Consider the following 115,343-nt stretch of genomic DNA (forward strand, 5'->3'; position numbering starts at 1 on the left):
GCATGAGCGGTATTCACTAGAACAAAAACTCAATATAAGTAAAAAAGATAAAACAGCACTATCGCATTGTAAAAAGCAGTTACGCTTGATTGCTATTGAACAACAAAAAATGCTTGCGGCGTAATACTTTTTATACCTAAAGGGAATTTACACACAAAAAAGGACTTGACCGATTATCTTAACTTTTGGACATCGGATTTAGTATGCAGCAGATTTTCCGATGCAGAAAGTTATTAAAAGAGGAGGGCAGTCGGGAAATAAAATCTATTTCTCAAAATAAAACTATCCTGAACAAATCACAAAGCAAAAAACTTTGTATTTGTCAGGATAGTTTTGTTTTGGGCTGACGGTACTAAAAATCATTCTTTTCCGACAGACCCTTTTTTTCTGATTTTTAAAAAATTTGATTTTTTTGTTACCATCCGGACTTTTTTACGATATATAGTATGAGTAGGAAATTTCCTTCTAAAAGGAACCTTAGGAAAAACAGCAATCAAAAGCGCGCCTGTATTTGCTGATAAAACACAAAACTTTGGAGGACAACTTATAAATGAGAGACAATGAGATCATATCTCTGTTTGAGAAGAGAGATGAGCATGCGATCGAAGTATTAAGCGATAAATACCATCCTTACTGTTACAAGATCGCCTGGAATCTGCTTGCAAACAGAGAAGATTCGGAGGAATGTCTGAACGATACCTGGTTTTCAGTCTGGTCACTGATCCCGCCAAAAAAGCCGTCCGTATTGTCGCATTTTTGTGGCAGGATCACGAGGAATTTGAGCATTGATCGTCTGCGAAAAAAATATGCCGACAGGCGTCCGGATGTACATATGGCAGATATTCTGGGCGAAATGGATCAGTTAAGTGTTACCTATACCATTGAAGATCAGCTGGCAGAAAAAGAACTGCTGGAAATCATCAATGATTTTCTTGGAAAAATGGATGCCGGGGACAGAGATATTTTCGTGAGAAGATATTGGTTTTTTGACTCTGTTTCGTCGATTGCCAAAAGACATGCTCTGTCTGTTGGAAGCGTGAAAATGAATCTGTACCGGAACAGAAAGAAGCTGCTAAAAGTGTTAGAAAAGGAAGGGAAACACTTATGAAGAAATTTGATTTTTCAAAAAGATTTGGTGATATTGATCCGAAATATATCAGCGAAGCAGAAGGAGAATGGAGAGGAAAGAAAAATGCCTGGGCACCATCATTTTGGCGCAGACTGGCGGCAGCCTGTGTGATATTGGCGTTGATCTCAACTGTTTTATCGAACCCTAAAGTGCAGGCTGCGATCAGAGAGGTTGTTTTATCAATAGGAGAAACCCTGGGATTTCAAAGAGGAATCGACTCTTATACGGAAGTTCTAAACACATCGAAAACAGATCACGGGATTACTGCAAACTTAAAAGAAGTCGTTTTGGATGAAGGAGTTCTGCTGTTTGAGGTGCACGCGGAGATTGATGATTCCGAAGATGTTCAGCAGGGAAAATCAGCAAGTATTTCATCTTTTGCTAATACAGGAATCTCACTTGATCTGGAAAGAACCACAATAAATGGTCAAAAATTGGATGAATATATGAGTGGAAATTATACTCCTTATTCTGCAGAAGATTTATTCGATACAGATACCGACATAAATGTAACTGAATATGACCAAGTGCAGGAGTACCGTTTTCATGCTCCCAGAGATCTTGGAGAAAACCCGGAGATACATCTTGTGCTCCAGGCGTCTGATCTCGATGACTGGCAGAAATCAGTAGCGGAATTTACCTTTGATTTTACCGTATCGCGAGAGAAGCTTCTGAAACAGACAACTCATAAAGAAGTTGAAAATATTTCTGTTCAAACTGAAGAAGGACCAGTGGTATTGAAAGATATTTTTCTGAACAAGTTACAAAGCAGTATTTCAGCAGACATACCAGAAAAACTGTACCAAAACTACGAAGTTGAACTGCGTGGAACAGACAGCAAAGGAAATAAAGTGCGATATAATCTGACAGATGATGCAAAAACAGAAGATATCAATCGTGATTGGAAATTTAAGACAGAATTCTGGACTTTCAATGACGATGAAAGACCGGAACTGCCTGATCCTGACAGCGAATATCTGGAATTGCAGCTTTATCTGAAATCCGAGAACTCGTCCGAAAACGTAACTGAAAGCAGCACTACAAAAGAGTATATTTCGGACGACGATGATGACGTTTATATCGAAGAAGAAAGTAATGTCTACGATGTGGAAGATGATTATGATTTTGGATGGAAAGCTGTGGGAGAAAAGATACGGATTGATATCAGATAAATAAATCAAATGCCAGAGAATCAGCTTAAAGATAAAGTCTGATATATAAATAAGTTGATGTTTCGGATTAGAAGAGATATTATCAGTATTGGTAGAAATCAAAAATTTTTATTGGCACACACTTTCTGCTGAAGGAAAAGGGCTTGCATATTATGGTGTTACACTTATTCCACCATACTCGTTAAAAGCATTTATTGATGCCATTGCGGATATTCCTGAATTGAATGAATTAAAGAAATTATTAAAGCAGGCGTTGGATCAAAATAAATGGATGATTCATTATGGAATCTGATCGAAAAACAATCTGGGGGGTGATAAAATGATTAAAGAATTAATGTATATTGAACTCAAAACGGGATATTCGGATGATGGTCCGGCGTGGATTGGATATGTACAAACTTCAAAAACCAGGAAAACGATTTATTTCAATGACCATGCTTTCCAGAAGAATATTGGTAACTATGCAAACTATATGGATATTGAAAATGGTGAAGAATACTGGATTTCCGGATTAAAAAAGAAAGAGAGCAACCGGCATTGGGCTGGCCATGGCAAAATTATGATTGACCGTAGAGCTGTTGATGACTATCTTGATCTGATTGGAGAAAAAGAATTACCGTTAAATTTGTTTGAAGTAATTGATATTGAAGATGTTTTTCCAGTTGAGAGAGTAAATAAACGATTGAATGCGAAGCATTAAAACATTCATTATGGAGGAACAGAGCAATGAGGAAAATATTGATTGCATTAATTGTGTCAGGAGTATTGCTGGTACTTGGTGGAGTGATACTGTAAAAAAACAGTAGCAGGTAGAGGAAAAATGGATGAAAAAAATAGTTATATTTGCCATGGCAATGGCGATATCAGTAATGGTGCCAATTCCGGTAATGGCAGAAAATATTTCACAGACTGATGTGGAAATGAAGCCATCTGAACAGAATATTGAGCAGACCATCGATGAGATTGCTTCTGAGCCGCATCCGATAAATTCTGATGCAATTCAGAATGTAAAGGAATACATTATCAAATACTTCAGTGATCTGGGATATGATAATATCGAATGTCAAAAGTTCGAATATAACGACGAAAATAATGAGAATGCGATACGGCGTTCATCCCAGACGGATGTGTTTCTGGCACCAACAGCTGAGAATACAACAGTTGACGGCACTGGAGAAAACATTATCGTAACGAAGAAATCATCCATGGATACTGCAAAAAATCTGATCATAAGTGCCCATTATGACAGTGCAGAGGATTCTGCAGGTGCTAATGACAATGGTTCAGGAGTGGTTGCAGTGCTGGAATTAGCACGCATTTTAAAAGATACAGAAATGCCATACGATATAAAATTTATCCTGTTTTCAGGTGAAGAAAAATACATGCTTGGTTCAAGATGGTATGCCGGAAATCTGACTGAGGACGAACAGAAGCAGATTATCGGAGTGATAAATATCGATACTATCGCAGAAAAAAGTGATCTGGGTTATATGGCTATGATCGAGGGAAACAAACGGCCAGATGATATAGAATATGACGATGAAGGATTGAAAAAACTGGCCGAGTTAAACCAAAACAGCATGTCCGAGTTATTCACATCCAGTGACCGATTTTATCTGACGATGGCTTCTAACAGCGATCATTATCCGTTTGCATTATTGGATATCCCGGCAGTTTCCATTGTTCAGGACTGGCAGGATGGGCTGAATGTGAATGACAGTTCTGATGTAAAAGAAAATCTGGACATGGAGAGAATTGTAGAAGTGGTTGACCAGATTGTGGATGTGCTTCCCACAATAATGAATTAAACAGAGAATCTGAACCAAAATACAACATTGATGAGAAGGGCTGTCTGTTCCGACAGTCCCTTTTTATGTGGAAAATCTGACAGCGGGTATACAACAAAGAAAAGAAACATAAATTTTATAAAATCCTGAAAGATGATTATCAAGTATGATCTCACTTACTCTTTGTATGATCGTAAAAAATGAGGAAGCTGTGCTGGAGAGAATCTTAAAACCTGTTTCGGAGATCGTTGATGAGATTCTGATTACAGATACGGGTTCTTCAGACAGAACGAAAGAGATTGCAGGACAGTATGCATCCCAGGTATTTGATTTTCCCTGGTGCGATGATTTTTCTGCGGCAAGGAATTTTCTTGTGGAAAAAGTTTGCACGGATTACTGGATGTGGCTGGATGCGGACGATGTTCTGGATGAAAAAAATCTGGAGAAACTGAAACTTCTGAAAGCATCATTGGATAAAAAAATAGATGTGGTGATGATGGAATATGCCACTGGCTTTGATCCTGATGGGAAAGTGATATTCTCCTATTACAGAGAAAGGATCCTTAAAACTTCTGGAGATTTCCGGTGGAGCGGAAGAGTTCATGAGGCGATAACGCCAAGGGGGAATATTTTTTATTCAGATATACAAATCCAGCATCGGAAGTGTGGGCAGGGAGACCCGGACAGGAATCTTCGGATTTATGAAAAAATGCTGGCAGAAGATGAAAAGCTGGAACCAAGACATCAGCTGTATTATGGGCGGGAGCTGTTTTATCATCAGAGATACCGGGAAGCAGCAGAGGCACTGGAAACTTTTCTGGAAGAGCCGGATGGATGGACAGAGAATCGCATAGATGCCTGCATGGTTCTTGGACAATGTTATGAGAAAATGGGAAAAAAGAAAGCTGCACTGGAGGCTTTTCTGTACAGCCTGACATTGGATGTCCCCAGAGCTGAAATCTGCTGTGAGATCGGGAAAAATTTTCTGGAGAGAAAGTGGTACAGGCAGGCTGCTTACTGGTATGGTCAGGCACTTACCGTTCCCGAACAAAAAAAGAATGGTGGATTTTTTATGGCAGAATGTCATGGATTTGCGGCATATATGCAGCTTTGCGTCTGCTATGACAGAATGGGGTGTCATGAGCAGGCATTCTTTTTTCATAAGAAAGCGAAGGAAGAGAAACCGGATGATCCGAGGGTGAAATATAATGCGGATTATTTCAGAGAAAAATATGGATGGGAGTGAAAAAAGGTATAATATCATCGTATGTGCACAGGTGGATTCTGCCGGTCATATACTGTATGGAAGGATATTTGCAGTATGAGGTGAGCGCAGTATGTTATTGAGACATCGGAAGCAGAAAGAGCTGGAGATGCAGCAGGACAGACATGATGATGTATCCTGTACCTCCTGCTTTGGAAATAATAATCGCTGTGAATGTAACAGAGGCTGTCCAGGTCCTACAGGACCGACTGGTCCGAGAGGCTGCCCGGGAGTACCAGGCCCTATAGGACCGCAAGGCCCGCAGGGAGAACCTGGAATCCAGGGATATACAGGAGCAACCGGTCCAGCGGGAGAGCAGGGAGCCACAGGAGCAACCGGTCCGACCGGGGTAACAGGTCCAACCGGAGCTACTGGTCCAGCCGGCGAGCAAGGCACCACAGGAGCAACTGGCCCCACTGGCCCGGCAGGCACAGTAACCCCTGCAGCCGCAGTAGGTGACGCCAGCAATCTGGATGACATCGTGGAAGATTTTAATGCGCTGCTTGCCAATCTAAGAGACGCAGGGATACTGGAACGTTGAGGTTCCTTTTCAACCGAAAAGTCAGGCCACCCATTTAGCGGGTGGCTTGTTCTGCCCCTGCAATGCGAAGATTACCATAGACATGCAAAAACAGAAAAGGTATAATAAAAAAGATTGATTGCAAAAACGAAAAACACAATGCTGCAAGCAGGGCGAGAAGATTCAATGAAGGAAAATGAAAAAGATGCGGAAATAGAAAATGAAGAACTGAAAAATATTATTTCTGCTGTTGATGAGGTTATGGAAAATACAGCGCTTCTGGATAATATCAAAAGCGAAACAGAATTGGAGCAGGTCATGCCGGTATTGCTGGCTTCATTAGGAAAATATGCCGGAGCAGACCGCTCATATATTTTCGAATTGAAACCTGATTCCACAAAAATATTACATATGACACATGTATGGTGCGCAGATGGGATTTCTCCGACATTCAGAGAAATGCAGGATCTGCCACTGTCCACGGTCCCTAACTGGTTTTCCATTCTGAATACGGATGGTGCTGTTGTAATCTATGACTGGGATGCTGATGAAGAAAAATGGCCGGAGGAATATCAGCTGTTTTCCGGGCAGGGAATAAAATCGATCATAATCATTCCTCTTGTTTCAGGTGGCAGTGTTACAGGCTACATGGGAGTTGATAACCCAGAACGCAACAGAATGGAATTGTCAGTAAGCCTGCTTAGAGGAATCAGCGGTCATATCAGCGGGTTAAAAGAAAATCTGTACATGATGAAAAGATTAGAAGAAAATCAACTTTCTCTGCAAAAGAGCCTGGATGAACTCAATAAAGAAAAAGTTATATTGAATGCACTCAGTGTAGACTATACATCCATCTATTACTGTGATCTCATAAATGATACGTTAATTCCGGTAAAATGTGAAGCATACAATAATACAGCCGCCATAGTAAAAAAGAAAGCAAGAGAAAATGGTTCCTATTCATCCATCATACAGGATTATTTTGGGCATTTTGTTATCAAAGAATCAGCACCTGATTTTCTGGAAAAAATGGACACAAAATACCTGAGAGAATATCTGAGCAGACACAAAAGATTTGCTTATAAATACCGTGTCCATCCGAATAAGGCGGGACAGCAGTACTTCGAAGTGCAGATCGTTCGCCTGGCAGAAGAAGACGGTTTTAAAGTAATCATGGGATACCGTTATATTGATGATCTTGTTGCAGCACAGGAAAAAATGCAGACCCAGCTGGAAAATGCACTTGCCGAGGCAACTCTCAATAGTGAGATCATTGGCTCAATCAGCAAACTATACTGGCTGATCTATCGAGTTGATCTGGTCCAAAAAACATACGAAGAAGTATCTGCGACACAGGAAACCCACAAGCTCACAGGAAAAAAAGGGTACATTGCAGATATTTTGCAGGGAATATACAATACGATCGTGTCAGAAGAATATCAGCCAATGATGCAGGAATTTCTGGATATGTCTACATTGCCAGACCGTTTAAAAGATACGGACAGTGTGGTTGCTGAGTATAAAACCCGGACCGGTTCCTGGAATATGGCGAGGATCATTGCCAAAAAACGTGACAATGAAGGAAATGTACTGAACGCATTGTACGTTGTGCGTAAGATCGATCAGGAAAAACGAAAGGAAATTGCATACAAACAGAAGCTGTTGGAAACGGCAGAAGAGGCCCGGCGTGCAAATATGGCGAAAACAGATTTCCTCCGCCGGATGAGCCATGATATCCGTACACCGATCAATGGCATCCGGGGAATGATAGCGATTGCGGAACATTTTCCAGATGATTTTGCAAAACAAAACGAATGTCGTGAGAAAGTAAAAGAAGCATCAGGTTTTTTGCTTGAGCTGGTAAATAATATTCTGGATATGAATAAGCTGGAATCGGGCAAGATCGTCCTGGAACACAGACCGTTTGATCTGCTGGAAGTTTTGCAGGAAATAAATAATATCGCAAGGATCAATGCTGATCTGCATGGTATACAGGTGTCTGTTGATCATACCAAAATAAAACATTCTCATCTGATCGGAAGTCCGATTCATTTGAAGCAGATTTTGCAGAACATTGACAGTAATGCAGTGAAATATAACCGGAAAGGCGGCTCTGTTTCATTTTCAGCTACTGAAATTGCCTGTGCAGGCGGCATGGTCACTTATCAATTTGTTTGTACAGATACCGGTTGTGGCATGAGTCAGGAGTTCCTTTCTCATGCTTTCGAACCATTTTCACAGGAAGATACCAGTGCCCGGACTACTTATATGGGAACTGGCCTGGGGCTATCGATCGTGAAACAGCTTGTCGAAATGATGGGTGGAACGATCGCAGTGCAAAGTGAACAGAATGTCGGAACGACGTTCACAATAACGATTCCTTTTGAGATTGATACAGAATATAGAAACAGTGCTGTTATTGAACAGTCAGTTTCTGAGAAAGATTTATCCGGTACCCGTGTCCTTCTGGTGGAGGATAATGAACTCAATATGGAAATCGCTAAATTCATTCTTGAGAATGCAGGCATGGAAGTTATGACAGCTTTTAATGGAAAAGAAGCCGTGGATATTTTTACCTCATCTGAAAAAGGTCAATTTGACCTGATTCTTATGGACATTATGATGCCGGTCATGGACGGATTGACAGCCACCAGAACGATCCGTGCAATGGAACGAAAGGACGCCAGGGAAATACCTATTTTTGCAATGACTGCAAATGCCTTCCTGGATGATATAGAGGAAAGTCATAAGGCAGGTATGAATGAACATCTGTCAAAGCCATTGGACGAAAAACAGATGATGAATGTCATAAAGCGTTATGTTGCGGCAAATTAATAGAAATTTTTTACCTGTGTCTTTTTTATATAATTTTCTTTTGTGTTTATTATATAACATGTGTTGACAAGTAACCGATAGGTAACTATAATGAAAGTGACCGAAAGGTAACTTTCTAATAACATCAATTTAGGAGAGAAATATGGAAAGCAAAGAAAAGAACACAAAGGAAAAAATTCTCGAAGAAGCATTGAAATTGTTTGCACAGAGTGGCTACATGGGAACGTCTATGAACGAAATCGCTTCAAGATTAGGCGTTACCAAGGCTGCCTTGTATAAACACTATTCCAGTAAACAGGAAATATTGGACAGTATTGTAGAAAGAATGAACCAGATGGATGCGGAAAGAGCAAAGGAATATGAGATGCCGCATGGTGATATGGAGGAAGTGATTACAGGATATAAAAATACTGCTTTGGAGAAGATCAGACAGTTTACAAAAGTGCAGTTCCTGCACTGGACAGAAGATGAATTTTCCTGCTGTTTCCGAAAAATGCTGACATTGGAACAATACAGAGATCCGGAAATGGCTAAGCTCTATCAGAACTATCTTGCAGAAGGCCCCCTCCGGTACATGAAAGCAATTTTTTCCGGAATAGCAGAAAGCAGTGAAGATGCAAAGCTGCTTGCGGTGGATTTCTACGGACCTATTTTTCTTTTGTACAGTATTTATGATGGAGCAGAGAATAAACAGGAAGTAGTGAAGCTGGTAGATAAGCATGTAGAGAGATTTTCAAAAAGATTTCAGAAGATATCGATTTGAGTAGGGGAATGGAGGAAAGACAGATGAAACTTTATTTCGGAGACAGAACGACTACGGTAACAACCATTATGATAATTGCTTTAATTGGCTTTATCGGATATTCCGTATGGAATCGTGACGCAATCAGTTTCTGGGGCCGCAGGAATTTGTTTTTGCTGATTTATGGTCTTGTTATTTGCTGCTTCGCGGCAGCCAGGGATGGATTGGATAAGACTATTCAGGCCGCAATTGATGGAAGCTGTGCGCCAGGAATCTTTCCTTTGGTAAGTATTCCTACTATCGTTGGCTGTATTGGAACAGCAATGATCATTGTTGCAGCAGTAGCAACCCCAATCGCAAGATCACAGCGAATGCGGGAAATATGGTTTTATGTGATGTCCAGTGGAGTAATGCTAAAAATTGTAGTTATGGAAATCGCAAGAATGATACAGCTCATCTAGGCATTTTCAAAAAAGCTGTGGAAACTGATCATTTCATTTGTTCTGGTATCAGATTACTGTAATACTCGATTTTTCCGGATAGAACATCATCATAGAAATTCTGCTTCCAGTCTATATATGCAACGGCTTCCTGCAGCCGTGCAATGGACTGGAGCAGAGCTTCTTTTTTGTCTGCAAGGATGACCTTGCGCTTGGGAATGGAACATTCCCCTTTTAAGCAAAGAGCAAGATACTCTTTCATTTCGGTGATACTCATTCCGCAGTTTTTCAGACAGTTCAGGCTTTGGATCCACTTGATGTCATGCTCATCAAATACGCGATAGTTTCGAGCGTTGCGTTTAACATTGGGAACCAGGCCTTCATTACAATAAAATTTTAGATTTTCATAGGACATATTGGTCAGCTCACAGGCTTCTTTCATCGAATACATAATATCCCTCCTGGATTGCGAATATCCACTTTACTTTTACATTTTATAAAAAGTTCTTGACCGGTAGTTACTACCGGCTGATAAGATTGTATCATAACAGAAAAACAGAATCAAGAAGGAGGACATTTATATGGAATACATTACTTTAAGCAATGGAGTCAGGATGCCGCAGCTTGGCTATGGTGTGTATCAGGTTACAAAGGATGAATGTGAACAGTGTGTACTGGATGCATTGGATGCAGGGTATCGAAGCATAGATACCGCGCAAAGCTATTTCAATGAAGAAGAAGTTGGTCAGGCAATTGAAAGATCAGGAATTGACCGGAAAGAGATCTTCCTTACATCAAAGGTGTGGATCGAACATTTTGGACACGAAGAATGCAGGAAATCTGTGCTGGAATCTATGGAAAAGTTACGTACAGATTATCTGGATCTTATGTTATTGCATCAGCCATTTGGTGATACCTATGGAGCGTGGAGGGCGCTGGAAGAACTTTATGATGAGGGAAAACTGCGGGCGATCGGTATTTCCAATCACTATGTGGATCGAATGGTAGAGTTTGCCAATTTTACAAGGATCAGACCAATGGTGAATCAGATGGAAACACATCCACTCAATCAGCAGAAAAATCTGAAAGAATGGGCAGACAAATATGATATCCGTTTAGAAGCCTGGGCGCCATTTGGAGAAGGAAGAAATGGACTTTTCGAAAATGAAACATTGCAGAAAATCGGTCAGAAATACGGAAAAACAACAGCGCAGGTAATGCTTCGCTGGCATATTCAAAGAGGCGTGATCGTAATTCCAAAGTCTGTCCATAAAGAGCGTATGATCGAGAATCTGAACATATTTGATTTCTCACTGAGCGAGGTAGACATGAAGCAGATTGCACAGATGGATACCGCCACAAGTGCATTTTTCTCCCATCAGGATCCAGCGATGGTAGAATGGTTTGTAAAGATGGTAGAAGAACGCAAATCACAGCATGACAGCAGTAAGGAAAAAAAGAACTGGTAAGGCAGAGCCTATAAGTTTTTGAGGATAAATTGTCTTGTCAATGATTTTTACGATACTCCCGTGGTGTTACCTGATAAGCATCCTTAAAAGCAGAAGTAAATTTACTCTGGCTGTCATATCCGACAGCATTTGCAATGTCTGCAATCGATGTATCTGTTTCCAATAACATTCTGGCTGCATGTTCCATACGGTGTTCTTTTACATGGGCTGCGATGGAAGTACCGTAGACTGCTTTGAAAACATTCTTTAAGGTAGTCGTATTGATCAGGTATTCTTTTGATAATTCCTCAATCGTAATGCGCCGATTAAGATTAGAAAGAAGCAGCTCATGGATCTGGCGGATCAGAGCCACCTGCTCAGTCTGGTATTCGTCAAGATGTTTTTCTGCCGCAGGTTCTGCTTTGGCAAGATACAGAAAGAGTTCCAGGGCCTTTAAGTTTTGGTAAGCTGAGAGTAAGTTTTCCGGCTGTCCATAGAATCCCTCAAAAATAGCATTTGTTTCTTCATTTCCTACAAAAGAAGAAAAGCAGTCTTTCAGACAATATTTTTTCAATAACAGTTCCCCGGTGATGCCAGTATCTTTTAGAAGAGCAGGCGGCTCTTTGGTGAGCAGATCAAGATCAACACATAAGGTAAACCCTTCATAATACTTATTTGGGAGTGAGAGTTTTGAGTCGGCACAGACTTCCATTGTATGGATCGAGTAATCACCAGGACCAAGATAAACAGAAGTACCATTTTTCATTTTCCAGCCGATTCGTCCTGCATGGCAGTAATTAATCTCCATTACGTGAGAAAGTGGCCGGTGATGCAAAGATAAATTGTCTTCGTATACAGTGTAATAAGAAAGTTCCATGCCCGGTGCAAGTGTCACGGTCTGCATGGAATTTTTTCTATTTGATTTCATATGATTACCCCTTTTGGAAACTGAAATTTCTTTTATACTATGGTGCGTCAACAAAATTGATGAATATTGGAGCAAGGATTTCACCAAGAAGTATATCAAGAAAATTTGCAGGAAAAATCAATGGGTAAAATGAAAAAATTAACGGTTATTTTTATATTGCTGAGCTTCCAGCGGAAATGATAAAAGAATAAACTTATGGAGTAGATGCTATGTCAATGTCTCTTCTTATTTAGGTAACACTACTTTATTCGAATTATTTTCAATGAGTCAATAATATCTCAACAAAAAGTATCTTGTAAAGGAATCTTATTAATGCTAAGATAAAACCAAGTAAAGGTATTTTCACAACACTCATCAAAATTAAAACGGAGGTGACAGCGAACGTGGCAAATGAAAAAATCATGCCAGACAGCGAACTGGAAGCACGTTACGAAAGATACAAAGGCGTTATTAAAAATTTTACGCTTATGAGTGATATATTTATGAGAAATGTCTTCAAACAAAGAGAATGCCTGGAATACGTCCTGCAGGTAATCATGGCAGGATCTGCGAGTAATTGACCAAGTCATCCAGAAGGATTATAAGAATCTTCAGGGACGGTCCGCGATTATGGACTGTGTTGCCAGAGATTCCAAAGGAAAACAGTTTGACGTGGAAATCCAGCAGGACAATGAAGGTGCGTCACCCAAGAGGGCACGTTACCACGGCGGGCTGATGGACATGAACACTTTAAATCCGGGACAGGATTTCGATGAATTACCGGAAAGTTATGTAATCTTTATTACCAGAGATGATGTCTTTGGATATGGACTTCCAATCTACCATATTGATAAGCAGATTAAAGAAGTTGGTGAAAGTTTTCAGGACGAAGCGCATATCATATATGTGAATTCCAGGAAACAGGAAGATACAGAACTTGGAAGACTCATGCATGATCTGCATTGTAAGAATGCGGATGAAATGCACAGTTCTGTTCTTGCGAAACGAGTACATGAATTGAAAGACACACAGAAAGGGGTTGAACTTATGTGCCATGAAATGGAAAAAATTTATAGTAAGGGAATGGAAAGCGGCGAAAAACGCGGCATAGAGAAAGGTGAACTCAAGAAAGCAAAAGAAACAGCCCTTTCTATGGCAGAAGAGGGCATGGATGTAAAAATGATTGCCCGTTTGGTTAAAGTGAGCGAAAAAGATGTCCAGAAGTGGATCGATGAAAATTTATGTACAATGAAATAAATAAAAATATTGTAAATGGGCAGGTCTGTTTTGGACCTGTCCTTTTGTAATATTTTTTTAATGCTCATCATTACGGATCAAGTTACTGTAGTATTTGGTTTTCCCTGCCAGGACATCATCATAGAAACCTTGTTTCAAATCAATATAATTAATGGCATCTTGTATTTGCTGTTGTTGTGCCAGTAGCGAATTACGTTTTTGCTCAAGAATAAGTTTTCGTTCTGGAATCGTTGCTTCACCCTGAAGACAGAGGGCAAGATATTTTTTCATTTCGCTAATACTCATGCCACAGTTGTTTTAGCAGGTTAAGCTATTGATCCATGCGATATCTTTTTCATCAAAAATGCGGCGGTTGTTTTTATCGCGTTTTACATTGGGGACTAATCCCTGATTACAGTAAAATTTCAATGTTTCATATGATAATTGTGTTTGCTCACAGGTCTGTTTCATTGTAAACATAATTAAATACTCCCCAAATATAAGACTAAAATCGTCAGGCACGAATTTAACCTTAACCAAATCAACTGCAAAGCAGTAATTTGGTTATGAGCAAGTAGTTAAACGGATTGCGAATACCCACTCTACTATTACATTTTACTCAAAAGTTTCAAAATGTACTTGACCGGTAGTAACAACCGATTGCTATACTTACATCATAACAGTAAAAAGTGTTTTTATCAAGGAGGTAATGAATGATGAGAAAAGATTTAGGTGTACAGCCAGCCGTATTTCCAATGCCGGTTCTGATGATTGCAGCTTATGATGAAAATGGCGTGGCAGATGTTATGAATGCAGCATGGGGAATGATCAGCGACCATGATAAAATTGCCCTGTTTATTGATGAAGATCATAAGACAACCAAAAACATCCGTAAAGTAAAAGCATTTACGGTAAGCATTGCGGACAGAGACCATATGGATGTGGCAGATTTTTATGGAATCGCTTCCGGTAATACCATGCCGGATAAATTTGAAAAGTCCGGATATCATGTAGAAAAGAGTACACATGTGAATGCACCGATCGTTACAGAATTTCCTGTTACATTAGAATGTGAACTTGCAGAAATCGTAGAAACAGAAAATCTTCATGCGGTAGTGGGAACAATCGTCAATGTAAGTGCAGATGAGAAAGTCCTTTCCGAAAATGGAAAGGTTGATCCTCTGAAATTGAATGCACTGATCTTTGACCAGTTCCAGAGCGGATATTATGTTGCAACAGAGAAAGCTGGTCAGGCATGGAATGCCGGAAAAGAACTTATGAAAGCAGTGCAAGGGACAGAAGCATGATTACGGAGAAGATATAGAAAAATAGAAATGAACTACAGGATTTATGCAGACCTTAATGGCGGTGGAAATCGTTTCCTTTTGAAACCGGCTGCAGCTGTTGTGTCAGCAAGAAGAGCAGGTACTAGTGCAATCTGGAATCAGATGAATAAATATTTCGGTCTGATGTTTGGAGCCTCCCCTGATTTTTTATATAATATTATCGTGCGAAAGGGTAAATTCCCTGTTATAATAGAATTATCCTGTGTTAGAGTTGTAAGGGCATCAGCCATAAATATATCGTAGTAGAAAAGAGGTATATCAAATGAAAATGCAAGATGAAATGTTTATGAAAAAGGCCATTGAACTGTCAAAATTGGCAGTTCAACATGGTAACGAGCCGTTCGGCGCTGTGCTTGTCAAGAATGACGAAATTGTATTTAGCAATGAGAATCAAATTTATACAAAACACGATCCAACATTTCATGGAGAAGCAGGACTGATCCGAGAGTTTTGTGCACAGACTGGAATTACTGATCTGCATGAATATACTCTTTATTCCAGCTGCGAACCATGTTTTATGTGCAGTGGCGCAATGGTTTGGGTGAAGTTAGGACGGTTGGTCTATGGTGCAAGCAATATTGATTTGGAGCATATTCTCGGAAACACCGGATGTAATTGCTCCAAAATTGTATTTGATAATTCTTTCTGGCAACCGCAGGTTTCGGAAGGTGTTTTGCGTGAAGAAAGTCTTTCGATTCTGAAAGAGTATTTTTGTAATCATGCAAAGGGGTAAGATTAAGTTTTAAAATAAGATATGAAAAGGAACACTTGCACTTCTTAAATAATCTGTTTATAATAAGAAACATTGTTAACAGTCATTATTATAATGTATTAAAATGGTCTCACATATCCCTGAAACAGTGAGGTTATTTTTTTGCTTCAAAAAGTGAAAGGAAAACTATGAGAAAACTAGCATTACGCGATGAAATACTCCTGCAGATCGACAAAGCCGCACGTTACATCGGCGGGGAAGTCAATGCAGTTATGAAGAACAAAGAGGATGTGGATATCCGGTTTGCGATGGCGTTCCCGGATGCCTATGAAATTCTTTTCCTATTCGATACCAAAACACAATATATAGTGTCTGGCAATGCCGCTTAATAACGATATTTTGATATCAGCAAGTGCTGTTTGATACCAAATGACACTAAATGATACAATGACAAGTCTCCATTTTTGACCATATTTTCTCATGATTTTTCACCCTATTTTTTACACTTTATGCCCCTTTCATTTACAAATCTTATTTCACTCATATAAAAAGCAAATAGATCGTGACTTATTACATTCTGTAAATAACAAAACGAATAATGATGTCAAAAACTAACATAACAAATCAGGAATTCCAAACAATAACCACTGCCAGAAAATTTTCTTACAACTCCAATATGTAGGATATTTCCGTCAGTGGTTGTTTCTGATAAGAAAGCTTTTTCTAAGGAGTTTCAATTATCTCCACCAAGCCAATAGGGCTCGCCAAAAAGCATCTTGTAAAGGTACCCCATTAATGTTAAGATAAAATCAATAAAAGAGACTTTGACAACACTCATCAAAAATTAAAACGGAGGTGACAGCGAACGTGGCAAATGAAAAAATCATGCCAGACAGTGAACTGGAAGCACGTTACGAAAGATACAAAGACGTTATTAAAAATTTTACGCTTATGAGTGATATATTTATGAGAAATGTTTTCAAACAGAGAGAATGTTTGGAATATGTCCTGCAGGTCATTATGGAAAAACAGGATCTGCAAGTAATTGATCAGATTGTCCAGAAGGATTATAAAAATCTTCAGGGCAGATCCGCAATCATGGACTGTGTTGCCAGAGATTCCGAAGGGAAACAGTTTGATGTAGAAATCCAGCAGGATAATGAAGGCGCATCGCCTAAGAGAGCACGTTACCACAGCGGATTGATGGACATGAATACTTTAAATCCGGGACAGGATTTTGATGAATTACCGGAAAGCTATGTAATCTTTATTACCAGGGATGATATCCTTGGATATGGTCTTCCAATCTACCATATCAATAAAAAGATTGAAGAAGTCAATGAAAATTTTCAGGACGAAGCGCATATCATATATGTGAATTCCAGAAAACAGGAAGATACAGAACTGGGAAGGCTTATGCATGATCTGCATTGCAAAAACGCGGACGAAATGCACAGTCCAGTTCTGGCGAAAAGGGTACATGAATTAAAAGACACACAGAAAGGGGTTGAGCTTATGTGCCATGAAATGGAGAAAATTTACAGTGAAGGAATGGAAAGCGGCGAAAAGCGCGGCATAGAAAAAGGTGAGCTCAAAGCTAAAAAAGAGACGGTTCTTTCTATGGCAGAAGAGGGCATGGATGTAAAGACCATGGCCCGTTTGGTTAAGGTAAGCGAAAAAGATGTCCAGAGATGGATTGATGAAAATTTATGTACAATGAAATAAATAAAAATATTATAGATGGGCAGGTCTGTTTGGGCTTGCCCATTTATAATAATGTCAGGAATAGAATACATTATGGAAATATCAAAAAAAGATTGGAAACTTTATCAAGTAAAACTCGCTAAGTGGCAGGAAAATTATATAGAACATCTTAATCAGGAATACATCACATTATTGAGTGATAAGGAAAAAATACCGTCAGAAAAATTCTGGAAATTGGAGAAGAGAATAAAAAAGGACAGACGGCATCCGGGTGTTATTATTGATGTTCAAAAATCAACAGCAATATGGACTATCACCAATCTTCTCAAGATGCAGGTTATCTCACAAGATGATCTGGAAGGCTTTAGCAGTGATCTAATAGATACTGTGAATTCTTTTTGAAATAATCCTCAGAAGATATTACTATGGACAACAATGCAACAGAAAGTATCCTGCGCAGTTTTTGCATCTGTAAGCATACATAGAAATTGATAGACAGGCTGGATGTTGCAAATGCCAATACCATCCATCTACAGCATCACTAAAACTGCAAAGGCTAATAATCTAAATCCTTTCCAGTATCTTAAACATGTCCGGACTGTCTTGAAAGACCATCAGAATGACAGGGAATGGAGCTTTATAGATGACATCCTGCCATAGTCCGAAAACCTTCCAGAAATATGCTGGTGTAAAACAAAAGCAACTCTGCTAAAAAACAAATTTTGTATTTCAGAAAAAACTGTATGGATGTTCTGAATAAATAGAAAAAATAATACATTTCTTAAGTTTACACTGTCTTTATATTGGGTGGATAAGTTTATATATATTCGGATAGTGAAGATAATCATAAAAAGTATATAGCTTCTTGTATAATTTAAATATAAGAGAATTCCAAGAAAGCTTGTTCAGACTTCTTTTTCAAATAAATAAAGGATAAAATTAAAAATATAGATAAGGAAAAACAAATTCATGGAACAGGAAAATAAAATGGGGACTGCTCCGGTGGGAAATTTCTTGCATATCTGGTAGCGGATTTTGTTGCGGCATTGATTGGCCTGACAATGGTTTGGCATTATTATAAAAAAGATATCAAAAGGATGTCTTTATAAAAATACAAAGAGTTACGATATAAAAGTAATTTTCGTAACTCTTTGCGTTTTATATACTAGAATTGAGAAGTAGTTTTAATTAAATCTCTATACCAGTAAAAAGATTTTTTTCGATATCGTTTTCCACTTCCGGAACCATCATCATTTTTGTCAACATAAATAAATCCATATCGTTTTCGATATTCTCCGGTAGTAAAAGAAACAAGGTCAATACATCCCCATGGAGTATAACCAATTAAATCAACACCATCGAGATCCATGGCTTTTTCCATTTCTTTGATATGCGCCGAAAGATAGGTGATTCTGTCAGAGTCATCACAGGTACCATCGGATTTTAATTCGTCAAAGGCTCCAAAACCATTTTCTACAACAAAAAGTGGCTTTTCATATCTTTCATACAGTTGAACCAGAGCGTAACGCAGCCCTGTCGGGTCAATAGTCCATCCCCAGTCAGTAGTTTTAGCATAAGGATTCTCGACAGTATATGGACTACTGGCATTTAATGCTTCTGAAACATCGGTATGTGCCTGTGAATTTACAACATTAGACATATAATAAGAAAGTCCAATATAATCCACTGTTCCTTCAGAAAGGATTTTTTCATCTTCTGGTTTCATATGAATATGATATCCTTTTCTTTTCAGAAATTTCTTTGCATATGCAGGATAGTGACCTCTGCAGTGAATATCTGAGAAGAAATATCTCATATGCATTTCTTCAGCTGCCAGCATTATATCGTCTGGTCTACAGGAATATGGATAGATAGGAACCATGGCAATCATACATCCGATCTTATAATCTGGATTGATTTCATGTCCGGCTTTAACTGCAAGGGCAGAAGCAACCAGTTCATTGTGTGCACATTGATACATCACTTCTTCAGCATTATTAAAATCAGAAAATATCACACCGGAGTTTGTCCAGCCGAAAATATCATTGGTATAATTCATCTGATTATTGATTTCATTAAAGGTCATCCAGTATTCAACTTTGTTTTGATAACGCTCAAAACAGATTTTCGCAAATTTTACAAAACAGTCAACAACTTTTCGACTACGAAAACCACCATATGTTTTTGCAAGATGAAGCGGCATTTCGAAATGACTGAGAGTAACTACGGGTTTGATATTGTATTTTAGTAACTCATCAAAAAGATTGTCATAAAAAATGAGACCTTCTTCATTTGGCTCTTCTTCGTCACCATTTGGGAAAATACGTGTCCAAGCAATACTGGTACGAAAACACTTGAATCCCATTTCACCCAGAAGTGCGATATCTTCTTTAAAATGATGATAAAAATCGACAGCTTCATGGTTAGGATAATATTCGGCAGGATCAACGGTAGCAGTGATTCGTCTTGGGACTCCGTTTGCCCCTCCAGTCATAACATCACAGATACTCAATCCTTTGCCACCTTCCTGCCAGCCACCTTCTATCTGGTGTGCTGCCACAGCTCCACCCCATAAAAAATCTTTTGGAAACATAAAAGTAACCTCCCTGGAAATGTTGTTTTTAATAAACTATTCTGTGACGTTATAATTACATAAACAAATAGTTTTGTCATCAGTAAAATAAAAAAGAGAAACATATTTCTTCCTAAAAAATATGTTTCTCTAAAAAACAGGTTGTTTTTATTGATCATTATCAGAAGTAATATAATCTAACTGATGATATCCGAGCTGCTCTATTATATAAAGAATTGGTACCTGTGTGGTGAAATCCAGAGGTCCCTTTTTATTAAGAGAAATATAACAGCTGAGATTGTAGTCTGATATGCGGGCAAGGGTACAATTCTGACTCATTGTGATACTGATAAGAGGACATCCATTTACCTTAAAGCGATTTGCCAGAGTAAGAACTTCTTCCGTTTCTCCAGATACAGAAATTGCGACGGCAATCGGATTTAACAGTTCATCTGGTCTGACCGGATGAAAAGGATCTGTCACGCAAAGACTGAATTTTCCAGCATTTGAAAAATAACGTGCTGCATATTGGGCAGTACAGCCGGAATTTCCAATTCCCAGGAAAATAATGCAATTATGACGACTGATGATTTCTGCGATGTGTTCAACTTTAAGCTGGAATTCTTCATTAAAAGCATGATGAAAAAAGTTTCCGATTTCGCTGGCATCATAATTCATATGTGGTTTAGATAATGACTGCAGATAGTGTTTAAATTCAATCTTGAATTCCGAATATCCCTCACAGCCCATTTTTTTACAGAAGCGAAGTATGGTAGAAGTGGAGACATGTGCCGCCAGGGAAAGTTCACGTATCGTCATATATTGAACTACATTCTGGTTTGAAGCAATGTAATTGTAAACAGAAAGTTCAAGTTCATTTAAATCTTTGATCTCTGCACTTGTAAACATAACGATTCCTCCAAATATATCCTTTGTTACATATTATCATAGCACGCCCTGAGCAGAAAAAACAAGTTGTTTCACTTAAGGAACGAATTTCTTTTCATATGATCTGTTTTATTAGATATGTATATTCTTGAAGACTTTTTTCTTTGCTTCTAAACTTATATTGGTTTTGTAAAATCAATTTAGAAAAAGAAAGCAGGGATACAAAATGAATGAGATACAAAATGAATTTTTTAAAAGTCAGAAGTTAAGTGATCACATAACAAGAATTACCGGTATATTTGGAGAAATGATGTATCTTGTAGAGGGTACAAAAAAAGTAGTACTTCTGGACACCGGAATGGGAATTGGAAATCTTCGAAGTTTTATTGAAGAACTGACAGATAAACCTGTAACGGTGCTTCTGACCCATGGGCATCTGGATCATGCTATGGCTGCATGGATGTTTGACGAAGTATATATGAACAGAGAAGATTTTATCATATATCAAAAACAGAAAACATGGGAAGTACGCGCTTCTTTTGCAGGAGCTAAAAATATCCGACTGCTGGATGATATGTTGCCTGTAGGAAAGGTGAATATGAAATCACTGACAGATAAACAGAAGTTTGATATCGGAAATATAACAATTTCTGCGTTTTCTGTTCCGGGACATACTCCGGGCTCTATGGTTTTTCTTATTGAAGAAGAGGATATTCTTCTCATGGGGGATGCCTGTAACAGTAATACTCTTGTTTATGACTGGTATTCAACTTCTATTGAAACTTATCGGGACAGCCTTATCCATTTGCAGAAAAATTTGGGCGAAAAAGGAAAGATATCTATTTTTTCGCATGAAGAAAAAGAACGCAATACACAAATGATTTTTGAAGAAGGTATTGTTCTCTGTAATAAAATCCTGTCCGGAGAGGCAGAGGCTATACCTGCTATATTTGCCGGAACCAGTGGCTGGATGGCAAAAAAGAAAGGGAAAGACAGACTGCCAGCAGATGGGAGTTATGTCAATATTATGTATCATAAAGACAGGATATGGAGAAACAGGATGTTTTATTAATGTGACAGATTTCCTTTTGTCAAACAAATGTCGGAATGCCCGTAGAATATTGCAAAATCCCGGAGTAATACTTAAAATAAACTCAGCACTAAAAAGTAATTCCGGAATTACCTGAAAGTCTGAAATCAAACTAAAAGCAGGAGGAGATGGCTATGGCAAAAGACTATACAGAACTGGCCAGAAGCATTGTAAAAAATGTAGGTGGGAAATCCAATATTATTTCTGTAACACATTGTTATACCATATTACGTTTCAGGTTAAAAAATGAATCAACAGCGGATACAAAAACATTAGAGAACACAGAAGGAGTAATTTCTGTTCTTCAGGCAGGAGGACAATATCAGATTGTTATAGGAAATACCGTTTCAGATGTATATAAGGCTGTCTGCCAGGTTGCTGGTATTGGCGAAGAGACACCAAAAGAAGCTCAGACAGAAGAAAAGCAGTCTCTCATAAATTCTCTGATCAGTATTGTAACAAAGGTATTTATTCCTGTATTGGGAGTAATGGCTGCCCTTGGTATGTTAAAAGGCTTTCTGTCAATTTTGACATTTGCCGGAGTTCTGGCGTCAGACAGCAGTACTTATACAATCTTATGGGCATTATCAGATTCACTGTTTTATTTCTTCCCGATTATTCTCGGATATACTGCATCTAAAAGATTTGGACTTGATGAAATTACAGGACTTGTTCTTGGTTCCTCTATGCTGTATCCGACACTGCTTGGCAGCAGCGAGGCACTTCACAACAGTTTCTTAGGCATACCGGTCGTTATGCCAGGCTCTGGGGATTACAGTTCTTCTGTTTTTCCTGTTATCATTGCTGTATGGTTTGCATCAAAAATTCATAAATTCATAAAACCAAAACTTGGAAATGCAATCAGAAGCTTTATGACACCGCTGATCGTACTGATCATAACCCTTCCAGTAACATTGATTGTAATTGGACCTGTAACAACAACGCTATCTGATTGGATCGGTACAGGTATTCTTGCAATTTACAATATCAGTCCGGTACTTATGGGATTTATTGTAGGCGGTATCTGGCAGATACTGATCATGTTTGGACTGCACTGGGGATTAGTTCCGCTGGCAGTCAATAATGTAGTAACACTTGGATATGATGTACTTTCTCCTGCAACTATGGGTGGATTCAGCTCACAGGCAGGTATGACATTGGGAATCATGTTAAAAACAAAAGACAAAAAACTGAAAGGTCTTTGTGCACCAGCGGTTATTTCTGGTATCTTCGGAATTACAGAACCGGCAATCTATGGAATCACACTTCCAAGGAAAAAGCCATACATAGCAACTTGTATTGTCAGTGCAGTGGTTGGAGCACTTGCCTGCATGATGAATGCTAAAACTTACAGCATGGGAGCCAGTGGAATCTTTATCTGGCCAACGTTTGTGGATCCCAATGGCGGTACTCTGACTGTTATGTTCGGAGTTATTGCATTAACGATAGGAAGTTTTATAGTATCTATGTTTATTGGAATGTTTCTTACAAAAAATACAGAAAATGAAGAAAATATTCCTGAAGCAACAGAAAAAATCAATGGTGCCGTATATGCACCGGTTTCTGGAAAACTGATTTCTCTGAAAGAGGTCAACGATGGTGTTTTTTCAGAAGAAGTCCTTGGCAAAGGCTGTGCAGTTATTCCTGATGGAAATGTTATAGAGGCCCCTTTTGACGGAACAGTAGTAAGTATTGCAGATACCTGTCATGCAATCGGCCTGACATCAGAAGATGGAACAGAAATTCTGATACATGTTGGACTTGAAACTGTAGAAATGCAGGGAAAGGGATTTCAGCTCCTGGTAAAAGAAGGAGAACAGGTAAAATGTGGGCAGGAACTTCTGCGTTTTGACCGTGACGCTATTAAAAAGGCAGGAGCTTTGGATACTGTGATTCTGGTAGTTACGAATACAGATGACTATGAAGATATATCCACTGCGACCACAGGTCAAAAGATTCAGACTTCTGATATTGTACTCAGTGTAAAATAGAAGGGAGTATATATGACAGAGGAAAAACTGACAGAACTGCTTAAATCCATGACCCGAAAAGAAAAAATCGGACAGATGATCCAGCTGGATGGAGGATGCTTTAAACAGAATCCTTCCGAAGAAAATGTAACAGGTCCACTGGAACGTCTGGGGTTGTCAAAGGAAACGGTTCAGCTTTGTGGAAGCGTCCTGAATGTTATGGGCGCAGAACAGGTTGTAAAGATCCAGAAAGAATATATGCAAAAAAGCCGCTTGAAGATTCCGCTTTTATTTATGGCAGATATTATCTACGGATATAAAACTGTATTTCCGATTCCGCTCGGAATGGGGGCAACATGGAACCCAGAACTGGTATGTGATGCTTATCGTATGATTGCTGCTGAATCTGCTGCAGATGGGGATATGGTAACTTTTAGTCCACCGGCTGACCTGATCCGAGATGCAAGATGGGGCAGATGTCTTGAAATGGCATCAGAAGATCCCTTTCTTTTATCGAAATTTTCTGCAGCAATGGTGAAAGGATTACAGAATGATGGAAAACCAGGAAAAAGTGTTGCTTCCTGTGTAAAACATTTTGCCGGTTACAGTGCTGTTCAGGCGGGACGTGAATATAACACTGTAGATATGAGTGAACGTAATCTCAGACAAAATTTCTTTCCGGCATATAAAGCAGCAGTAGATGCAGGCTGTGAGCTGGTTATGACTTCTTTTAATACGATTGACGGCGTTCCGGCAACAGGGAATCAGTGGCTTCTCAAAAAGGTACTTCGTGAAGAATGGGGATTTCAGGGTGTGGTGATTACAGATTATGCTGCGATCAATGAACTGATGACCCATGGAGTAGCGGAAAATGAGTATGAAGCTGCACATCTTGCCATAAATGCAACAGTAGATATAGATATGAGAACAGCATGTTATGGAAATCAGTTAGAATCTTTGATCCAAAATGGTGAAATCAGTGATGAACAGATTGATCAGGCATGTATGCGCATATTACAACTGAAAAATAAGCTGGGTCTGTTTGAGAATCCTTATTACGGATGTATGATAAAAAAAGAAACCTTGACTCAGAGTGCCTTTCAGGAAGCTGCACTTGCCAGAATTGTAGCAAATCGTTCCTGCGTATTATTAAAGAATAACAATGTGCTTCCAATCAAAAATCATCCTAAGATTGCATTGATCGGACCATATGCTGACAGCAAGGATATTACCGGATTATGGGCGGTTTTTGCAGACAGAGAAAAGACGGTTACATTGCGCCAGGCAATGGAAGAACATTTTGGGAAAGAAAATATATCCTGTGATAAAGGATGCGATTTCCTGTACGATTATGAAAGCCTTGGTGATTTCGGAAATATAAAAGTCAGCGAACTCTCTGCAATGACAGAGGTTGAAAGGAAACAGCAGGAACAAAAAGCTCTTGAAAATGCACAAAGGGCGGATATTATTGTTATGGCACTTGGCGAGCATATTCTCCAAAGTGGTGAAGCCGGATCAAGAACAGATATTACACTTCCTCGTCCTCAAAAAGAACTTCTGAAAAAAATACATGCGCTTGGAAAGAAAACAGTAGTTGTTTTGTTCAACGGAAGACCATTGGCACTTAAAGACATAGAACCATATTGTGATGCAATCCTCGAAGCATGGTTCCCCGGAACAGAAGGTGGACATTCCATCTGTGATATTCTGTCCGGTGATTATAACCCATCAGGTCGGCTTGCGGTAAGCTTTCCTTATGATGTCGGCCAGGAGCCGCTATTTTATTCGCAGTTTTCTACAGGTCGTCCTGCTTCAAAAAATGTGGACAGGTTCACGTCACGTTATATTGATTGTCCAAATGAAGCAATGTATCCTTTTGGATTTGGCTTATCTTATCATTCCTGTGCATATTCAGCACCGGTGATAAGTCAAAAGAATATGATGCCAGATGAGGAACTGACTGTCCAGGTTGATATACAGAATATTTCAGATTGTGAGGGAACAGAGACTGTACAGATGTATCTGCGGGATAAAGTTGGAAGTGTTGTACGTCCGATTTTAGAACTTAAAGATTTCAGACAGATTTCTTTAAAGCCCGGAGAGAAGCAGACGGTGATTTTTAAAATTTCTGAGGAAATGCTTCGCTTTTACCGACAGGACATGACTTGGGGAAGCGAAGCCGGAACTTTCGAAGTGCTGACTGGACCAAACAGTCATGAGCTGCAAAAAAGTGAATTCCAGTTATGTAAAAAATAATATTTTAAAGGCGGATGGTCTGTACAGGACGGTTCGTCTTTTTTATATTGATACAAAAACAAAATAAAAAACCTCGTATTGAATGACTCTCCCTTGAAATCCCCCACTATTCTGTATATAATAGGAATATTGTGGGGGATTTTTTCCTGCTTAACACGATGTTATACAATAATTTCTGAAAGGAATACTATGAGAACTCTAGCTTTAAGTGATGAAATTTTAATGAAGGTTGACAAGGCAGCCCGCTATATTGGTGGCGAAGTCAACTCTGTCATGAAAGATAAGAACAAGGTAGATATCCGGTTTGCGATGGCGTTTCCGGATGTGTATGAGATCGGTATGTCAAATCTCGGTATGATGATCTTATATGATATGTTTAACAAAAGAGACGATGTATGGTGTGAGCGTCTTTTTTCTCCGTGGACGGATCTGGACAAGATCATGCGCGAGGAGAAGATTCCGCTTTTTACTCTGGAATCCCAGGATCCGGTGAAGGAGTTTGATTTCCTTGGGATCACTCTCGGATATGAGATGTGTTATACAAACGTGCTCCAGCTTCTGGATCTCAGTGGAATTCCGTTCCGGGCAGCAGAACGTGCCGAAGATGATCCGCTCGTGATCGGTGGTGGTGCATGTGCTTATAATCCAGAACCACTGGCAGAGTTTTTTGACCTCTTTTATATCGGAGAGGGCGAGACCGTCTATGACGCTCTGTTTGACGCATACAAGGCAAATAAGAAAGCCGGTGGCAGCAGGCAGGATTTCCTTCTGAAAGCCGCACAGATTCCGGGAATCTATGTGCCGTCTCTCTATGAAGTTACCTACAAAGAAGACAGTACGATCGAATCTTTCCGTCCAAAGCATGCAGATGTGCCGGAAAAAGTAGAGAAACAGCTCATTATCGACATGGACAGAGATTACAACAAGCTGGAAGCACCGGTCGTTCCACATATCAAGGCGACACAGGATCGTGTCACTCTGGAGATTCAGCGTGGCTGTATCCGAGGCTGCCGTTTCTGTCAGGCAGGTATGATCTATCGTCCGACAAGGGAGCGCGACGTGGAAACGCTCAAGGAATCTGCAAGGATCATGCTCAAAAATACCGGCCATGAGGAGATTTCCTTAAGTTCTCTGAGCTCCAGTGATTATAGTCAGCTCAAAGAAATTGTAAATTTCCTGATCGATGAATTCCGTGATGAGGCGGTCAATATTTCCCTGCCGTCTCTTCGAATCGATGCGTTTGCGCTGGATGTCATGAGCAAGGTACAGGATGTCAAAAAAAGCAGCCTGACTTTTGCACCGGAGGCTGGATCTCAGCGTCTTCGTAACGTTATCAACAAGGGACTTACCGAAGAAGATATCCTGCACGGTGCCGGTGAGGCATTCAAGGGCGGCTGGAATCAGGTAAAACTTTATTTCATGCTCGGACTTCCGACGGAAACAGAGGATGACATGAAGGGAATCGCACATCTGGCACAGAAGATCGCAGAAACCTATTATGAAGTCGTTCCGAAGGAACAGCGAAAAGGAAAAGTCCAGATCAATGTCAGTACTTCCTTCTTTGTACCGAAGCCGTTCACTCCATTCCAGTGGGCTCCGATGTTCCGCGAAGAGGATTTCATTGAGAAAGCCAAAGTTGTCAAAAACGAGATTCGTGCACAGTTAAATCAGAGAAGCATCCGCTACAACTGGCATGAGCCGGATGTCACTGTTCTGGAAGGTTTCCTTGCAAGAGGTGACAGACGCTGCTCCAAAGTCATTCTCAAAGCGTATGAAAAAGGTGCCCTTTACGATGCCTGGTCCGAAACTTTCCATTATGATATCTGGAAAGAAGCTTTCAAAGAAACAGGTGTGGATATCGAATTCTATACCCTTCGTGAGCGCAGCACCGATGAGATCCTTCCATGGGATTTCATTGACGCAGGCGTGACCAAGAAATTCCTGATCCGCGAGTGGGAGCAGGCAAAAGCAGAGACTGTAACACCGAACTGCCGTCAGAAATGTTCCGGCTGTGGTGTTCTCAAATACAAAGGAGGTGTGTGCTGTGAAGGTAAGAATTAAGTTTGCAAAAACTGGTCATATGAAATTTGTAGGACATCTGGATACCATGCGTTATTTCCAGAAAGCAATCCGCCGTGCAGGACTGCCGGTTGCTTTTTCCGGTGGATACAGCCCGCACATGATCATGTCCTTTGCAGCACCTCTCGGCGTAGGAACCACAAGCCTCGGGGAATATTTTGACATGGAACTGACAGATACCGTTCCGACAAAGGAAATCGAGGAACGGCTGAATGCAGTTATGGTGGATGGTGTTTCTGTATGTTCTGCCCGCCAGGTAGAAGATGGCAAGGCAAGTACAGCCATGGCTCTGGTTGCAGCAGCCGATTATTTTGTACAGTTCCGTAAAGGAAAAGAACCTGCCGCATCCTGGAGAGAAAAACTGGACGAATTCCTTTCTCAGAAAGAGATCATCGTGACCAAGAAGACAAAGCGCAGCGAAAAAACCATAGACATCCGTCCGTATATTTATGAAATGCATCTCGACGGCGAGGGCGTTTTCATGCAGCTTGCTTCTGCAAGTTCCAACTATACCAAACCGGAACTCGTCATGGACACTTTCCTTCGATGGATGGGAGAAGAGCCGCTTCCGTTCGCATACATGATCGAACGCCGCGAGATCTATGCCAACAAAGGCGATGAAGAACACCGGAAACTCATTTCTATGGAAGCATTAGGTGAAGAAGTTGAATAAGCTGATCATTACAGAAATGGTTCTCAACGAAGTCCTCTGTACTGTCTGTGCAGTCGTCAGAGATCAGAAGGTCGTAGAACTTCGCCTGGAGCCATCCGGAAAGAAAAATACTCTTAACAACATTTATGTAGGACAAGTCGAAAACATTGCCGCCAACATCCAGGCGGCTTTTGTCCGTTTAAGTGATTCCGTAAACGGCTATCTCCCGCTGAACCAGTGCACAAACGCCATTTACGCAGACGGACGTAAGTCGGACCAGCCCCTGCGCCCGGGCGACCAGCTCCTGGTCCAGATCAATCGCGAAGCTATGAAAGGAAAACTTCCCGCCCTGACCGCAAATCTGAATTTTTCCGGCAAATATCTTGTCCTCACCACTGGAAACCGCAAAATAGGCTTCTCCAACAAACTTTCCAAAGAAGAAAGCAGTCTCCTGAACAAATGGCTGGAAGAAGAACGCAACCTTCCGGACCGAGGCTACGGTCTCATCGCCCGCACCAACGCCGCCGAAGCCTCAAAAGAAGAATTCCTCCATGAACTGGAATTTCTCAAAAAACAGTATAAAAAAGTAGCCATCCATGGCCGAAACCGCACCTGCTACAGCCTCCTGTATGAATCAGAAGCCTTCTATCTGGCATCAGTCCGAGACATCTACACCCGCGACCTGGATGAAATCACCACAGATATCCCGGAAATACACGACAAAATTTTCTCCTACCTGAGCGAATTCCAGCCCGACAAACTACAAATCCTAAAACTATACCAGGACAAACTCCTTCCATTATATAAACTATACAGCCTGGAATCCGCGATCGACGAAGTCCGCCGCGAAAAAATCTGGCTCAAAAGCGGCGGCTTCCTGGTCATCCAACAAACCGAAGCCTTCGTCTCCATAGACGTAAACAGCGGTAAATACACCGCCAGGAAAAAAGCCGAAGAAACCTACCGCAAAATCAACCTGGAAGCCTCCGCAGAAATTGCCCGCCAAATCCGCCTCCGCAACCTCTCCGGCATCATCCTAGTTGATTTCATCAACATGCAAAACCCGGATCATCAGGATGAACTGTTGCATGTTCTTCAGAAACATTTACGAAAAGATCCGATAAAATGTAAAGCAGTTGACATCACGCCACTTCATATTCTTGAGATGACCCGCCAAAAAGTCCGCCGCCCACTAATAGAAGACCTAAGAGACCTACATCAACAGCAGCAGTGACATTAAGCAATTAATAATAATATAGAAGCAATCCGTGCTGCAGTTAAAAAATCTATTAACATAATCATATTTATGTAAACTTACCAACTCCCAGCGGAACAGCGCAGCGCCTTCCGCGTCCCTCAGACGACGGTTTTAATTTTTTTCAAAAAAATACAAAAACCCCTTGACTCACAAAATAAACTATGCTAGTATACAGAAGATGCCGCACAGAGAGGTTTAAGTGCATGAGATTTTATAAAAATCCTCATTCCACCATATCTGGCGAGTAAAGATTATAGGAGGTGCCACGGATGTACGCAATTATTGCAACAGGTGGTAAACAGTACAAAGTTGCCGAGGGCGACGTAATCAGAGTTGAAAAGCTCGGTGTTGAAGCTGGTGAAACCGTTACTTTTGATAACGTTCTTGCAGTTAGCAACGAAGGTTTAAAAGTTGGAGCTGATGTAGCTAATGCCAGTGTTACCGCTTCTGTAGTTGAAAACGGAAAAGCTAAAAAAGTTATCGTTTACAAATACAAAAGAAAAACTGGATATCACAAGAAAAACGGTCACAGACAGCAGTTCACTAAAGTTAAAATCGAAAAGATCAACGCTTAATCTGGTGTTTGCATGATTACAGTGACAGTCAGTAAGAAGAACAATTCTTATGTCAGTTTTACGTCCAAAGGACATGCCGGATACGCAGAAGAAGGATACGACATCATATGTGCCGCTGTCTCCGCTCTCGTGATCAATACGGTAAATTCTCTGGATCAGCTGACAGGAGATCATATAGATGCAGAGGAGAGTGACGGCTTCGTATCCTTCACTTTTGCCGAACCAATTTCAGAAGGGGGAACTCTTCTGATGGATTCCCTTGTTCTCGGACTGACAGAAATTGAACATAGTTATTCAAAACGTTATTTAAAAGTAAAAGTCAGGGAGGTGTAACGACATGATGAAAATGAACCTTCAGTTATTCGCACATAAAAAAGGTGTTGGTTCTACAAAGAACGGCCGTGACTCCGAATCCAAGAGATTAGGTGCCAAAAGAGCAGACGGACAGTTTGTTAAAGCTGGAAACATCCTTTACAGACAGCGTGGAACAAAGATTCATCCAGGTGAAAATGTAGGATGCGGTAAAGATTATACATTATTCGCACTGACAGATGGTGTAGTAAGATTCACCAGAAAAGGACGCGATAAGAAACAGGTTTCTATCGTTCCGGTAGAAGCAGAATAATCAAGTTCAGCGTGAGGCTTCAAATCGTTCAGGTTTGGAGCCTTTCTTTGGATTCAAAACAAAAAGGAGCGACATATGTTTGCAGACAGAGCAAAAATTTATATCCGTTCAGGAAAAGGCGGAGACGGACATGTGAGCTTTCGCCGGGAGCTGTATGTACCGAATGGCGGTCCTGACGGCGGAGACGGCGGAAGAGGCGGAGATGTGATCTTTGAAGTAGATGAAGGTCAGAACACGCTTGGAGAATATCGTCATAAAAGAAAATTCAAAGCCCAGGATGGACAGGAGGGCGGCAAAAAGCGCTGCCATGGTGCTGATGGAGAAGATATCATTCTGAAAGTTCCGGAAGGAACCGTTATTATGGAAGCAGAATCTCGCAAAGTAATTGCAGATATGTCCGGTGAAAACCGTCGGCAGATCATTTTAAAAGGTGGTAGAGGCGGAAAAGGAAACCAGCATTATGCAACTCCGACCATGCAGGTTCCCAAATTTGCACAGCCGGGACAGCCAGCTCAGGAACTTGAGGTACTCCTGGAATTAAAAGTCATTGCTGACGTAGGTCTTGTCGGATTTCCAAATGTAGGAAAGTCTACTTTTCTTTCCAGAGTTACCAATGCACAGCCAAAGATTGCCAATTATCACTTCACAACACTGAGTCCAAATCTTGGTGTGGTAGATACTGAGAATGGCGGATTCGTTATCGCGGATATCCCTGGGCTGATCGAGGGAGCATCAGAGGGAGTAGGTCTCGGTCATGAATTCCTGAGACACATTGAGCGTACGCGTGTCCTTGTGCATATCGTAGATGCAGCATCCACAGAAGGACGTGATCCTGTGGATGATATCCATAAGATCAATAAAGAACTTGAAGCATACAACCCTGAAATTGCAGCACGACCACAGCTCATTGCTGCAAACAAGATTGACTGTATTTTCGATGATGGTGAGGAAAATCCGATTGATCGTCTCAAAGCAGAATTCGAACCACAGGGAATTAAAGTTTATCCAATCTCAGCCGTAACAGGACAGGGCCTTAAAGAACTCATTTATGGAATTAAAGAACTTCTGAACAGTGCACCGGCAGAACGAATCGTATTCGAACAGGAATTTTTCCCTGAAGATGAACTGTTCACAGAAAATCTTCCATTTACTGTTGAAAGACATCCGGACGATCCTGATATCTTTGTTGTCGAAGGGCCAAAGATTGAAAAAATGCTCGGATATACCAACCTTGATTCCGAAAAAGGATTCGCTTTCTTCCAGCATTTTCTCAAAGAAGGCGGAATTCTGGAAGAACTGGAAAAAGCCGGCATTGAAGAAGGAAACACAGTCCGTATGTACGGCTTTGACTTTGATTATTATAAATAGAAAGGTCTGAAACTATGACAAGTAAACAGAGAGCATACCTCAAAGGTCTTGCTATGAAAATGGAACCGATCATGCAGCTTGGAAAAGGTTCTGTCACACCGGAAAACACAGCCGCCGTTGACGAAGCACTTGCAGCAAGAGAACTGATCAAAATCAGCGTACTTCAGAACTGCCTGGATGATCCGCGTCAGATGGCAGAGGTTCTCGCCGAAAGAACACATTCTCAGGTTGTACAGGTGATTGGAAGAAAAATTGTTCTTTATCGTGAAGGCAAAGACAATAAGAAAAAAATCATTCTTCCGTAAGTACAGGAGGAACACAGAGAGTCATGGAAGCAAAACGAAAAAAAATCGGAATCATGGGTGGCACTTTTGATCCAATTCATGTAGGACATCTGATTCTTGGAGAAAAAACCTATGAACAGCTTGGTCTGGACAAAGTATGGTTTATGCCGGCAGGAAATCCTCCTCACAAACGCAATCGGGCCGGTCGGGCAAATGATGCGCAAAGAGTAGCTATGGTAGAAAAAGCCATTGCCGGAAATCCCCACTTTGAGCTTTCCCTGATTGAAATGAACGACAGGGGATTCACATATACCTACCATACTCTGGAAACACTAAAAAAACAAAATCCTGACACCGATTATTATTTTATTATCGGTGCCGATTCTCTGTACAATTTTTCCACATGGATGAAACCAGCCCGGATCTGCGGTGCCTGCACAGTTGTTGTAGCCACCCGTGATCATATTCCCCTTCAGAATCTCAACGAACAAATGACCTATCTGTCACAGTTATATCATGGGCATTTTATCCGTCTGGATACTATGAATATCGATATTTCCAGCCAGTTGCTGCGTCAGTGGCATCAGGAGGGCAAGAGTCTCCGTTACTATGTTCCCGATGCAGTAGTTGACTATATCGACCAGAATCATATTTACCATACAACAGAAGGAGCTGAATCAAATCATGTCTGAGTACGATTTCATAAAAATGGAGAAAAAACTCGCCAAATATCTTGATGAAAACCGCTATGCACATACTTTGGGAGTCATGTTTACCTGTGCTTCTCTTGCCATGGTTCACGGATATGACCTGAAAGATGCCCAGGCGGCAGGTCTCCTTCACGACAGTGCCAAATGTATTCCAAACAAGAAAAAATTGAAAATATGTGCAGAGCATCACATTCCGGTAAGTGACTTTGAAAAAGAACATCCATTTCTTCTTCATGCAAAACTTGGTGCCTATATTGCCAAGGCAAAATATAATATTTCTGACAAAGAAATACTTTCTGCAATCACCTACCACACTACTGGAAAGCCCGCTATGACTATGCTTGAAAAGATCGTATATATTGCCGACTATATCGAGCCGGCACGCAATAAAGCCCCGCGTCTTACCGAAATCCGTAAACTTGCTTTTGAGGATCTGGATGAATGCATGTATCAGATTCTCAAAGATACTCTGTCTTATCTTGATGAAAACCCTGATGACGTGGATGTTGCAACTAAGGATGCTTACGCATATTATACACGCATACATAAGGACAGGCACAACATAGAGCATGCCTGATCCGGAAAGGACACAGTTTCTATGAATAACGAACAGGAAATGGTACGCATTGCCTGCAAGGCGATCGACGACAAAAAAGCAATCGATATCAAAGTAATTGATATTCATGAAGTTTCTGTAATTGCAGATTATTTTATCATAGCAAGCGGAAGCAATCTGAATCAGGTACAGGCTATCGTAGATAACGTAGAAGAGCAGCTCGGAAGAGCCGGTTTTGAGCCCAAACAGATTGAAGGTACCAGAAGTTCCAATTGGATTCTTATGGACTACGGTGATCTTATTATTCATGTATTTGATGAAGAAAATCGTCTTTTCTATGATCTTGAAAGAATCTGGAGAGATGGAAAAGAACTTGATACCACAGAATTTCTCAAATAAATGATTTACGATAATTATTTTATGTAAATCATTTTCTTTAAAAAAGAAGTCATTTCGCAAATCTAATGCTGAATGACTTCTTTTTAATTTCTTATTCGTATAAACGGAAAACTCCAAATACTTTTCCTAAAATCTGAAGATTATCTTCTACCAGAATCGGCTCCATAGTGTCATTTTCCGGCTGAAGACGATAATAACCATCCTCTTTATAAAAAGTTTTTACCGTAGCCGCATCTTCTACCAACGCAACAACAATATCTCCATTGACTGCAGAAGTCTGCTGTTTCACAAGGACCTGATCCCCGTCAAAGATTCCCGCATTAATCATGCTGTCACCCTTTACTTTAAGCATAAAACTCTGTGCATTCGGCATATATTCTGCCGGAACCGGGAAATATCCCTCAATATTCTCAACTGCAAGAATCGGCTGACCTGCTGCCACAGTTCCGATCAACGGCACATTGACCACTTCACGGCGCACCAGATTGAAATTATCATCAATAATCTCAATCGCTCTTGGTTTTGTAGCATCTCTGCGAATATATCCGTTTTTTTCAAGTGCCTCCAGATGAGAGTGCACAGAAGAAGTAGATTTTAAATGCACTGCCTCACAGATTTCTCTGACCGCCGGAGGAAATCCCCTGTTCAGAATCTCATTTTTAATATAATCCAGAATCTCCTGTTGTTTTTTGCTGATCCTGCCGTATGCCATATATGTACCTCCTGATTCACGCTCGTCCTTTATATATAAAAAAGTATAACATACCTTTTTCAGAATGGCAAACAGATATTCGGAAAATATGTTCGTAACAAATTGTTTTTTCCTTTTTCTTGTCATCCGGACCATAAAATGATACAATAGCGGTATTGTATTTTAGTGGTATAAATAAGAGTTTGATAAAGGAGGCATCCTTTTGCCTGATAAATATAATAAAAGAAAATATCGCGAAGAACATCCCGGATTTCTTGCAAAAATTAAAAATATTTTCAGTTTGAACATCGGAACCATGTTGTTTGGTGCTTTGTTTATTTATATGGCATTCAGCGTTATTCTGTATCTGACTTCTTCAAACATTGAATCCTATCTGGTGATCGCCGGTCCCCTTTCCCGCAATGAAACCTATACCGGTCTTGCCATCCGCGAGGAATCCGTCCACAAGGCAGAAAGCAGTGGCTATATCAGTTATTACACCCGTGAAGGTACCAAAATCAATGCCAACGGTGTTGTATATGGCATCAGCAGCTCCAAATCGACCAGTGGCTCCTCAGATCTGAGTTCTGAAGAGCTATCCGCGATTCGAAGCCAGATGTTAAGTTTTTCAAGAGGATTTAATTCCAGCAAATTCAATAATACTTATAGTTTCAAATACAATCTGGAAGGTAGTATCCTTCAGTATTCCGGTGTAACGGAAGATGGATCCAGTGTAGTTTCTTACGGTGGTCAGACACTCAGCAAAGCAGAACAGGACGGCATTGTACTTTATTCCACAGATGGATATGAAAACAAAACTGTTGATTCCCTGACATCTGCAGATTTCGAGCAGAATTCCTATCATGAAACAGACCTTAAGACACAGGCATCGGTTTCTGCCGGTGATAATCTTTACACTCTGATCACAGATGAACGGTGGAGCCTTATCATTCCTCTGAGTGAAAAACAGGCAGTAAAACTTGCTGACAGAAGCAGTGTCCGTGTTAAATTTCTCAAAGATGATATGACACAGACAGGAGATTTCAGCATTGTGGAGATTGACGGCTCCAAATACGGAAAAATCGACTTCAATAAGGGAGTTATCCGATATGCGTCAGATCGTTTCCTTGAGATCGAACTTGTAACCAATACCGTAACTGGCCTTAAAATTCCTCTTTCCTCTATCGTTACCAAGGAATTCTATCTGATTCCTTCTAAATATGCGACAACCAGGGAGGATACCCAGGAAATTGGTTTTATGGTAGAAGACAAGAATAAATCCTCTCAGACATTTGTTTCCCCTTCTATCTATGACCAGGTAACGGATAGCAGTGCAGCTGACCAGACTGATGATAAAGAACAGGCATCTATCTATTATGTAGATAAAAAGTCTTTCAAAGAAGGTGATGTGATCATCAGCCCAAAAGATCAGAGCAGATACGTCATCAGTGACATTGGTGTTCTGGAGGGTGTCTACTGTATCAATCAGGGATATGCTGTATTTCGCAGGATTGAAATCCTGGACCAGAACGAAGAATATGCTATTATAGGAAAAGATACTACCTACGGTCTTTCCAGATATGATCATATCGTACGCAATGCTGACAAAGTAAACGAAGAAGAAATTTTATACTAATCACAGGAGGCTTATAAATCATGGTTGCAGAAAATCTTGAACAGGTAAGAAAAAATATTAAAGAATCATGCAGAAAAGTAAACCGCGATCCAGCGGAAGTTACCCTTATCTCTGTAAGCAAGACTAAGCCTGTATCTATGCTCCAGGAAGCATATGATGCCGGTTCCAGAGATTTTGGTGAAAACAAAGTACAGGAGATCATGGACAAATATCCACAGCTTCCATCCGATATCCGCTGGCATATGATCGGACATCTGCAGCGCAATAAAGTAAAATATATTGTCGATAAAGTTGCTCTGATCCACTCTGTAGATTCTCTCAGACTCGCAGAAACAATTGAGCAGGAAGCCGCAAAACACCAGGTGACTGTTTCGGTTCTGATTGAGGTAAATGTTGCACAGGAAGAGAGTAAGTTTGGTCTGAAAACCGAAGAAGTTCTTTCTCTTGTGGAATCTGTTGCTGCATTTCCGCATATACATATAGAAGGATTGATGACCATCGCTCCATATGTAGAAGATCCCGAAGAAAATCGTGCCATTTTCCGCCAATTAAAGAAATTAAGTGTTGACATTGCGGCCAAAAACATTAATAATGTTAGTATGAGCGTCTTGAGTATGGGAATGACCGGCGATTATCAGGTTGCTGTTCAGGAGGGCGCTACAATGGTGCGTGTTGGCACAGGTATCTTTGGCGAAAGGAATTATGCACGCTGACCCCACCGGACAAATAAGATTGGAGAATAAAATGAGTGTTTTGAATAAACTTCTTGATGCAGTAAAACTGAATGATGATTACGATGAGGACGATTATTTAGATGACGATCTTCTGGACGAGGACGACGATGATTTCCTCGATGACGAGCAGGAGGACAAGCCTGTAAAGAAATTCTTCCAGAAATTCGGCAAGAAAAACAATGACGATGAAGAATTTGATGATTTTGATGAAGAAGAGGAGCCGGAACTTAATCTTTCAAAGCAGACACCAAAATCTGTTTCCACTCCTAAGGTAACCGTAAAACAGGAAAAACCTGTTCGCAATACTTCTTCCAAAATCACTCCTATGAGAAGTAGCAGAAAGGGAGGCCAGACAGCAAACATGGAAGTATGTGTAATCAGACCGACATCTATGGAGGATACCCGTGACATCGCAGATACTCTGGTACACAATTCCACGGTCATTCTCAACCTTGAAGGAATTGATATGGAACTGGCACAGAGAATCATTGATTTTACCTCTGGTGCATGTTATTCCCTGAATGGAAGCCTTCAGAAGGTATCCAGTTATATTTTTATTCTTGGACCTTCTAATGTAGATATTACTGGTGATTTACAGAGTATCCTTGGCGGACACAGCAACATTCCTTCTGTCAGAGCAGGATATTAATCACAATGGAAAAAGACGAATTCTTTATTAAGAGAATCCGGGAGCTGGCAAATCTCTCTTACCAGAGAGATATTGTCACTTTTTCGGATTTTCTTAATTTAAACGAACAAAATATCATAAAAGACCGCAAGAATCAAATGCCAGGCGTAATTATGGAATACTTTGGCGGTTATGAACAAGCAGAGCGTCAGATGGTGGCATTTCATCCTGATGCTCTTTTCTTTCCCTGGGAATATCCAATCCGATGTCTGAAGATTGAGCCACTTGCAGCTAAATTCTCAGAAAATCTGACACACCGCGATTTCCTTGGTGCAGTACTAAATCTTGGACTTGACCGGTCAGTCATTGGCGACATCCTGATACAGAATCATACCGCATGGATGTTTTGTCATGAAAAAATCGCACCTTTCATTATAGAAAACCTGACCCGTGTCAGACACACCACTGTGAAAGTTTCTGTGGTTGACAATCCTGAGCTGTATCCACAGCCGGAATTTCAGATCATTACCGGAACCTGTGCCTCCGTACGTTTAGATGCACTGATTGGACTTGCTTTCCAGGCTTCCCGGAGCAGTATGGTTTCTTATATTGAAGGCAGTCAGGTTTTTGTCAACGGAAAACTGATCACTTCCAATGGTTATGAACCCAAAGAAGGAGATATTATCTCTGTACGCGGAAAAGGTCGTTTTCGTTATGAAGGCGTTTCCAGGCAGACAAAAAAAGGACGTAGCAGCGTAAAATTGTTACGTTACCAGTAAAGAGGAGGATAATTATGGATACAAACGTATTACAGGTAAAACGAGACGGAGATTTTTATTACCCTATTTATTTTAAAAATGATTTTGAGGGCCTGGCAGATGCCATTCGTGCAGAGGGACTGAATGGGCGAAATCTCTGCATTGTCTCGGATACAACAGTCGCACCTCTTTATGCAGAACAATTAAAAAGCGTTCTTCTTACGGTTTCTCCATCTGTTTCTCTCTTTGTATTTGAAGCAGGAGAATCCAGCAAAAATCTGAATACAGTCCAGCAACTCTATAAAGCTCTTATTGAAAATAAGCACGACCGCAAAAGTCTGATCGTTGCCCTTGGCGGTGGTGTAGTTGGAGATCTGGCTGGATTTGGAGCAGCCACTTACCTTCGTGGAATTGATTTTATTCAGGTACCAACTACCTTGCTTTCTCAGGTAGACAGCAGTGTGGGCGGTAAAACCGGTGTTGATTTTGATCAGTACAAAAACATGGTCGGTGCTTTTCACCAGCCACGTCTTGTTTATATGAATCTTAATACTCTCCGTACCCTTCCTGCCGAACAGTTTGCCTGTGGTATGGGCGAAGTTTTAAAAACAGGTTTGATCTGTGATAGCGCTTTCTACAATTTCGTATGTGAGAACCAGCAGAAAATTCAGGAGTTGGATATAAGTCTCCTCAGTTCCATGATCCGTCGCTGCTGTGAGATCAAAGCTGGTGTGGTAGAACGTGACCCCAAAGAACAGGGAGAACGTGCACTTCTGAATCTTGGGCATACCATCGGACACGCTATAGAAAAATTAAAAAATTTCCAACTTCTTCACGGACAGTGTGTGGCAATCGGTCTCATCGCTGCTGCCAAGATTTCTCAGAAACGTAATCTCCTCACAGAAGAAGAGTATCAGCAGATCGTACATGGCTGTAGTATCTACCACCTCCCTGTATATGTAACAGATCTGGCTGCTGAAGATGTTCTGGACGCCACAAAAAAGGATAAAAAGATGGAACAGGGCCAGATTAAATTTGTCCTCATGAAAGGAATCGGCACCAGTTTTGTGGACCGTACCGTATCTGACGACGAGCTTCTGTATGGCATTCAGGAGATTCTTCGATGAAAAAACGAGGTACTATAACTTCAGTTTCTGCAGGGCTTTTATGGAGTGCCGGCATTCTTGTTCTCGTGTTTGCCGATCAACTTACTAAATATCTTGCTATTACCAGACTTAAAGGTACTTCCGGAATTCCTCTTATTCCCGGGATTCTTGAACTCCAATACCTTGAGAACAGAGGTATGGCTTTTGGCATGTTACAGGGACGTCAGATCCTTTTTATTGGACTCTGTACACTTTTCCTTATATTTCTTTTCTGGTTCTTTTTTAAAGTACCTAAAACCGCATTTTATTGCCCTCTGATACTGATTGGCGCCATACTCGCAGGTGGCGCTGCCGGAAACTTTATTGACCGGATATTCCGCGGCTATGTTGTTGACTTTATTTATATCGCTCTTATTGATTTTCCGGTTTTTAATCTGGCTGATATTTACGTTGTATGTGGCGGTATTGTGTTGGTTTTTCTGGTTCTTTTCCGTTACAGAGACGAAGATTTTGATTTCATTAAAGTAAATAAAGGATAATTTATGGATATTTTAGAATTTCATGTAGACCATTCCGTCAACAGCACACGAATAGACCGTTATCTTGCAGACTGCTGTCCGGATTTCTCACGTTCTTACCTGCAGAAGCTTCTCAAAGAAGGGGCAGTTTCTGTCAATGACAAAACAATCAAAGCCAACTATAAGGTTCAGCCTGACGACCGTATTCTTCTGACTGTACCAGATCCACAGGTTCTGGATATCCAACCGGAAAATATTCCACTTGATATCCTGTATGAGGATCAGTGGCTGCTTGTAGTAAACAAACCCAAAGATATGGTTGTACATCCAAGTGCCGGGCATCTGGAGGGAACTCTCGTCAATGCGATCATGGCACATTGCGGAGAAAATCTTTCCGGAATCAACGGTGTTCTGCGTCCCGGTATCGTGCACCGTATCGACAAAGACACAACCGGAGCTTTATTGATCTGCAAAGATGATGCCGTACACCGTGATCTTGCTGAACAGCTGAAAGAACACAGTATTAAACGGCGTTACAGAGCGATCGTACAGGGAAACATTAAAGAAGATGAGGGAACAGTAGATGCCCCGATCGGCCGTCATCCAGTTGATCGCAAAAAAATGGCGATCAATCACAAAAATGGCAAAAATGCAGTTACACATTACAAGGTCCTGGAACGTTTCGGACAAACTACTTACATTGAGTGCCGCCTGGAAACAGGTCGCACACATCAGATCCGTGTCCATATGGCAAGTCTGGGGCATCCTCTTCTTGGTGATGCTGTATACGGTTCTTCCAAGAATCCATATCACCTCCAGGGACAGGTGCTTCATGCAATGATTCTTGGATTTGTGCATCCGATCACAGGCGAATATTTGGAATTTGAAGCTCCAATTCCAGAATATTTTTCAAAACTTTTGGATAAATTGCGGAAATAGTTGGATTTTTTTCCAAAATATTGTATAATAGTGACATGATTTTTGCAGAAGGGAGTGTATCTTATGAACAGTACAAGCTCAATTATTACAATCGGACGTGAATACGGCAGTGGCGGTCGCCAGATTGGTCAGGAAGTTGCCAAATATTTCGGTATTAAATGTTATGATAAAGAACTTCTGGAACACGCTGCCAATGACAGTGGTATCTGCAAAGAGCTGTTTGAACATCATGATGAAAAGCCAACCAACAGTTTTCTGTATTCTCTTGTAATGGATACATATTCTTTTGGATATTCCTCATCCGGATTCTCAGATATGCCTATGAACCACAAAATCTTTCTGGCACAGTTTGATGCAATCAAAAAACTGGCAGGAGAGGGTCCATGTGTTATGGTTGGTCGCTGTGCGGATTACGCACTGGCTGACTGGAATGACTGCTTCAGCATTTTTGTACATGCAGACCTTGACTGGAGGATCAACCGCATTTCTTCCAAACATGGCAAGACTCCAAAAGAAGCCAAAGACATGATCACAAAAACAGATAAAAGTCGTGCAAGCTACTATAATTATTACACAAACAAAAAATGGGGGGCTGCAAAGAGCTATAATCTCTGCGTCGACAGCAGCAAACTCGGAATCGATCATGCAATAGAGATGGTCATTGATTCCATCAAAATTTTTGACAGTATCAAAAAATAATATGACCTGTACTATGGCCTGAGAGTCAAAAAGCCCTGACAGGAACCGATATGCCCTGAGACCTGATGTGTGTATCCTTCCTGGAACAGGGCTTTTCTTATGGCTCCCGACATGCTATAATACAGTTTATATTTTAATACAAAAAATTCTGGAGGATACAGCCATATGCGACTCGTAATACAGCGTGTACTTCAGGCTGAAGTGCAGGTAGATGGAAATTCAGTCGGTAAAATCAACAAAGGACTTCTGGTCCTGATTGGGGCCGGCAGAGAGGATTCCAGAGAAACAGCAGATAAATATCTCAAAAAACTTCTGGGACTGCGCATTTTTGAAGATGCCGATGGAAAGACCAATCTGTCATTAAAAGATGTCAATGGAGAACTTCTTATGGTTTCTCAGTTCACTTTATATGCAAATTGTAAAAAAGGCAACCGTCCAAGCTTCATTGAAGCCGGAGAGCCGAAGATGGCAGAGGAGCTGTACGAATACATGATCTCAGAAGCCCAAAAATCAGTTCCCGTCGTGGAACATGGCATTTTCGGTGCCGATATGAAGGTTTCCCTAATCAACGATGGACCATTTACCATTATATTGGATGAAAAGATCCTGTAAGCAACACTCAAAAGAAAGAAGAATCATGAAACATGCGTCAGGAAAAGTTTAAAATGGAACGCCAGGGACTGATCAAAATCGGTGATGAAATTGAAATCTCCGAATTTCAGTCTTATATGAATTACAGTTATATCATTGAACCAGCCGTTGCCATGTCCGGTTGTTATAAAAACTCAGAACGTATTAAATCTACACATGGCATCATACGAAACATTGAACACACACCACGGGGATTTATTGTAACAGCTGAATTCGAGGAATAACAATAATAATGCAAATCCCCAAACCGTTAAATGCCAGCCACATGACAGGAAAAATTCCTGAAGTGTGGTTGTTATGACTGATCTATATCTATACGACAAACCCGAGTTTTTCATATAGATGGACATAGCTCTTTCCCCAGAGGCTGTATTTTTGCCTTTTTGGAGGCTTGACCCGGATTTTAAGGAGTTACTTATGAATGACAAAAAAACAACTTATCGCGAACATACAGACATGGAAAATACTCTGAAACTACGTCAGGTTCTTGCAACGCTGCCTCCTTTTTGCAGAGATTATTTCCGCGCGATCGATACGACCACAACTGCCAAGACAAGAATTTCATATGCCTATGATATCCGAATCTTTTTTCAATTTCTTCTGGATGAAAATCCGGCATTCAAAGATCATTCCATGACAGACTTCACTGTGGATGTCCTGGACCAGATCAAAGCCGTGGATCTTGAAGAATATCAGGAATATCTCAAACTATACCAGTCCGGTGACAAAACAGAAACCAACGGCGAACGTGGTCTGAAACGAAAAATCTCCGCTCTAAGAAGCTTTTATGCCTATTTTTACAAAAGGGAAATGATCCAGACCAATCCAACGGTCCTGATTGATGTACCCAAAATCCACGAAAAAAGTATTATCCGTCTGGATACCGATGAGGTTGCCATGTTGCTTGACTATATCGAACATTGCGGCGATACGCTGACCGGTCAGAAACGGGTGTTCTACGAAAAAACCAAAGAACGAGATCTGGCGATTGTTACTTTGCTCCTTGGTACCGGAATCCGTGTTTCAGAATGTGTCGGACTGGATATCGAAGATGTCGATTTCAAAAACAACGGTATCAAAGTTACCCGAAAAGGCGGCAATGAAATGGTTGTTTATTTTGGGCCGGAAGTAGAAAAGGCTCTCCGTCGTTATCTGGAGGTCCGCGATGGAATCACACCTCTCGCCGGTCACGAGCATGCTCTCTTCTATTCTGCTCAAAGAAAACGAATGGGTGTTCAGGCTGTCGAAAATATGGTCAAAAAATATTCCCGGCAGATTACCACTACCAAAAAAATTACGCCTCATAAACTGCGTAGTACTTATGGTACTGCACTGTACCAGGAAACGGGCGATATTTACCTTGTAGCAGACGTTCTGGGGCACAAGGATGTCAATACTACCAAGAAGCATTATGCGGCTTTAGACGACGCGAGACGGCGTCAGGCAGCAACTGCTGTAAAACTACGTGAAGATTAACAAAAAACACAGACACAATGTTTCCCATGAATTTCACAGGATATACATTGTGTCTGTGTTTCTATATAATAATATTTTATATTTGTCAGCCCGCCAGATGAAGAATCTGAATCAGAAGAATCCAACTCAGCCCATAATAGGAAATAACTGCAACAAGGTCATTGACGGTTGTGATCAACGGTCCGGAAGCAACTGCCGGATCCACATGGATCTTCTTAAAAAACAATGGTATACAGGTTCCAACTGCACTGGAAATCAACATTGCCAGCAAAAGAGAGATTCCGATACATCCGGATACTGCATACGCAAACAACAGTGTTTTTCCTTTAATAAGCCAGATATAAACACCGATCAAAGCAAAAGACAAGGTACCAAGAACGCCACCATTACACAGTCCGATTCGCATTTCTTTCCATACCAGTTCCAGTTTCTGCTTTCCTGTAAGACTTTCATCCATCAGAACACGAATCGTAACCGCAAGTGACTGTGTACCAACATTTCCTGCCATGTCCAGGATCAAGGACTGGAAACACATGATGATCGGCAGATGTGTGACCACTTTTTCAAATATTCCAACAACAGATGATACAACCATTCCCAGGCCAAGCAAAATAACCAACCACGGCATTCTTTTCTTGACGCTTTCTTTAAGTGGTTCTCTGAGATCCTCTTCTGCTGTCAAACCGGCCAGTTTCGCATAATCCTCTCCCATTTCATCATCTACAAGATCTACGATGTTGGCTGATGTGATCACTCCCAGAAGGCGATTATCATTATCCAGAACCGGAATGGAATCTTCAGAATAATCTTTCAGATCTTCAATACAATCATCGATCAGTTCTGTACCATATACATATGGATAAGACGTAACAATCAATTCCTCGAGTGCATGATCCTGTCTGGCAATGATCAGATCTTTCAGGTCAATCGCCCCATAAAACTCATCAGAATTACTTACTACAAATATTGTAGATATATTATCATTTCTGGCAGCCTGTTCAACCAGCTCATTCATAGCTTCTTTTACGGTGATATTTTCATGGATCACAATATAGTTTGTCGTCATGCGGCTTCCAATTTCATCCTCGTCAAAAGACATGACGATCTCAATATCATGACGTACATCATCATCCAGCAGTTCTACCAGTATTTTTCTTTTAGAGCGGTCAAATTGCTGCAAAACATCGGATAACACGTTTGTTTCCATTTTAGATAATATGGCAGCCGCTTTTTTTACATCCATCTCTTCAAGATATTTTACAACATCCTCTTCTTCCGTGTATTCAAAGATATCTGACAAAGTATCCATATCCAGAATACGATACAACTTACAGCGTTCTGTCACAGAAAGCAGTTCCAGTACATCTGCAATGTCATTTTCATGGAAATCCTGCAGTCGTTTACAAAGCATTGCAGGAGAAGTATTGCTTTTCACAATATCCAGAATTTCTTTGGAATAATCCTGTACTCTTTTTTCCATCCTGATTTCTCCTTTTCTTCTGTATATCTGCAAAACTGCACACCAAAAAAAGGCATGCCTTTTTACAGAACATGTCAAATATTTGATTGTAAATAAATTGTGTTCAGGGATACTTGTACAGGACAAAAGAGTAATCAGATCAGTTTATAGAAAAACAGACAATTAAAAACAGAATGTGAAACTATGCTCACAGACCGTTCTGATCTTCCATCCTGTATTACAACTTCGCCCGTGAGAATCACAATTATCCATTCTGTTCACCTGCCTTTACGAAAATAATAATCTTTTTGACGTTCACATTATAACTTTAGTCTGTTTAAAAGTCAACGTAATTTTCAGGAAATCCTCATTTGTGCAATATAGAAGTCTTATTTCACAAAAAATGGGATTCTGTCCCCCAACAGAATCCCATTGAATTTCCCCATCATATGTAAGTCGTCTAAAAAGACTGATCCCGAAATTCTTTTTTACTTATAAAGCAGTAATGATCTTAGCCTGTAATGCTTCTGGAATTTCTTCTTTGTCCAGAGACATGCTGACTACAAATTTCACTCCAAATTTTTCGCCAACCGCATCTAACTGTTCAAGTGCATTCGTCACATCCTGGCCTTCCAGTTTTGCTGTTGTCAGGAAACTGTCCAGATAAACCTGCTCAAGGTCATGATCCTGAGAAATAATACCGCAAACAAAACCAACAAATTCATCTGCATTCTTGATTGGATATCCAGATACATCAATCAGACGAACCTTGTTATTTAATTCATACATGTGTTTTGTGCTCTTGTCTAAGTAAACAATGCTGCCATTTGCTTCTTTAATTGCGCCGTTCACTTTGTCTAACAGTACTTTTGTCTTGCCTTTGCCTTTCTTTCCTACGATCAGTTCAACCATCCTGTTTTCCTCCTTAGACACAATATAATATTAATTTTGAACAAAAACGATAATTAATATGTTTGTATTATAGTGCATTTTACTATAAAATTCAAGTGAAATTCTGAATTTTTGTAAAAATTTCCATATATCCCGTAAAGCAATAAAAAAGATCTTCAAGAAACAGTTCCCCGCTTTTGAAGATCTTTTTATTGATTCGTTGTTCTTTTTGCTTACGACTCTGTGCCAGTATTGATATGATTTAACAAAGAAGTCATCTGCTGATACAAAAGTTCTTTGCTGGACGCCCCCATGACAATAGAAATATACGGGGAACCATACGAATTCTGACTGAGCAGTGCCAGACAGTTTCCTGCACTGCTGGTAGTTCCTGTTTTACCACCAAGAATTGTCACACCTTTCGGTGTATTAGCCTCTCCAGTCAGATAATGATCCGTTGCTGTCAGTGCTACACTTTCTTCAGAACCGTCACTGTGCTTGAATGTGACTGTATAACTCGGAAGCTGCGTAATCTCCGTAAATTCCGGATAATTCAGAGCTTCCTTCAGCATCAGATAAATGTCGTAAGGAGTCGTGTAATGATTTTCGTCCTGCAGACCATGCGGATTAGTAAAATGTGTACCTGTACATCCCAACTGTGCCGCATATTCATTCATCATTGCTACAAAATTTTCTGTCGACCCACCTACATGTGTTGCAATTGCAGAAGCCGCATCATTCCCGGAATAAACAAGAAGACAATGTACCAGCTGATCCATTGTAACCTGATCTCCCTCCTGAAAGCCTACCACCTGAGAACCCTCTTCCAATGTGATATTTTCCTGTGAGATCGTTACAACATCGTCCATATTACTGTTTTTGAAAGCAAGAAGTGCCGTTATAATCTTTGTAATACTTGCCGGATATACTCTGTCATATGCACCCTTTGCATATAAAACAGACTGATCTTTCAGATCTAAAAGCACCCCTTCCTGACCCTGTTCCAGGGAAACCGTATCCAATTCCTGATCACCGGATACCACACACAGATCTGCGGCAAAAGCCTTTGCTCTCTGCCCGTTTCCTGTCAGATTCTGATGCTGAAATTCTCTGCTGATACTGTATGCCTGCACCGGTTCAGATCCAAGTCCGCCACGCAGCACATAAAAGAGACCGCCAGCTCCAGCTGTCAAAAGCACTAACAGCCCCAGCAGAAGGATTGTTGCCTTTACACGTTTTTGCCGCATTCTGCGCATTTTTGCAGATTGTTTCCGCCGTTTTGCACTTTGTCGTTTTGTCATAAGTAATCCTCTTTCTTATCAATTGCCCGCTTACGTATTTCTTTATTATATGCACTGCTTTGCAATCCAACATTCAGCACAAGACCCATTCCTATGTAAAGACTGATCAGTGAAGTCAGTCCATAACTGACAAAAGGAAGCGGTGTACCGGTATTCGGCGCAATTCCTGTCGCTACGCAGATATTCAGAAAACTCTGCAACGATATGACACTGGCCATTCCACAACAGATAATCTTTCCAGAAAGGTCTTTGGCCCGCAGGCTCATCCGCATGCATTCAATCGAGATTGCCAGTAGCAGTAATACTATGGTACAGCAGCCCATAAAACCATATTCCTCTCCGGCAACTGCAAAAATAAAGTCTGTCTGATTTTCAGATACAAAATTACCATCATTTACAGATGCAACTTCTTTGTTCCCCGAAAGTTTTTTGCCCGTCAGCTCACCTGATGCAATCGCTGTTTTGGAATTATTCTGCTGTTCAATATCCTCACTGTATTCATCATTTTCCGGATACAGGAATGCCATAATACGTTTTCGCTGGTAATCTTTAATAAGTTTCTGATCCGGCTGCACAACGATGGATACAAAAATAATTACTAACGGTACAATGATCAAAAACATACCACCTATGATCTTATAGCTCAGTCCTGCTATATAGATCAAAATACAAAATACCGCAAGCAACATAAGTGTATTCTTCATATCCGGCTGTTGATAGATCAAAAACAACGGAATCGCAAGAAGCACTACAGATTTTGCCAGCGTACGGAATGTATTCAGATCTTCTTCATGATCCATAAAAAATCTGGCAAAAAACAATATAATAATAATTTTTGAAAGCTCTGTAGGCTGAAAACGAATAAAACCAAAATCAATCCAACGCGCAGCACCATTTGCAGAATCACCAAACAGGCGCACGATCAGGAGCAATACAATATTGGCCCCATACATGATCCACTGAAAATTTGATATCCATGAGTAATCCATCAGTGACAGAATTACCATAATGATCAGTCCGACGATCACACCAGCCAGCTGCTTGGATCTCAGATCTTCTCTTGCACTTCCGACCAGCATAATACCGATCACACTGATTGCAAGAAGAAAAATCACCAGTCTGAAATTGTAAAATCGTAATTTATACTGTTTAATCATTTTATCCTTTGTTCCTTTTTGGGGCATACGGGAATATCTGCATGAATCACCGGCGGTTCCTGCGTGATCCGCATTGTTACCTGCGATTCATTTACTGAAATATATTTTCGCACCGTATGGATCAAATCATTTTTTAGCATATTTATCATTTGCGGAGAGCAGTCGATCCGTTCAGAGATCAGCAGCAGTTTCATCCTCTTGCTTGCATACTCTGCGGACCGGCCTTTGATCTGTCTGAAAGCTTTCACAGGAATACCCTCCTTTTAAAGAGATTCAGCACCTTTTTTACTTACGAAACAGCTCGCCCAATCTCTTTAACATACCTTTTTTTTGCTGTAATTTCATAAATGGTACCTCTTCGCCAAGAAGTCTTCGGCAAATATTTCGATACTCTTCTTCTGCCTGAGATTTCTGCCCTGAAAGAGGTTCACCCTGATTTGCGGCAATAACGATCTGTTCATCATCCAAAATTGTTCCCAGAAGATCTACCGCCAGAATTTCTGTCACATCATCTACCGACATCATATCACCTCTGGCGATCATTTCCGGGCGCAGCCGATTGATAATCAGATGGATATCTCTTAATTCCGCAGCTTCCAGAAGTCCAATGATACGATCTGCATCACGGATAGCAGAAACTTCCGGCGTAGTCACAACGATTGCTTTATCTGCACCTGCAATTGCATTTCGAAATCCCTGCTCAATACCCGCCGGACAATCAAGGAGGATATAATCAAATTCTTCTCTAAGTTCGTCTGTAAGCTTGATCATCTGTTCCGGAGAAACTGCAGACTTGTCCTTTGTCTGTGCAGATGGTAAAAGAAACAGATCCGGGTATCTCCGGTCCTTGATCAATGCCTGTTTCATTCTGCATCCACCATTGATCACATCGACCAGATTATAGACAATTCTGTTTTCCAATCCGAGGATCACATCAAGATTACGAAGGCCTATATCTGTATCCACAACAACTGTTTTTTTGTTGAGCATCGCCAGCCCTGTTCCGATATTAGCAACTGTGGTCGTTTTTCCCACACCGCCCTTTCCGGATGTTACTACAATGACTTCTCCCATTTTTCTTTCCTCCTCAAAGATATTTCCAGGCTTCTGGTATTCTCTTAGGTATTTCTGTGTACCGTGCCGGAAGGCACAGCACACTTTAGTCGTTAGACGTATTACTGGTATCACTTGAGGCATAGCCGGTCAGAATGGTATCTTCATCTGCCAGATTGTAGATGTATTTCAGAATATCATTTGCTGTCAGGCAGGCATTTCCTGAAGAATATCCATTTGCAATTCTGACTGCAATCGAATATTCCGGCTCAGACGTTTCAGAAGACGTGGTGTATCCAATAAAAAGTCCGTGGTTCGGATGGTATATATCCAGCTCGGCTGTACCGGTCTTACCGGAAAGAGTCACTCCAAGTCCGTTGAACTGTTCATGTGTCTCAACTACCCGGCGCATACCGTCGTGAATATCATTCCATACATTATCAGGAACATCACTCATCTCATTCGCCACAGAAGAACCATATTCCTTCAGTGTCTGACCCTGTGAATCTGTTACTTTATCCAGAAGAGACAGATTATAAACTGTCCCGGAAGTAGCAAGTGCTGTCGCATAACGTGCCAGCTGACTGGTAGTAAACAAATGATTACCCTGTCCGATGTAAGACGGAACCGCCTTACTGTCAGATACATGCGGTGTTGCCTCTGAAATTTCTATTCCTGTTTTCTGATCCAGATAAAATTCAGAAGCATATTTCTGCAGTTTTGTCAGACTGAGATTTTCTGAAAAGTCACCATTTTCGTTCTTGCCTGTAAGAAAACCAACCATATTAAAGAAATAGTTACAGGACTGCTCGATCGCACCTGTAATTTCCAGAGAGCCATGTCCCTGTCTGTTCCAGCACCAGATTGATGGCGTAACGAGATCAAATTCACCTGTACAGTCAAAATAAGTCCCATCATCAATCACCCCTTCCATCATACCAGTAACCGCCGACAGAAGTTTCAGGGTAGATCCGGGTGCTGTTGTCTGTTGTGTCGCCTTATTAAAGAACGGACTGGATTTGTCCAGTGCAAGCTTTGTATAATAACTGGTATCCATATTATTACTGAGTCTGTTATTGTCATATCCAGGATACGATACACAGGCAAGCACTTTACCTGTCTTGACGTCTGTAATCACTGCTGAAGCAGAACACGGTGCCAGAGCAAGCTGTGCCGGCTCAATCTCCAGATTTGCAATCTTATTGATCATAAAATCATATGCAGACATTGATCCTGAAGCAAGATTTGCATATGAGTCATCTTCTTTTGACAGAACCCCCTGTTCATACAGGACCAGACAGATTTCCTGTCCTGATATCTGATCATTCATAAGAAGATATTTATAAAGAAGTTTTGAAAATCCTGTATCTGTTTTGAGATAATCAATAATATACTCCGTCAGTGCCTGATAGATCTCTGCAGAATCAAGATACTCTCCTTTTGGCGAGATCACAGAAATATCAATCCAGTTCTGACTCGCCGCATAATTCAGATAATCTTTCAGACTGATACTCTGGTCATTTGCCCATGCCTGATAAGTGGCATCCGAAGTATCTACCGCATTTTTATTGATTACACCAAGTGTATCACGAAGTACGGTATCACAGATATAAGTCAGATATTCCTGAACCTCTGTACTTTCGTCTTTATAGGCAGCAGGATCTGAGCCTGTCAGTCTGTTAGTAATTGTATCAAAAACTTCCTGCTGCTTTTGTTGAAATTTGGCATAAAGTTTTTTTTCTGTATCTGACGCGTTATCTTCACTGAATTTCTCGATATCTATTACACTGTTGGAGATCAGAGCATTGTATACATCGTAGATTGGAACGATAATCCTACTTGCATCGTTTTCTCCCTTGTAATCATATTCCTTCACAGCTTCGATTTTATTCAGCAGAATACCGGCAACCCTCTGTTTAAGAATCTGATAGATCGCACTCTGCCAGTCAGAATCTATAGACAGATATACATCATCTCCGGCAACCGGCTCTACCGTAGTATCTTCATCAATCTTCAGAACTTTTCCGAGGTTATCAACCGTTACGGTCTCCTGACCATCCGTTCCCTGAAGCTGCAGCTCCATATACTGTTCAATACCGGCTTTACCTACGATTGCATCATTGGAGTAATCTGGATTTTCTTTTTTGAGACTTTCCAGTTCTTCTGCGGAAGCACGTCCCGTATAACCCAGAAGCGGTCCCATACTTTCGTCGTCCACATACTGACGGACAGAATCCTCCAATACATCGATTCCCTGCAGTTCATTCTGATTCTCCATGATGGCTGCAACGGTACTTTCACTTACATTTGTTGCAATCGTCACCGCCATATACTTCTGGAAACTGTTAGTGCTCAGTTCATAGCGCATGATTGCGATACTCAGAACCTCCTGCCGGGTCAGCTCCTTTGGAAGTCCATATTTTTCCAGTTCCGCATCTGTATAGGCATCATCTCCATACAAAACAATGGAAAAGCCCTTATTTCCGCTGAGATATTCCATCATATCTGCAGCAGTCGCAGCTTTTTCATCATCAGTCAGATCATCGATCAGTGCATGACCATAAATATCAGCCTTAAAACGATTCAGTGTAAAGCCCGGATCCACATCAAACGTGTAATCACCATTTTTGTCAAGTTTAATATGGAAAGAATCCGATAAAGTATCTCCATTGTCTGACAGAATCTTTAAAACCTTGTATGCAACTCCATTCAATGTCAGATTCTTCTGTCTGGTCGTCTCATATGTTCCATTATCCTCAAAAGTAAGAGAATACGATAACACATTGGAAGCGATCAGTTTATTATTTTTGTCATAAATATTTCCTCTGGTACTTTTCAGTACACGTGTTTTCGTTGTTCTTGTCTGAAACTCGTCAATATAATTTTCTCCCTGAATGATCTGCAGATCAAACAACTGACGTATCAGCACAAATGCCATAAGAATAAAAACAAGCAGCAGTACTGTTGTTCTCTTTAACTGAATTTTTTTGAATATTCTTTTTATTTTAGTACCCAAATAGACTCACTTTCTTTCCTGGTTGGACTCATGAAATGATAATTGATATAACGGAAGACTCTGTATACAAACATAGTCAGAAATACTGTATAAACTACTTCCGGTATGATGATCCGTGTAAAATAAGTCGTCAGCCCCAGCCTTCCCCGCAAAAGGAACTGAAGTCCGTAGACCGCCAGATTGTAAAGAAGATCCGCAGCTGCAACAAGCGCCATTGGAACTTTGATATCATCATCATAATAGATTCGAAATGCATAGCCGCTGCAAAAACCAGCATACATATAGATCAACGCATAAAATCCGAATAATGAACCATAGAACAGGTCCACCAGAAGGCCACAGAAAAATCCCGTCCATAATCCACTTTTGCGCCCCCGCATCAATCCCATGGAAACACAAAGAATCAGCAGGAGATTCGGCGTAATGGATCCAATTGAAATAAAATGCAGTACAGTCGACTGCATCAGAAAACAGACAACGATCGTAAAAAACAGAACGATCTTACTCTTCATTATTCTGCCCCTTCCTCTATGGAATCCTGTTTATTCACTGTGATCACAAAAACATCCTTCAGATGCTGAAAATCTACAGGTGTAACAAGTGTCCCTGATTTCGTCAGATTGTTTGTATCCAGCTGGATTTCACTGACATAACCGATAAACAGCCCTTCCACATATTTTTCACTGATGTTGGATGTTACGATCCGCTCACCTGCTGTTACTTTATCTTCTTTATCATACAGCTGTGTAAAACGGAGTTTCCCCTCATCAATCAGTTCCAGATCACCCTCGACAATACAGTTATCATCTGTTCCGACAGTCATGGCACTTACATTACTGCTGTCATCAATGATAGAACGCACTGTAGCCCAGTTGCTGCCTACCTCCGTAACAATACCTACAAGTCCCTTACCTGCAATGACATTATTATCTACACGGATTCCATCCTTACTTCCCTTGTTGATCATAAACGTATCATACCAATTGCCCGGATCTTTGGAAATAATCCTTGCGGCAACCTTCGGATAATCCGAATATTCTTCATCCAGATCATACAGCTCCTGCAGACGGGTCAGCTCAGACTGATTCTGGATCAGAATATTATTCTGCTCTGTCAACGTATCCACAGTGTTATGTAATTCCTCATTTTCTGCAATCAGATCCTGTTTATCTGCAAATGACTTATGTACATCTGTCAGCCAGAGACCGATCGTTGTGACACTTTTTTCAAACGGTACAACGATCATTCCGGCAGCCTCCTGAAATGGTGCAGAAGTAATGCCCGAAGCCAGTGTAGCAACAATTGTGCTGCCACAGAAAAACGTCATGATCACAAGAAGATGTTTACTTTTTAAATGTATACGAAATCGAAACTTTTTTTTCAGGTTTTTCATGTATCATACCCCTAAAAAATCATAATTTACGTTGCTTAACGGGCTGTGCCCATTTCATCAGATCACGGTCACGGATGATTTTCTCCAGTCCCGTAACTGTCGCCTTCTCATAAAGCGGCGAAAGGTTAAAAGAAAATCCTGTATAACTTGCAAGATAATTATCCATATACGGGATTTTGGTACTTCCCCCGGTCAGATAAATTCCCTCTCTGGAAATATGATAGGATATCTGCGGCGGAATTCGTTCAAGAAAAGTTTTCATTTCTGCTGCAATATCATTCACACAGTTCATAATGCCTGCGTTTACCACATAACCAGAAACGATTTCTTCACGCGGAAGACCTGAGACACTGTCAATTCCCACAACCTTACGTGCATCTTTTCTCTGATCGTTCAGACGTCCCATGGCAATCTTCAGGCGTTTACCGGTCCTGGTTCCGATCTGAAGGTTATACCGCTTTCGTATTTCACTGCAGATCGACTCATTCATCTGTCGCCCTCCAATCGGAATCTTCTTGGAAATGATGATCTTGCCATCGGTGATTACAGAAAACTGTGTGCTCTGTGCTCCGATATTTACAATCATGCTCCCGGCATTTCGGTTGAGGTCCACACCCATGGCAATCGCATCTGCGATTGGAGCCTCTACCATATAAACACGATTCTGCCGCATCCAGTGCCCATTGACCACATGATAGTAGGCTCGCTTCTCAATTGCAGTCATATCCAATGGTACAGAAAAAAACAGATCAGAACCCATTCCAAGAAAATGATCTATCTTTTTCATCATACTGTACAGAGTGATCTCCTGCAGTTCCAGGTTTGCAATCATCCCAAATGTCATCGGTGATGTAACTGTTATATCTACAGGAGCCTTTTCAAACATCTCATACGCTTCATTGCCAACTGCAATGATCCTCCGGCCTTTGGAAGCGATCATATTCTTTTCTATATAACTTTTGTTTTTAAAAAACGAATAGATCTTGATGCTGCTGCTTCCTAAATCTACTCCATATGTTTTTCTTAAAAGCATAAATATTTCCCTTCATTCCGGGCATTCTTCCGGTTCTTTTTCCAGCAGTCCCTCTTCGCGGAAACTGATATATCGATGATCCCCGATAATAATATGATCCAACAGACAGATGCCAAGCATCTCACCCGCCTGGCGGACCCGTTCAGTAATCTCCGTATCGCATCTGCTCGGTGCAGGATTGCCTCCCGGATGATTGTGTATCAGTATCAGATTAACTGCATGATAGCGGAGTGCCTCCAGATATACCTCTCGAGGTGTGATCAGCGTTGCATTGACTGTTCCTTTGGAAATTACCGAATCTCCTAATAAGTGATTCTGGTTATCCAGCATCATACAGATCATCAGCTCCTGCTCCTGATGCCGAAGTCTTTCCATATAATATGCAGCAATAGAATCCGGGCTGTGAAAGTCAAGTGATGCTTTTGCCGCCGTACCGGCAATCCTTTTGGAAAGTTCTCCGATGCACTTCAGCTGAACAGCCTTGACTGTCCCGATCCCATGGATTTTTTTCAGTTCTGATACTGAACTGTGAAGCAGTCCCAAAAGTCCCGGATAAGAGGTCTGCTCCATATAATTCAGAATCTCATTTGCCAGCGCCAGTGAATTTGCACCTCTGGTACCGCACCGTAATATTACAGCAAGAAGCTCGCCGTCACTCAGAACCGACTCTCCCTCCCTGACACATTTTTCATACGGTCTCTGTGATTCTGGTATTTCTTTCATAGTATAATTCATTTTGTTTACCTGCCTGCTCTCTGTGACAGTTCCCAAAAGAATCAGAAATTATTTTAGCATAAAAAGAGGGAGATGTATACTCCCTCCTAGAAATTTCTATATTTTTCACAAATGAACTCCGCTGTTTTTATCCCATCCATAGCCGCTGAAGTAATGCCTCCCGCATAACCGGCACCTTCTCCAGATGGGTAAATTCCCGCAACATTTGAATATCCTTCACGACTTCTTACGATTCTTACCGGAGAAGAAGTCCGACTCTCGATTCCACTTAGTAAGGCATCTTCCCGATCAAATCCCCGTATTTTTTTTCCAAAAGCAAGCACACCTTCCTCTATCGAATCCCCAATCGCTTCCGGCAGTATAGAACGCACATCTGCAAGTACATAAGCTCCTTTCATCTGCGGTTCGATTTCTCCAAATGCAGTACTTGGCCGGTGTGCCTTAAAATCGCCAAACAACTGAACCGGAATCTTTCCTTTTCCAAGTTCCCAGGCTGCTTTTTCCAGATTTCTCTGAAATGCGATACCACCAAGAGCACCTTCCTCCGGAAAATCATCCGGCGTAACTGTTACAATCAATGCGCTGTTGGCATTTTTACTGTCACGGGCCTGATAACTCATTCCATTGACTGCCAGCATCCCCGGTTCCGAAGAAGCATTGACCACATAACCACCTGGACACATGCAGAATGAATAAACCCCTCTGCCATTTTCACAGGTATGTGTTACCTTATAACTTGCGGCACCAAGAAATTCATTTTCCTCTTCTCCATAAAGATCATAATTGATCATACTTTGCGGATGCTCCATACGAAGACCGACTGCAAAAGATTTCGGTTCCATATAAATACCACGTTCATGAAGCATAGCAAAAGTATCTCTTGCACTGTGCCCCAGGGCAAGGACACAAATATCTGCCGGGATTTTTTCTTTTCCATTAACTTCCACAGCTGTCAGATGTCCATTTTCGATACAAATATCCGTCAGCTTTGTTTCAAAACGAAAAGAACCTCCCATTTCTTCAATCTGATGACGCATTGTCTCCACTATACCGATCAGCACATCTGTACCAAGATGCGGTTTTTGCTGATAAACGATCTCTTTTGGTGCCCCGGCATCTACAAAACGTTTTAATACTTCATGATTGCGTCCATTCGGGTCTTTTACCAACGTATTGAGTTTTCCATCAGAAAATGTGCCTGCTCCGCCTTCTCCGAACTGTACATTAGAATCCGGATCCAGTACTCCGTCTTTCCAGAACCGATCCACCGTCTCTTTTCGCTTCTGTGCTTCCTGTCCGCGTTCCAGGACAAGAGGACGATAACCGGCTCTTGCCAGATACCATGCACAAAAAAGTCCCGCCGGTCCGCTTCCAACAATCACCGGTGGATGCTGTAGCTTTTCATTTCCTGGCTGTGGAAACTGATACGGCCTTTTATTGATTGACATAATATTATTATCGTGAACTTTTCGCAGGATTTTCTGTTCTGCAGCTGTTTTTACATCTACTGTATATACAAATTTTTTATCTTCTTTATGTCTTGCATCCAACGACTGACGAATAATTTCATAAGTGAATGTATCTTCTCCACATTTGAGTGTTTTTGCAATTTTTTTTCCAAGCTGTTCCGACTTGTGTCCCACCGGAAGCTTTAACTGTGTAATTCGTATCATAACTTCTCCTTTGCACTATGGCAACCCGCCACAGCGCCACTTGACCATGCCCACTGCAGATTGTATCCTCCACATGGTCCATCTATGTCCAGTAACTCTCCGGCAAAATAAAGCCCTTTATGCAGCTTTGACTCCAATGTTTCCGGGCTGACCTGCGAAGTATCCACTCCGCCAGAACAAACCTGTGCCTGTTCAAATCCAGAACTGCCTTTTACGACAAGAGAATACGCTGTGATCGTCTGACACAGATCTCCCTTCTGTTTTCGAAACATTTTGATCAGCTTATCCGGCAGCAGGCCCAACAGTAGTTCTGCCTCTGACTGATATGGGCAAAGTTCCTGTCTCTTTTTCATATATTCCTGCAACGTATCTTTTGTATATTCCGGAAGGAAATTCACAGACAATGTCACCTTTTTCCCCCCATCCAGTGCCCGAATCGCATATCGACTCAATTGAAATATCGGTATTCCGGAAATTCCATAATCTGTCAGCTGTACTTCACCGCTCTCTTTGACTGTTTCTGTTTCGTCGAGTAACAGTGTTACTTCTGCATCCGTACGGACACCTGCCCATGCAGAAAATGCATTTCCCTTGCAGCGTAAACCGGTAAGTGCCGGCAACGGTTTGATAATCCGGTGTCCCAGCTGCGACGCAATCTCATATCCACTTCCATCCGATCCCGGAACCTGTGAAGCACTGGAGCCATTGGCAAGAATTACTTTATTCCCTTCATAAGTCCATCCGGAAGTCTGTACCTTCCAGCATCCATTCTCATAAAAGACAGATTCCACACTTTCTCTGGTCTTGATTTTGACTTTCAGCGATCTGGCTTTTAACAGCAATAACTCCGGGATACATTTTGCCTGATTACTTCTTGGATACAGCCACCCTTTACGATCTGTCAATGCCACACCCAGCTTCTCAAAAAAGGTAAGGGTATCCTGCAGTGAAAATTGCTGTAAAATTCCGGCTGCAAATTCCGGCTGCCGTCCTCTGAAGATTTCCGCACGCATATCTCTGTTTGTAAGATTGCATCTCCCATTTCCCGTCACACAGATCTTGCGCCCCGGAGTTTCATTCTGTTCCAGAACCGTAACTGCCGCACCATTTTCTGCTGCCTGAATCGCCGCCATCAGTCCGGAAGCCCCTCCGCCAACAACGATCACCTGTGTCTTTTCACTCATGTCGTCTCCTTTATCGACTGTTTCATCCAGTCTCACTATACCCGTGGAAGAGTTATGATGTTTGCATCCACCAGTTTCTGCAGAGACATCAGTACACCAAGTTTCGCATGTTCCCAGGTAAGACCTCCCTGAAAATATACTGCATACGGAGGTTTCACCGGCCCATCTGCCGAAAGTTCAATAGAAGATCCCTGCACAAATGCGCCCGCTGCCATGATAACCTGGCTGTCATATCCCGGCATATCCCATGGCTCTGGTTCCACATAGCTGTCTACCGGTGCAGCAGCCTGGATTCCTTTGCAGAATGCGATCAGTCCCTCTGGTGTTCCAAGTGTCACTGCCTGGATGATATCCTGTCGAGGTTCACTTCCGTTCGGAACAACCGGGAAACCAAGTTTTTCATAAACATTCGCAGCAAACACAGCACCTTTTAATGCACCTTTTGTCACCATCGGTGCAAGGAAAAATCCCTGATAGAAAGAACGGTTCACTCCAAGAGAAGCACCAACCTCCATGCCAAGCCCCGGGCATGTCATACGTGTTGCTGCATTTTCTACACATTCTTTTGTACCAGCAATATAGCCACCGATTGGTGCCAGTCCGCCACCCGGATTTTTGATCAGTGAGCCAACGATCATATCTGCTCCGACATCACTCGGCTCTATAGTGTCTACAAATTCGCCATAACAGTTATCAACCATACATATCACATCTGGTTTTATACTCTTGACAAACGCAATCAGCTCTCCAATCTGTTTCACAGAATAAGAAGGTCTGGTCTGGTAGCCTTTGGAACGCTGAATCTCCACAAGTTTTGTTTTTTCATTGATTGCCGCACGGATTGCGTCATAATCAAACGTGCCGTCTTCTTTGAGGTCTACCTGTCTGTATGTCACGCCATATTCTGCCAGAGAACCTCTGGACGGTCTAATACCAATCACTTCTTCAAGTGTATCATATGGCTTGCCTGCCGGAGCCAGCATTTCATCTCCAGGACGAAGATTTCCAAATAAAGCGATTGCCAGTGCATGTGTTCCACAGGTGATCTGTGAACGAATCAGGCATGCTTCTGTGTGAAAAGTATCTGCATATACTTTTTCCAGTGTGTCACGTCCAAAGTCATCATAACCATATCCGGAAGAAGACTGAAAACATTCTGCGCTCACTTTATTTTTCTGCATCGCCATCAGTACTTTAAGCTGATTATATTCAGCAGTCTTATCAAACTGTTCAAATCTTTCTTTCAGAGATGCTTCGATCTCTGCTCCAAAATCATATACCTGAGAAGAAATCCCAAGCTGTTCGTAAAGTTCTTTCATGATCAATCCGTAGTCCTTTCCATATTATATCTATCCCAATTTCCGGTGTTTCTTTATACAAGAATTTTCCGTTCTTTAATAATATTCGTCATGTACTCCAGAATTTCTTTTTCATTCCAGTGAAATTTTTCTTTATCCAGCCAGATCACATCTGACTCCCGGCGAAACCAGGTAAGCTGACGTTTTGCAAAATGTCTGGTATCTCTCTTCAAAATGCGCACAGCCTCTTCCAGCGGATATTCTCCATCCAGATAGGCCAGGATTTCTTTGTACCCCAGTCCCTGCATAGATACCATCCCTCGATGACATCCATTTTTTCTCAAATCCACCACTTCTTTTACAAGGCCTTCCTCCAGCATCTGATCCACACGTTTGTCGATCCGGTCATATAGAATATCTCTTGGCGCATTTAATACAAAATATGCCAGATTATATGGGCTCACCTGTTTTTTCTGTTCTTCATTATGTGCAGAGATTGGTGTCCCATTCTGATGATAAAATTCCAGGGCACGGATCACCCGTTTGACATTATTTGCATGGATTGCCTCTGCACTTGCCGGGTCTACTTTTTTCAACATTTCATGAAGATACTCTGCACCCTTTTCTTTTGCCAGCTTTTCCAGGTCCGTACGATATGTGTTTTCCTGCTGTGCTTCTGTAAAATCAATATCTCTGGTCACCGCCTGAATATAAAATCCGGTCCCTCCAACCAGAATCGGAATTTTTCCTTTTGCATAGATTTCTTCCATGGCTGCTTTGGCCATCTGCTGAAATTTTACGATATGAAATTCTTCTTCCGGCTCCAGCACATCCACCAGGTAATGCTTCACTCCCTGCATTTCTTCTGGTCGGATCTTTGCAGAACCAATATCCATTTTTTTGTATACCTGCATCGAATCTGCAGAAATAATCTCACCGTTTATTGCCTTTGCAAGCGAAATAGAAAGGCTGGTTTTTCCAACTGCTGTCGGACCGGTAAGCACGATCAAAGGTTTTTTCATAGCCGCTCCTGTATGTTCCTGAACGGTCATTTCATCTGACCGTCCTGTAGATTTTTACTATACGATTCGTTTGAATTTCTTTTCCAGTTCTGTCCGGGTCATCGAAATGATCGTTGGTCGACCATGTGGACAATGATACGGATTTTCCAGTGTCAGAAGTTCATCGATCAGTTTCTCAGCCTCCTGCGGTGACATGGCATGATTTCCTTTAACTGCTGCCTTGCAGGCCATTGTTGCCAGTCTTGCCGCAAAAATATCCAATGTATCTTTACTATTATTGGATGCCAGATTATCGAGCATTTCCAGAAACAGTTCTTCTTCTGTCAGTCCATATAGATTGGACGGTACTGCACTGATCCGATATTCTCTGCCACCAAAATTCTCAATCTCAAAACCAAACTGTTCAAAATAATTCAGATTAGATTTGAGAATTTCCTCTTCCTGCATACTTAATGTTACAATCAGCGGAGGATTCAGATACTGAGAATCAATCGAATGTTCCCGGAACTGTTTCACCATACGCTCATAATATACTTTTTCGTGAGCAGCATGCTGATCAATAATATAAAAATTATCTTCAAACTGTACCAGCCAGTAAGTATCAAAAATCTGTCCAATCAGTTCAATACGACTTCTGGATTCCGGTACAAGCAGTTTTTCCTCAAAGAGTTCAAGCTGCTGTGGAGGGGCCTGTTCCTCTTTTACCGGTATCTCCTCCGGCTGTTCCGCTTTTTCTTCAAGCATTTCCGGTATTTCCGGTTGAACAGCCTTTTTCTCCGACTGTCCGGTTTCTCTCAGTACTGTTTCCTCTATCTTCTGTACTGATACCGTCTGTTCTTCAGACTTTGATTTATCCTGTTGCTCTGCTTTTTCGCCTTCGGTATTTACTTTTTCTTTTACTTTTTCCAGGAAATTCTCCGGCAACTTTGGCACAGTCTGTCTTTCTGCCAGTTTCTTCTCTTCATCTAATTTCTGATTTTCACGCAGTGTCCCGCTGAACATTTTTTCTTCATCTTTCGAAAAAGTTGAACGATAGGGAGCTGTCGGTTCTTTAACAACTGGCTTCCTCTCTGCAGATAACGCTGGCTTTTGTACTCCATACAGTTCCGCGCGGCGCTTCTGCTCAAATGGTTCCGGTACCTCGGCACGCGATACCTTTTCCGCCTTTTCTTCTTTCGCAGAAGAACTGTCTACAGATACTTTCGGAATCATTTCTCTTTTTGTTAATGCCGCCCGTACTGTATCATAAACCGCATCATAAACTTCCTGCTCTCTGGCAAAACGGACTTCCCTCTTTGCCGGATGCACATTAACATCCAGATCATTCCCCTCCATTTCCATTCGAAGGGATACAAACGGAAATTTATGCTGCATCAGAAATCCTCTGTAGGCATTTTCGATTGCTTTTGTAATGATATTATTTTTGACGTATCTTCCATTAATATAATAATTTTCAAAGGAACGATTACCTCTTGCAATCTCCGGTTTTCCAACAAAGCCTTCAATCTTCATAAAGGAATTTTCCTGAGAAACTTCCAGAAGTGCTCTGGCAATTTCTCTTCCGTAAACACTGTAAATAACATCCTTCACACTATAGTTCCCGGATGTATGCAGTTTCACCTGTTTATTCTGAATATATTTAAAAGAGATCTCCGGATGGGACAATGCAAGCTGTTCCATCAGTGTGTGGATGTAATTTGCCTCCGTCATATCAGACTTCAGGAACTTGCTTCTTGCCGGTGTATTATAAAAAAGATTACGAACCAGAAAGGTTGTTCCCTCCGGTGCACCCAGTTCTTCCAGAGAATGTTCCTGACCACCTTCGATCACATAGCGGGAACCGCTGACAGACGAAGGTGTTTTTGTAATCAGTTCTACCTGTGAAACTGCTGCAATACTGGAAAGTGCCTCGCCGCGAAAACCCAGCGATGCGATATGCTCCAGGTCCTCTACTTTTTCAATCTTACTGGTCGCATGCCGCAGAAATGCAAGAGGAATCTGCTCTGCCTCCATTCCTGATCCGTTGTCTGTAATACGGATCAATTTCTTACCGCCATCGGCAATCTCTACGGTTACTGCCGTTGCTCCTGCATCTATCGCATTCTCTACAAGCTCTTTTACAACAGAGGAAGGGCGTTCTACCACCTCTCCTGCTGCAATCTTATCAATTGTGTTCTGGTCTAAAACTGCAATTTTTCTCAAAGCAACCTCCATTTATCGGAATGATACCTACGAAAAATAACATTCCCGAAGTACTCCTGTTCCTGATCGTTACCAGCGATTTTTGATCTTGTTCTGTAAGTTATATAAAATATTCATAGCTTCCATTGGTGTCAGATGTGTCATATCCAGATCTCGAATCTCATCCACGATATCATTATCCTGTACCGTATCAAACAATGACATCTGTGCCATATCTACCTGATCATACACAATCTTCTGTTTCTTCTTTGGTGCAGTCAGATCCTTGACTGCTGCAGTAATGTCCGCATCGCTGAGCTCATCTACCAGTTCTTTGGCACGGTTAATGACTGAATCCGGCACACCCGCAAGCTTGGCTACCTGAATGCCGTAGCTCTTGTCCGCACCGCCCTTGACAATCTTACGAAGGAACACAATATCATCGCCCTTTTCCTTGACTGCAATACAATAATTATTGACTCCCGGAATCTTGCCTTCCAGTTCTGTCAATTCATGATAATGTGTTGCAAATAAAGTCTTGGCACCACAGAGCTTTGTATTGCTGATATGCTCGATCACCGACCATGCGATTGCCAGACCGTCAAACGTACTTGTGCCTCGTCCGATCTCATCCAGAATCAGTAAACTTTTGGATGTGGCGTTTCGAAGGATGTTCGCCACCTCAGTCATCTCTACCATAAAAGTACTCTGCCCGCTTGCAAGGTCATCCGATGCGCCAACACGAGTAAAGATACGGTCTACGATGCCAATATTTGCTTTTTCTGCCGGGACAAAGCTTCCGATCTGTGCCATCAGAACGATCAGAGCCGTCTGGCGCATATAGGTTGATTTACCTGCCATATTCGGCCCAGTGATAATGGAAACTCGTTTTTTCTGATTATCCAGATATGTATCATTGGCAATAAACATATCATTTTCGATCATCTGCTCTACAACCGGATGACGACCATTTTTGATATCCAGGACACCATTTTCATTAATCTTTGGTTTTACGAAATTATTTCTTTCTGCTACCAGTGCAAGTGAAGCAAAAACATCCAGTGCTGCAATCGCTTTGGCAGTTTTCTGTATACGGACAACTTCCTGTCCGACTTTATCACGCACATCTGCAAACAATTCATACTCCAGTGCATACAGACGATCTTCTGCGCCCAGAATCAGATCTTCCAGATCTTTGAGTTCCTGCGTGATATAACGCTCTGCATTCGTAAGTGTCTGTTTGCGGACATAATTATCCGGCACCTGATCTTTAAAAGAATTCGTTACTTCCAGTGCATATCCGAATACACGACTGTATTTGATCTTCAGCGTTTTAATGCCTGTACGCTCTTTTTCCCTGGCTTCCAGTTCTGCCAGCCACTTCTTGCCATCGGTTCTTGATCGACGGTATTTATCTACATCTGCATTGTATCCTTCACGGATAATGCCGCCATCTTTCTGCGCCAGAGGCGGTTCATCTGTAATCGCACGCTTGATCAGATCGGTTACATCCTCCAATGGATCCATATCTTCAAAGATCTGTTTCAGAATCGGAGCTTCAAACTCCTTTAGCACCTGGCGGATATACGGAATCATTTCCAGCGAAGACGCAAACGCAACCATGTCTCTCGGATTCGCAGACTGATAACTGATGTGGCTGATCAGACGTTCCAGGTCATAGATCGGATTCAGATACTCACGTATTTCATCACGTAGCATCGGTTTCTGTGTCAATTCTTCAACTGCTGCCAGTCTGCGGTTAATCTCTTCTGCATCAATCAGCGGCTGTTCTACATACCCACGAAGAGTACGTGCTCCCATGGCCGTCCTGGTCTTATCCAGTACCCAGAGAAGGGATCCCCGTTTCTGTTTTTCACGAAGTGTCTCAACCAGCTCCAGATTACGACGGCTGGAGCTGTCAATCAGCATAAATTTATCAGCAGTATATGGATGAATCGTTGCCATATGCGACAGAGCTGTCTTCTGTGTTTCATTTAAGTACTGGAAAAGTGCACCCGCTGCAATCACACCGCTGTCGTAATCCTGCAGTCCAAGTCCTTCCAGTGTATTTACATGAAAATGTTCTTTTAGAGTACGCTGACAAAGACTGTCATCAAAATACCAGTTGTCTAATGGAAAAATACAGATTCGAAGACGGTCTTTCAAATCTTCTGTATCAACTCCGCTCATAAAAAAAGCGTCATTACAGATAATTTCCGCAGGAACAAATTTGTTGATCTCATCAAGAAGTTTCTGAGGTTTGTCCACTTCTGTGAGGAAACAGTCTCCTGTGGTGATATCTGCAATGGCACATCCGAAATGATCTTCCATGGAAACAATTGACATCAGGTAATTGTTTCTGGATTCATCCAGTGATGTAGCATCCAGAGTTGTTCCCGGTGTGACTACACGGATAACTTCTCTTTTAACAAGCCCCTTTGCTTTCTTCGGGTCTTCTACCTGCTCGCAGATTGCCACTTTATGTCCTTTTTCAATCAGGCGCTTGATGTACGTTTCCGCTGCGTGAAACGGAATTCCACACATTGGTGCCCGCTCTTCCAGACCGCAGTCCTTGCCTGTCAGAGTCAGTTCCAGCTCCTTCGAGACAAGAAGCGCATCATCAAAAAACATCTCATAAAAATCACCAAGGCGATAAAAAAGGATACAGTCCTTATAACTCTCTTTTGTTTTGCAGTACTCTCTCATCATCGGTGACATGTTCTTACTACTCATAAAACTCCTTATTTATGCGGCTTTACGCCGCCTTTATCTTAAATCTGACCATGTTTTTGACACAGTAAAATTTGTTTTTTATGACTGTGTATAAACATGGCCAGGCAGTGGTTAGTTACATTTTTGAAACTTATTAAGTTTAACATAAATAAACAATGGGTTCAAGATGTCGTGATGAGAAAATTTTCGATTTCAACGCTTAATATATATTAAACCTTTACTTTTAACTGACACCAATCATAAATTTAATGATTTTTTATTCCACTAAGTTTGCAATAGATCTTTTGCTTGAAATGATTGTATCAGGATTTTTCAATTAAGACAATACTTCTGCTCTTCATATGTTATGCATTGATAACTGATACTTTTTCCCATCGTCTCTTGTAATTTTCGCGAACCTACATATGAAAAAAGCCTGTCATCACCCTCAAATTTTTCTATGGTCAACAGCAAGCTTCCTACTATTGCATCAACTCATTCCCTTTTCTCTGCACTGCCCCATAATCATCCCCCGCAACCTGTCCATCTCTGATATTTTTCTCCAGATTTCTCAGCCCCTTGTAAATATCCCTCTGAAATTTAATCCTGCAATAAAAAATGGCGAGATGCATATTGTAACACCCCGCCAATTATCTGATTTGCACAAAATTCGCATAATCAAATCAATTCTTACATTTTATGCTGACAATGACTCAGCATTTTTTATAATATCTTGAATCTGCTTTTCATCTACTCCAGCCACGTCCGCGATCTGAGCAGCTGTATAACCTTTATTGTACATTTTCATGATCATTTCCCGTTTGCCCATTTCAATTCCTGTTTCAATTCCAGTTTCTTTAATTTTCTGGCTCAAATTACACATAATACTCACATTCTCTCTGAAATCCTTTTCTATTGGAATCGCATATTCATTTCCAACAACATTTATATCGTTTTTCTTATTCCTTTAAAAAGTTTTAAGTAATTGAATATACTTCGTCTGATCTTTTTCTGAATATCTTTCTCCGAATATTCTAAAACGGTTTATATCATTTTGGTAAAACTTCAAAAGCTGCGGTTTTTCTTCGCATTCAAGATATACAACTCCTCCACCAATCTGATGCTGTACATTCTCTAAAACTTCAAAAGCCGCATCCATCAACTGAACTCCAGTAATAGTTGCTATATCTGTATATTGATAGTTCTTCCCAAATTGACCAATCAGAAATGCAGATAATGTTAATTCGCCCGTTTCTTCATCTGCCTGTGCATATCTCTGCAATTTCTTCCTTACAGTACCAGACAATTCTTGTCCCATAACCTGCAGTGCTTTATGTGTTACTGCAAAAATACCATGTATTCTACATTCATCATCTACTAAAAGATATGTAATTGAGGTTTTCCTTTTGGCAAATTCAATTGCATTTTTTCGCATAAACTCTTCTATTTCCAGATTTTTCGGACATGAAAACTCAGAGAGGACAACCTTCAAATTGTCCTCTCCAATCACATCCATAAAATCCAAAATATTCATGACTGCATAATTGCTCACTATTTCTGCCCTTTCTGTGCAAAAAATCTTCTAACAGCGTTCACATCTGTAAGTACCGGAATCGTTGGTGCAGAAGGCTTACGTTTCGGATCACGACTGGATGCTTCCAGTGCATTTGCAAGTACTTCTGCTTTTTTTGAATCCTTAATAACAACATTAGTTAAAATACTTGATGTAGCCATAACAACACCTCCTCTTTGCTGGCTATAGATTTATAATCTCTTTTTCTTTATTATATACAAATGCCGTGTAATAATCAACCGGCGAAATTTATTTAATAGTTTATATAAAAATAGATAATTGCAAATTCGTTTCTCAGTGCCATGCAATCATCAGAAAAAAATGTCTAGGTTGTTTTATGACCACATTTTTACCCAGTTTTTGTTACTACTTGAGCATATTCCCTACCACTGAGTACCATTTACCGATAGAAGTTCATGAGTCGTTAACCCGCATATTTCCTGTATTTATGCGGGTTAACGTAGATACCGAAATTTCACTGCCACATTTTCAGTATATATTTTTAACATATCTCTCATTTTAGTATTTATTTTTATATCCCATCGCCATGGACGCCATATATCTGCAATAGCCGGAAATATGCATCTAGAAATAACATCAATAAATTTCAACAACTCTTTTCCAGATTCCTCAGCCCTTTGTAAATATTTCTCTGAAATTTAATCCTGTAATAAAAATGGCGAGATGCTTATCGTAACACCCCGCCGAACATCCGATTTGCATAAGATCCGCATAATCAGGTCAATTTTTACATTTTATACTGGCAATAACTCAGCATTTTTTATAATCTCTTTTATCTGCTTTTCGTCCATTTCAGCCACATCCGCGATCTGAGCAGCTGTATAACCCTTTTTGTACATACTTATAACAAATTTTAATGTTGTTGCTTTTGTTGCAGCTTCAGTTGCATCTTCTCTAATTCCCAAGCTTAAATTACACATAATACTCACATCCTCTCTGAAATCTTTTTCCATTGGAATCGCATATTCATTTCCAATGATATCCAGTTTTTCGTTTACTGTTAAATCCTGAGATAATAATGCCCCCAGTAATCTATGTAACTCGTATTTCTCCTCATGCTTCGGAAGTTCTTCAGCAAGTCCAATCATTACGATATTAATTAAGTCCAGTTTACCTTTCCATGCATGGGAATTTACAATACTGTCTTTCATCAGGTGAATATGTTCCAGACTATTTTCCGGCATATTCATACAGACCCAAATGGAATAGACTCGCTTGATATCATTATAATTTGAATTTGAAAAATCTCTTTCCTTTTGTGATGAAATCATACGGCTTACATAAAAGATTGCCCGATTCAATATATCGTACCCATTTGGTTCGTCCTTTTGAGCTTCTACATTGATAATAATCTGCGACAATCCATCCTTCATCCTGACATAGAATATAATGTCAAATCGTATCATTCCCTCATGAAGTTCCGGGTTTTCAGAATTAAGACCAACCACACGAGATTCATCATTTTTAATAACAGTATTAGTAAGACCAGTTTCTATCGGGACAGTGTTAATAAATGGTTCGCCTTCAATGTAAGAAACCACATCTTTCGGATCCATCCCTGCAAATTCATCAACGGTCTTTACTAATATATGGGCCAGTATACTTTTCTGACCAAGTAATCGTTTCGCACTTTCATCATATTGTGCGTCTTTATCTGTCGTAAGAATCGTATTTTTGATTTCTGTATTCAAAAGTCTTTCTCCTTTTCTACAGCACTTCTAAAACTATTCTTCGGCTATATATTTATTATACTCTAAATCTGTATTTTCAACAACATCCAATTGTCTATAGATTTTCTGCCCTAAATTTTTTATTTAAATTCCACCGCCAGCTTATGCAGTGGAATTTAAATAAAAAATTTAGGGCTTTTGTTCTGGTAGATTTTTCTTTACAAAACTCTCCAAATTCATGTTATACTGATAGAAAATAATCATTACACATAAAAGAGGGAGTATTTATGAGATACAGAGATGAAGTTCATATCGCGATCATGACACTTTTGTTCTGCTGTGCCATGTTTGCTGTCTATGCGATTGTTCCAAAAGATGCTGCGGTTGCTGCCAGGGCCAGGGCAACAATAACAGAAGCACCTGAAACAGCTGCCGAAGCAGAGGCGATCCGTTCTTCGCAGGAGGAAGATGCCGGATTTACAATCTATACCGAAGAAAGCAATTATGACTATAATGATTCGGATTCTTCCGATAATACCACTTCAGATTCTTCTGATCAGACTTATTATGATCCGGGAACAGATACTTCTGACAGTGATGTTGTGGATGAAGATGCCTCTACCCCAGGAAGTACTGATCCGGCAGATCAGATTGATTATCCGTCAGACGACACCACAAACGATACTACAGACACTATTGATTCTTCGGATGATACCTGGGAGTATTTTCCATCTGACACAACAGATACCTCCGACAGCGATGTTGCAGATGAAGATAATGCATTTTAAAAACAGAAAAGGAAAGGTCAGGAGCTGTGTATTATTGCTCTGAACCTTTCCTTTTTATTTCTGTATTCTTACTGTTTCTGTACACCGGTATAACGGCAGTTGGCAAACAATTCGTTCACCGCACTTTCGTATACTGCACATTTCTCGCTCTTTTTGATCTTCTTTGCATACTTCTTACTGTCTTCAAACATCGGTGCCAGATAAAACCAAAGCTCTTTCATCTTAAACAGCACATTCCTGTCTCCTGACACTTCTTCACGATATGTATGATACAAAAGATCATGAAACTTACGGATATCTGTCTTTTCCGCCGCCTTTCCTCCTTTGATTTCCAGGGCCAGAGACGGATCAGCAAGTACCCCACGTCCCATCATAAAGCACTCCACCTCTGGAAAACGATCTTTAATCCTGCGAAAAGCATCTGGTGAAAAAATATCCCCATTATAGCAAATCGGATTCTGACTGCATACCAGAGCCTCACCAAACATCTCCAGATCAGGCGTGTTCTTATAAAAATCTTTCTGAACTCTCGGATGAATGATCAGTTCTTCCATAGGAAAACGATTATAGATTTTCATCAGACGAGAAAATCCTTTTGCATCTTCCATTCCAAGACGTGTTTTCACAGAAATCTTCATCTCTGTTCCACTAAAGATCTTATCCAGAAAACGCTCCAGTTCCTCTGGTCTCTCAAGGAATCCTGCACCACATCCCTTTGTGACTACCGTTTTTGACGGACAGCCAAGATTCAGATTTACTTCCTGATAGCCATATTCCTGCAGCTGACTCGCCGTGCGAAGAAAATCCTCTGCATTTCTAGTCAATATCTGTGGCACTGTATACATTCCTGCATTGTTTTCCGGTGAAATATCCTTTTTTTCTCTTCCACTGAAATTCAGATTCTGCTTTGCTCTGATAAACGGAATAAAATATTTGTCAAAACCATCAAAGCACTGAAACAGTGCTCTGCGGTAAATATAATTTGTAATTCCCTCCAGTGGTGCAAGATATAACCTCATAGATTATAAATTTCCAAGGTCTACCTTGTATTCGTCAGAACCTTCCTGATTTACAGTATAATATGCTGCTCTTCTTTCTGCATTGATGTAAATGCAGATATCTCCTGTCAGACCTTTGTCTGCTACTGCTTTTTTAACTGCCTTTTCTACATCTTTCAGAGATACATTTGTCTCAAAGATTTCAAGAGATACCTCTTTTACTTTTGCGCCTGCTGCTTTGCGAACAGCCTTTGTAGCTGTCTTAGCTGCAGTTTTAGTTGCAGTCTTTACAGTTTTTTCTGCTTTCTGAACTGCTTCCGGAGCTTTGGCAGCAACTTCTTTTACTACTTCTGCTGTCTTCTCAGCCGGTGCAGCCTCTTCTACTTTTTTTGCTGCTGCTTTTACAGTTTCTTTAACCTTTGCTGCTGTCTCTGTGATTGCTTCTGTTGATTTTGCTGTGGTTCTTACACTTTTTTTTCTCATAATATTTTCCTCCTGTAAACAATTACAACTGTTTGTTGTATCGCTTCTTCGTAACAGTACCACAAAACATCGTGACCTGTCAAATTTATCCATTTTTTTATTCAATTATTCTTCCACGAGCGATCCCATATAATAGAATCCGTGGCATTCGTCCAGATTTACTTTGACATACCTGCCAAGAAGATCTGCGCTTCCCGGGAAATGTACAAGAAGATTGTATTCCGTTCTTCCTGTAAATATTCCTTTTTCTTTGCTTTCTTCTTCTACCAGAACTTCCTGTACAGTACCTTCAAATCTTGACGAACGTCTGCGTCCCTCCTGCTGTACCAGTGCAAGCAGACGATTAAAACGTTCTTTTGCCACATCCTGAGGAACCTGATTATCCATCTTGGCAGCAGGTGTATCACTTCTCTTCGAATACAGGAATGTGAATGCTGTATCATAGCCGCATTTTGCAACCACATCCAGTGTTTCCTGGAAATCTTCTTCTGTTTCTCCCGGAAAACCGACAATGATATCCGTTGTCAGAGAAATATCCGGAATCGCTGTGCGAATTCTGTTTACCAGATCCAGATATTTTTCTTTGTCATACCGTCTGTTCATGATCTTAAGAATGCGACTGCTTCCTGACTGTAACGGAAGATGCAGATGATGACAGATTTTTTTGCTCTTTGCCATTACTGCGATCAGTTCGTCTGACAGATCCTTCGGATGAGAAGTCATAAAACGGATACGTTTCAGTCCTTCTACGTCTTCCAGCATTTCCAGAAGCTGGGCAAATGTCACCGGGTGTTCCAGTGTCTTGCCATAAGAGTTTACATTCTGCCCCAGCAGCATAACCTCAGATACACCGTCTGATACCAGTCGCTTTACCTCTTTGACGATTGCTTCCGGCTCACGACTGCGTTCACGTCCTCTTACATACGGAACGATACAATAACTACAGAAGTTATTGCAGCCAAACATAATATTAACCCCTGACTTAAAAGTATAATTTCTCTCCGTCGGAAGGTCTTCTACAATCTGGTCTGTTCCCTCCCAGATATCTACAATCTGCTGTTCTGACTGCAGCATATCGTAAAACAGTTCTGCATACTTAAAAATATTATGTGTACCAAATACCAGATTGACAAATGGATAGGACTTTTTAATCTTATCCACCACATGCTGCTCCTGCATCATACATCCAAAAAGGATGATCTTCATATCCGGATTGCGGTCTTTCAGGCTGTGCAGATGTCCCAGTCTGCCATATACCTTGAGGTTTGCGTTTTCACGAACTGTACAGGTATTATAGATGACTACATCCGCATCTTCCTTATCCTGTCTGTGGTAGCCGATCTCATCCATGATTCCTGCTACTGCTTCAGACTGCTTTTCGTTCATCTGACATCCAAATGTAGTCAGACAATATGTCAGCGGTCGTCCAAGCGTATTGGATTTCTGGGCAGTCAGAGCCTGCGCAAGTTCTATAAAAGAACGCTGACGCAGAGTCTCCTCTGCACTTGTATTCTGTCCTTTTGAGGATTCGTTTATCATTTCGTATGACTCCTTCATTCTATAAACATACTGATTCTTGACAAATCGCTTTGAACTGTACAGTTTTTCTGCATTCAAAGCACTATTATTTAATATACAGGAATTTATCTGTCAGTGCAAGCATTTCTGCACTGTCAAGGGAATATTCTTGACAATGTGTTACAGAGAAAAAAGATATTCTAACGGCAAAGTATGTATTTCTCTGTATTCTGTCTGCTCCTGTGTCGAAAACTCCTGCCGTTCTCCTGAAGGAATCTCAATCCGAAAAGATGGCTGACGGCAAATTTCTGCATAAAACTGCTCAGGAGATCCATATCCCCTTCTCCCTGCCGGGTCCACATCATCCAGATGATATTTCTTTTTGTCTGTTTTCAAGCCTGCTTCTTTCTGCAGATGCCGCGCCAGACGATAATTCTTCTGATTTGTGGCAAACGACTGAGATTGTCGAAAATATACAATACATCTTTCAGCATATCCAAAAGACAGAAGACCTCTGCCCGGACATTCCTGAAACACCCTGATCAGTGCTTTCGTCTCATTCTCACTTGCCGGCTGTCGATGAATCTGCTTTCTTCGATAATAATGTGTTGGAAAATTTTTTCGAAGATCAATGCCCCTGCCATTGCAGGCAAATTCTTTGCACGGAATCTCCTGCATCCGGAGCATCTGTCGATAAATCGGATTGCGAATCGCAAAAAAATCTTTTTCATAAATTTCATATCCATCCGGATTCAAAAGTGGAATAAAATAAATCGACCATTTTTCCAGCAATTCTCTAAGATCATAAAGTTCTTCTAACTTCCATTTGTTTTCCCATGCTCTGGCATATTCTTTGAGCATCCCAAGTAAATAGAATGGCATCTGCCTGTCCAGACCATGTAAGCCTGCAAGACAGAAAATGCCTGTGGCTCCATGTCCCAGTTTTACCATCGGAATCATCCGGTCATCGTGACTTTTTCCAATCACCTGAAACTGCGCTACTTCTGTATAGCGTCCTGCCGTTTCCCACATTTCATAATAAAGATTCTCATAAGTACAGAATGTTGTAGCTGTATTGATCATATCTCTTCCCTCTGTGCGTATAGACAAATACATTTACAGGTTCCTGTACTATTATATGAAAAGAGACAGGCCAAAAGACCTGTCTCTGATAAATTCCTGTATTTAATTACAGTTCCTCTTTTTTGCGTTTGCGAACAAGAATATATCCACCCGCAAGTAAGGAAAGTGCTGCCAGCGCAGACATTGTTCCGATCGGAGACTCATCTGCAGTAGATACTGCGGATTTAGATGTGGAACCTGCATCTTTTTCGGATGCGGCTGCTGTTGCAGTTAATTCTGCCTCTGTAGCATCTCCATCTCCGGATCCGGAACCACTGCCGCCATTTCCGCTATTTGGTATCGGGGTTCCGGAAAGCTCGGCAATATATGCATTCCATTCTTCATCAGAAATCGTAGCCGGCGTAAAGGTCAGTGATTTTCCATCACTGGTTGTGATATAGTCGAGAACCTGTGGTTCCGTATCCTGCCACTCAGTGCCGTTATATACCTGTTTCTTAAGATAAATATAAATCGGATATGTTTTTCCTTCTTTGTTCTGCATACCCTTGGTAACGCCAATTCTCCATGTAGTATTCTGTGCAGCATTTGATTTCTTACTTGTAGTCCAGTATACCGGTACCCATCTGACATCGCCCTGAACCGGATTTTCATTATCCATACCGGCACCTTTTACTGAAAATTCATAGAATTTGCCAGGGAAGAATTTCAGCTCACCACTCAGTCCGGAAACCTCACTTTGAGAAGCTGTGTATTCTTTTGGTGCACGGGTAGTCACTGTCGCAGAAACCTTCGCCGGACGTTTTTTCTTAAAGCTGCTTCCGTTCAGCTTCACTACACTCATCTTTGCAGTTGCACCGGAATTTGGTTTTGCACAAACCACGAGCCAGGAATCTTCTTCCGGTACCTTGGCTGCAGTGATGTTGATCTCACCACTGGAATCCATTGCATTTGTTGCGTCTTTGGCAATATACATATTCTGGATTGTTTTTGTGTCGGTTCCTGCATCTACATAGAAATAATACCATTTGCAGGCACCATCTACTGTCATGGTCAATGTTACCGTATTGTGATCTTTCCATTTCAGTGTCTTAGCTTTGTAGGACATCTTCAGTGGAACCGGTGTAGGTGTCGCTGTCGGTGCCTCTGTTGGTGTAACACTGCTGTTTACCTTCAATGCCACAGACAGACCATCCTCTGCCAGGGTCAGTGTATAATCTTCAGTCGCATATGCTATCTGTGCAACAGCTGCCTTGAAATTATCTGCTGTTAAAGCAGTACCGGCTTCATTGCTTCCGGCTCTCACAACCGTCAGTGCATCTGCAGCACTTTCATGTGTCAGAGTAAGATTAGAAGCAGTCAGGACATCTGTCACAACAACTGCCGCTGTGCCTGTCAGCCCGATCGTAACGGATTCGTTCTCTTTTCCAACGATCGTACCCTGCACATAAATGTCTGAATCACTGTAAACAGCCCCTTTGGCTCCACTGTTTCCTGTGATCGTACCACCTTTCAGTACAACCTTGCCACCAACACTTGTAATTGCCGCACCATCTGCTGCAGAGTTATTATCCTGCAGTGTTACCGTACTGTCCATTCCAAATGCTGCTCCTGTGCCAACACTGACAATAGAACCGTCTACTGTATCAGCCTCTTCATCACTGATCTTTCCTGAAACCGTCAGAGAGGCTTCCTCTCCGGATGTAAACTGTAATTCTCCGTTTTCACCTGTAACAGCAAACATGTCTCCTTTGAAATCAGCATTTCTTGTAATTGTTGCAGCCTTTGAATCGCCTTTTGCAGCTGCCTTAATGCAGATCTTTTTGCCATTAATATTTACTGTACTGGAAATCTCATAGGTATCGTTTACGTTAATAACTGTAGCCTTTGTCGCAGTCTCTGCATTGTATGCCGGTGCATACTGAGAATCAATCGCATCCTGAAGGCTTGAGAAATAATGATTTTTTGCCTCTGTTGTATCCGTTGCTTCTTCAGTAATATAGATTCCGGTTTCCTCAGCAGATTCTTTTGGATCTGTCGTTGTTTCTTCGCTTTTATCTTCCGTTGTATCTTCTGTCTGAGTTTCAGCTGCAGGTGTCTGCTCTGTGCCGGCATCTTCGGCCGGAGTCTCAGTCGCAGGTGTTTCCTCTGCCGACGTTGTGTTTTCTGCCGGTGCTTCCGTTACAGGTGTTTCCTCTGCAGGTGTTTCTGCGTCTCCATCAGATAAATCTCCCTCAGTCGGTGTTTCTTCAGATGTCTCTGCTGTAGCTGCCACATCTCCTTCGGCGGCAAATACAGCTGCAGGTGTACCACTTGCTGCAAGTGCTCCTGCAAGAATAATTGCATATAACTGTTTTCGTCTCAACTTGAATCCTCCCATGGTGAGTCTTAAATATATCATGGCATGTCCTTCAAACTTCAAAAGTTTGCATGTCTAAACTGTAACTCATTATACACACGCAGCCTGTAATTGTCAAATCACAGGTCTTCCCTTTCTGTGTGTCTTATCCTCGGATCTGTCCGTTTCCATAAATAATATACTTCGTTGTTGTCAGGGCAAGCAGTCCCATCGGTCCTCTGGCGTGGAGCTTCTGGGTGCTGATGCCAATCTCAGCTCCGTATCCAAACTCAAATCCATCTGTAAATCGTGTGGAAGCATTGACATATACCGCCGCTGCATCTACCTCATCCAGGAATTTCTGAGCATTGGCATAGTTATTGGTGATGATTGCTTCGGAATGTCCTGTGTTATAACGGTTGATATGTGCAATCGCCTCGTCAACAGAATACACCACTTTGATCGACAGTATGTAATCCAGATATTCCGTTCCCCAGTCTTCCTCTGTTGCCGCAACAGCACCAGGCATCAGCGGCATTGCTTCCTGATCTGCACGCATCTGAACCTGCTTTTCTTTGAGTCGTTTTGCAAGAACCGGAAGAAGAGCGTCTTTGACATCTGCATGAACAAGCAGTGACTCACAGGCATTGCAGACCCCCACACGCTGTGTCTTTGCATTCAGAATAATATTTACTGCCATGTCCAGATCTGCACTTTTATCTACATAAATGTGACAGTTTCCTGTACCAGTCTCAATGACCGGAATGGTACTCTGATTTACCACCGCCCTGATCAGTCCCTTACCACCACGTGGAATCAGCACATCTACATATTCATTCATTTTCATGAATTCCGCAGCGGTCTCTCTGGAAGTATCCTGAATCAACTGAATGGCATTTTCTGTTACACCGTTTGCCTTAAGTGTCTCACGGATACATGCGACAATAGCCTCATTAGAATGAAGCGCATCACTGCCGCCTTTAAGGATCACAACATTTCCCGTCTTAAAACAAAGGCCAAAAGCATCTGCCGTTACATTCGGGCGTGCCTCATAGATAATACCGATCACACCGAGCGGTACTCTTTTCTGACCGATCAAAAGCCCGTTCGGACGTTTCTTCATACCGGTCACTTCACCGATCGGATCTTCCAGTGCCACAAGCTGCTGCAGTCCTTCTGCCATTCCCTGAATCCTCTCCGGAGTCAGAAGCAGTCTGTCCACCAGCCCTTCCGGCATATCATTCGCTCTGCCATTCTCTACATCTATGGCATTCGCTCTGATCAATTCTTCCGTGCATTCCACCAAATGCTCTGCTACTGCTGCAAGCACCTGATTCTTTTTGTCTGTGGTTATGGTACGCAGAGAATTTTCTGCTTCTTTTGCATTTTGTCCAAGCTGTAACAGCATTTCGTTCATAACACAACCTCCCCGGGGCAACGCTGCCCGTTTTATTTAAGATGATAAACTGATTTTTCGGTAACAATGAATTCCGGTGAAATGTCTGTAGGTTCTACCGGCACTTCCGGCAGCATCTGAAATTCAAATGCCACAGCCACACGTTTTACCTGTGGATGTTTTTCCAGAAAACGGTCATAAAAACCACCGCCATAACCAACTCTGTGGTTTGCCCGGTCAAAAGCAACTCCCGGCATGATCATCAGGGCATCCTCCCACTGAACGATTTCCCCTGTTGCCGGCTCCGGAATTCCAAAATACCCTTTTTCAAGCTGAGCAAAATCTGTCAGCTTATAAAAAAGCATATCCTGACCTACTACTTTGGGAACAGCAACTTCTTTGCCATCTTTCCACGCTGCCTCTATGATGTACTTTGTCATAACTTCATGGTTATAATCTGCATAGGCAAGCATTCGCCGACAGTCCCTGTATTCCGGAAGTGCTGTCACTGCTTCAGCAATCTCTCTGCTCCAGTCAGCGATCTGCTGATCCGTATGTGCCTTTCTTGCTGCAAAAATCTGTTTTCTAATTTGCTTTTTTTCTTCCATATTTTTCACCCAGATTTACAACTGAACCGTCTTTTTCTTTTACATCGATATTGTTTAACTGTGCTTTGAGGTTCTTGCGCACCGCAGCCAGATATTCCTGACGCAGCTCCGCCTGTTCCTTTTTTTCTTCCTCAGTCAGACCCACACTTTTGGCTTTATGTGCCAGCGCGTTGATGCGGTCGATCTTTATATTATCCATCATGATTATTTCCTCCTAGAGAAGTTTTTCTATATAGTCGATCAGGAAAAATTCTTCTTTTTTGTCTCCTGCAAACAAAGTACCATACTTTCTTCCTTCCATGATCTTGTGGATCACATGAAAATCCCTGCCATTGGCAATGATCATATCCGCACCTGCTGCCGTCGCGATCTCTGCCGCCGTAAGTTTGGTTGCCATGCCTCCGGTACCCACTTTGCTCTTCGGTCCCTTACCCATGCTCAGCAGTTTCTCATCCAGCTTCTCAACCGTATCAATAAACTCCGCATCCGGATTCGTATTCGGGTCATCTGTAAAGAGTCCGTCAATGTCTGAAAGCAAAATCAGAAGATCTGCTCCGATCAATCCTGCAATAACGGCTGACAGAGTATCATTATCTCCAAAAGATTCCAACATCTCCAGCTCATAGCTTGAAATGGAGTCATTTTCATTGACGACCGGAATCGCTCCGAGTTCGAGCAGCTCTTCAAAAGTATTTCTCGCATTTCGACGGTTCAGATTATTGACCATGGTATTCTTGGTCATCAGAATCTGTGCCGCCATCTGATTGTACTCTGAAAAAAGCTTCTGATAGATCATCATCAGACGTGCCTGTCCAACTGCAGAACATGCCTGTTTCTTTTTGAGTTCTGTCGGCTTCTCATGCATGCCAAATGCAGATGCTCCGACTGCCACCGCACCGGAAGTGACCAGAACCACATCCTTGCCCTGGTTATGAAGATCACTTAACTCTCTAACCAGCACTTCCAGTTTACGAAGATCCAGTTTATTAGTTTCCTTATGAATCAGGGAAGATGATCCTACCTTGATCACGATTCGCTTTTTGTCTTTGAGTAATTCACGATAATTCATGGTATTTATTCTCCAGTTATCTGTATTCTGTCCGTTTTTTATCTGGTAATCCCCAGATCTTCCAGTGCTTTTGCCTGTTTTGCTTCCATTACTGCCGCTTCATCCGGTTCCATATGGTCATATCCCAGAAGGTGCAGCATGCTGTGCGCAAACAGGAAACTGAATTCTCTTTCTGTACTGTGGCCGTATTCTTCTGCCTGCGCATAAACCTTATCTACAGAAATCATCACATCTCCAAGGATCAGTTCCTCCGTATCCAGATCAAAATAACTGTCATCCCCTTCTATCACGGAATAATCTGCCGGTGTCTCAAACGGGATCATCGGGAAAGAAAGTACATCTGTCGGTGCTCCGATCGAACGAAATTCCGCATTTACTCTCTTAATTTCTTCATTATCCGTAATCACAAGGTTCACACAGACATCATACGGACAGTGTTCTGTTTCCAGAATGTGTGCTGCCACCTTTGCTGCCAGTTTTTCATAATCAATATCCAGTTTTCGTTCTGCTTCATAATCAATCTGAATAGTCATTCTTTTTTCCTCCGAGCGGTCCTTGTACCACTGGTACTCCTGGACGGTTTCTGTTTCTTTTCATAATCATCATATGCCTGTACGATCTGCTGTACCAGCGGATGACGTACAACATCCTTGCTGGTAAGCTGACAGAATCCGATATCATCAATCTTCTTAAGTACTTTTGCTGCCACATCCAGACCGGAAACCGCGTCACGTGGAAGGTCTTTCTGGGAAGCATCTCCGGTGACAACTACTTTTGATCCGAATCCGATACGGGTCAGGAACATCTTCATCTGTGCCGGTGTCGTGTTCTGTGCTTCATCCAGGATAATAAATGCATTATCCAGTGTACGCCCTCTCATATATGCCAGCGGAGCTACTTCAATCAGTCCACGCTCCATATTCTTGGCAAAACTGTCTGCTCCCATGATCTGATACAGTGCATCATACAATGGCCGCAGATACGGATCCACTTTGCTCTGGAGATCTCCCGGAAGAAATCCCAGCTTTTCACCTGCTTCAATCGCCGGTCTTGTCAGAATGATACGACTGACCTCCTCGTTTCGGAATGCCGTCACCGCCATTGCCATCGCAAGATATGTTTTTCCTGTTCCTGCCGGTCCAATGCCGAACACGATCATCTTTTTGCGGATCTGGTCGACATATTCCTGCTGTCCCAGTGTCTTGGGCTTGATCGGTCTGCCCTGTATAGTATTGCAGATAAAATCTTTATCTATCTCGGTAAGTACCTGGTTTCGTTCTTCCATGGCAAGTGACAGTGCATAACTGACATTCTGTCTGGTTATGGTATTGCCTCTTCCCGCAAGAACCACCAGCTCCTCTATAAGTTTCTTTGCCTGAGTGGCACTCTGCTCTGTACCCAGGATCTTCAGCATGCCGTCTCTGGATATCAGTGTAACATTTAATGTACGTTCAATCAGTTTCAGATGTTCGTCAAACTGACCGAACACATTTCCCTCCAGATCTGCAGGCACCTGCGTGTACAGCTCAATAATACTGTTAGCCATCCTCTGTTGTCCTTTCTGCAGGCTGCTCCGATATTTCTACAGGAGTCTCCTCTCCGATTTTTTCTATAATTTCCAAAAAACCTTTGCTGATACAGGTCTTGTGGTCAACCTCTATTTTAACATTATTTGCAGATATTTGAACCCCTTTTTGTATTAATTTTTCTTCATAAATCTGCAAAATCCCCCACGCACGCGCCCGAACCTCTTTCTCTGTATACTCTTTTTTTACAGACTGATACTGTTTTTTACTGATTTTCCCCACTGAAACCGGAAGTCGAAAACTTTCTGTAAGAAAAAGCGGATGCTCCTCTACCACATTTTGCCAGTGCTTCTGTTTCTGATCGCCAAACCCCAGATATAAGGTTCCCACTCGTATGTAAACGCCCTTTTTCTCCTCCCCTGTAGGTATTTCTGTCTCATACTGCAGTGGAATTTCCCGATAATAGGCTTTTTTTCGTTTGATATAAATATCCGCATCCGCATGCACCGCTTCGTATCGCACAATCTCCTGACTGTCATTTTTCAGCTCCAGAAGACCGGAAACCAAAATCTCTCCTCTGCCGCAGGTTTCACCCGGCTTTTTCTGTGGAACTCCCTCACGCGTAATGATCTTCACAATCTCTCCCTCTACGTCCGCGGTAATATTGCATGGTGCACGTTCTTCGTTCTCCTTTTCCTGTACAAAGATTCCTTCTTTTACAGTCAGGAGAAGTTTTGTTCCCTCCAATTCCGCAGATACCCATGTAATATTCTGATATTTTTCCCGCACCGCCGCCGCAATTGCGCTGCAGTGGATCCGACGGCATGCCATGCCATGTACAATTCCCTGTTCCTCCAGAAAATGCAGGATCTCCGGTGTACTGTTCTTTACATTTCCCGTAATCTCAATATTCCATAACCTTCCGGACAAAAACATAAGAAGGACTGCACACAAAATGATTCCAAGAAAAAAAGCCTTTCTCTTTTTACTTCGGTAAAAAAAGAAGGGCAGTCCATGTTTTTCCAGAATATGTATTTTTACTTTTGTTTTTCTGCGAACAGGTGCAAGGCGAAAAAAATCTTTCACAGAAAACTCACACGTCAGGCTCTCGTCCTGTTCTCTGACGAGCCGGCTGATCCGAATTCCTCTTGCCCTGCACAAATTAAGGAAGCGCTCCGTCTGCGCGCCTCTGATCTGCAGGCACACCTGTCCTTCCCGAAATCCCCTCTGTCTGTTCATCCGCTCCCTCCTATCGTTCCAATACTACTTCTGAAATCCTGCCTTCTATATGCATTTCCTCCGGAGTATAGCTTGGAATCGTCAGTCGTTTTCCCCGGATACGCAGTTTTCCACAAAAAGTCAGCAACAGGATCTCCTCACTCTGATAGCACAAAATGCTACGGTAATTGCATACCACCGCCTGCTGTAACCCGGTGATCGTGACCACCGTTTCTTTCATTGCCAGGTCCCTCGGAACTTCCAGAGAGGTTACCAGTTCTTCTTTCCACTGCTCCATTTTTTTCATTGCAAAAACCTCTCCGGTACTTATCACTATTGTACGCCGGAGAGGTCTCATTTATGTTCTTCTGTTTTACTGAAAAAGAACCATGGAAAACCAGAGAATCGTATTTCCTCCAAGATTATATTCCATCTGTTCTTTTTCTACAATTTCACTGACAACTACACCATGACTTTCCAGACATGGATGCATCCTGTCCGGATGCCGGCATGGCTGTCCGTGAAGATATGCACATTCCTCGCAGATATCACAGGATTCCGTTGAAAGCGTAAAAGTCTCAAATCCCTGTTCCTTCAGAAAGGCGGCAACCGCTGTCGTCAGTTCCTCATGCGCATCTCTTGTTTCGAGCATTTCCTGCATATTCATAATATCCGAAACTTCTGCCACACTGGAAAAGAACACTGCCTGACCGTATTTCCGTATCCTGTCTTCACATTCTTTGAGAGTTCCTACTGCCGGCGGACAGGCCCAGGTCGATCCATAACGTTCGCATTCCTGCTGACAGACAATCCTTACTCTGTCCTCAACCGTCAGATCTGAAGTGTTCAATATACGGTATTCGAAGATTGGATACTGTGCAATAAAGTCTTCAAATCGTTCAATATTCAGCTTATCCGCCATCAGACAATCCTCCGATCAGTCCAGAATAATCAGTGCCATAAAGACCAGATCTTCATCTCCACTGTTTGTAAGTCCGTGTCCTTTGCCGTCCGGTGTGAATGTCACATCCCCTGCCTGTACCATGCGGAGTGTTCCATTGTCACTGTAAATCCCTTTTCCTGAAAGAATATAATACGTTTCACTTTCATTGTGATGTTCATGATATCCCAGAGAACATCCTGGTTCAAGCGTTACCTGCGCATACAGTCTGCATTTCCCGTTTAACTGTTTTTCATCAAGAAGGCGTTTGATCAGTGTATGTCCCTGTCCGCCTGCCATGTGTTCTACTCTTTCTGTTGTCATATCACATATCCTCCTTTTGTGGAAATTATTTATTACAAGCCGGAACTGCTCCGGTCTGCTGCCGTGTTATTTATGATAGGGCTCATGATTCAGGATCCTGTAACCGCGGTAGATCTGTTCCAGAAGAATCATCTGCATCAGCTGATGCGGAAATGTCATTCTGGAAAAGCTCAGTTTATAATCTGCTCTTTTGAGCACCTCATTACCCAGTCCCAGAGAACCTCCGATCACAAATGCGATCGAGCTTTTGCCCTCCACACCCAGCCTTCCAATCTTCTCAGAAAGTTCTACGGAGTCCAGCATTTTGCCATCGATAGCAAGTGCAATCACATAATCCTGCTCCCGGATGTGTTTCATCAAACGTTCTGCTTCTGTGTTTTTAATCTGCTCATTTAATGCCTCTGATGCTTTGTCTGGCGTTTTTTCATCCGGAACCTGGAAAAATGTCAGCTTACAGTAACGGCTCAGTCGTTTTGCATATTCCGCAATACCGTCATTAAGATACTTTTCTTTGATTTTTCCTACAGTTACGATCTTAATTTCCATTTTTTCTACTCCTGCTAATACTCACAGACTGTTTCGTGTTGATCCGGCTTTTTATCACCGGTATTACAGATATTCCTCTATATAATTTTCAAATTCCTCAGCCGACATCAACACTTTACGAGGTTTCGTTCCCTCTTCCGGGCCAACCACACCCGCATCGCAGAGCTGATCCATGATCCTTGCAGCTCTGTTGAACCCAATCTTGAACATTCTCTGCAACATACCGATCGAAGCCTTTTCTTTTTCGATGATAAATTTACCTGCATCTACAAAATAAACATCTCTGTCATCTCCGGAAGAAGCTCCGCCGCCTGCAGCAGACGCCGTATTTACCTGCTGCTCAATCTGTGAGTTATACTGTGTTCCAGGATTCTTTTCCGCCAGAAAATCAACAATACTGCTGACTTCTTCATCTGATACAAATGCACCCTGTAATCTGGCCGGTTTCTGGTATCCCTGCGGATAAAACAGCATATCTCCCTTACCAAGAAGCTTCTCAGCTCCATTCATATCCAGGATAGTTCTGGAATCCACACCCGATGATACTGAAAATGCGATTCGGGACGGCATGTTTGCTTTGATCAGACCGGTAATGACATTTACAGACGGACGCTGTGTCGCAATGATCAGATGGATGCCTGCTGCACGAGCCAGCTGTGCAAGACGACAGATCGCATCCTCCACTTCTCCCGGTGCAACCATCATAAGGTCTGCCAGCTCATCTACAATAATAATGATCTGCGGCATTTTTTCCGGTCGCTCTTCCCCTTCCGGAATGCGCATTCCCTCAACTTTGCGATTATATTCCTGCAGATTACGTACACTGTATTCTGCAAATGTATTATAACGACTCATCATCTCTGTCACTGCCCAGTTCAGTGCTCCCGCTGCTTTTTTCGGATCTGTAACAACCGGAATAAACAGGTGCGGAATACCGTTATAAACGCTCAGTTCTACGACCTTCGGATCGATCATGATCAGTTTGACATCCTCCGGTGATGCTTTGTAGAGAATGCTGATGATCAGTGTGTTGATACATACAGATTTACCAGAACCGGTAGCACCTGCGATCAGCAGATGCGGCATCTTTGCAATATCCGTAACAACCGGTTTTCCGGCAATATCCTTACCTACTGCAAAAGACAGTTTGGATTTGGCTGTCTGAAATTCCTGAGACTGCAAAATCTCTCTCAGCATAACCGCATGATTTTCTTTATTTGGCACTTCAATACCTACCGCCGCTTTGCCTGGTATCGGTGCCTCAATACGGATATCCGGTGTCGCAAGATTCAGCTTGATATCATCCGCAAGATTAACGATCTTGCTTACCTTGACTCCCATCTCCGGCTGCAACTCATAACGCGTAACCGTCGGTCCACAGCTTACATTCGTTACCGTGACATTTACACCAAAATTATGCAGCGTATCCTGCAGCTTCTTCGCCGTTTTGCGAAGATGCTCATCCGAATCTCCCTGCGATTTGCCATCTCCCCGCTTGAGCAGCTTCAACGGTGGATAATGATATTCTTTTTTGATCACTTCATTCTGCTGAGTGATCTCTTTTTGGATATTCTGGATTCCGCTCTCAATCTCTTTCTGTGAAGATTTCGGGTTCCGAACCGGCTGTGAGGAAGCTTTTGACTCCGGCTGCGGTACCTCTTCCGGAACTGTTTCTGAAACAGGATCTGTGTAGGTTTCCTGCATTTCCTGCGCTGATAATTCCGGATAATCTTCCTGCATCTCCGGTTCCACAATCGCTTCCTGATATATATCCTGTTCCGGCACCGCCGACTCTTCTGATTCTTCCGCCTCCACATATGCTTCCTGTGGTTCTGCACGATGAATCTCAAATTCGTCTGCCTGCGGAACAAGCTCTGTTATCGGCTCTTTCTCTAATGCCGGAAGCTCCGTCTGCATGCTTTCCTGTGGGGCAGCTTGCTCCGCCAGATTCCATCCTGCATCCTGTCCTTCTGATTCCACTACTGCCTGTTCTGTAATCTCAGTTTTTTCCTGTACAGGATTCTCAGGAGTTCTCTGTATTCTGCGTTTCTTTTTCTTTTTATCAATCGGAGGACTGAGCAGGGTTCCATCCAGAAATCCCGTATGTAAATCCTGCTCTTCTTCATTAACTCCATCTTTTGTCTTATCTTCTGCAAGTGCAGCTTCCAGTTCACGCATTTTCTGCGCATGACGTTCTTCTCTTTTCTGGCGGCGTTCCTGTTCGCGTATCTCTTTTTTGAGATCACGCTCCGGCTGGCCTTCCATATACATGTCACGTCCATCTTTTGCAAGTGCGCAAATAGCATCCCAGATACGGAACACAAACCCAAAGAAGGATTTCTGCGTGATCAGAATCAGCGTGATCAGAAGCACAAGAACAACGATCACATATCCTCCAGCCGTTCCAAAAGCAGAGGTTGTGGAAATACAGATAGCCCCTCCGATCACGCCACCACCGGTGTGATATGTAGAGCTTTCGGCATAATATTCTGCCATGGTCGTACTCGACATATAACCTTCTGTCAGAAGCTGTGCAAGTCCGCATAAAAACACAAGAAAAACAAGTGCTGCAAGTGCCTTTTTGTATGCCAGCATATTTCCGCGGTTCGAAACAAGAAAAGCCGCCCCTCCAAATATAACTATCGGAAAAATATAGGCAACAAGTCCCATAATTCCAAAAGATGCCTTACTGATCGCAGCACCAACCACACCACCCATGCCAAGATTGCTGATGATCAGTATAATAGAAGCTGCCAGAACACTAAGCAGTATGATCTCTGTCTGAAATCCGGTTGTCACCCCTTGTTTCTGTGCCTGTTTTTTTCTGGTATTTTTTCTCCCGGAAGTGCTTCTGCCGCTTCCTTTTCGCTTATTCGATTTTTTTGCTGCTGCCATTCAGGCACCCCTCCTACTGTTGTCATATCGCAAAAAGTCTGCCGGAACCTCCGGTAACTTCGTCTGTCCTTCCTGTTCACCTTTACATGGTATAATTCACGATCAGAGAAACAATTCCCGCTGCAAAACAATAATATGCAAAATAGCGAAGTTTTCCCTTGTGCACCAGTTTCAGGCAGGAACGGATCACCAGAGATCCTGCCAATGCTGCCACAGACATACCAAGGACATAGGTAAATCCAAGACCGACCGTCATATCTGCTGAGCCAAACTGTCCAAGCTCCATACATAATGCACCAATGATTGCCGGAATGGATAAAATGTATGAATATTTCACTGCAAATGTACGGCTGAAACCACTCATCAGCCCTGCACTGATCGTCATACCGCTTCTGGATAATCCCGGAAATACAGAAAGTCCCTGACAGATTCCTATCCACATGGCATTCGAAAAGCTGGCATCTTTGGCCGCTTTGGTTCCACCAAGCTGGCTCAGATCCACTACAAGCAGCAGGATTCCGGTGATCAGAATCCCTGCAACAGGAATCAATTTGGACACAGAAGCCATTTCTACAAGCCGTCTTGCCGTATATCCCAGAAACATCGTCGGAATCATGGACAGCATAAGTAATACTGCAAACTTACGATATATGTTGCAGATCAGTTTTGCATAGTGAAGATGCGCCCCGGTTCTTTTATTGTGGATATACAGACTGATATTCCCGATCAGGTCCATAAACATCTCCAGTGTCTCCAGTGCAAGACGACGGATATCCTTCTGAAATGTCATAAAAATTGCTGCCAGCGTGCCCACATGAAGCATTGCCTCCAGGAGCACTCCCGCACCATGTTCCATTCCAAGAATATTCTGCACAAAACAAAGATGACCAAAGCTGCTGACTGGAAGAAACTCTGTAATCCCCTGCACAATGGCCAGTAAAATAACAAATAAGACTGTCATATTTTTATCCTTTTCTTTCGCTTAACCCATGCCTCATCCTATATCGTGGCACATAAATCCATGACAGTATAACATATTTAGCCCAAACTGACAAGTCAGCAAACCTTGCTTCGGACTATCGACAAAAAGCCTCCTGCACGCATCATCCATAATGCACACAGAAGGCTTTTTCTTAAATCAGATCTTATTTATTTTTCAGATATTCATCGATACCTTTTGCACCAGCCTTACCTGCACCCATAGCAAGGATTACAGTAGCTGCACCTGTAACAGCATCTCCACCGGCGTATACGCCGTCTTTGGATGTCTTACCGGTTTCTTCCTCAGCAACGATACATCTTCTCTTGTTGATCTCAAGTCCCTTGGTTGTAGAAGAGATCAGCGGGTTCGGGGAAGTACCAAGTGACATGATAACTGTATCCACATCCATGTCATACTCAGATCCCGGAATCTCTACAGGACGACGTCTTCCGGAAGCATCCGGCTCGCCAAGTTCCATCTTGACAACCTTCATGCCATTTACATGTCCGTTTTCATCAACAAGGATTTCCTTCGGATTGGTAAGAAGGTCAAAGATGATTCCCTCTTCTTTTGCGTGATGAACTTCTTCTGCTCGTGCAGGAAGCTCTGCTTCACTTCTTCTGTACACGATATGTACTTCTGCACCAAGTCTGAGAGCTGTTCTTGCAGCATCCATAGCTACGTTACCGCCGCCAACAACAGCCACTTTCTTGCCTGCAGCGATCGGTGTATCATAAGAATCATCAAAAGCTTTCATCAGGTTGCTTCTTGTCAGATATTCATTTGCAGAGAATACACCACTTGCGTTCTCTCCCGGGATTCCCATGAACATCGGAAGACCTGCACCGGAACCGATGAATACAGCTTCAAATCCTTCGTCTTCAATCAGCTGATCGATGGTTGTGGATTTGCCGATGACAACGTTTGTTTCAAATTTAACGCCAAGTTCTTTGACTTTTTCGATTTCTTTCTTAACAACTTTCTGTTTTGGAAGACGGAATTCCGGAATACCATAAACAAGAACTCCACCCAGCTCATGAAGAGCTTCGAATACTGTTACATCATAACCTGCTTTTGCAAGGTCACCTGCACAGGTAAGTCCGGAAGGACCAGAACCGATAACAGCAACTTTATGTCCGTTCTTAACTTCTGCTCCGGCTGGTTTGATGTCATGTTCCAGAGCATAGTCAGCAACGAATCTCTCCAGTTTACCGATAGAAACAGCTTCACCCTTCTTACCGCGGATACACTGTCCCTCACACTGAGACTCCTGAGGACATACACGTCCGCAGATAGCCGGAAGTGCAGAAGATAATCCGATCACTTTGTATGCTTCTTCCATGTTGCCTTCTTTGATCTGTTCAATGAATCCAGGAATATTGATGGATACCGGACATCCCTCTACGCATTTTGGTTTCTTGCAGCCCAGACATCTCTGTGCTTCTTCCATTGCTTCTTCCTGATTATATCCGAGACAAACCTCTTCAAAGTTTGTTGCACGTACCTTCGGATCCTGTTCTCTTACAGGTACTTTTTTTAACATTTTTGCATCTGCCATTACTTGTCACCTCCGCACTGTCCGCATCCACCGTGGTGGGTATCGCCTTCCTGAAGCTTCAGTAATGCACGACCTTCTTCAGTCTTGTACATCTGGCTTCTCTTCATAGCCTGATCGAAATCTACGAGATGTCCGTCAAATTCCGGTCCGTCTACACAGGCAAATTTGATCTCATCGCCAACCTGAAGACGACAGGCACCACACATACCTGTTCCGTCAACCATGATCGGGTTCATGCTGACAATTGTATGGATACCAAGCTTTTTGGTAAGAAGACAGACAAATTTCATCATGATCATCGGTCCGATCGCAACGCAGACATCATAGCTCTTTCCTTCATTTGTAACAAGGTCTTCCAGAGTCTTTGTTACCATACCGGAACGTCCATAAGATCCGTCATCTGTTGTAACATAAAGGTTGGAAACAGCTGCAAGTTCTTTTTCAAGAATAACCATATCCTTTGTTTTGGAACCAAGGATTACGTCTGCAGTAATGCCATGCTCATGAAGCCATTTTACCTGTGGATAAACAGGTGCAGTACCAACACCTCCGGCGATAAATACCATTTTCTTTTTCTTCAGTTCTTCGATGTCTTCATGAACGAATTCAGAAGGACATCCCAGAGGTCCTACAAAATCGCGGAAAGCATCTCCTGCTTTTAATTCGGACATCTTGATCGTAGATGCTCCGACTTCCTGGAATACGATTGTTACAGTTCCTTCTTCACGATCATAATCACAGATCGTAAGTGGGATTCTCTCACCCTTCTCATCCATTTTTACGATGATGAATTGTCCTGGCTGACAATGGCTTGCAACACGCGGTGCGTGTACGACCATAAGATGAATCTTAGCTGCCAGTGTCTCAGCTTTTAAAATCTTATACATTGTTTCCCTCCTAGCATATTTTCATTCAATCCTCTAATAATAATACGCTAAAATCCGCTATATGACAAGGGAAACATTTATAAAGATGCATAAATTTGATTATTTTTTCACAATTATTTATATTTTATCTTTTTTTCGTCAATCATCTGATGCAGTTTCGACAGTGCTTCCCGGATTCCTCCCACCTCATCGATCAGGCCTTCCCGGACAGCTTCTTTTCCTTCCAGAAGCGTTCCCACATCTTTGACCAGCTGGCTGGTATCCAGCATCAGTTCCTCCAGACGCTCCTGAGACGCTCCCGAATGTTCCGCAATAAAGCCCGTGATACGGTCCTGAATCTTTTCCATATTACGGTAAGTCTGTGCAACTCCGATAAACATACCGCTTGAACGCACCGGATGAATCACCATCGTAGCGCTTGGCACCACAAAAGAATAATCCGCGGATACTGCCATCGGCACACCGATGGAATGTCCTCCTCCAAGTACCAGCGATACAGTCGGAATACTCAAAGACGCAATCATTTCCGCAATCGCGAGACCGGCCTCTACATCTCCACCCACAGTATTCAACAAAATCAGCAGTCCTTCTATCTTTTCATCGTCCTCAATCATCGCAAGCTTCGGAAGAACATGTTCATATTTGGTCGTTTTACTCTGAGACGGCGCCGCATCATGTCCCTCCACTTCACCGATGATCGTCAGAAGTTCAATATGATGCCTCTTCGGATTCTGGTCAAGTGTCAGCTCTCCCATCTCCCTGATCTGTTCATTCTGTTTTTCTTCCTTATTTAATTCCTGTTGTTTTTTATCTTCGTTTTCGGACATAAAAATACCTCCATGAAATGTAAAACTTCATGAAGGTATTCTGTGTAAAATCACTGATTGTTATACATCATTCGTTCCAGTTTGTCCAGACATCTGTGACATCATCATCCTCATCGAGAAGATCCAGTGTTCTCTGCAGGTTCTTGACATCCTTTTCATCTGTAAGATCTACATAAGTCTGCGGAACCATGGCAACCTGAGCTTCTACCATCGGGATGCCCGCCTTTTCCAGTGCTTCACGTACAGCACTGAAATCATCCGGAGCGGTAAGCACTTCAAAGCTGTCTTCTTCTTCGTTGAAATCCTCAGCGCCTGCATCCAGAGCTGTCATCATAAGCTCATCTGCATCCATCTCGCCGCACTCGTCTTCCAGTTCTTCTTTGTCAATGATGATCTGACCTTTCTGATCGAACATGAAAGATACACATCCCTGTGTTCCAATGCTTCCGTAGCCTTTTGTGAATGCATTTCTTACATTACTTGCAGTACGGTTCTTGTTGTCAGTCAGAGTCTCAACGATGATCGCAACACCATTCGGTCCATATCCTTCGTATGTAGCACGCTCATAACTGTCAGCAGAATCTGCACCGGCAGCTTTCTTGATGCCACGCTCGATCGTATCATTCGGCATGTTGTTTGCTTTTGCTTTTGCAATTACATCGCGAAGCTTGCTGTTGTTGTTCGGGTCCGGGCCGCCTGCTTTGACAGCCATAACGATCTCACGTCCGATAACGGTAAATACTTTACCTTTTTTGGCATCATTTTTTTCCTTTTTGTGCTTTATGTTTGCGAATTTTGAATGTCCTGACATTTCTCACTCTCTCCTTTTGTTTCTTTGTCATTTATTTTTTCGGCTCTTACTCTTCCTATTGTTCTGTTTCCAAGAGAAAGAATCTTAAATCTGTAGCCGTTTGCAACGATTTCTCTGTCCAGATCTTCGCTGGTCGGAATATGCCCCAGAAATGCGATCAGATACCCGTTCAGCGTCTCTACCGGCACATCGCCAAAATCAATGTCCAGTTCCTGTGCAACATCCTCCAGGCTCGCAAGCCCGTCTATGATAATGCTGTTGTCAACCTGCGTGCGGAATGTATCTCTGCTCTCATCGTATTCATCAAAAATATCTCCGACGATCTCTTCCAGGATGTCTTCCATGGTAACAATCCCGGCAGTCTGCCCATACTCGTCAACCACCACCGCCATATGTACCTGTCTTGCCTGCATCGTACGGAATAACTGTCCGATATTTCGTGTCTCCGGAACAAACGTTGCCTCCCGGATCAGGCCTGGAAGTTCTTTTAATGGTTTGAATTTTGCCCACGGATTCTGCGTATAAAATTTCAGTGCATCTTTGTAATGGATCAGCCCACGGATATCATCCATGTCCTCTCCACAGACCGGATAGCGCGAATTTCCTTCTTCTATCATATGGTCCACAACATATTTGAGCAGATCCTCCAGCGAAAAAGCAGCCACGCTGCTTCTGTGCGTCATCACCGCTCCGACTTCTTTGTCCTCGAAGTCAAAAATATTCTGGATCATCTCCGCCTCATCTTTCTGAAGCACACCCTTTTCATGCGCCTCATCAACCATGGAAATGATCTCTTTTTCTGTCACGGCATCCCGCTGCTTTCCTGTAAGAGCATGTAGGATACCGGATAATATTTCTGTGATCCAGTCGGCAATTCCCGCCAGCCCCCTGCGGGGCAATCGACTGCCATCGTCCATTCTTTCCTGTCCTTCCGTAATCTGTTATACTGCTAAAATATAGCACTTTGCCTTCTGTTCGTCAAGGATAACCGCCTAAAAAGTAAGCTCAAGGCTGATTTCAAGGGCATGATTGACCCGATCCAGCATTGCCTGGTCCAGATGACACACCTTATCTTTCAACCTTTTTTTATCGATCGTACGCAACTGCTCGAGCAAGATCACCGAGTCCTTTTCTATTCCATACGAAGAGGCATCGATTTCTATATGTGTCGGCAGTTTCGCTTTATTCATCTTAGACGTAATCGCAGCACAGATGACCGTTGGACTGTGTCGGTTCCCGACATCATTCTGAATGATCAGAACGGGACGGACACCTCCCTGCTCGCTTCCCACGACCGGTCTTAAATCTGCATAAAAAATATCCCCTCTTTTAATTACCACACAATCACACTCCGATACTTTTGCAGTTATACATTCATGATCTGAAATAGCTGCATACTTTTTTCTCTGGAATCAGTATTTCCACTTTTTCTTCTGTGTATACATGCGTGGTATTTCTGCTGCTGTCTTTTTTTAGACAGCCCTTTCTTCCGGTCCCGCCGGTCAGTTCTGTTTATTCAAAGAAGGTCAGATCTCCCCATTCTCTGCCGTCTTTTATATAGACTCTCGGTACACGTTTACTGATATCACAGGCAAACTCATAAGAGAAACGCCCTGACAGATCGCCAAACGTCTCCATACTGATGCATTCTTCCCCGTCATTTCCAATCAGTGTAACCTCATCCCCGTGTTTCACATCCGGAATGTGAGTCACATCTACCATAAACTGATCCATACAGACTCTTCCGAGAATCGGTGCCTTCTGTCCATGGATCAGCACCCAGCCCTTATTGGAAAGGCTTCTCGGATATCCATCTGCATAGCCGACCGGGATCGTTGCAACACGGAGATCTTTTTCTGAAGCAAATGTTCCGCCATAGCTGACCGGTGTTCCCGCCGGCAGGTCTTTCACGTAAGAAATATGACTCTTAAGCTCCATAGCCGGAATCAGTTTCACAATGTCTCTCTCCACCTCATCAGACGGATAAAGACCATAGATCGTAATTCCTGCACGCACTGCATTCAGATTTGCTTCCGGCATACGAATGATTCCCGCACTGTTCGAGCAGTGTTTCATCGGAATCTGCACACCTGCTTTTTCCAGCAGTTTCACAAACTCCTGATAACGATCAAGCTGTTCTACAGCCGGCGCCTTGTCAGTCTCGTCTGCTCTTGCAAAATGCGTAAACAATCCCTCGATCTCCACATTTGGAAGTGCCGCGATCTTTTTGATCACTTCAACGCTCTCCGGTTTATCTGCAAATCCAATACGGCTCATTCCCGTATCCAGACCAATATGGATATGTACCTGTCTGCCCTGACGGACTGCCTCCTGTGACAGTGCAGCTGCCATTTCATATTCACAGACCGCCATGCGTACTTCTCTTTTGATCAGATCTCTGAAATACTCCTCAAACACCAGGCCCAGAATCAGTACCGGTTTCTGAATGCCGGCATCTTTGAGCTGAATTGCTTCCTCTGCAGTTGCAGTTGCAAATCCCCAGATATACTTGTAACCTTCTACCAGCCGTGCAATTGCTTCTGCACCATGTCCATAGCCGTCCGCTTTGATAACTGCCACGATCTGCGTCCCATCCGCAATGTTTTTTTTCATTTCTTCAAAATTGTGTGCTATGGCATCCAGTGAAACTACTGCTTTTACTCGTTCAAATTTTTTCATAATACGCTCCTCTTCCTATCTGCCATCTGCAGATATTTCCGTATTCTGTTTATTTTTTAAAACTTCTGCTGCTCCTCGTATGATATCGCCGGCTTTCATTCCCGCCATTCCGGTTTTTCCTGCTGCCAGATCTCCTGCCACTCCATGTAGAAGAACGCCCAGAGCTGCTTTTTCTCCATGTGAGATTTCTCCCGTGCTATGTAGAAACATAGCTTCCACTCCCGCCAGAATCCCGGATAATACATCGCCGCTTCCGGCAGTCGCCATTCCCGGATTTCCTGCCGGGCTGATCCAGACTGTACCTCCCGGTGCACTGATCACTGTACAGGCATCCTTCAATACACATATTGTTCCCAGTTCAGACGCAAGCTCCCTGGCCGCGCCAATCCGGTCACTCTGTATCTCAGAAACTGTCTTTCCTGTCAGTCTGCTCATCTCACCGATATGCGGTGTCAAAATCACATGCGTTCCCAGATATTTTTTCCATTTAGGATGCTGTGCAAGCAGATTCAGTCCATCCGCATCCAATACTACCGGTTTTCCGGAATGATGTGCCGCCTCTAAAAACCAGTGTACTTTTGCCGCAGCCTCCTCCGTTGTTCCGATGCCCGGACCGATAACCAGTATATCTCCCCAGTCAAATGCCTTCTGAAAATCGCTGTCGCACGTCAGCATCGCTTCCGGAAGCATCGTCTGCAACGGAATCCGATTTGCCTCCGCTGTCACGATCCGCACCATTCCCGCCCCGGATGCAAACGCTCCGGATGCACTCAGAAATGCCGCTCCGCACATCCCGGGACTGCCTGCCACCACCAGCACTTTTCCGAATGTCCCTTTATTTCCATCCGGTTCCTTTGCAGGAAACTGCCGGATATCACTTTCTTCCAACAGCCACTGCCGAACCTGCTCGTCCTGCATTCCGTAAATACCAACATCTGCGACAACAACCTGGCCTGCCAGTTTCTTTCCCGGATACATCCAGAGTCCTGCTTTTGGAAAAGCAAACGTCACTGTCAGATCTGCCCGGAATGCCGTGCCCAGTTCCGCACCCGTATTTCCATCTACTCCGGAAGGAATATCCACAGCCACTTTCCATGCTCTTTTTTGATTCAGGACATCGATCACTTCTCTGTAGATGCCTTGTACCGGTCTCGTCAGACCAACGCCGAAAATGGCATCTACTATAGTAGTATATTCCTCTGCTTCCAGGTTATTCACAACAGGTACCTGATAATTAGCCGCAATCATAAGCTGGCGTTTCAGTTCCTCTGTCCTGTGATCCGGATTGCCGAGGAGATAAATTGCCGTATCATATCCATGCAAGTGCAAGATACGGGCAATCGCCACGCCATCACCGCCATTATTGCCACTGCCACAGACACAGAGGATTTTTTCTACCTGTTTTGAAGAACAAAATCGAGTTTCCATCTGTTCCACGACCTTCAGTGCAGCCCTCTCCATCAATACGCATGAAGGAACCCCCATCTGTTCGATCGTATTTCCATCCAGTGCCTTCATCTCTCTGCACATCACCATCTGCTTCATTCTCTTCGCACCTCACCCGTTCCATGCACAAAAGGCCATTACGCAGCCTCCCTTTATAAGGAGACGGTAACAGCCTGTCCTGCGTAATTATTCACTTTATAATAAGTGCTGCTTATTTCTCATCGTTCAGATGTTCCTGACGATACTGACTCAGATTGTAGGATAATGTCATAAGACTCTCCGAAAGATGTACGTTCTCTACGATCACATCATCCGGTGTATCCAGATCAATATGTGCAAAATTCCAGATTGCCTTGATTCCATTTTCAATCAGAATCTCTGCCATATCCCGTGCCTTGTTCTTAGGCAATGTCAGAATTGCAATCTCGATGTTATTTTCTTTCATAAAAAATGGAAGATCACTGATCATCTGAATCTCAATTCCTCTGACAGCAATACCCTCAAGCACTGGATTGACATCAAAAATACCAGCAAGCTTGAAGCCTCTTTTTTCGAATTCTACATAGTTGGCAAGTGCCTGTCCCAGATTACCGGCACCGACAATGATCATCGGATGTACTGTATCCAGCCCAAGGATCTTACCAATCTCTGTATAAAGATATTTTACATTATATCCGTATCCCTGCTGCCCGAATCCGCCGAAATTATTCAGGTCCTGACGGATCTGTGACGCCGTGACACGCATTTTCTTACTAAGATCGTTGGAAGAAATTCTTTCTACATTGTCTTCCAGAAGCTCGCCAAGGTATCTATAGTAACGCGGCAGTCTCTTAATTACAGCTTTTGAAATCTGTTTTGTTTCCACCGTTGTCCCTCCCTTATACTTTCCTGTTAATTATAACGAAATGTTATTTTCTTGTCAATCAATGTTGTGAAATATATACAATTTTCAATGTTTTTCCTTTACAAAGGGGCTTTTTACTTTTATAATCATACCGTATATTTACTTTGGAGGAATAGATATGATCTTATCATGCCAGGGTATCTCCAAATCCTTTGGTGAAAAAGTGATTCTGGAAGATGCCTCTTTTCATATAGAAGAACGCGAAAAAGCCGCTCTGATCGGTAACAACGGTGCCGGCAAGACCACCCTGCTGCGCATTATAATGGAAGAAATCCATGCGGATGCCGGACAGGTCGTACTTGCCAGAGACAAGCGGATCGGATATCTTGCACAGTATCAGGATGTGCAGGGGCACCGCAGCGTATACGAAGAACTTCTCAGCACCAAGCAGTATATCCTTGATATGGAGGACCGTCTCCGCGCTATGGAAGTTCAGATGAAAAACGCCTCCGGCGAAGAGCTGGAGCGTCTGATGAATTCTTATACACGCCTGACACATGAATTCGAACTGGAAAACGGATATGCTTACAAAAGTGAACTGATGGGAGTCCTGAACGGTCTCGGATTTACGGAAGAAGATTTTAACAAACAGGTTGCCACACTTTCCGGCGGGCAGAAGACCCGTGTTGCTCTCGGCAAACTGCTGATCTCCAAACCAGATATTCTTCTTCTCGATGAGCCTACCAACCATCTGGACATGGAAAGTATCGCGTGGCTGGAAACTTACCTGCTCAACTATCCGGGAGCTGTTTTTATTGTATCTCATGACCGCTATTTTCTGGATAAAGTCGTCACAAAAGTCATCGAGATCGAAGCCGGGCAGGTTCGCATGTACAGTGGCAATTATTCTGCCTACGCAGAGAAAAAAGCCCAGCTCCGTGATGCACAGTACAAGGCATATCTCAACCAGCAGCGCGAGATCAAGCATCAGGAAGCCGTCATCGTCAAGCTGAAATCATTTAACAGAGAGAAATCCATCAAACGTGCAGAAAGCCGCGAAAAAATGCTTGGTAAGATCCAGCGTATTGACAAGCCAGTTGAAGTGCAAAGCCAGATGCGTCTTTCTCTGGAACCTCGTGTCGTCAGTGGCAACGACGTTCTGACCGTAGAAGAGCTTGCAAAAAGCTTCCCACAGCAGAAACTCTTTTCCGGTATTTCCTTCCAGATCAAGCGCGGCGAACGCGTTGCTCTGATCGGAAACAACGGAACCGGCAAAACCACCATGTTAAAGATTCTCAATGGTCTTCTTGATGCAGATGCCGGAAGTTTTTCTCTCGGTGCTAAAGTCCAGATCGGCTACTATGATCAGGAACATCATGTACTCCATGCAGAAAAGACGATTTTCCAGGAAATTTCTGATACGTACCCGACTCTCACAGAAACAGAAATCCGCAACATGCTTGCAGCTTTTCTCTTTACCGGTGATGATGTATTCAAAGAGATCTCCTCTCTCTCCGGTGGGGAACGTGGACGTGTCTCTCTCGCAAAACTGATGCTCTCAGAAGCAAACTTTCTGATTCTCGATGAGCCTACCAACCATCTGGATATTGCCTCCAAAGAAATTCTGGAGGAAGCACTCAACAGCTATACCGGAACGGTGCTGTATGTATCGCATGACCGATATTTCATCAACCAGACAGCAACCCGTATCCTGGATCTGACCAACCAGTCCGTTGTCAATTATATCGGTGATTACGATTATTACCTGGAGAAAAAAGAAGAACTTACTGAAAAGTATGCACCAACCGTACAGGAAAGCGCAGCTGAAATCAAAGAAGAAGCTCCTTCCGAAGGCAAGCTCACCTGGCAGCAGCAAAAAGAAGAGCAGGCTCGAAAGCGCAAACAGGAAAACGAGCTCAAAAAAGTCGAGAAACGCATTGAAGAACTTGAGACCCGCGACAAAGAAATCGATGATACGCTTGTCCTTCCGGATGTCTGCACCAATGTCGGACGCTGTGCCGAACTGAGCCGCGAAAAAGACAAAATCCAGCAGGAACTGGAAGAACTGTATGAAAAATGGGAGGAACTTGCCTGAGTGCAGCCCTCCCACAATATATGAGCCACTGTATCACCTCATCGCAGCGAAGATACAGTGGCTCTTTCTTTTATATTTAATTACAGCATTTTTTCCAGTGCTTCTCTGATCGCAAGGATAAAGTCACGGCTGTTCAGAACCGTCGGGTTCTCAATGCTGGTGATCAGTGCAAGGTCTTTTGTCATCTTTCCGCTTTCAATCGTAGAAAGTGTTGCTTCTTCCAGTTTGTCAGCAAACTGTGCAAGTGCCTGATTTCCATCCAGTTCTCCACGTTTGCGGAGTGCACCGGTCCATGCAAAGATCGTTGCAACGGAGTTGGTGGAAGTTTCTTTGCCCTCCAGGTGACGGTAATAATGTCTCTGTACAGTTCCATGGGCAGCTTCATACTCATAGTATCCCTGAGGAGAAACCAGAACAGAAGTCATCATTGCAAGAGAACCAAATGCAGAAGAAACCATATCGCTCATAACATCTCCATCATAGTTCTTGCATGCCCAGATAAATCCGCCCTCTGCTTTCATAACACGAGCTACGATATCGTCGATCAGGCTGTAGAAATAAGTAAGTCCTGCTTCTTCAAATTTTTCTTTGAATTCTGCATCAAATACTTTCTGGAAAATCTCTTTGAATTTGGCATCATATGTCTTGGAAATCGTATCTTTGGCTCCAAACCATACATCCTGCTTTGTATCCAGTGCATAATTGAAACAGCTTCTTGCAAAGCTTTCAATAGATGCTGTCATGTTGTGCATACCCATTGCCACACCCGGTGCTTTGAACTCCTGCACCAGAGCACGTTTTTCCTCTCCATCTTCGGAAGTATACACCAGTTCTACTTTTCCCGGTTTGTCAATGTACATCTCTGTATTTTTGTAAATATCTCCATATGCATGACGGGCAAGTGTGATCGGTTTTTTCCAGTTGCGCACACATGGTTCGATTCCCTTTACCACGATCGGTGCACGAAATACAGTACCGTCCAGAATCGCACGAATCGTACCGTTCGGGCTCTTGTACATTTTTTTCAGATCATATTCATCCATACGTGCATGGTTCGGTGTGATAGTTGCACATTTTACTGCTACGCCATATTTCTTGGTTGCCTCTGCCGCATCAATCGTAACCTGATCATCTGTTTCATTACGATAATTCAGACCAAGGTCATAATACTCTGTATTCAGGTCAATAAATGGAAGAAGGAGTTCTTCTTTGATCATTTTCCAGAGAATTCTTGTCATCTCATCTCCGTCCATCTCTACCAGCGGTGTCGTCATTTGAATTTTTTCCATAATACTTCTCCCTTGCTTGATATCCGATTTCCTCCTATTGTAGCCGAAAAAAAGATTTCCGTCAATACTTTCAGCCTTTACTATGGTAAATTCATGCATTTTTGTTTATACAATACTGTATTTTCCCTATATCTTCCTTAAAATTCTACTACAATGTCAAAAGCTTTTGGCAGTTCAACTTTCCCCACCCCTGCTGATTCCGGGGCAGTCCCAAATCGTCACAACTTTCCTTCAACATCATTTTGATTTCCATATTGGTCAGCAACGGATCTTTTTCCAACGCAAGCGCTACCGCCCCGGAAACTAACGGTGTCGACATAGACGTACCGCTTTTCATGGCATACTGATTCCCGGCTCCCGGCGCACATGCCATAATCTGACGTCCCGGTGCTACCAGATCCGGTTTGCATACACACTCAAATGTAGGTCCACGTCCGGAAACTGCCTTTTTGCCGGTCAGCATGTCGCTGGAGCCCACGGTGATCACTTTTTTACTGCATCCGGGTGCCGTCACACTTCCCGCTTCCGGCCCCTGATTTCCCGCCGCCGCTACTACAACCAGACCTTCATCCCACAGTTTCTCCACACCCTGTATCAGAACGTCCTGTTCACTCCGTGTCCTGTAGGTCGTTCCAACCGAAATATTCACGATCCGTATCTGATACTGCTTCCGTTTCTGCAGAATCCATCGAAACGCCTGTAATACGTCTTCTTTCTTTCCGTTTCCAAAGCGGTCCAGGACTTTCAGAGACACAAGTGATACTCCGGGTGCCACTCCTTTGTATCTTCCCATGGATGCAATTCCACTTCCTGCCAGAATTCCTGCCACGCAGGTACCATGTCCATTGTCATCATATGGTATTCTTTTATGTGCAATAAAATCCTCAAAAGCACAGATTCTGCTGTCAAAATCTATATGAGAAAAGATTCCTGTGTCAAGAATTGCCACCCCGATTCCTTTTCCTGTATAAAACGACTGATTCATGCATATACTCCAAAAAGAGGGATCTATATTGCTATTATATTCCAGTCACAGATAAAGGGGGTGTACTTTTTGCTCATTATCGGCCTTATCGCATTTTTCTGTCTTCAGACCTTTGTGCTGTTCTGCTGCCTCGCTGCCGGAAACGATCCCGGCTCCCAGGAAATTTCTGACCAGGAACAGTTGGAGTATATACAGATGTGGTTAAAAAAACACCGGAAACATCCGGTGAATTAAATAAAAAAAGGGGGAAAGCCTGACGACTTTCCTCCAATCTTACTGTTTCTCTGTATCCTGTGCAGAAGATTTCTCTGAATCAGATGACTCACTCTTATCTTCTTTTGCACTGTCCTTCGTTGCTTCGCTGTCTTCATCTGCATTTGCATCATTGTTTCTGACAGCCGCATCCTCAGGTGCATCCGTAGGTTTTGTAATGGTAATGCCGCCAAGATCTTCTACTGTCTCCTGTTTGGAAAGACTTTCTTTGTAGGCATCCCGCTCAGCTCTCTTGCTGCGATTATCCTTCACCAACAGTGCCAGACAAACAATCAGAAGCACCACGACCACATAATAACCAAAGGAAGACCAAAAATTCTTTCTATGTCTGTGTGAACTCTGTGCCATTTAGATATCCCTTTTCTTTATTCAGTAACGCTTGTTTTTTCAAGAAGTGTAACTGCTCCAAGGAACGGAAGAGTAACTTCGATCTCACCTGTCTCCGGATCGATTCCGTCGATTGTGATAAAGCATACTTCTCCTGTTTCCGGATTAACCAGCATCAGGATCAGATCTTCTGCTTTTTTGTCTTTTGCAGTTTCCATTGTAAGTTTTGCTGTGATCTTGCCTTCATCATCAATTGTATATGTGAGCTGATCACCGATCTGCGCTGCCAGGTCAACGAATTCTGTAGTAAATTTGTAGTCTGCCAGGTCAATTTTTTCACCGGATTCTGTCTCTACATTGTGAACGTCTGCAACACCCAGTGTTGTAGCAGCTTCTTCAACAGAAATCACCTGGTTCTCATCGTTTACTGCTTCCAGAACAGTCTTTACTTCCTGAATTGTAGTATAGGTGTCCAGATCTTTGACATCAATTGTTTTTACTACAAGTTTTGCATCTGTAGGAAGACCAGAAACAACCTGCGGAGCTTCCGGCATGATCTGTCCGATACTTGTTGCAGCAAAGGCAGGCACGGACATGCTTACTACCATTGCAGCGATTACACCTAACATGATTTTTCTCTTCATATTAGTAATACCTCCTTAGTTTTGCTTGATTATTGATTATTTATAACAAGGCACCAAATGTACCCGTCATACTTTTTCATAGAACAGGTCGAGAATCAGTTTCTGCAAGGCATCCTGATCTGCGTAAAATTCATCATGGAGCTCGCCCTCCTTATCCTGTCCCTGTAACTGAATAAAACTATCGTCTGTGAGCTGTGATGATTTGATCAGCTTCACAAGACTAATATACTGACTTCTGGTAATGCTGGTCTGCAGATAATCCTTCATAGAATCCATGGAATCCCACATTTTTTCCAGCTGGCTCTGATTCATGGACTGCACTTTATTCATATATGCCGTCGCATATGCCCTCTGGCGTTCCATTCGACCATCGTTACTGAATGCTTCTTCTGTATCTCTTGAGCGAAGAAATGGTGTAATTGTCGTATCATCCAGCGTCACCTGCGCACCTTCATACATATCGGGATATTCTTCTTCCAGATCACTGTTTGGCACGGTAACTGTAACGCCACCTACCAAATTGTTGATATAAGGCATCGAATCCAGATTCGTCACCACATAACGATTGATCGGTATTCCGCCAAACAGAAGAGAAACCGCTTCGCAGAGATTCTGACAACTTACTTCGCCGCCATCCCCATAAGTATACGCATAACCGATATGTGTTTTGTAAAGTCCCAGATCCGTACCATCCAGAGCATACTTCCGGATATCCGTAATCGTATCTCTGTTAACCGAAACCACAGACATTCTGGCATTTTTTTCATCCATGACCACAAGCTGAATGCTGTCAGCACGTGCCTTGTTTCCATACTGAACCTTGGCTTCCATCTTGCCCTCGGAATCCACACCGGCATACAAAATAGTAGTAACACGGTTATTATACCGATATTTTTCTCCATTGTAAACAATATCTCTGTATCCGCTTCCAACATTATGGGAATTTCCGGCGGTCACCTGCATACTCTTCTGAGACTGCAACTGTCGATATATTCCAAATGCAGCCACGGCAAGCACACAGACACAGATCAAAATGCTTCCTACCATCTGCTGACGACGGTTTTTATGCCTGCGATGGTGGTGATGATGCCGTCTCCTGTTATTTCTTTGACTTTGCATCTTTCTTCTTCCTGTTTCCGGATGAACCCTTTCTGTCTCCTGAATCACTTCGCTCGCCATATCCATAGCCATAACCGTAGCCATATCCATAGCCATAACCGTAGCCATATCCATAGCCATAACCGTAACGACGTTCAGAAAGCATTACTTTATTGACAACTGCCCCAAGCATATTGATTCCGGCGTATTCCATCTGTCGTCTCGCTTTATCTGCCTGTGCACGGTCTGTCATACCACTCTCGATCACAAGAACGGTACCATCACACTGTTTCGCGATCAGAAGACCATCAATAACCAGATTCAGCGGCGGTGTATCTACAATTACATAGTCATAAATACTCTTTAAGAACTGCATCAGTTCCTGAAACAGCGGACCGGAAACAAGTGCACTCGGATTCGGAGCTTTTGCCCCGGTAAAAATAATATCCATCCATGGGTCATCCGTATGATAAATGATTTTTTCCTTTGAAAGTTCTCCGCAAAGATATTCGCTGAGACCTTTTTTGTCACCCATAATATCATAGCGTACCTGAATCGTAGAGTTTCGGATGTCTCCATCCAGATAAAGAACTCTCTTCTCCAGATCCGCCAGACTCTTGGCAAGACGGAATGCTATGGAAGATTTGCCCTCATGTGCCAGCGAACTGGTAATCGCAACTGCTTTGATGTTATTTCCACTAAGCTGAATATTACCACGAAGAACGTTAATCGCCTCATTCACACCAAAAGGTACTTTACTGATCTTTGGTTTGATCACCTCTGTCTGCTGTCCCATCGGACGATTCTCCCTAATGAGATCGTCAAACAGAGCTTTCATTCTATCGTCTCTCTCCATACTTAATCTTTTTTCTCCTCAAAATATGGTACAACTGCAAGAACCGGCATACGCAGATTCTTACGTACATCGTCCTCTGTCTTTAATGTATTGTCTGTCATGAACTTCACGCAGATCAGGCCACATGCGAGCACAATACCAAGAAGTGCGCCCATAGCCACATCCTTTGACAATCCGGATGTCACTTCCTCAACAGCCTCAGCCTCTGAATAATCAATAACCGTAGGTTCACTGTTTCCGATTACCTGATAGATACGGTCAATTCCGATATTCATAAGGGAATTGGCAATATCCCGGCAAAGTTCGATATCGCCACAGGTCACTGTGATCGTGATAATATGTGAATCCTGCGGATTGCTGACAGAAACCAGTTTGCTCAGCTGTTTATAATCCAGATCCAGATCCAGATCCTTGATTACCTGCTTTAATACATTACGACTCTTGATGATGTTTGCATAGTCTTCTGTAAGTTCTGAACTGATCTGCAGATCTGAAACAGAAATCACAGATTCATTACTGGTAATGAAAATAGAAGCATCTGCCTGATAAGACGGCTGCTTCAAAAATGTATGATAGACTCCCATCAGTAATGCTCCAATCAGCATCGCCATCAGAATCACCTTCCAGCGGTCTACCATCACCCAGAACAGTTCCTGCAGATCGATCACATCTCCCTGCTGCATACGATTGCCTGATGACAGCGTTGCCGCCTGTGCACTCGCGGCAGTCGTTTTGGCCTGGAACTCTCTTTCCTTTTTATCCATAACTCTCCTCTCACACCTTTTCTGTTATATTCATCGCGTCTTTTCGACATTTTGTGATTATTATAGCACACCATTTCTGATATGTCAGCATTAAAAACATGAAATTTATGTACAAAAAAAGCAAAAATCCCCGTCGTTTCCAGTTATTTTTGCTTTTCCTATCGTTTTTTTATTTTCCCGAAGCATGTTCTTCACAGAACAATTTCAGCATTTTAAGGTACATTTCCAGATGCTCTTTCTGTGTCCGGGAGCACTTTCTGTATAAAAGAAGAAGTTCTTTTTCTTTCTTATTCAGATCTCCCGTGTTCTCCAGTACCATATTCTCTCCCAGAATTTCCATCATGGAAACATCCAGCGCATTGCATAATTTGTAAACTGTATAAAGGTATGGTTTGGTTTTGCCCGATAACAGCTCATGAAGCGTTGAGGGTGATACCTCTGCATCTTTTGCCAGCGCATAATACGACATTCCCCGGTCATCGCATAACTTTTTGATATGCCGGATCAGCTCCTCACACTTCTCCTCCGGATGATACCGGCAGTTTTCCCAGTTTTTCTCTTTCTTTCTCTTTTCCTCCTGCATTTTGCATACCTCTTCCGTAATTATTGATGCAAATACGTGTCGAATATATGCACCTATAACTATATACGTAAGAAATCGGAAAAAATCACTCTGAAAAATGAAATTTTTTCTTTACAGCAAACTATCCGCCAAGGTTTTCATAGCCCTGCAATAATTTTTTAACAAAAAAACTATCTTCTATTCCCTGATTCAGTGCCCCTTTTTATCGCGAAGAAAAATACAGTTTTCCTGGCTTCCAACTGATAAAAAGTATCTGGTCGGTCCATATCTGCACTGCAGTGGTTTTACATCATTAATACTGCACAGATTGTCAGCATCCAGGAAACAACATTTTTGCCCTATTTCCATATAATAAATTTTTAAGCGAATGGTGTCACTCTGTAAAACTCTTTCATGGCAGTATTCCTTCAGGAATTTCTTTGTCGATACATTTAAATATCCGGCAATGTTCACCACATCTTCCGGATAGATCATCACAATGCCCTGGTTTTTACAGCATTCCCCACATTTTTTACAAACAAAATCTTCCATCCTTGTCTTCCTGCTTAACATACCTTTCTGCACTTGAATAATCCGCAAAAACTTTCTTCCCAAAAGACAACTTCATTTTCTGCCATATATTTAATCTGTCAAATTTATATAATACCATTGACTTTGTCAACATTCTTTTTTTATCGTAGAATTCCCGATGTTCATATGCCATATTATTCATCTGATAATAGGCGCCGCTGAGACAATTATATACAGAATCTGATCTTTTCACCTGAAAAAGGAGACTTCCCACCACAGAGGAATACTGATTATCAATCGTATAATAACAGGCAATTTCGGATTCCCGAATAGCCCCTTCTCCTCTCAGGACAGAAACCGGGTTGCTGCTATTGCTGCTGTAGTGTTGAATATTAAGAAATAATCTGGTCTTTTTCTGTTTGATCCTGTACAGCTCTATCACGGTGTCTTTGCCTGAATAAGACTTAAAAACCGTCAGCCAGTATCCATCAACACTACAGTTATACTTCTGATAATGATGGTTTTTGACCTTGTCCACACCATACTTTATTATTCCGCTGCATATCGCAATAATAAGGGTACTTACAACACCCTGCCAGAACCCCATATCCCGGAAATAATCTTTCAACATAGTAACAACCCATGTAACCATCGTTTCTTATCACTTATCCTCTTTTTCTTCTCGTTCTTTTTTGTCTACTTCTTCTGCAACTTTTACTATTCTGTCCATAAAAATTTCAACCTTTCCCGGTCCCTCGCCCATTTCTTCACCCCCTCTTCTTAAAAATAACTGTTAAGCATATTGAAAATATATAATCATATTATAACAGTTCTACGTTTTGTCCTGGCCAAACGCCTCTTTATGTAATAAGAAGTAATACAGATTTTGCATATTGATATTTTCCAGACCTCTAAATGTATAAATCTTTTTATCTGTCGTTTCATCCGGACTATAATTTTCATTTGAAGTTGTTGAAATCGATTGATGCATTGGATATTTCTTCCCTTTGATCTTTCCAACTTCAAACAATTGCACATATATTTTCTCCAGTTTTTCCGGAAATGAAATCGCAAATTCAAGCTTTTTGATTTTAGCACCAAAATTCCATGGAAAAAAGTAAATAACCTCTTTACTTGAAAAATCAAAGGACTCCTTCGTTGACATTAATAATTCTATTTTATCAATCTTATTTCCACTTTTCACAGCCTCTTTTGGTATATTCCAATGACAAAGGTATACTCCATTCCCACTATAAAATACATTATCTGTCAGCAACGGTATCGTATGTTTTTCATTATTTACATACACGATCAATTGCTGGTTTTTGATTTTCCCTCTGTCAATTCCTGTATAAAAATAGAAATCATTTTCTTTAACATTTTCTATTCCTTCCAGTCTCCATGTCATATCACAGTCAATTTTATTGCCATCATTTTTTAAATCATACAGCACCGACACTTTTTCAATATAAAATGCATTCCCCTTTTTCATCAAATCATAATATAGTAGTAATTTGGGAGCTATATTAAATTTATTTTCATATAATTCCAGAAAAAGATAACGTACAAATTTATACCTGCGTTCTATCGGATAACTCTTTATCCAATAATACCCTGATATCAAACTTGAAATTACCACGATTGCTATGCACACATATAATACAAACGACTCATGGTCCAATAAAAGAGCCAGAAGCCCCACTATTGCAGAAATGCCACTTGCAACAGTTCCTATTTTATTCCAATTCTTTTCCATATTGTTCGTAACTCACCAGCCTTTCGCAAACATCAGAAAATTCCATTCTTTAAATCCTGAAATTATTTCTTTTTATATTTTACCATATCTCCCCTGCTTCCACTCATTCGTTATACCGAATCACTCGTTCTTTCTTTCGACATATTTCGCCATTTATCCATCACATAAAAAATCGCAACTCCAGCAGCCACCCCAAGCACCCCACCAAGGGTATTACCAAACAGGTCATCCAGTTCTGCAATCCCCAATCCAGTAAAGTACTGTATCGATTCAATCGCACCTGACAGTGCCAGCGCAGTGAGCCACACCTTTTTCTTCCCAAAGATTGCATAAAGTCCTGTTCCAAACGGAATAAACAACCAGACATTATTGAGCACGTCTACCCGAATCTTCCAACTGGTCAGGAATGTGTCCGCATAGGAAAAGAGGACCAGATTTGCACGGACATCACCAATTTCTCGAAACATCAGTGTTTCATAAAAAATAAATAACACATAAAACAGCAAACCAGCAATTCGCAGCTTTTGTGGAATCAGGCAAAAAAGAATGCACAGTACAATACCAACTATAACTACCATAACCGGATAAGCATTGAGAAGGTTATCTATACACAGCTTAACCTGTCCATTCTTATTTAAATAAAGCGAGATTTCCCCGACACGTTGTATTCCATATTGGCCTTTATTCAGGGCCACCGGATTGCCGGATGCATCAAAATACATGTTTGTTTTTTCGTTTCCATCACGATAATAAGTTTTTTTCAAAATCACATAACCATCCTTTGTTGCCGCAGGCTCTCCATCCTGATTTAAAAAAGTCACCTGAATAATGCGGTTATATTCATCATAAGTATACGCCTCTCCAGCCTGTCCCGCTTGCAGACGAACAGCTTTGCCCTTTATATCATAATAAAACTTCTGCGCAATACGATTTTCTTCATCCAGAATACGTTTTTCCTGAGCAAAGCCACTGAGATTAACGGTCGGAAGTCCATTCATATCCAAGTAAATTATTCCGGTAGTACGACCCTCTTTGTCATATATTCTGTGCAATCCATAATATCCCCCTGTACACATCACCGCATTCATATCTGTATCATAATACATATCATCCACTGCATGCCACAAATCATCAAAAGACCGGACAATCACTGCATAACCAGATCCCGTTTTCATTGGATTTCCTTCTGCATCCAGATACGTAAGAATATCTGTCTTCCCTCTGTGCTTATAAGAGATTCCGAAATATCCCCAACAATCTGTCGGTTCTCCATTTTCATCCAGATACCGTTCTTCCAACAGCCTTCCTTCTGTATCTTTCGTCCGGACCAGGGTCGCATAATGTCTGTCAATTGCATAAGTAATCTTTCCTTCACCATCCACATAACTTGTTCTGGTAACATTTCCTTCCGTTGTCTCTACCTGTGTCAATCCGGCTGATACCGCTCCTTTGTCATGATTCACAGTTTTTCCCGAATCAAGAAAATAAACTGAAAAAATCACAAACAGAACAAGTATTGCCCATAAAATTTTATATTTTCCTTTCATATTTAAATAATATCTTTTCCCTGCTTTTCTATTCTTAATACATCTTCTCATAGATACTTCTTGTGCCTTTCATACTTCAGCTATTTCAAATTTGTAATGCTATTATAATACATTTTTCTCCGATACACCTATACACAATTTCATGTAATGTCATCTTATATGTTTTTTCATTTTAAATAACATTTTTATCTCTTTTTATCATTTTTCTTTTTTATTTGCTATTATTATTGACATTTCAAGATATATCTGCTACGATAAGCCTGTTTAAGGCAGAAACAACTCAGACTAGAATCGCATACAAAATTCATAAACAATAAGATTTGGAGAAAACACATGAAAAAATTATCTGTTACCAAAATGGCTGATACAATCGTCGCCAAAAGAAAAGCACAAAAACTCACGCAGGCACAGCTTGCAGAAATGACTAATATCAACAGAGGTATGATCAGCCGTCTGGAAAGCTGCGACTATACCCCGTCCATCGATCAGCTTCAGGCTATTGCAGAAGTGCTTGGTTTCGAAGTCACTGACTTATTTGAAGATGATAAACCGGCAGTAAATACCTACACTCTTGACAAAAAATACAATATCGCAGTTGCCGGTACCGGTTATGTAGGTCTCTCTATCGCCACTCTTCTTTCACAGCACAACCACGTAACAGCTGTCGATATCATTCCTGAAAAAGTTGATCTCATCAACAACAGAAAATCTCCAATCCAGGATGACTATATCGAAATGTATCTTGCAGAAAAGGATCTCGACCTCACCGCTACACTGGATGGTGAAGAAGCATACAAAAATGCTGATTTCGTTGTAATCGCAGCACCAACAAACTATGACAGCAAAAAGAACTTCTTTGACTGCTCTGCAGTAGAAGCTGTTATCGAACTCGTATTAAAAGTAAATCCTGATGCAACCATGATCATCAAATCCACCATCCCGGTTGGCTATACTGCTTCTGTAAGAGAAAAATACAACACCAAAAATATCATCTTCAGCCCGGAATTCCTTCGTGAATCGAAAGCACTGTATGATAACCTCTATCCATCACGAATCATTGTATCCTGTGATGAAGATTCCGCAGAAAAAGCACATACTTTTGCAGCCCTTCTCCAGCAGGGAGCTATCAAAGAAAACATTGATACCCTGTTCATGGGCTTCACAGAAGCAGAGGCTGTTAAACTTTTTGCAAACACTTACCTTGCTCTCCGTGTATCCTATTTCAATGAGCTTGATACTTATGCAGAAACAAAGGGATTAAACACACAACAGATCATTGATGGTGTCTGCCTGGATTCTCGTATCGGATCTCATTACAACAACCCAAGCTTTGGATATGGCGGATACTGCCTGCCAAAAGATACCAAACAGTTACTCGCAAACTTTGATAATGTTCCACAGAATATGATCTCCGCGATTGTGGAAAGTAACAGAACAAGAAAAGACTACATCGCTGAACAAGTGCTTGAGATGGCCGGTGCATATGAAGCAAACAGCTCCTGGGATCCAAGCAAAGAGGGCGAAAAAGTCATCGGTGTATATCGTCTGACCATGAAGAGCAATTCCGATAACTTCCGCCAGTCTTCTATCCAGGGTGTTATGAAGAGAATCAAAGCAAAAGGTGCTACTGTTATCATTTATGAGCCAACACTGAAAGATGGCGAAACATTCTATGGTTCTGAAGTAGTAAACGATCTTAAGAAATTCAAAAAGAAAAGCCAGGCAATCATCGCCAACAGATATGATTCCTGTCTGGACGATGTGAAAGAAAAAGTATATACAAGAGATATCTTTAAGAGAGATTAATTTTTTACTGCCAGCAGAGGCTATCTGCTGGCAGTTTTCATGTAATCACACCTATCTTTTTTAGATTCTGTCCTTGTTCGTATTATAATTTTTTAAAAACTTCTAATTCGTGCCACTCGGTTTAACTTGTCCAGCAAATATATCTTATCCTTTTCTGATGCAGTACCTTGTTCCAGTTTTTTTATAATATATTTTTCACCGATTCCCATATCCTGTGCTATCTGGTATAAGAGGCCCACGACAGAAACTCCAGTTCCAATACCCGGAATGAAACCGCCTGCTGAAAGAATATAATTCCAGGCAGTACCCGCATCCATCTTTTCCAATCCTGCCTCTGCAATTGCATTATTGTATTCTTTTACCTTTTCTGTGCGCTTTGCCGGATCAAGAGAAGTCAGATCTTCCAATATTCTTTTCAGCGTATGCGAAGTATGATATTTTTTCTCATATGCCAGAATATGCTTCATATCTACAGAATTTTCTGGTTTCAGCAAATAGATACTCTGTTTCTCTTCGTCAACTTTCTTACTGTATTCCTCCATATTTTCCAATTGACCTTTTCCCAGGTAATTGTACATATTCAGGATATTGCCAAGTATTGTTGCAACTCCTGTATCTGAGTAGCTGCCACTTTCATTCTCTACATAAAACGGGAAATAGGTAGCCTGGAGTGCAGTGGCAATGTGTATGGACGGAGCATTCACTGTCAGTTCAAACTCTATATTTTTGCGGTCCCTCTCCGGAAGACGTACCAGCTTATTTGCCCCTATACTAGACAATGCAAACGGACCATAACTTGTCAGCATTTCAAAACTCTCTGTTTTGGTTCTTATCGGCCATAAAAGCATATCTGAAAACATCTTTATCTGTGGATTTTGAGTTTTTATGCTCATTTTACAGAGTCCCTGCAGAAACTCTTCTTTTCCTTTCCAGATTTCCATGTATTGTTTTTCAAGTTCGCAATAATACATCGCCAGCAGGGCATTTATTCCTCTTTTTGAAACAACACAATTCGAATCTATACCATATAAATCTTCCAGAATTTTCCTGTTATATCTATTCTCTGTGTTTGGCAGCAAAAGCACCAGCTTTTTCTGTTCTACCAATTCATATAAATCCTGTATCGTTAAATGCTGCTGTTCAAGAAATTTGTCAAAATTCATATCCAGCGGAAAGGCTATGTAAACTTTGTCGTACAGCAATACCGCACTTCGAATATTAATATTTTTATTTTGCCATACTCCAAAATCCATATAGCATTTTGTCTGGTCCGAATCAAAAAAACGCAGAGATTCTCTGGTCATATCACCAGAATATATTTTATTTACATTATCAAACCAGAATTCAGAATCTTCCACAGAAAATTTGTAGTGGCTATCTGTACATGCCAGATTGACCTCATTCACATATAAAGGATCCTGCGGACTCTGATCTACATATATTTCCACATCCGAAAAACCAATCTGCATATTCAGCACAAAATCTTTTATCTCCGTTTCCTTTTCCGGTGGTATCTGTTTTCCCAGACATATTTCCAGTCTTATGCCATCTTCATGGTGCACTTCTACCTTCCGAAAATCAGTATCTGTAAAACGGCTTATGAGCAAACTTTCCAGCATCCTAAGCGTAAGAAAAAATCCCTCATTATCTGTAACATTCGCTAATGGGGAAATTTCTCTGATACTATTCTCAGGTTTCTCACTCACCACTTCTACCCAGTCACCCACATTACGAATATTGCTGTCAAAATTTTGTTTTATTTCTTTGTACAATTCTTTGTAATTCAGAAGCTGTATACTGTACTGTCCTGATTCCAGTAAATATATTCTGGTCTCCAGACCATAATACTCCATTCTCAACCTTAAGTCCGCACGTTTTATACGTCCACAATGACGAAGTGCGGTCTGCATCTCTTCGGTAATTCCGTTACTCATTTTCTTCACCTGATTTATTTCTACCCACGTTTGACTATCGCATTCTTCCCTCGAAATGCAATACCAATTTTAATAATAGGATCAACACCTGCATGTTTTTTACTTTGATTCTTTATCATCAAAAAACTTGATTAATCCCCATTTTTCTCACATAATCAATCCATTCATAAATATCCTCAATATCATATAAAGAATTCATATCATCATCTGTTGCCTTCTTTAGTGCCAAAGTCATCAAAGCATATTCGTTTTCCAACAATGTATCAAATACCCCTTGATCATCTGTGTTTATTGAAACGCAGATATTTTCACCTGGGTTTGTTTCTTTCAACTTTCTAGAATTAAATCTTAAAATCGGATGTTCTTCATACTTCTTTATTGTGCCAATTAAGTAATTTGAAGATGGATTTGTTTCAATGCCAATTCCCTGACAAGCAAGTTCTGAAATCATTTTATCCTGCACAGCACGGACTAATTTAATATATTCCTTCGTTATTTTAAATTCAGTTATTTCATCTCCTTTTTCCCGAACCTTTTTATTAAAATGATAATAATAATACAAATCCCTATACCGCTTATTTCTTCGAAGATCATTATCTACACGTGGGTTAAAACGAAATCTATCGAAATAGACCAATTCCGTTTTGCTCAAAGCTGTATTAAATTCTTTTTCTTCTAATCTATAGCTCTGAGGATTGTCTCCTCTTAACTTCCAGCTTTGATAATATTCATGTATTGATGGACAGGTACCATTTCTAATATTGTTCTCATAAATTTCTTTATACAATGATGTATACTTTTCAATCATTTTCGTTTTTAACTTTTCTTCTAATGAACAGCCTAATTCGCCAGACTTACAATACAACCAGACAATATCATCCAAAAGAATTTGTTTTGAAAGAACAACCTTATATCCCTTCATTTCATAATATTTTTCAGGAGAGATTCCAAGAGCTAAAGCATGTCCCAACCTGCTGCCCCTCCGAAAATTACAAAACAGCAATACTTCATCAATTGCCCGTAAACCATCCGGAATATCAAAGAAATCCTCACCAACATGATATGTCATTTGAAGGTTTTGTACATCATCACAATTATGAAAGCAAGAGCCATTTTCAGTCTTCACTCTTTTCGCAGTTAAATAACGATATACCTGTCCAAATACTTCTGGGCGACACGCAATTTCACTGGAGCATGCATCAATCCCTTTAATATGTCGATTAATCTCTCCATTTTTGTCTAACATCGCCACTATACTTCTTGCCTGGCGCGCTGCCATTTTGCGTACGTTATTATTTCGCGGCACTCCATCCTTAAATGATTCATCAAACAATTTCGGAAAATGTAAAACATATATCAACTTGCCATATCCATCATTTACAG

Annotated in this window: 114 protein-coding genes and 2 pseudogenes (1 of these 116 running past the window's edge); 47 read left to right on the forward strand and 69 right to left on the reverse strand. The window is 41.8% G+C overall.

Features of this window, described 5'->3' with window-relative positions:
• Positions 1 to 550: 550 nt before the first annotated feature.
• The 10 genes from KQI91_RS09535 to KQI91_RS09580 all read left to right on the forward strand — a co-directional run bounded on the left by KQI91_RS09535 (position 551) and on the right by KQI91_RS09580 (position 9,910).
• Positions 551 to 1,108, forward strand: a complete 558-nt coding sequence (locus KQI91_RS09535) for an RNA polymerase sigma factor (RefSeq protein WP_216392549.1) — start codon at positions 551 to 553, stop codon at positions 1,106 to 1,108.
• Entirely contained in the window at positions 1,105 to 2,301 is a 1,197-nt protein-coding gene (locus KQI91_RS09540; RefSeq protein ID WP_216392550.1) for a DUF4179 domain-containing protein, read from the forward strand. Before KQI91_RS09535 ends, KQI91_RS09540 begins: the two co-directional genes overlap by 4 nt.
• Before the next feature lie 88 nt (positions 2,302 to 2,389).
• Positions 2,390 to 2,593, forward strand: a complete 204-nt coding sequence (locus tag KQI91_RS09545; RefSeq protein WP_216392551.1) for a hypothetical protein — start codon at positions 2,390 to 2,392, stop codon at positions 2,591 to 2,593.
• A 27-nt stretch (positions 2,594 to 2,620) separates the two neighbouring features.
• Positions 2,621 to 3,001 carry a mannose-1-phosphate guanylyltransferase gene (locus KQI91_RS09550; RefSeq protein ID WP_216392552.1) on the forward strand — a complete coding sequence of 127 codons (381 nt, stop codon included), beginning with the start codon at positions 2,621 to 2,623 and terminating at the stop codon, positions 2,999 to 3,001.
• A 124-nt stretch (positions 3,002 to 3,125) separates the two neighbouring features.
• Positions 3,126 to 4,109, forward strand: coding sequence for a M28 family metallopeptidase (locus tag KQI91_RS09555; protein WP_216392553.1), 984 nt, complete (start codon positions 3,126 to 3,128; stop codon positions 4,107 to 4,109).
• 145 nt (positions 4,110 to 4,254) lie between these two features.
• Positions 4,255 to 5,334, forward strand: coding sequence for a tetratricopeptide repeat-containing glycosyltransferase (locus KQI91_RS09560; RefSeq protein WP_216392554.1), 1,080 nt, complete (start codon positions 4,255 to 4,257; stop codon positions 5,332 to 5,334).
• 91 nt (positions 5,335 to 5,425) lie between these two features.
• Positions 5,426 to 5,893, forward strand: a complete 468-nt coding sequence (locus KQI91_RS16215) for a collagen-like protein (protein WP_216392555.1) — start codon at positions 5,426 to 5,428, stop codon at positions 5,891 to 5,893.
• A gap of 165 nt (positions 5,894 to 6,058) precedes the next feature.
• Positions 6,059 to 8,707, forward strand: coding sequence for a GAF domain-containing hybrid sensor histidine kinase/response regulator (locus KQI91_RS09570; RefSeq protein ID WP_216392556.1), 2,649 nt, complete (start codon positions 6,059 to 6,061; stop codon positions 8,705 to 8,707).
• A gap of 142 nt (positions 8,708 to 8,849) precedes the next feature.
• Positions 8,850 to 9,470 (forward strand): TetR/AcrR family transcriptional regulator, encoded by a 621-nt coding sequence (locus tag KQI91_RS09575; protein ID WP_216392557.1) that lies wholly within the window; start codon positions 8,850 to 8,852, stop codon positions 9,468 to 9,470.
• 23 nt (positions 9,471 to 9,493) lie between these two features.
• Entirely contained in the window at positions 9,494 to 9,910 is a 417-nt protein-coding gene (locus KQI91_RS09580) for a hypothetical protein (protein ID WP_216392558.1), read from the forward strand.
• Positions 9,911 to 9,938: 28 nt separating this feature from the next.
• Here KQI91_RS09580 and KQI91_RS09585 read toward each other — a convergent pair whose 3' ends face one another.
• A complete protein-coding gene (locus tag KQI91_RS09585; RefSeq protein ID WP_216392559.1) occupies positions 9,939 to 10,340 on the reverse strand; it encodes a MerR family transcriptional regulator in 402 nt (133 codons plus the stop codon).
• Positions 10,341 to 10,470: 130 nt separating this feature from the next.
• Here KQI91_RS09585 and KQI91_RS09590 point away from each other — a divergent pair, with 130 nt between their 5' ends.
• Positions 10,471 to 11,358, forward strand: a complete 888-nt coding sequence (locus tag KQI91_RS09590) for an aldo/keto reductase (RefSeq protein ID WP_216392560.1) — start codon at positions 10,471 to 10,473, stop codon at positions 11,356 to 11,358.
• Positions 11,359 to 11,395: 37 nt separating this feature from the next.
• Here the strand turns inward: KQI91_RS09590 and KQI91_RS09595 are convergent, their stop codons facing one another.
• Entirely contained in the window at positions 11,396 to 12,265 is an 870-nt protein-coding gene (locus KQI91_RS09595) for a helix-turn-helix domain-containing protein (protein ID WP_216392561.1), read from the reverse strand.
• Between the two features lie 467 nt (positions 12,266 to 12,732).
• On the opposite strand from KQI91_RS09595, the pseudogene KQI91_RS09600 reads away from it, so the two are divergent.
• Positions 12,733 to 13,501, forward strand: a pseudogene (locus tag KQI91_RS09600) (Rpn family recombination-promoting nuclease/putative transposase).
• Positions 13,502 to 13,558: 57 nt separating this feature from the next.
• Here the strand turns inward: KQI91_RS09600 and KQI91_RS16295 are convergent.
• Both KQI91_RS16295 and KQI91_RS16300 read right to left on the reverse strand, forming a co-directional pair.
• Complete coding sequence (locus tag KQI91_RS16295; RefSeq protein ID WP_330654522.1) at positions 13,559 to 13,786, reverse strand: hypothetical protein; 228 nt, start codon at positions 13,784 to 13,786, stop codon at positions 13,559 to 13,561.
• 12 nt (positions 13,787 to 13,798) lie between these two features.
• Positions 13,799 to 13,960 (reverse strand): MerR family transcriptional regulator, encoded by a 162-nt coding sequence (locus KQI91_RS16300; RefSeq protein WP_330654523.1) that lies wholly within the window; start codon positions 13,958 to 13,960, stop codon positions 13,799 to 13,801.
• A 233-nt stretch (positions 13,961 to 14,193) separates the two neighbouring features.
• Between KQI91_RS16300 and KQI91_RS09610 the strand changes: the two genes are divergently transcribed.
• The 7 genes and pseudogenes from KQI91_RS09610 (at position 14,194) to KQI91_RS16495 (ending at position 17,902) form a co-directional block, all read left to right on the forward strand.
• The gene (locus KQI91_RS09610; protein WP_330654524.1) at positions 14,194 to 14,787 is read left to right on the forward strand and encodes a flavin reductase family protein; all 594 of its coding nucleotides are present in this window, start codon (positions 14,194 to 14,196) and stop codon (positions 14,785 to 14,787) included.
• A 63-nt stretch (positions 14,788 to 14,850) separates the two neighbouring features.
• Positions 14,851 to 14,943 (forward strand): annotated as a pseudogene (locus tag KQI91_RS16425) (flavodoxin family protein); the annotation flags it as partial.
• A gap of 145 nt (positions 14,944 to 15,088) precedes the next feature.
• Positions 15,089 to 15,559: a nucleoside deaminase gene (locus tag KQI91_RS09615; RefSeq protein WP_253288505.1), complete on the forward strand. Its 471-nt coding sequence runs from the start codon at positions 15,089 to 15,091 to the stop codon at positions 15,557 to 15,559.
• A gap of 167 nt (positions 15,560 to 15,726) precedes the next feature.
• Positions 15,727 to 15,927, forward strand: a complete 201-nt coding sequence (locus tag KQI91_RS09620) for a hypothetical protein (RefSeq protein WP_216392661.1) — start codon at positions 15,727 to 15,729, stop codon at positions 15,925 to 15,927.
• A 562-nt stretch (positions 15,928 to 16,489) separates the two neighbouring features.
• On the forward strand, positions 16,490 to 17,263 hold the full coding sequence (locus KQI91_RS09625) for an Rpn family recombination-promoting nuclease/putative transposase (protein ID WP_253288510.1): 774 nt from the start codon (positions 16,490 to 16,492) through the stop codon (positions 17,261 to 17,263).
• A 72-nt stretch (positions 17,264 to 17,335) separates the two neighbouring features.
• Positions 17,336 to 17,644 carry a hypothetical protein gene (locus tag KQI91_RS09630; protein ID WP_216392562.1) on the forward strand — a complete coding sequence of 103 codons (309 nt, stop codon included), beginning with the start codon at positions 17,336 to 17,338 and terminating at the stop codon, positions 17,642 to 17,644.
• A 111-nt stretch (positions 17,645 to 17,755) separates the two neighbouring features.
• The gene (locus KQI91_RS16495; protein ID WP_216392563.1) at positions 17,756 to 17,902 is read left to right on the forward strand and encodes a transposase domain-containing protein; all 147 of its coding nucleotides are present in this window, start codon (positions 17,756 to 17,758) and stop codon (positions 17,900 to 17,902) included.
• A 505-nt stretch (positions 17,903 to 18,407) separates the two neighbouring features.
• Here KQI91_RS16495 and KQI91_RS09640 read toward each other — a convergent pair.
• Together KQI91_RS09640 and KQI91_RS09645 are read right to left on the reverse strand one after the other, a co-directional pair.
• Positions 18,408 to 19,835 (reverse strand): 6-phospho-beta-glucosidase, encoded by a 1,428-nt coding sequence (locus KQI91_RS09640; protein WP_216392564.1) that lies wholly within the window; start codon positions 19,833 to 19,835, stop codon positions 18,408 to 18,410.
• 147 nt (positions 19,836 to 19,982) lie between these two features.
• Positions 19,983 to 20,723, reverse strand: a complete 741-nt coding sequence (locus KQI91_RS09645; RefSeq protein WP_216392565.1) for a MurR/RpiR family transcriptional regulator — start codon at positions 20,721 to 20,723, stop codon at positions 19,983 to 19,985.
• 205 nt (positions 20,724 to 20,928) lie between these two features.
• Between KQI91_RS09645 and KQI91_RS09650 the strand changes: the two genes are divergently transcribed.
• From KQI91_RS09650 to rsfS, 14 genes are all read left to right on the forward strand, one after another.
• Complete coding sequence (locus tag KQI91_RS09650) at positions 20,929 to 21,774, forward strand: MBL fold metallo-hydrolase (RefSeq protein WP_216392566.1); 846 nt, start codon at positions 20,929 to 20,931, stop codon at positions 21,772 to 21,774.
• 152 nt (positions 21,775 to 21,926) lie between these two features.
• Positions 21,927 to 23,783 carry a beta-glucoside-specific PTS transporter subunit IIABC gene (locus tag KQI91_RS09655; RefSeq protein WP_216392567.1) on the forward strand — a complete coding sequence of 619 codons (1,857 nt, stop codon included), beginning with the start codon at positions 21,927 to 21,929 and terminating at the stop codon, positions 23,781 to 23,783.
• Between the two features lie 12 nt (positions 23,784 to 23,795).
• On the forward strand, positions 23,796 to 26,018 hold the full coding sequence (gene bglX / locus KQI91_RS09660) for a beta-glucosidase BglX (protein ID WP_216392568.1): 2,223 nt from the start codon (positions 23,796 to 23,798) through the stop codon (positions 26,016 to 26,018).
• 189 nt (positions 26,019 to 26,207) lie between these two features.
• A complete protein-coding gene (locus KQI91_RS09665) occupies positions 26,208 to 28,079 on the forward strand; it encodes a TIGR03960 family B12-binding radical SAM protein (RefSeq protein ID WP_216392569.1) in 1,872 nt (623 codons plus the stop codon).
• A complete protein-coding gene (locus KQI91_RS09670; protein WP_216392570.1) occupies positions 28,063 to 28,770 on the forward strand; it encodes a TIGR03936 family radical SAM-associated protein in 708 nt (235 codons plus the stop codon). Before KQI91_RS09665 ends, KQI91_RS09670 begins: the two co-directional genes overlap by 17 nt.
• Complete coding sequence (locus tag KQI91_RS09675; RefSeq protein ID WP_330654526.1) at positions 28,754 to 29,983, forward strand: ribonuclease E/G; 1,230 nt, start codon at positions 28,754 to 28,756, stop codon at positions 29,981 to 29,983. Before KQI91_RS09670 ends, KQI91_RS09675 begins: the two co-directional genes overlap by 17 nt.
• A 293-nt stretch (positions 29,984 to 30,276) precedes the next feature.
• Positions 30,277 to 30,582 carry a 50S ribosomal protein L21 gene (gene rplU / locus KQI91_RS09680; RefSeq protein WP_005422792.1) on the forward strand — a complete coding sequence of 102 codons (306 nt, stop codon included), beginning with the start codon at positions 30,277 to 30,279 and terminating at the stop codon, positions 30,580 to 30,582.
• 12 nt (positions 30,583 to 30,594) lie between these two features.
• Entirely contained in the window at positions 30,595 to 30,915 is a 321-nt protein-coding gene (locus tag KQI91_RS09685; RefSeq protein WP_216392571.1) for a ribosomal-processing cysteine protease Prp, read from the forward strand.
• Positions 30,916 to 30,919: 4 nt separating this feature from the next.
• Positions 30,920 to 31,207: a 50S ribosomal protein L27 gene (rpmA, locus tag KQI91_RS09690; protein WP_005422790.1), complete on the forward strand. Its 288-nt coding sequence runs from the start codon at positions 30,920 to 30,922 to the stop codon at positions 31,205 to 31,207.
• 75 nt (positions 31,208 to 31,282) lie between these two features.
• The gene (gene obgE / locus KQI91_RS09695; RefSeq protein ID WP_216392572.1) at positions 31,283 to 32,575 is read left to right on the forward strand and encodes a GTPase ObgE; all 1,293 of its coding nucleotides are present in this window, start codon (positions 31,283 to 31,285) and stop codon (positions 32,573 to 32,575) included.
• 14 nt (positions 32,576 to 32,589) lie between these two features.
• On the forward strand, positions 32,590 to 32,880 hold the full coding sequence (gene yhbY / locus KQI91_RS09700; protein WP_005422788.1) for a ribosome assembly RNA-binding protein YhbY: 291 nt from the start codon (positions 32,590 to 32,592) through the stop codon (positions 32,878 to 32,880).
• Positions 32,881 to 32,903: 23 nt separating this feature from the next.
• Positions 32,904 to 33,551, forward strand: coding sequence for a nicotinate-nucleotide adenylyltransferase (gene nadD, locus KQI91_RS09705; RefSeq protein ID WP_216392573.1), 648 nt, complete (start codon positions 32,904 to 32,906; stop codon positions 33,549 to 33,551).
• Positions 33,544 to 34,146: a bis(5'-nucleosyl)-tetraphosphatase (symmetrical) YqeK gene (gene yqeK / locus KQI91_RS09710; RefSeq protein WP_216392574.1), complete on the forward strand. Its 603-nt coding sequence runs from the start codon at positions 33,544 to 33,546 to the stop codon at positions 34,144 to 34,146. Before nadD ends, yqeK begins: the two co-directional genes overlap by 8 nt.
• A 21-nt stretch (positions 34,147 to 34,167) precedes the next feature.
• A complete protein-coding gene (gene rsfS, locus KQI91_RS09715) occupies positions 34,168 to 34,524 on the forward strand; it encodes a ribosome silencing factor (RefSeq protein WP_216392575.1) in 357 nt (118 codons plus the stop codon).
• A 91-nt stretch (positions 34,525 to 34,615) separates the two neighbouring features.
• Here rsfS and lexA read toward each other — a convergent pair whose 3' ends face one another.
• The gene (gene lexA / locus KQI91_RS09720; protein ID WP_216392576.1) at positions 34,616 to 35,236 is read right to left on the reverse strand and encodes a transcriptional repressor LexA; all 621 of its coding nucleotides are present in this window, start codon (positions 35,234 to 35,236) and stop codon (positions 34,616 to 34,618) included.
• Positions 35,237 to 35,438: 202 nt separating this feature from the next.
• On the opposite strand from lexA, the gene KQI91_RS09725 reads away from it, so the two are divergent.
• The 11 genes from KQI91_RS09725 (at position 35,439) to KQI91_RS09775 (ending at position 44,360) form a co-directional block, all read left to right on the forward strand.
• The gene (locus tag KQI91_RS09725) at positions 35,439 to 36,851 is read left to right on the forward strand and encodes an HlyD family efflux transporter periplasmic adaptor subunit (protein ID WP_253288506.1); all 1,413 of its coding nucleotides are present in this window, start codon (positions 35,439 to 35,441) and stop codon (positions 36,849 to 36,851) included.
• A 20-nt stretch (positions 36,852 to 36,871) separates the two neighbouring features.
• The gene (locus KQI91_RS09730; RefSeq protein ID WP_216392577.1) at positions 36,872 to 37,564 is read left to right on the forward strand and encodes a YggS family pyridoxal phosphate-dependent enzyme; all 693 of its coding nucleotides are present in this window, start codon (positions 36,872 to 36,874) and stop codon (positions 37,562 to 37,564) included.
• Between the two features lie 31 nt (positions 37,565 to 37,595).
• Positions 37,596 to 38,234 carry a cell division protein SepF gene (locus tag KQI91_RS09735; protein ID WP_216392578.1) on the forward strand — a complete coding sequence of 213 codons (639 nt, stop codon included), beginning with the start codon at positions 37,596 to 37,598 and terminating at the stop codon, positions 38,232 to 38,234.
• Between the two features lie 5 nt (positions 38,235 to 38,239).
• Positions 38,240 to 38,992 (forward strand): YlmH family RNA-binding protein, encoded by a 753-nt coding sequence (locus KQI91_RS09740; protein ID WP_216392579.1) that lies wholly within the window; start codon positions 38,240 to 38,242, stop codon positions 38,990 to 38,992.
• Between the two features lie 14 nt (positions 38,993 to 39,006).
• Complete coding sequence (gene aroB / locus KQI91_RS09745) at positions 39,007 to 40,098, forward strand: 3-dehydroquinate synthase (protein ID WP_216392580.1); 1,092 nt, start codon at positions 39,007 to 39,009, stop codon at positions 40,096 to 40,098.
• Complete coding sequence (gene lspA, locus KQI91_RS09750; protein WP_216392581.1) at positions 40,095 to 40,616, forward strand: signal peptidase II; 522 nt, start codon at positions 40,095 to 40,097, stop codon at positions 40,614 to 40,616. The genes aroB and lspA overlap by 4 nt, the downstream gene beginning before the upstream one ends.
• 3 nt (positions 40,617 to 40,619) lie before the next feature.
• Positions 40,620 to 41,534 (forward strand): RluA family pseudouridine synthase, encoded by a 915-nt coding sequence (locus tag KQI91_RS09755; RefSeq protein WP_216392582.1) that lies wholly within the window; start codon positions 40,620 to 40,622, stop codon positions 41,532 to 41,534.
• 63 nt (positions 41,535 to 41,597) lie between these two features.
• A complete protein-coding gene (locus KQI91_RS09760) occupies positions 41,598 to 42,233 on the forward strand; it encodes a cytidylate kinase-like family protein (RefSeq protein WP_216392583.1) in 636 nt (211 codons plus the stop codon).
• A 165-nt stretch (positions 42,234 to 42,398) separates the two neighbouring features.
• A complete protein-coding gene (gene dtd, locus KQI91_RS09765) occupies positions 42,399 to 42,845 on the forward strand; it encodes a D-aminoacyl-tRNA deacylase (protein WP_216392584.1) in 447 nt (148 codons plus the stop codon).
• A gap of 32 nt (positions 42,846 to 42,877) precedes the next feature.
• Entirely contained in the window at positions 42,878 to 43,108 is a 231-nt protein-coding gene (locus tag KQI91_RS09770) for a hypothetical protein (protein ID WP_216392585.1), read from the forward strand.
• A gap of 193 nt (positions 43,109 to 43,301) precedes the next feature.
• The gene (locus KQI91_RS09775; protein WP_216392586.1) at positions 43,302 to 44,360 is read left to right on the forward strand and encodes a tyrosine-type recombinase/integrase; all 1,059 of its coding nucleotides are present in this window, start codon (positions 43,302 to 43,304) and stop codon (positions 44,358 to 44,360) included.
• Positions 44,361 to 44,445: 85 nt separating this feature from the next.
• On the opposite strand, the gene mgtE is transcribed toward KQI91_RS09775, so the two are convergent.
• From mgtE to KQI91_RS09880, 21 genes are all read right to left on the reverse strand, one after another.
• A complete protein-coding gene (gene mgtE / locus KQI91_RS09780) occupies positions 44,446 to 45,840 on the reverse strand; it encodes a magnesium transporter (RefSeq protein WP_216392587.1) in 1,395 nt (464 codons plus the stop codon).
• Positions 45,841 to 46,311: 471 nt separating this feature from the next.
• Entirely contained in the window at positions 46,312 to 46,731 is a 420-nt protein-coding gene (locus KQI91_RS09785) for a twitching motility protein PilT (RefSeq protein ID WP_216392588.1), read from the reverse strand.
• A gap of 212 nt (positions 46,732 to 46,943) precedes the next feature.
• Complete coding sequence (locus tag KQI91_RS09790; RefSeq protein ID WP_253288507.1) at positions 46,944 to 48,011, reverse strand: D-alanyl-D-alanine carboxypeptidase family protein; 1,068 nt, start codon at positions 48,009 to 48,011, stop codon at positions 46,944 to 46,946.
• Positions 48,008 to 49,168 (reverse strand): FtsW/RodA/SpoVE family cell cycle protein, encoded by a 1,161-nt coding sequence (locus tag KQI91_RS09795; protein WP_216392589.1) that lies wholly within the window; start codon positions 49,166 to 49,168, stop codon positions 48,008 to 48,010. Before KQI91_RS09795 ends, KQI91_RS09790 begins: the two co-directional genes overlap by 4 nt.
• Positions 49,165 to 49,416 carry a cell division topological specificity factor MinE gene (locus KQI91_RS09800; protein WP_216392590.1) on the reverse strand — a complete coding sequence of 84 codons (252 nt, stop codon included), beginning with the start codon at positions 49,414 to 49,416 and terminating at the stop codon, positions 49,165 to 49,167. Before KQI91_RS09800 ends, KQI91_RS09795 begins: the two co-directional genes overlap by 4 nt.
• Positions 49,417 to 49,453: 37 nt before the next feature.
• Positions 49,454 to 50,242: a septum site-determining protein MinD gene (gene minD, locus KQI91_RS09805; RefSeq protein ID WP_216392591.1), complete on the reverse strand. Its 789-nt coding sequence runs from the start codon at positions 50,240 to 50,242 to the stop codon at positions 49,454 to 49,456.
• A gap of 85 nt (positions 50,243 to 50,327) precedes the next feature.
• Complete coding sequence (locus tag KQI91_RS09810; protein ID WP_330654528.1) at positions 50,328 to 53,237, reverse strand: penicillin-binding transpeptidase domain-containing protein; 2,910 nt, start codon at positions 53,235 to 53,237, stop codon at positions 50,328 to 50,330.
• Positions 53,222 to 53,749, reverse strand: coding sequence for a rod shape-determining protein MreD (gene mreD, locus KQI91_RS09815; RefSeq protein WP_216392592.1), 528 nt, complete (start codon positions 53,747 to 53,749; stop codon positions 53,222 to 53,224). The genes KQI91_RS09810 and mreD overlap by 16 nt, the downstream gene beginning before the upstream one ends.
• Positions 53,749 to 54,630, reverse strand: a complete 882-nt coding sequence (gene mreC / locus KQI91_RS09820) for a rod shape-determining protein MreC (protein WP_216392593.1) — start codon at positions 54,628 to 54,630, stop codon at positions 53,749 to 53,751. The genes mreD and mreC overlap by 1 nt, the downstream gene beginning before the upstream one ends.
• Before the next feature lie 19 nt (positions 54,631 to 54,649).
• Complete coding sequence (locus tag KQI91_RS09825; RefSeq protein ID WP_216392594.1) at positions 54,650 to 55,663, reverse strand: rod shape-determining protein; 1,014 nt, start codon at positions 55,661 to 55,663, stop codon at positions 54,650 to 54,652.
• A gap of 12 nt (positions 55,664 to 55,675) precedes the next feature.
• Positions 55,676 to 56,398 (reverse strand): RadC family protein, encoded by a 723-nt coding sequence (radC, locus tag KQI91_RS09830; protein WP_216392595.1) that lies wholly within the window; start codon positions 56,396 to 56,398, stop codon positions 55,676 to 55,678.
• A gap of 86 nt (positions 56,399 to 56,484) precedes the next feature.
• Positions 56,485 to 58,071 carry an NAD(P)/FAD-dependent oxidoreductase gene (locus KQI91_RS09835; protein ID WP_216392596.1) on the reverse strand — a complete coding sequence of 529 codons (1,587 nt, stop codon included), beginning with the start codon at positions 58,069 to 58,071 and terminating at the stop codon, positions 56,485 to 56,487.
• Entirely contained in the window at positions 58,068 to 59,255 is a 1,188-nt protein-coding gene (locus KQI91_RS09840; protein ID WP_216392597.1) for an NAD(P)/FAD-dependent oxidoreductase, read from the reverse strand. Before KQI91_RS09840 ends, KQI91_RS09835 begins: the two co-directional genes overlap by 4 nt.
• A gap of 35 nt (positions 59,256 to 59,290) precedes the next feature.
• Entirely contained in the window at positions 59,291 to 60,574 is a 1,284-nt protein-coding gene (locus KQI91_RS09845) for a methionine gamma-lyase family protein (RefSeq protein ID WP_216392598.1), read from the reverse strand.
• Positions 60,575 to 60,627: 53 nt separating this feature from the next.
• Positions 60,628 to 61,575, reverse strand: a complete 948-nt coding sequence (gene miaA, locus KQI91_RS09850) for a tRNA (adenosine(37)-N6)-dimethylallyltransferase MiaA (RefSeq protein ID WP_216392599.1) — start codon at positions 61,573 to 61,575, stop codon at positions 60,628 to 60,630.
• Between the two features lie 57 nt (positions 61,576 to 61,632).
• Entirely contained in the window at positions 61,633 to 63,777 is a 2,145-nt protein-coding gene (gene mutL / locus KQI91_RS09855; RefSeq protein WP_216392600.1) for a DNA mismatch repair endonuclease MutL, read from the reverse strand.
• A gap of 69 nt (positions 63,778 to 63,846) precedes the next feature.
• Positions 63,847 to 66,489 carry a DNA mismatch repair protein MutS gene (mutS, locus tag KQI91_RS09860; protein WP_330654530.1) on the reverse strand — a complete coding sequence of 881 codons (2,643 nt, stop codon included), beginning with the start codon at positions 66,487 to 66,489 and terminating at the stop codon, positions 63,847 to 63,849.
• A gap of 676 nt (positions 66,490 to 67,165) precedes the next feature.
• On the reverse strand, positions 67,166 to 67,351 hold the full coding sequence (locus tag KQI91_RS09865; protein ID WP_216392601.1) for a hypothetical protein: 186 nt from the start codon (positions 67,349 to 67,351) through the stop codon (positions 67,166 to 67,168).
• Positions 67,352 to 67,435: 84 nt separating this feature from the next.
• Positions 67,436 to 68,020, reverse strand: coding sequence for a GNAT family acetyltransferase (locus KQI91_RS09870; protein WP_216392602.1), 585 nt, complete (start codon positions 68,018 to 68,020; stop codon positions 67,436 to 67,438).
• Positions 68,020 to 68,202, reverse strand: a complete 183-nt coding sequence (locus tag KQI91_RS09875) for a hypothetical protein (protein WP_216392603.1) — start codon at positions 68,200 to 68,202, stop codon at positions 68,020 to 68,022. Before KQI91_RS09875 ends, KQI91_RS09870 begins: the two co-directional genes overlap by 1 nt.
• Positions 68,203 to 68,796: 594 nt before the next feature.
• Positions 68,797 to 69,753, reverse strand: a complete 957-nt coding sequence (locus KQI91_RS09880; protein ID WP_216392604.1) for a PD-(D/E)XK nuclease family transposase — start codon at positions 69,751 to 69,753, stop codon at positions 68,797 to 68,799.
• A gap of 266 nt (positions 69,754 to 70,019) precedes the next feature.
• Here KQI91_RS09880 and KQI91_RS09885 point away from each other — a divergent pair, with 266 nt between their 5' ends.
• The gene (locus KQI91_RS09885) at positions 70,020 to 70,520 is read left to right on the forward strand and encodes a hypothetical protein (RefSeq protein ID WP_216392605.1); all 501 of its coding nucleotides are present in this window, start codon (positions 70,020 to 70,022) and stop codon (positions 70,518 to 70,520) included.
• Between the two features lie 68 nt (positions 70,521 to 70,588).
• On the opposite strand, the gene KQI91_RS09890 is transcribed toward KQI91_RS09885, so the two are convergent.
• From KQI91_RS09890 to KQI91_RS10020, 27 genes are all read right to left on the reverse strand, one after another.
• Positions 70,589 to 71,539, reverse strand: a complete 951-nt coding sequence (locus tag KQI91_RS09890; RefSeq protein ID WP_216392606.1) for a tRNA dihydrouridine synthase — start codon at positions 71,537 to 71,539, stop codon at positions 70,589 to 70,591.
• Between the two features lie 3 nt (positions 71,540 to 71,542).
• Complete coding sequence (locus tag KQI91_RS09895; RefSeq protein ID WP_216392607.1) at positions 71,543 to 72,001, reverse strand: DUF6465 family protein; 459 nt, start codon at positions 71,999 to 72,001, stop codon at positions 71,543 to 71,545.
• Between the two features lie 105 nt (positions 72,002 to 72,106).
• Entirely contained in the window at positions 72,107 to 73,540 is a 1,434-nt protein-coding gene (gene miaB / locus KQI91_RS09900) for a tRNA (N6-isopentenyl adenosine(37)-C2)-methylthiotransferase MiaB (RefSeq protein ID WP_216392608.1), read from the reverse strand.
• Positions 73,541 to 73,699: 159 nt separating this feature from the next.
• On the reverse strand, positions 73,700 to 74,602 hold the full coding sequence (locus KQI91_RS09905) for a M14 family zinc carboxypeptidase (RefSeq protein WP_216392609.1): 903 nt from the start codon (positions 74,600 to 74,602) through the stop codon (positions 73,700 to 73,702).
• Between the two features lie 106 nt (positions 74,603 to 74,708).
• A complete protein-coding gene (locus KQI91_RS09910; protein WP_216392610.1) occupies positions 74,709 to 76,964 on the reverse strand; it encodes a hypothetical protein in 2,256 nt (751 codons plus the stop codon).
• A gap of 139 nt (positions 76,965 to 77,103) precedes the next feature.
• Positions 77,104 to 78,354, reverse strand: a complete 1,251-nt coding sequence (locus KQI91_RS09915) for a glutamate-5-semialdehyde dehydrogenase (protein ID WP_216392611.1) — start codon at positions 78,352 to 78,354, stop codon at positions 77,104 to 77,106.
• 32 nt (positions 78,355 to 78,386) lie between these two features.
• Positions 78,387 to 78,941 (reverse strand): 5-formyltetrahydrofolate cyclo-ligase, encoded by a 555-nt coding sequence (locus tag KQI91_RS09920; RefSeq protein WP_216392612.1) that lies wholly within the window; start codon positions 78,939 to 78,941, stop codon positions 78,387 to 78,389.
• On the reverse strand, positions 78,919 to 79,140 hold the full coding sequence (locus tag KQI91_RS09925; RefSeq protein WP_216392660.1) for a DUF896 domain-containing protein: 222 nt from the start codon (positions 79,138 to 79,140) through the stop codon (positions 78,919 to 78,921). Before KQI91_RS09925 ends, KQI91_RS09920 begins: the two co-directional genes overlap by 23 nt.
• A 15-nt stretch (positions 79,141 to 79,155) precedes the next feature.
• A complete protein-coding gene (gene proB, locus KQI91_RS09930; RefSeq protein WP_216392613.1) occupies positions 79,156 to 80,010 on the reverse strand; it encodes a glutamate 5-kinase in 855 nt (284 codons plus the stop codon).
• A 38-nt stretch (positions 80,011 to 80,048) separates the two neighbouring features.
• Entirely contained in the window at positions 80,049 to 80,543 is a 495-nt protein-coding gene (ybeY, locus tag KQI91_RS09935) for an rRNA maturation RNase YbeY (RefSeq protein ID WP_216392614.1), read from the reverse strand.
• Complete coding sequence (locus KQI91_RS09940) at positions 80,540 to 81,556, reverse strand: PhoH family protein (protein WP_216392615.1); 1,017 nt, start codon at positions 81,554 to 81,556, stop codon at positions 80,540 to 80,542. Before KQI91_RS09940 ends, ybeY begins: the two co-directional genes overlap by 4 nt.
• Positions 81,549 to 82,775, reverse strand: a complete 1,227-nt coding sequence (locus tag KQI91_RS09945) for a sporulation protein YqfD (RefSeq protein WP_216392616.1) — start codon at positions 82,773 to 82,775, stop codon at positions 81,549 to 81,551. Before KQI91_RS09945 ends, KQI91_RS09940 begins: the two co-directional genes overlap by 8 nt.
• 10 nt (positions 82,776 to 82,785) lie before the next feature.
• A complete protein-coding gene (locus KQI91_RS09950) occupies positions 82,786 to 83,061 on the reverse strand; it encodes a YabP/YqfC family sporulation protein (RefSeq protein ID WP_216392617.1) in 276 nt (91 codons plus the stop codon).
• 66 nt (positions 83,062 to 83,127) lie between these two features.
• The gene (locus KQI91_RS09955; protein ID WP_216392618.1) at positions 83,128 to 83,676 is read right to left on the reverse strand and encodes a DUF2284 domain-containing protein; all 549 of its coding nucleotides are present in this window, start codon (positions 83,674 to 83,676) and stop codon (positions 83,128 to 83,130) included.
• A 15-nt stretch (positions 83,677 to 83,691) separates the two neighbouring features.
• Complete coding sequence (locus KQI91_RS09960; RefSeq protein ID WP_216392619.1) at positions 83,692 to 84,018, reverse strand: cupin domain-containing protein; 327 nt, start codon at positions 84,016 to 84,018, stop codon at positions 83,692 to 83,694.
• Positions 84,019 to 84,084: 66 nt separating this feature from the next.
• Positions 84,085 to 84,564 carry a 23S rRNA (pseudouridine(1915)-N(3))-methyltransferase RlmH gene (rlmH, locus tag KQI91_RS09965; RefSeq protein WP_216392620.1) on the reverse strand — a complete coding sequence of 160 codons (480 nt, stop codon included), beginning with the start codon at positions 84,562 to 84,564 and terminating at the stop codon, positions 84,085 to 84,087.
• A gap of 63 nt (positions 84,565 to 84,627) precedes the next feature.
• Complete coding sequence (locus tag KQI91_RS09970; protein ID WP_216392621.1) at positions 84,628 to 87,459, reverse strand: DNA translocase FtsK; 2,832 nt, start codon at positions 87,457 to 87,459, stop codon at positions 84,628 to 84,630.
• Between the two features lie 82 nt (positions 87,460 to 87,541).
• Positions 87,542 to 88,420 (reverse strand): undecaprenyl-diphosphate phosphatase, encoded by an 879-nt coding sequence (locus KQI91_RS09975; protein ID WP_216392622.1) that lies wholly within the window; start codon positions 88,418 to 88,420, stop codon positions 87,542 to 87,544.
• 184 nt (positions 88,421 to 88,604) lie between these two features.
• Complete coding sequence (gene gltA / locus KQI91_RS09980; RefSeq protein WP_216392623.1) at positions 88,605 to 89,999, reverse strand: NADPH-dependent glutamate synthase; 1,395 nt, start codon at positions 89,997 to 89,999, stop codon at positions 88,605 to 88,607.
• Positions 89,999 to 90,886, reverse strand: a complete 888-nt coding sequence (locus KQI91_RS09985) for a sulfide/dihydroorotate dehydrogenase-like FAD/NAD-binding protein (protein WP_216392624.1) — start codon at positions 90,884 to 90,886, stop codon at positions 89,999 to 90,001. The genes gltA and KQI91_RS09985 overlap by 1 nt, the downstream gene beginning before the upstream one ends.
• Positions 90,887 to 90,999: 113 nt before the next feature.
• Positions 91,000 to 91,713 carry a ClpP family protease gene (locus KQI91_RS09990; protein WP_216392625.1) on the reverse strand — a complete coding sequence of 238 codons (714 nt, stop codon included), beginning with the start codon at positions 91,711 to 91,713 and terminating at the stop codon, positions 91,000 to 91,002.
• Between the two features lie 67 nt (positions 91,714 to 91,780).
• Positions 91,781 to 92,524 carry a YebC/PmpR family DNA-binding transcriptional regulator gene (locus KQI91_RS09995; RefSeq protein WP_216392626.1) on the reverse strand — a complete coding sequence of 248 codons (744 nt, stop codon included), beginning with the start codon at positions 92,522 to 92,524 and terminating at the stop codon, positions 91,781 to 91,783.
• Entirely contained in the window at positions 92,494 to 93,441 is a 948-nt protein-coding gene (locus tag KQI91_RS10000; protein ID WP_216392627.1) for a hemolysin family protein, read from the reverse strand. Before KQI91_RS10000 ends, KQI91_RS09995 begins: the two co-directional genes overlap by 31 nt.
• A 75-nt stretch (positions 93,442 to 93,516) precedes the next feature.
• Positions 93,517 to 93,864, reverse strand: a complete 348-nt coding sequence (locus KQI91_RS10005; protein WP_216392628.1) for a type II toxin-antitoxin system PemK/MazF family toxin — start codon at positions 93,862 to 93,864, stop codon at positions 93,517 to 93,519.
• A gap of 172 nt (positions 93,865 to 94,036) precedes the next feature.
• Positions 94,037 to 95,203, reverse strand: coding sequence for an alanine racemase (gene alr, locus KQI91_RS10010; protein WP_216392629.1), 1,167 nt, complete (start codon positions 95,201 to 95,203; stop codon positions 94,037 to 94,039).
• A 15-nt stretch (positions 95,204 to 95,218) separates the two neighbouring features.
• A complete protein-coding gene (locus KQI91_RS10015) occupies positions 95,219 to 96,748 on the reverse strand; it encodes an NAD(P)H-hydrate dehydratase (RefSeq protein ID WP_216392630.1) in 1,530 nt (509 codons plus the stop codon).
• Between the two features lie 112 nt (positions 96,749 to 96,860).
• Positions 96,861 to 97,514, reverse strand: coding sequence for a redox-sensing transcriptional repressor Rex (locus KQI91_RS10020; protein ID WP_216392631.1), 654 nt, complete (start codon positions 97,512 to 97,514; stop codon positions 96,861 to 96,863).
• 157 nt (positions 97,515 to 97,671) lie between these two features.
• Between KQI91_RS10020 and abc-f the strand changes: the two genes are divergently transcribed.
• Complete coding sequence (abc-f, locus tag KQI91_RS10025) at positions 97,672 to 99,588, forward strand: ribosomal protection-like ABC-F family protein (protein ID WP_216392632.1); 1,917 nt, start codon at positions 97,672 to 97,674, stop codon at positions 99,586 to 99,588.
• 80 nt (positions 99,589 to 99,668) lie between these two features.
• On the opposite strand, the gene KQI91_RS10030 is transcribed toward abc-f, so the two are convergent.
• The 12 genes from KQI91_RS10030 to KQI91_RS16305 form a co-directional block, all read right to left on the reverse strand.
• Positions 99,669 to 100,877, reverse strand: coding sequence for an NADP-dependent isocitrate dehydrogenase (locus KQI91_RS10030; protein ID WP_216392633.1), 1,209 nt, complete (start codon positions 100,875 to 100,877; stop codon positions 99,669 to 99,671).
• 148 nt (positions 100,878 to 101,025) lie between these two features.
• The gene (locus KQI91_RS10035; RefSeq protein WP_216392634.1) at positions 101,026 to 101,862 is read right to left on the reverse strand and encodes a S8 family peptidase; all 837 of its coding nucleotides are present in this window, start codon (positions 101,860 to 101,862) and stop codon (positions 101,026 to 101,028) included.
• 273 nt (positions 101,863 to 102,135) lie between these two features.
• A complete protein-coding gene (locus KQI91_RS10040) occupies positions 102,136 to 102,483 on the reverse strand; it encodes a hypothetical protein (RefSeq protein ID WP_216392635.1) in 348 nt (115 codons plus the stop codon).
• A gap of 17 nt (positions 102,484 to 102,500) precedes the next feature.
• On the reverse strand, positions 102,501 to 103,106 hold the full coding sequence (locus KQI91_RS10045) for a hypothetical protein (protein ID WP_216392636.1): 606 nt from the start codon (positions 103,104 to 103,106) through the stop codon (positions 102,501 to 102,503).
• Positions 103,107 to 103,172: 66 nt separating this feature from the next.
• A complete protein-coding gene (locus tag KQI91_RS16115) occupies positions 103,173 to 104,321 on the reverse strand; it encodes an LCP family protein (protein WP_330654534.1) in 1,149 nt (382 codons plus the stop codon).
• Positions 104,206 to 105,060 carry a CpsD/CapB family tyrosine-protein kinase gene (locus KQI91_RS16120; protein ID WP_253288509.1) on the reverse strand — a complete coding sequence of 285 codons (855 nt, stop codon included), beginning with the start codon at positions 105,058 to 105,060 and terminating at the stop codon, positions 104,206 to 104,208. The genes KQI91_RS16115 and KQI91_RS16120 overlap by 116 nt, the downstream gene beginning before the upstream one ends.
• 2 nt (positions 105,061 to 105,062) lie before the next feature.
• Positions 105,063 to 105,824, reverse strand: a complete 762-nt coding sequence (locus KQI91_RS10055; RefSeq protein ID WP_216392638.1) for a YveK family protein — start codon at positions 105,822 to 105,824, stop codon at positions 105,063 to 105,065.
• Between the two features lie 169 nt (positions 105,825 to 105,993).
• Complete coding sequence (locus KQI91_RS10060; RefSeq protein ID WP_216392639.1) at positions 105,994 to 106,407, reverse strand: helix-turn-helix domain-containing protein; 414 nt, start codon at positions 106,405 to 106,407, stop codon at positions 105,994 to 105,996.
• A 189-nt stretch (positions 106,408 to 106,596) separates the two neighbouring features.
• Positions 106,597 to 106,938: a YkgJ family cysteine cluster protein gene (locus tag KQI91_RS10065; protein WP_216392640.1), complete on the reverse strand. Its 342-nt coding sequence runs from the start codon at positions 106,936 to 106,938 to the stop codon at positions 106,597 to 106,599.
• A complete protein-coding gene (locus tag KQI91_RS10070; RefSeq protein ID WP_216392641.1) occupies positions 106,919 to 107,569 on the reverse strand; it encodes a hypothetical protein in 651 nt (216 codons plus the stop codon). The genes KQI91_RS10065 and KQI91_RS10070 overlap by 20 nt, the downstream gene beginning before the upstream one ends.
• Positions 107,570 to 107,749: 180 nt before the next feature.
• Positions 107,750 to 108,673, reverse strand: a complete 924-nt coding sequence (locus tag KQI91_RS10075; RefSeq protein ID WP_216392642.1) for a hypothetical protein — start codon at positions 108,671 to 108,673, stop codon at positions 107,750 to 107,752.
• Positions 108,674 to 108,783: 110 nt separating this feature from the next.
• Positions 108,784 to 110,136: a VanZ family protein gene (locus KQI91_RS16305; protein WP_216392643.1), complete on the reverse strand. Its 1,353-nt coding sequence runs from the start codon at positions 110,134 to 110,136 to the stop codon at positions 108,784 to 108,786.
• A gap of 417 nt (positions 110,137 to 110,553) precedes the next feature.
• On the opposite strand from KQI91_RS16305, the gene KQI91_RS10085 reads away from it, so the two are divergent.
• Positions 110,554 to 112,026, forward strand: a complete 1,473-nt coding sequence (locus KQI91_RS10085; protein ID WP_216392644.1) for a nucleotide sugar dehydrogenase — start codon at positions 110,554 to 110,556, stop codon at positions 112,024 to 112,026.
• 92 nt (positions 112,027 to 112,118) lie between these two features.
• Here KQI91_RS10085 and KQI91_RS10090 read toward each other — a convergent pair whose 3' ends face one another.
• Together KQI91_RS10090 and KQI91_RS10095 are read right to left on the reverse strand one after the other, a co-directional pair.
• Positions 112,119 to 113,960: a hypothetical protein gene (locus KQI91_RS10090; protein WP_216392645.1), complete on the reverse strand. Its 1,842-nt coding sequence runs from the start codon at positions 113,958 to 113,960 to the stop codon at positions 112,119 to 112,121.
• 118 nt (positions 113,961 to 114,078) lie between these two features.
• Positions 114,079 to 115,343, reverse strand: the 3' portion of a protein-coding gene (locus KQI91_RS10095; RefSeq protein ID WP_216392646.1) for a hypothetical protein. It continues 1,282 nt past the right edge of the window; the window shows 1,265 of its 2,547 coding nt (coding positions 1,283-2,547); its start codon lies beyond the right edge, outside the window — the gene reads right to left on this strand; its stop codon occupies positions 114,079 to 114,081.

Source organism: Blautia sp. MSJ-19, from assembly GCF_018918125.1.
Classification (GTDB): domain Bacteria; phylum Bacillota; class Clostridia; order Lachnospirales; family Lachnospiraceae; genus Blautia_A.

Excerpts from the sequence above, each read along its gene's own strand:
- bglX (WP_216392568.1), top strand. The coding sequence starts at position 23,796 with ATGACAGAGGAAAAACTGACAGAACTGCTTAAATCCATGACCCGAAAA.
- KQI91_RS09890 (WP_216392606.1), bottom strand. The coding sequence starts at position 71,539 with ATGAGGTTATATCTTGCACCACTGGAGGGAATTACAAATTATATTTAC.
- KQI91_RS09630 (WP_216392562.1), top strand. The coding sequence starts at position 17,336 with ATGGAAATATCAAAAAAAGATTGGAAACTTTATCAAGTAAAACTCGCT.
- KQI91_RS09665 (WP_216392569.1), top strand. The coding sequence starts at position 26,208 with ATGAGAACTCTAGCTTTAAGTGATGAAATTTTAATGAAGGTTGACAAG.
- KQI91_RS09875 (WP_216392603.1), bottom strand. The coding sequence starts at position 68,202 with ATGGCTACATCAAGTATTTTAACTAATGTTGTTATTAAGGATTCAAAA.
- KQI91_RS09740 (WP_216392579.1), top strand. The coding sequence starts at position 38,240 with ATGGAAAAAGACGAATTCTTTATTAAGAGAATCCGGGAGCTGGCAAAT.
- KQI91_RS09535 (WP_216392549.1), top strand. The coding sequence starts at position 551 with ATGAGAGACAATGAGATCATATCTCTGTTTGAGAAGAGAGATGAGCAT.
- KQI91_RS10035 (WP_216392634.1), bottom strand. The coding sequence starts at position 101,862 with ATGAATCAGTCGTTTTATACAGGAAAAGGAATCGGGGTGGCAATTCTT.
- KQI91_RS09915 (WP_216392611.1), bottom strand. The coding sequence starts at position 78,354 with ATGAACGAAATGCTGTTACAGCTTGGACAAAATGCAAAAGAAGCAGAA.
- mreC (WP_216392593.1), bottom strand. The coding sequence starts at position 54,630 with ATGAAAAACCTGAAAAAAAAGTTTCGATTTCGTATACATTTAAAAAGT.
- KQI91_RS09785 (WP_216392588.1), bottom strand. The coding sequence starts at position 46,731 with ATGGTTGAACTGATCGTAGGAAAGAAAGGCAAAGGCAAGACAAAAGTA.
- KQI91_RS09595 (WP_216392561.1), bottom strand. The coding sequence starts at position 12,265 with ATGAAATCAAATAGAAAAAATTCCATGCAGACCGTGACACTTGCACCG.
- minD (WP_216392591.1), bottom strand. The coding sequence starts at position 50,242 with ATGGGAGAAGTCATTGTAGTAACATCCGGAAAGGGCGGTGTGGGAAAA.
- KQI91_RS09905 (WP_216392609.1), bottom strand. The coding sequence starts at position 74,602 with ATGATCAATACAGCTACAACATTCTGTACTTATGAGAATCTTTATTAT.
- KQI91_RS09925 (WP_216392660.1), bottom strand. The coding sequence starts at position 79,140 with ATGGATAATATAAAGATCGACCGCATCAACGCGCTGGCACATAAAGCC.
- KQI91_RS09825 (WP_216392594.1), bottom strand. The coding sequence starts at position 55,663 with ATGCTTTTAAGAAAAACATATGGAGTAGATTTAGGAAGCAGCAGCATC.
- KQI91_RS10015 (WP_216392630.1), bottom strand. The coding sequence starts at position 96,748 with ATGAAGCAGATGGTGATGTGCAGAGAGATGAAGGCACTGGATGGAAAT.
- yhbY (WP_005422788.1), top strand. The coding sequence starts at position 32,590 with ATGACAAGTAAACAGAGAGCATACCTCAAAGGTCTTGCTATGAAAATG.
- KQI91_RS16115 (WP_330654534.1), bottom strand. The coding sequence starts at position 104,321 with ATGGCTATGGATATGGCTACGGTTATGGCTATGGATATGGCGAGCGAA.
- lspA (WP_216392581.1), top strand. The coding sequence starts at position 40,095 with ATGAAAAAACGAGGTACTATAACTTCAGTTTCTGCAGGGCTTTTATGG.
- KQI91_RS09985 (WP_216392624.1), bottom strand. The coding sequence starts at position 90,886 with ATGTATAAGATTTTAAAAGCTGAGACACTGGCAGCTAAGATTCATCTT.
- lexA (WP_216392576.1), bottom strand. The coding sequence starts at position 35,236 with ATGGCATACGGCAGGATCAGCAAAAAACAACAGGAGATTCTGGATTAT.
- KQI91_RS09845 (WP_216392598.1), bottom strand. The coding sequence starts at position 60,574 with ATGAAAGAACTTTACGAACAGCTTGGGATTTCTTCTCAGGTATATGAT.
- KQI91_RS09955 (WP_216392618.1), bottom strand. The coding sequence starts at position 83,676 with ATGGCGGATAAGCTGAATATTGAACGATTTGAAGACTTTATTGCACAG.
- KQI91_RS09960 (WP_216392619.1), bottom strand. The coding sequence starts at position 84,018 with ATGACAACAGAAAGAGTAGAACACATGGCAGGCGGACAGGGACATACA.
- KQI91_RS09760 (WP_216392583.1), top strand. The coding sequence starts at position 41,598 with ATGAACAGTACAAGCTCAATTATTACAATCGGACGTGAATACGGCAGT.
- KQI91_RS10085 (WP_216392644.1), top strand. The coding sequence starts at position 110,554 with ATGAAAAAATTATCTGTTACCAAAATGGCTGATACAATCGTCGCCAAA.
- mreD (WP_216392592.1), bottom strand. The coding sequence starts at position 53,749 with ATGAAGAGTAAGATCGTTCTGTTTTTTACGATCGTTGTCTGTTTTCTG.
- KQI91_RS10075 (WP_216392642.1), bottom strand. The coding sequence starts at position 108,673 with ATGGAAAAGAATTGGAATAAAATAGGAACTGTTGCAAGTGGCATTTCT.
- KQI91_RS09640 (WP_216392564.1), bottom strand. The coding sequence starts at position 19,835 with ATGTTTCCAAAAGATTTTTTATGGGGTGGAGCTGTGGCAGCACACCAG.
- KQI91_RS09555 (WP_216392553.1), top strand. The coding sequence starts at position 3,126 with ATGAAAAAAATAGTTATATTTGCCATGGCAATGGCGATATCAGTAATG.
- KQI91_RS16495 (WP_216392563.1), top strand. The coding sequence starts at position 17,756 with ATGCCAATACCATCCATCTACAGCATCACTAAAACTGCAAAGGCTAAT.
- KQI91_RS09575 (WP_216392557.1), top strand. The coding sequence starts at position 8,850 with ATGGAAAGCAAAGAAAAGAACACAAAGGAAAAAATTCTCGAAGAAGCA.
- KQI91_RS10055 (WP_216392638.1), bottom strand. The coding sequence starts at position 105,824 with ATGGATAAAAAGGAAAGAGAGTTCCAGGCCAAAACGACTGCCGCGAGT.
- alr (WP_216392629.1), bottom strand. The coding sequence starts at position 95,203 with ATGAAAAAATTTGAACGAGTAAAAGCAGTAGTTTCACTGGATGCCATA.
- KQI91_RS09950 (WP_216392617.1), bottom strand. The coding sequence starts at position 83,061 with ATGAAAAAAATGGAGCAGTGGAAAGAAGAACTGGTAACCTCTCTGGAA.
- KQI91_RS09625 (WP_253288510.1), top strand. The coding sequence starts at position 16,490 with ATGAGTGATATATTTATGAGAAATGTTTTCAAACAGAGAGAATGTTTG.
- obgE (WP_216392572.1), top strand. The coding sequence starts at position 31,283 with ATGTTTGCAGACAGAGCAAAAATTTATATCCGTTCAGGAAAAGGCGGA.
- KQI91_RS10045 (WP_216392636.1), bottom strand. The coding sequence starts at position 103,106 with ATGAAGAGAAAAATCATGTTAGGTGTAATCGCTGCAATGGTAGTAAGC.
- KQI91_RS09790 (WP_253288507.1), bottom strand. The coding sequence starts at position 48,011 with ATGACAAAACGACAAAGTGCAAAACGGCGGAAACAATCTGCAAAAATG.
- KQI91_RS09590 (WP_216392560.1), top strand. The coding sequence starts at position 10,471 with ATGGAATACATTACTTTAAGCAATGGAGTCAGGATGCCGCAGCTTGGC.
- KQI91_RS09570 (WP_216392556.1), top strand. The coding sequence starts at position 6,059 with ATGAAGGAAAATGAAAAAGATGCGGAAATAGAAAATGAAGAACTGAAA.
- gltA (WP_216392623.1), bottom strand. The coding sequence starts at position 89,999 with ATGGCAGATGCAAAAATGTTAAAAAAAGTACCTGTAAGAGAACAGGAT.
- KQI91_RS09580 (WP_216392558.1), top strand. The coding sequence starts at position 9,494 with ATGAAACTTTATTTCGGAGACAGAACGACTACGGTAACAACCATTATG.
- KQI91_RS16295 (WP_330654522.1), bottom strand. The coding sequence starts at position 13,786 with ATGAGTATTAGCGAAATGAAAAAATATCTTGCCCTCTGTCTTCAGGGT.
- KQI91_RS09920 (WP_216392612.1), bottom strand. The coding sequence starts at position 78,941 with ATGGAAGAAAAAAAGCAAATTAGAAAACAGATTTTTGCAGCAAGAAAG.
- KQI91_RS09615 (WP_253288505.1), top strand. The coding sequence starts at position 15,089 with ATGAAAATGCAAGATGAAATGTTTATGAAAAAGGCCATTGAACTGTCA.
- KQI91_RS09885 (WP_216392605.1), top strand. The coding sequence starts at position 70,020 with ATGAGATACAGAGATGAAGTTCATATCGCGATCATGACACTTTTGTTC.
- KQI91_RS09620 (WP_216392661.1), top strand. The coding sequence starts at position 15,727 with ATGAGAAAACTAGCATTACGCGATGAAATACTCCTGCAGATCGACAAA.
- KQI91_RS09610 (WP_330654524.1), top strand. The coding sequence starts at position 14,194 with ATGATGAGAAAAGATTTAGGTGTACAGCCAGCCGTATTTCCAATGCCG.
- KQI91_RS09940 (WP_216392615.1), bottom strand. The coding sequence starts at position 81,556 with ATGGCTAACAGTATTATTGAGCTGTACACGCAGGTGCCTGCAGATCTG.
- KQI91_RS09645 (WP_216392565.1), bottom strand. The coding sequence starts at position 20,723 with ATGTTTACAAGTGCAGAGATCAAAGATTTAAATGAACTTGAACTTTCT.
- abc-f (WP_216392632.1), top strand. The coding sequence starts at position 97,672 with ATGATCTTATCATGCCAGGGTATCTCCAAATCCTTTGGTGAAAAAGTG.
- KQI91_RS09755 (WP_216392582.1), top strand. The coding sequence starts at position 40,620 with ATGGATATTTTAGAATTTCATGTAGACCATTCCGTCAACAGCACACGA.
- KQI91_RS10065 (WP_216392640.1), bottom strand. The coding sequence starts at position 106,938 with ATGGAAGATTTTGTTTGTAAAAAATGTGGGGAATGCTGTAAAAACCAG.
- KQI91_RS09655 (WP_216392567.1), top strand. The coding sequence starts at position 21,927 with ATGGCAAAAGACTATACAGAACTGGCCAGAAGCATTGTAAAAAATGTA.
- KQI91_RS09550 (WP_216392552.1), top strand. The coding sequence starts at position 2,621 with ATGATTAAAGAATTAATGTATATTGAACTCAAAACGGGATATTCGGAT.
- KQI91_RS10030 (WP_216392633.1), bottom strand. The coding sequence starts at position 100,877 with ATGGAAAAAATTCAAATGACGACACCGCTGGTAGAGATGGACGGAGAT.
- KQI91_RS09895 (WP_216392607.1), bottom strand. The coding sequence starts at position 72,001 with ATGAGAAAAAAAAGTGTAAGAACCACAGCAAAATCAACAGAAGCAATC.
- KQI91_RS09730 (WP_216392577.1), top strand. The coding sequence starts at position 36,872 with ATGGTTGCAGAAAATCTTGAACAGGTAAGAAAAAATATTAAAGAATCA.
- KQI91_RS09975 (WP_216392622.1), bottom strand. The coding sequence starts at position 88,420 with ATGACAGTCTTATTTGTTATTTTACTGGCCATTGTGCAGGGGATTACA.
- yqeK (WP_216392574.1), top strand. The coding sequence starts at position 33,544 with ATGTCTGAGTACGATTTCATAAAAATGGAGAAAAAACTCGCCAAATAT.
- miaA (WP_216392599.1), bottom strand. The coding sequence starts at position 61,575 with ATGAAAAAACCTTTGATCGTGCTTACCGGTCCGACAGCAGTTGGAAAA.
- KQI91_RS10000 (WP_216392627.1), bottom strand. The coding sequence starts at position 93,441 with ATGGACGATGGCAGTCGATTGCCCCGCAGGGGGCTGGCGGGAATTGCC.
- rpmA (WP_005422790.1), top strand. The coding sequence starts at position 30,920 with ATGATGAAAATGAACCTTCAGTTATTCGCACATAAAAAAGGTGTTGGT.
- KQI91_RS10060 (WP_216392639.1), bottom strand. The coding sequence starts at position 106,407 with ATGCAGGAGGAAAAGAGAAAGAAAGAGAAAAACTGGGAAAACTGCCGG.
- KQI91_RS09540 (WP_216392550.1), top strand. The coding sequence starts at position 1,105 with ATGAAGAAATTTGATTTTTCAAAAAGATTTGGTGATATTGATCCGAAA.
- KQI91_RS09685 (WP_216392571.1), top strand. The coding sequence starts at position 30,595 with ATGATTACAGTGACAGTCAGTAAGAAGAACAATTCTTATGTCAGTTTT.
- KQI91_RS09585 (WP_216392559.1), bottom strand. The coding sequence starts at position 10,340 with ATGTATTCGATGAAAGAAGCCTGTGAGCTGACCAATATGTCCTATGAA.
- KQI91_RS09650 (WP_216392566.1), top strand. The coding sequence starts at position 20,929 with ATGAATGAGATACAAAATGAATTTTTTAAAAGTCAGAAGTTAAGTGAT.
- mgtE (WP_216392587.1), bottom strand. The coding sequence starts at position 45,840 with ATGGAAAAAAGAGTACAGGATTATTCCAAAGAAATTCTGGATATTGTG.
- rsfS (WP_216392575.1), top strand. The coding sequence starts at position 34,168 with ATGAATAACGAACAGGAAATGGTACGCATTGCCTGCAAGGCGATCGAC.
- KQI91_RS09990 (WP_216392625.1), bottom strand. The coding sequence starts at position 91,713 with ATGTCCGAAAACGAAGATAAAAAACAACAGGAATTAAATAAGGAAGAA.
- dtd (WP_216392584.1), top strand. The coding sequence starts at position 42,399 with ATGCGACTCGTAATACAGCGTGTACTTCAGGCTGAAGTGCAGGTAGAT.
- aroB (WP_216392580.1), top strand. The coding sequence starts at position 39,007 with ATGGATACAAACGTATTACAGGTAAAACGAGACGGAGATTTTTATTAC.
- KQI91_RS09835 (WP_216392596.1), bottom strand. The coding sequence starts at position 58,071 with ATGATACGAATTACACAGTTAAAGCTTCCGGTGGGACACAAGTCGGAA.
- KQI91_RS09795 (WP_216392589.1), bottom strand. The coding sequence starts at position 49,168 with ATGATTAAACAGTATAAATTACGATTTTACAATTTCAGACTGGTGATT.
- KQI91_RS09865 (WP_216392601.1), bottom strand. The coding sequence starts at position 67,351 with ATGTGTAATTTGAGCCAGAAAATTAAAGAAACTGGAATTGAAACAGGA.
- rplU (WP_005422792.1), top strand. The coding sequence starts at position 30,277 with ATGTACGCAATTATTGCAACAGGTGGTAAACAGTACAAAGTTGCCGAG.
- mutS (WP_330654530.1), bottom strand. The coding sequence starts at position 66,489 with ATGAGTAGTAAGAACATGTCACCGATGATGAGAGAGTACTGCAAAACA.
- KQI91_RS16215 (WP_216392555.1), top strand. The coding sequence starts at position 5,426 with ATGTTATTGAGACATCGGAAGCAGAAAGAGCTGGAGATGCAGCAGGAC.
- KQI91_RS09775 (WP_216392586.1), top strand. The coding sequence starts at position 43,302 with ATGAATGACAAAAAAACAACTTATCGCGAACATACAGACATGGAAAAT.
- KQI91_RS16300 (WP_330654523.1), bottom strand. The coding sequence starts at position 13,960 with ATGTTTACAATGAAACAGACCTGTGAGCAAACACAATTATCATATGAA.
- KQI91_RS09560 (WP_216392554.1), top strand. The coding sequence starts at position 4,255 with ATGATCTCACTTACTCTTTGTATGATCGTAAAAAATGAGGAAGCTGTG.
- KQI91_RS16120 (WP_253288509.1), bottom strand. The coding sequence starts at position 105,060 with ATGGAGAGAGACGATAGAATGAAAGCTCTGTTTGACGATCTCATTAGG.
- KQI91_RS10040 (WP_216392635.1), bottom strand. The coding sequence starts at position 102,483 with ATGGCACAGAGTTCACACAGACATAGAAAGAATTTTTGGTCTTCCTTT.
- KQI91_RS09770 (WP_216392585.1), top strand. The coding sequence starts at position 42,878 with ATGCGTCAGGAAAAGTTTAAAATGGAACGCCAGGGACTGATCAAAATC.
- radC (WP_216392595.1), bottom strand. The coding sequence starts at position 56,398 with ATGAATTATACTATGAAAGAAATACCAGAATCACAGAGACCGTATGAA.
- miaB (WP_216392608.1), bottom strand. The coding sequence starts at position 73,540 with ATGATAAACGAATCCTCAAAAGGACAGAATACAAGTGCAGAGGAGACT.
- proB (WP_216392613.1), bottom strand. The coding sequence starts at position 80,010 with ATGAATTATCGTGAATTACTCAAAGACAAAAAGCGAATCGTGATCAAG.
- KQI91_RS09995 (WP_216392626.1), bottom strand. The coding sequence starts at position 92,524 with ATGTCAGGACATTCAAAATTCGCAAACATAAAGCACAAAAAGGAAAAA.
- KQI91_RS09735 (WP_216392578.1), top strand. The coding sequence starts at position 37,596 with ATGAGTGTTTTGAATAAACTTCTTGATGCAGTAAAACTGAATGATGAT.
- ybeY (WP_216392614.1), bottom strand. The coding sequence starts at position 80,543 with ATGACTATTCAGATTGATTATGAAGCAGAACGAAAACTGGATATTGAT.
- KQI91_RS10090 (WP_216392645.1), bottom strand. The coding sequence starts at position 113,960 with ATGAGTAACGGAATTACCGAAGAGATGCAGACCGCACTTCGTCATTGT.
- rlmH (WP_216392620.1), bottom strand. The coding sequence starts at position 84,564 with ATGGAAATTAAGATCGTAACTGTAGGAAAAATCAAAGAAAAGTATCTT.
- KQI91_RS10070 (WP_216392641.1), bottom strand. The coding sequence starts at position 107,569 with ATGGTTACATGGGTTGTTACTATGTTGAAAGATTATTTCCGGGATATG.
- KQI91_RS09970 (WP_216392621.1), bottom strand. The coding sequence starts at position 87,459 with ATGGCAGCAGCAAAAAAATCGAATAAGCGAAAAGGAAGCGGCAGAAGC.
- KQI91_RS09945 (WP_216392616.1), bottom strand. The coding sequence starts at position 82,775 with ATGAACAGACAGAGGGGATTTCGGGAAGGACAGGTGTGCCTGCAGATC.
- KQI91_RS09840 (WP_216392597.1), bottom strand. The coding sequence starts at position 59,255 with ATGAGTGAAAAGACACAGGTGATCGTTGTTGGCGGAGGGGCTTCCGGA.
- nadD (WP_216392573.1), top strand. The coding sequence starts at position 32,904 with ATGGAAGCAAAACGAAAAAAAATCGGAATCATGGGTGGCACTTTTGAT.